The sequence below is a fragment of the Streptomyces sp. NPDC007991 genome (genome assembly GCF_042958445.1).
Taxonomy (GTDB): Bacteria; Actinomycetota; Actinomycetes; order Streptomycetales; family Streptomycetaceae; genus Streptomyces.
Window position 1 is genome coordinate 57,487 of record NZ_JBIBJD010000011.1, and the last position, 115,343, is coordinate 172,829.

Sequence of the window (115,343 nt, forward strand, 5' to 3'; positions counted from 1 at the left end):
CGGCCTGGTCGAGGAGTTCTTCCAGGTGCTGTCCGAGCTTGCGGTTGTAGAGGCGGATGACCAGGCGCAGCCGGGGGTTGAGGCGGCGGGCGGCCAGCGCGGCGTGGATGTTGGTCTCGTCGTCGTCATGCACGAGCGCCAGCGCGGCGGCCTCACGCACGCCCATCTCGGCCAGGGCGGCTTCGTCGAGGACGGCGGTCTCGACGACGCGCGCTGTGCCGGTGGCGCCGGAATCGGCCGAGTCCTCCGTGCGGTTCATGGCGGCCTGTATTCGGCCGAGCAGCGCGGCGGCGCGCGCCCTTCCGGTGGTGGAGCCGGGCCGCTGCGAGGGCGGTACGACGAGAGTGACCCGCTCCCGGTACACCGTGGCGAGTTCGGCGGCCAGCCGATCGGCGAGCGCGTCGTCCCCGCACACGATCATGTGCCCCGGACGCGGCAGGCCGGGCGCGGGCTGAGGGAATGTGATCATGCCGTACGGCACCCCCGGCTCAGGCGGATGAGAAACCGCGCAGGGGCGCGTACCCCACCCAGGACCACTCCGAAGACCGTCTTGAGCACCATGCCGGGACCCCCGTTCGGCGAAGCTTCTCCGCCTTCTTCCGTCAAGATCGCCGACCAGACTTCCCGGCACACCGCTGGGAACGGTACAGGTTCCTGACGCGGTGTCACAGAGCACCGGCAGGGCTTCGCCCGCCGACCGTCCGACTGTTCGGGGTACGGCATTAAAGCCGCGTAAAGATTGCCGGAATCAGGCAATGTCCCGCCCGGTGTCCGCGTGTGACGATGCCTGCGACAACGGGGGAAGGGCGAGGAGAGGCGGTGTGCGGATGGCCTGGTTTCTTGGGCTCGGCATAACGGGGGTCGTCCTCCTCGCCCTGTCGTTCGTTCTTGACGGCGTACTGGAGGGACTGCTCGACGGAGTCGCCGTGGTGGAGGGTCTGCTCGACGGGCTGCTGTCGCTACCCGTGATCGCCGGGTTCTCGTCCATGCTCGGTTTCTCGGGGGCGATCGCCATGGGGACAACCGGACTGGGCCCGGTGGGAGCCACGGTGATCGGAGTGCCGGCCGGTGTCCTCACCGGCTGGTTCGCCTACCGGCTCAGCCGGGCTCTGATGCGTGACTCCTCCGGCGCCGCTCCACGTGACGCCGACTTGATCGGCGCGTCCGGCTCGGTGGTGACCGCGATCCCCGCCGAGGGCTACGGCGAGGTGCTGGTGCACTTGGCCGGACAGCCGAGGAAGTTCGCGGCCAAGAGCCCGGTGGCCGTGGCCCGGGGAGCCGACATCTGGGTCGAGCAGGCGCTGTCGCAGTCGGCGGTGTCCGTACGCCCGGTCGAACGCTGACCGGCGAAACGGTCCTCCCGTCCGGCACCCGGCCGACGGTGCCGTTGTCATCCACACATCCTTTACCGAATGCCGTCCTCAGGGAGGGCTGAGGGGACATCACCATGAGCTCTGTCGCCATCGCGGCGGGAGGAGTCGTCGTACTCCTCGTGCTGCTCGCGCTCGTCGTCGTCAGCCGGTACAAGGTCGCCGGCCCCAGCGAGGCGTTCATCGTCACCGGCCGCCGCGGCAAGAAGGCCACCGATCCGGAGACCGGGCGGGTGTTCACCGACAACAGCGGCCAGAAGGTCGTGGTCGGCGGCGGCGTGTTCGTCGTGCCGTTCGTGCAGCAGAGGTTCGCCCTCGACCTGTCCTCGCGGCACATCCCCGTCGCGGTGCGCGGCGCGGTCACTCTGCGCGGTGTGAAGGCCAACCTGGAGGGCGTCGCCATCGTCAAGGTCGGCGGCACCGAGGACGCCATCCGCGCCGCCGCCCAGCGGTTCCTGATGCAGCAGGACGGCATCGTCGGCTTCACCCAGGAGGTGCTCTCCGGCGCGCTGCGGGCCATTGTGGGCCGGATGTCGGTGGAAGACATCATCCGCGATCGGGCCGCGTTCGCCGGACAGGTGGCGGAAGAGGCGGAGGCGAGCCTGTCCGGGCAGGGCCTGGTGCTGGACGCCTTCCAGATCCAGGACATCACCACCGAGGGCTCCTACCTCGAGGACCTCGGCCGGCCCGAGGCGGCCCGCGCCAAGCAGGAGGCCGACATCGCCGAGGCGGTCGCCCGGCGCGCGGCCGAGCAGGCGCGGCTGAAGGCCGAGGAGGAGATCGCGATCGCGCAGCGGACGTTCTCCCTCAAGCAGGCCGAGATCAAGGCCGAGACCGATGAGGCCGCGGCCCGGGCTGCGGCCGCCGGCCCGCTGGCTGAGGCAGCGCGTCAGCAGGAGATCCTCGCCCAGCAGGAGAAGGTCGCCGAGCGGCAGGCCGAACTGACTGACCGTCAGCTCGACACTCAGGTCCGCAAGCCCGCCGACGCCCAGCGGTACGCAGCCGAGCAGGAGGCGGAGGCCAAGCGCGTGGCTCGCGTCAAGCAGGCCGAGGCGGAGCGGCTGGCCGCCATCGCCGCCGCGCAGGCGGAGGCCGAGCGGGCCCGGCTCACGGGTGAGGGCGAGAAGCAGCAGCGCAGCGCGCTGGCCGAGGCGCACGCGATCGAGGGTCTCAAGCAGGGCGAGGCCGAGCGGTCCCGGCGTGCGGCGATCGCCGAGGCGGTGCGGCTGGAGGGCGAGGCCGAGGCGGCGGCGATCGGCGCGAAGGGTGAGGCCGAGGCCGAGGCGATGCGGAAGAAGGCCGACGCCTTCTCCCAGTATGGCGACGCGGCCGTGCTGCAGATGCTCGTCGAGGTGCTGCCGCAGGTGGTCGCGAAGGCGTCCGAGCCGCTCAGCGCGGTGGACAAGATGACGGTCATCTCCACCGACGGCGCGAGCCAGCTGTCCCGCACCGTCGCCGACAACGTGGCCCAGGGTGTCGAACTCCTCAGCTCGACCACGGGAGTCGACCTCGCCGAGCTGCTGAAGAGCATCACCCAGCGCAACGACGACGTCCAGCCCTCGACCACGCCGGCCACCGCCGAGGCCAACGGAAAGATCCAGATCGGCTGAGAGCAGGCAGCCGGCGCAAGGGCCCGCGCGGCATCGAGTCGCCGGGCCCTCGCGCGGTTCCGCAACGAAGTCCTCCCGAGCACGCCCGGCGCGACACCTCCGAACCAGGAGAGGTGGTGAAGAGAAGGCGCCCGTATGTCTGACACACCCCCCGGCACGCACATGACGACCGCTCTCGCCCTCCCCGCGACCGCGCCCGCGGTCGCCGACCACCGTCGGCGGGCCTGGCGCCGGCCCGGCACCGGGATCACGGCCGTCGTCGTCGGGCCGGCCGTCGGACCGGGCGCGGACGAGGCCGGCATCGGCTGGCTCCGCGCACTCGCCGTGTTCTGTGCGTGCGTGGATGGCCGGCGGTGCGGTCGCCATCCCGCCGAGCCAAGGGCCGCCACGGGTGGTGCTGCGTCACTCGGCGGACGGAACTCTGATTCCGCTGTCCGTGCGCACCGTGGCAACGCGGCACCACCTGGCCAACCCCGAGCCCCGGGGAGCGATGTGGTGGGCCGGAGACCCCCGAAGCGGCGGGGTCGTCGCGCCACCGGGCGGGACGTGCGGGCGGCACTGGGTGAGGTGCGAAAGGGGTTCGGCCGGACGTCTGTCACTCTGGTCCGCTGCACGTGGGAAACGCCGGCGGAGCAACAACAACATCGAGGAGGTCGCGTGACGCGGTCAGCCATACCCGACGAGTACCTGGAGGGTTATGCCGGGATCCTGGCCGACGTCTGTGCCACGGGCCGTCGCCTCACCCGGAACGAGCTGGAGTCCCTGCGTGCCCGGGGAGAACGCGCCGCGGAGGCGGGCCTGGGACTACGTCTTCTGGTCCGCCGGCATCTGGCCGCGGCCCGCGAGCTCTCGCCCGCCCTGTCGCCCGCCGGTGCCGACCGTGTGCTCGCCGCCGTGGAGCAGGCGGTGGACGCCTTCGCCGAAGGATACGAACGGTCCCAGAAACTCGCGGTGAGGCAGGAAGAGGCCGCGCGGCGGGAGTTCATCGACGACCTGCTCTACGGCCGAAGTGACCTGGGCCGCCTGGCCGAACGGGCGGAACGCTTCGGCCTGCTCCTCTCCCGCGCCCACGCGGTCGCCGTCGCCCAGGGCACCACGCCGGTCGACGACACGCACCCGGCGACCCGGCAGGTGGAGAGCGCCCTGGTCGCCCGGTTCGGAGAGCGCCGCATCCTGCTCACCACCAAGGACGGTCGCCTGGTCTGCATCGCGCCCGGTGACGAGGGCGACGTGCTCGCGTTCTTCGCCAAGCAGGCACACGCGGCCACCGACGGTGGCCGGGTCGCCCTCGGCCGGATCCACCCGGGCGCCGGCGGGGTCGTCCACTCCTACGAGGAGGCCCTCAACGCCCTCGACCTGGCGGACCGACTGGAACTCGAGGAGCCGGTGCTGCGCTCCGCCGACCTGCTCGTCTACCCCGTCCTCACCCGCGACCGGCAGGCCATGGCCGACCTCGTGGACAACGCCCTCGGCCCGCTCCAGGCGGCGCGCGGCGGCGCCCAGCCGCTCCTCGACACCCTCACCGCGTACTTCGACTCCGGATGCGTCTCGGCCGAATCGGCACGCCGCCTGCGCCTCAGCGTGCGGGCCCTGACCTACCGCCTGGAACGCATCCACAAGCTCACCGGCACCAACCCGGCCGACCCCGTCCACCGCTACACCCTGCAGACCGCCGTCATCGGCGCCCGGTTGCTGGGCTGGCCCGGCAACGAGGTCTGACCTGGGTGACCGTCTCGGGCCGGCAAGGAAGTTACTGGAGGTGGTGTCGGAGATGTTGCGCCTGCTGGAAAGAGCGTGCGCGGTCATCGCCGTGCTCCACGCCACGCTCTTGGCGTTTTTCACCGACTACGACGCCCTCCTGATCACGTACAAGAACGGCGACCTCACCCCGACGATCGCGGTCTTCACCGGGGCATGCGTCGGCTGGCTGAGCCTGCGCCTGGTGCGGTCACCGCGACGCCCGCCGGTCGGGCTGTTCGTCGGTGGTGTGTGCATCGTTGGTCTGGTGGCCGTGCTGTGGTGGACGATCCACCCCACGGTGGAGGAGCAGCACGTCACGCCCAGCCCGAGCACCGGCGACTTCATGTCCCAGCCCCCCGACAGCGCTCCGGACACGGCGACCCTTCCGGCACCGCCGACCGCCGGACCATAGCCGGCCCGGTTTGAAGCGCTCGGCCACCGCATCAGCGGCGTGATGGAGACGACGCGGTGAACGCGGACCGCACGCCGACCGTGGACGGTCACGGCCGGCGTGGGAGGCACCCTTCCCATGACGCGCCCCGAGGACGCCGGCATCGACATGCCCGTCGGCGATCACATGCCCCTCGCCGGACCCCCAAGGGCCACATCACCCAGCGCTGAGACGTTCCTCACAGAGCACGCGCCGCAAGAGCTCCTCAAGCAAGATCCACGACAGACATCACACCGCGGAAACAGGAAGGGGCGGCATCGCCATCGCGATGCCGCCCATTCCGTCGGTGCTCCATGGTGCGCGAGGGGGGAGTTGAACCCCCACGCCCTTGCGGGCACTGGAACCTGAATCCAGCGCGTCTGCCTATTCCGCCACCCGCGCATTGGGTGTGTCGTGGGCCCCTGCCCCAGGGGGCCCGGCGCCTTCCGACACCCAGAACATTAGCACGGGGGGCGGGGTGGATTCACATCCGTTCTTCCGCAGGCAGGCCCGCCTCCGAACCTTCGGTGCCCTGGCCACGTATCCACGCGCGGCGCCGCACGTATCAACCTCGTACCGGTACCCCCGTCTCCCCAGGAGGCGGTCGGGGTCCACAGCCGGGTGCGGGACACTGGTCTTCAGCCGCCTCTACGATCCTTGTCAGGAGTCCGGGAGAGCGGTTGCGCGGCAGCCGTAGCACCGGAGGAGTTCGAAGGAGAGCTCCGCAGGGAACTTCGTCATGCGTCGACATCCGTCGGCCGTGCTGACAGGGGGAACCAGCCGATCGAGCGGCGCGTGGATACGATCAGTAAGCAGTACCAGGCAAGCGGCCCTCAGGGCAGTACACAGGACGGCAGCGACGGAGGAGGTGCCCCATGGGAGTCCTGAAGAAGTTCGAGCAGCGTCTCGAAGGTCTGGTCAACGGCACCTTCGCCAAGGTGTTCAAGTCCGAGGTCCAGCCCGTGGAGATCGCCGGCGCGCTCCAGCGCGAGTGCGACAACAACGCCACCATCTGGAACCGCGACCGGACGGTCGTGCCCAACGACTTCATCGTGGAGCTGAGCACGCCGGACTTCGAGCGGCTCAGCCCCTACTCCGGCCAGCTCGGCGACGAGCTCGCCGGCATGGTGCGTGACTACGCCAAGCAGCAGCGCTACACCTTCATGGGCCCGATCAAGGTGCACCTGGAGAAGGCCGACGACCTGGACACCGGTCTGTACCGGGTGCGCAGCCGTACGCTCGCCTCCTCCAGCAATCAGCAGGGCCCCTCAGGCGCCGCCGCGCCCGCCGCCCCGCCCGCCGGACGTCCCGGCGGCTACGGCTACCCGCCGGCCGCCGCGCCCGCGGGCGCCCCGCCCATGCCGGCCGCGCCGCCGCCCGGCGCCCGCCCCGGCGGGTACGGCTACCCGCAGCCCGCGGGCGGCCAGCGGCCCCCGGCCGCCGGCGGACGCATGCGCCACTGGATCGAGATCAACGGCACGCGCCATCAGATCTCCCGCCCGACGCTGGTGCTGGGCCGCAGCACCGACGCCGACGTGCGGATCGACGACCCCGGCGTCTCCCGCCGGCACTGCGAGATCCGGACCGGAACGCCCTCGACGATCCAGGATCTCGGATCCACCAACGGCATCGTGGTGGACGGGCAGCACACCACCCGCGCTACGCTCCGCGACGGCTCGCGGATCGTCGTGGGCAGCACCACCATCATTTACCGGCAAGCCGAAGGGTGAAGCGGGGGCAATGTCAGAGCTGACCCTCACGGTCATGCGGCTGGGTTTCCTGGCCGTACTGTGGCTGTTCGTGATCGTGGCCGTGCAGGTCATCCGGAGCGACCTGTTCGGTACGCGCGTCACCCAGCGCGGAGCGCGCCGGGAGGCAGGCCGGCAGCAGCAGGCCGCCCGCCAGGCCCCTCCGCAGCAGCGCCAGCAGTCCGGCGGCGGCCGGCGCGGCCGTAACGCTCCCACCAAGCTCGTCGTGACCGAGGGCACCCTCACCGGCACCACGGTCGCGCTCCAGGGCCAGACCATCACCCTGGGCCGGGCGCACGACTCGACGATCGTGCTGGACGACGACTACGCCTCCAGCCGCCATGCCAGGATCTACCCGGACCGCGACGGCCAGTGGATCGTCGAGGACCTCGGCTCCACCAACGGCACGTACCTGGACCGGAACCGGCTGACGACTCCCACACCGATTGCGCTGGGCGCGCCGATCCGCATCGGCAAGACCGTCATCGAGCTGCGGAAGTAGTACGACAATGAGCGAGCGGAGCGAGCACGCAGTGGCGGGCCCCACCCCGGGCCCCGGCGCGCTCCCGACCGGAGGGTGGGCAGTGTGGCTCGACACGACCGGCTGTACCCGGAGCCGACAGGCGAGGTGCGCATGAGTCTGTCCCTGCGCTTCGCCGCCGGATCGCACAAGGGGATGATCCGGGAGGGCAACGAGGACTCCGGATACGCCGGCCCGCGCCTGCTCGCCATCGCCGACGGCATGGGCGGCGCCGCGGCGGGCGAGGTCGCCTCCTCCGAGGCCATCTCCACGATCGTCGCGCTCGACGACGACGTCCCCGGCTCCGACATCCTCACCTCGCTCGGCACGGCGGTGCAGCGCGCCAACGACCAGCTGCGCTCGATGGTCGAGGAGGACCCCCAGCTGGAGGGCATGGGGACCACCCTCACCGCCCTGCTCTGGACCGGCCAGCGCCTCGGTCTGGTGCACGTCGGCGACTCGCGCGCGTACCTCCTGCGTGACGGCGTACTGACGCAGATCACGCAGGACCACACCTGGGTGCAGCGCCTGGTCGACGAGGGCCGCATCACCGAGGAAGAGGCCACCACCCACCCGCAGCGCTCGCTCCTGATGCGCGCGCTCGGCAGCGGCGACCACGTCGAACCGGACCTGTCCATCCGCGAGGTCCGCGCCGGCGACCGCTACCTGATCTGCTCCGACGGCCTGTCCGGCGTGGTGTCCCACCAGACCCTGGAGGACACCCTCGCCAGCTACCAGGGCCCCCAGGAGACCGTCCAGAACCTGATCGAGCTGGCCCTGCGCGGCGGCGGCCCGGACAACATCACCGTCATCGTCGCCGACGTCCTCGACCTGGACACCGGCGACACCCTCGCCGGGCAGCTGTCCGACACCCCCGTCGTGGTCGGCGCCGTCGCCGAGAACCAGCACCAGCACCACGACAACGGCATCATGCAGACCCCCGCCGGCCGCGCCTCCGGGCTCGGCCGCCAGGGGCACGGCCAGGGCGGCGGAGGCGGCGAGTTCGGCCCGCCCGGCTCCGGCGACACCACCGGCTACATCCCGGCGGCCGGCCTGGGCTACGGCGACGACGACTTCGTCAAGCCCCGCAGGAAGGGCCGCTGGCTGAAGAGATCCCTCTACGGCGTCCTCGCGCTGGCCGTCATCGGCGGCGGCCTGTACGGCGGCTGGCGCTGGACGCAGACCCAGTACTACGTCGGCACCGAGGACGAACACGTCGCGCTGTACCGGGGCATCAGCCAGGACCTGGCCTGGGTGTCGCTCTCGAAGGTCGAGAAGGACCACCCCGAGATCGAACTCAAGTACCTGCCGCCCTACCAGCAGAAGCTGGTCAAGGCGACCATCGCCGAGGGCGGGCTGAAGAACGCCCAGGCGAAGATCCAGGAACTGTCGGTGCAGGCCTCCGCGTGCAAGAAGGAGGCGCAGCGGCGCGAAGCCGAGAGCGAGAACAACGCCAAGACCGGCGAGGGCGAGGCCGGGGGCACCACGGGAACCACTCCCGCCTCCTTCACGTCCAAGGCCACACCGACGCCGAACCCGACGGACCCGTCGGGCTCGCCGTCGACGCCGGATAAGTCCCCGAACCCGTCCACGACCGCACCTACTCCCAGCCCCGGCCCCAGCCTCTCGGAGGAAGAGCAGAAGGTCGTCTCGCTGTGCGGTAAGCAGTAGGCAAGCCGTGAGAGGCCCTGTTACACGATGAGCGGTACGAACACATCGCACTCGCCGACGCACCACACGTCGACCATCGGCGCGATCGGCGCACCGAGCAGACGCAACACCGAGCTGGCGCTCCTGGTGTTCGCCGTCGTCATCCCGGTGTTCGCCTATGCCAACGTCGGCCTGGCCATCAACGACTCGGTACCGCCGGGCCTGTTGAGCTACGGCCTCGGACTCGGCCTGCTCGCGGGCGTCGGCCATCTCGTCGTGCGGAAGTTCGCGCCGTACGCGGACCCGCTGATGCTGCCGCTGGCGACGCTGCTGAACGGGATCGGGCTGGTCGTCATCTGGCGGCTGGACCAGTCGAAACGGCTGCAGGCGAGCAAATCCTTCGTCGAGGCGGCTCCCCGCCAGCTGCTGTACTCGGCGATGGGCGTCGCCCTGCTGGTGGCCGTGCTGATCTTCCTCAAGGACCACCGTGTCCTGCAGCGCTACACCTACATCTCCATGGCCGGCGCGTTGTTCCTGCTGGTCCTGCCGCTCGTGCCCGGACTCGGCGCGAACGTCTACGGCGCCAAGATCTGGATCAAGATCCCCGGCCTCGGCACGCTCCAGCCCGGCGAGTTCGCGAAGATCGCCCTCGCGGTCTTCTTCGCCGGCTACCTCATGGTCAAGAGAGACGCCCTGGCCCTGGCCAGCCGGCGCTTCATGGGCCTGTACCTGCCGCGCGGCCGCGACCTCGGTCCGATCCTCGTCGTCTGGGTGATCTCGATCCTCGTCCTGGTCTTCGAGACCGACCTCGGTACGTCGCTGCTGTTCTTCGGAATGTTCGTCATCATGCTGTACGTCGCCACCGAGCGGACCAGCTGGATCGTCTTCGGTCTGCTGATGTCCGCGGTCGGCGCCGTCGGCGTGGCGAGCTTCGAGCCGCACATCCAGACGCGCGTGCAGGCCTGGCTCAACCCGGCCAACGAGTTCAAGCTCTCCCGCTCCGGCGTCCAGGACGGCGTCGTCCACTCCGAGCAGGCCATGCAGGCCCTGTGGGCCTTCGGCTCCGGCGGCACGCTCGGCACCGGCCTCGGTCAGGGCAACTCCGACCTCATCGGCTTCGCCGCCAACTCCGACTTCATCCTCGCCACCTTCGGCGAGGAACTCGGTCTGGCCGGCGTCATGGCGATCCTGCTGCTCTACGGCCTGATCATCGAAAGGGGCGTACGCACCGCGCTCGCGGCCCGCGACCCGTTCGGCAAACTGCTCGCCATCGGCCTGTCCGGTGCCTTCGGCCTCCAGGTCTTCGTCGTGGCCGGCGGTGTCATGGGCCTCATCCCGCTGACCGGTATGACGCTGCCGTTCGTGGCCTACGGCGGTTCCTCCGTGATCGCCAACTGGGCCCTGATCGGCATCCTGCTACGCATCAGTGACACCGCCCGCCGCCCGGCTCCCGCTCCCGCCGCCGACCCCGACGCCGAGATGACCCAGGTGGTTCGCCCGTCATGAACAAGCCCCTGCGCCGAATCGCGATCTTCTGCGGTCTGCTCGTTCTGGCCCTGCTGATCCGCGACAACTGGATCCAGTACGTCAAGGCCGACGAGCTGAGGACCGACACCGAGAACCGCCGCGTCTCGATCGAGCGCTACGCCTCGCCGCGCGGCGACATCATCGTCGGCGGCGACCCCATCACCGGGCACGCGACGACCACGTCGGGCGACTTCAAGTACAAGCGCACCTACAAGGACGGGCCCATGTGGGCGCCCGTCACCGGCTTCGTCTCACAGGCCTTCGGCGCCAACCAGCTGGAGAACCTCGAGGACGGCATCCTCTCCGGCAACGACGACCGGCTCTTCTTCCGCAACACGCTCGACATGCTGACGGGCAAGAAGAAGGAGGGCGGCAACGTCGTCACGACGCTCAACGCCGCCGCGCAGAAGGCCGCCTACAACGGCCTGGAGAAGCAGGGCGGCAAGGGCGCGGTGGTGGCGCTCGAGCCGTCCACCGGCAAGATCCTTGCGCTGGCGTCCTTCCCGTCGTACGACCCGTCGTCGATCGCCGGCAACAGCTCCAAGGACGCCGAGGCCTGGAAGAAGCTCGACAAGAAGAACAACCCCGACGACCCGATGCTCAACCGGGCCCTGCGCGAGACGTACCCGCCCGGCTCCACCTTCAAGGTCCTCACCGCCGCCGCCGCCCTGGAGGACGGGCTGTACACGGACGCGGACCAGAAGACGAAGTCGCCGCTGCCGTGGACCATGCCGGGCACCACGACCCAGCTGAAGAACGAGGGGAACATCCCCTGCGAGAACGCGACCCTGCGGGTGGCGCTCCAGTACTCCTGCAACACCGTCTTCGGCAAGATCGGCTCCGACCTCGGCAACGAGAAGATGCTGGCCGAGGCCAAGAAGTTCGGCTTCACCGAGGAGCAGTTCACGCCGGTCCGCTCCAGCGCGTCGGTGTTCTCCGACAACATGAACCCCTCGCAGACCGCGCTGTCCTCCATCGGCCAGTTCAACACCGCGGCCACCCCGCTGCAGATGGCCATGGTCGCCTCGGCCGTCGCCAACAACGGCACCCTGATGAAGCCGTACATGGTCGACGAACTCCAGGCTCCGAACGTCGACACCATCGAGAAGACCGAGCCGGAGGAGATGAGCAAGCCGATGTCGGCCGAGAACGCCCAGATCCTCCAGTCGATGATGGAGACCGTCGTCGACAAGGGCACGGGCACGAACGCCAAGATCCCCGGCGTCAAGGTGGGCGGCAAGACCGGTACCGCCCAGCACGGCGTCGACAACAGCGAGAACCCCTACGCCTGGTTCATCTCGTACGCCAAGGGCGCCGACGGCAGCTCGCCGGTCGCCGTGGCGGTCGTGATCGAGGACGACAACGCCGTCCGTGACGACATCTCCGGCGGCGGCCTCGCGGCGCCGATCGCGAGGAACGTGATGGAGGCGGTCATCGACAGCAAGAAGTGACCCCGCTCACGTCTGCTTCACATCGACGCACGTTGCGATACCGGTCCTGTATCGGCTGACGGGCTCGGCCAGGTCACACAAAGCGAGCCGGGTACGGTAGGCCCGGACGGCAGCCTCCGACCGTACAAGCTTCCGGTCGGGACCGACGGAGAGGGCTGGTAGGTAGCTATGGAAGAGCCGCGTCGCCTCGGCGGCCGGTACGAACTGGGCCAGGTGCTCGGACGTGGTGGCATGGCGGAGGTCTACCTCGCGCATGACACCCGCCTCGGCCGCACCGTGGCGGTGAAGACGCTGCGCGCGGATCTCGCGCGTGACCCTTCCTTCCAGGCCCGGTTCCGCCGGGAGGCCCAGTCGGCCGCCTCGCTCAACCATCCCGCGATCGTCGCGGTCTACGACACGGGCGAGGACTACATCGACAACGTGTCGATCCCGTACATCGTCATGGAGTACGTAGACGGCTCGACGCTGCGCGAACTGCTCCACAGCGGCCGCAAGCTCCTGCCCGAGCGCGCCATGGAAATGACGATCGGCATCCTCCAGGGCCTGGAGTACGCCCACCGCAACGGCATCGTCCACCGCGACATCAAGCCCGCGAACGTCATGCTGACCCGCAACGGCCAGGTCAAGGTGATGGACTTCGGCATCGCCCGCGCCATGGGCGACTCCGGCATGACCATGACGCAGACGGCCGCGGTCATCGGCACCGCCCAGTACCTCTCGCCGGAGCAGGCGAAGGGCGAGCAGGTCGACGCGAGGTCGGACCTCTACTCCACCGGCTGTCTCCTCTACGAACTCCTGACGGTGCGGCCCCCCTTCGTCGGCGACTCCCCGGTCGCCGTCGCGTACCAGCACGTACGCGAGGAGGCCCAGGCCCCGTCGGTCTTCGACCCCGAGATCACTCCCGAGATGGACGCCATCGTCCTGAAGGCGCTGGTCAAGGACCCGGACTACCGCTACCAGTCGGCCGACGAGATGCGCGCCGACATCGAGGCCTGCCTCGACGGCCAGCCGGTCGCGGCCACGGCCGCGATGGGCTCCGTGGGCTACGGCGGCTACCCCGACGACCAGCCGACGACGGCCCTGCGCGCGGACTCCGGCGCGGGCGCCACGTCGATGCTGCCCCCCATGAACCCGGACGACGGCGGCTACGGCTACGACGACCGCCCCGACCGGCGCCGCCAGCAGCAGCAGCGCAAGTCCAACACCTCGACGATCCTGCTGGTGGTGGCGGGCATCCTGGTCCTGGTCGGAGCGATCCTGATCGGACGGTGGGCGTTCAGCGGCAGCGGAGGCGCGAGCGACGACACGCTCGCCGCGCCCAACTTCGTCGGTGAGACCCAGCAGAACGCTCAGAAACTGGCCGACAACGCCGACCTGAAACTGACCTTCTCCAAGAAGCCCTGCGAGGACCAGACGAAGGGCAACGTCTGCTCCCAGGACCCGAAGGCCGGAACGGACGTCACGAAGGGCGACACCATCTCCCTGGTGGTGTCGACGGGGGCGCCGAAGGTGGCGGTCCCGGACGTGACAGGTCTGACCTACGAGAAGGCCGAGGCCCAACTCGAGGACAAGGGCTTCCAGGTCGACAAGAAGACGGAGGAGTCCGACCGCACCCCCGGCGTGGTCATCAAGCAGAACCCCGAGGGCGACACGGAACAGGAGAAGGGCTCCACCATCACCCTCACCGTCGCCAAGGAGGCGGAGAAGTCCACCGTCCCGGACGTCCTCGGCCAGAGCTGTGACGCTGCCAAGCAGCAGATGCAGGCCAGCAACCTGGTCGGCAACTGCACCGAGGTGGAGACCGACGACGACAACCAGGTCGGCAAGGTCATCGCGACCACGCCGCAGGCCGGCACGTCGGTCGACCCGAACTCGTCGGTCAACATCCAGATCGGCAAGAAGAAGCAGCAGCAGAAGGTCAAGGTCCCGCAGCTCGTCGGCCAGACGGTCGCCCAGGCCAAGCAGACGCTCGCCGGACTCGGCTTCAGGAAGATCCAGTTCGCGAACGGCAGTGACCAGAGCGACAACGCCCTCGTCTCCGGCCAGGACCCGCAGGCCAACACCGAGGTCGACGACCCGGCGAACACGACGGTCACCCTCCAGACCGTCGGCTTCGGGAACAACGGCGGCAACAACAACGGCGGTGGCGGCAACGGCGGCATCTTCGGCGGGCTGAACGGCAGCTAGGACTGACCCCTCCTACGCGTCACAGAGCCCCCGGCCTCAAGAGAGGCCGGGGGCTCTGCCGGTGGACAGCCGGCGGTCCGAACCGTACGTACGGCTCCGAGGGGGAACCCGTCAGCGCAGCTCCTTCGGCGGCGTCCGCTCGCTGTCCACCTTCTCCACCCGCTCCAGCTCGCCCCACACGATGTACCGGTACGTGCTCGTGTACACCGGTGTGCAGGTCGTCAGCGTGATGTAGTGGCCCGGCTTCTTCTTGCCGGACTCCTTCGGGACCTGGGAGAGGACCGTGACGTTGAACTTCGAGGTCTCGGGAAGGATGTCGTAGACCTTGTAGACGTACCACTTGTCCTTCGTCTCGAAGACGATCGGGTCGCCCTTCCTGATCTTGTCGATGTTGTGGAACTTGGCGCCGTGACCGTCCCGGTGGGCCGCGAGGGAGAAGTTGCCGGTCTTGCCCGACATCGGCAGGACCGCCTTGACGGGATCGGTGTAGTACCCGGCGACACCGTCGTTGAGGATCTTGTTCGACGTGCCCTTCTCGACCAGGACCTCGCCGTTCCTCATCGCCGGCACGTGCAGGAACCCGATGCCGTTCTTCGTGTCCAGCGCCCCAGGGCCGCCGGCCCCGCCGTTGGCCCAGTCGTCACGGACCTTGTCCGCCTGCTTCCCGGCCGCACGGTCGGCGACCACGTTCGTCCACCAGAGCGAGTAGGCGACGAACAGACCCAGGACCAGGCCCGCGGTGATGAGGAGCTCCCCGAAGACACTCACCGCCATGGCGATCGGGCCGGGACGGCGCCGGGACGCCGACGCGCCGGTGTGCTCTTCGTGCTCCGTGTCGGTGGTCGCTGCCACTGGTCATCTGCCCTTAACTGACGAGCGCATCCGGCTTGCCCTTGCTGCGCGGCCGTTCCTCGACCATCTTTCCCCAGACGATCATCCGGTACTTGCTGGTGAACTCCGGCGTGCACGTGGTCAGCGTGATGTAACGGCCGGGCTCGGTGAACCCCGACCCCGGGGGGACGGGGTTCAGAACACTCGTGTTGCCGGGCGACGTGACCGGCAGGATCGACGCCATCTTGTAGACGTAGTACTTGTCCTGCGTCTCCACGACGATCGGATCGCCCTTGGTGAGCTTGTTGATGTACCGGAACGGCTCTCCATGGGTGTTGCGGTGGCCCGCGAGCCCGAAGTTCCCCGTCTTGTCACCGGGCATCGCCGTCTTCAGCGCACCCTCGGCGTAGTGGCCGACCATGCCCCGGTCGAGCACGCCCTTGCTGCTGGTGCCCTCGGCGATCGGCACGACCACGTCCAGCTTCGGGATGTGCAGAATGGCGAAGCCCTGCCCGGGCTCGAAGGCCCCCGGGTTGCGCTTGCCGTTGGCCCAGTCGTCCTGGAGGCTGCTGGCCTCCTTGCCGGCCTGCGCGTGCGCCCGCACGTTCGTCCACCACAACTGGTAGGTGACGAACAGCAGCATCAGCACGCCGGTGGTGATGAACACCTCACCTATCGCACGGCTGGCCACCACCGCGGGACCGGGCTTGCGCGCCCGCGCCTGCCGCCGCGCCTCGACCCGCGACAACGGCGCCCGCCGGTCCTCCGGCGCCGAACCCTCGGCCGATGCCTGAGCCGAGCGGGCCTCCGAAGCGCCGCCATGACGCCCGTGACGGCGCTTGGCGGCCTTTCTGCGGGCCGCACGGCCCCCGCGGGCGGGTCCGCCGTGCCGCGCCGCGGAAGAGCCCGCAGAGCCCGATACGGAGTCTTCGGCCGCGGCCGGCGGCGGATCCGGTATCCGCAGCGCCACCGTCTCCTCGTCGGCCGGAGGCAGATACGGCTCGTCCGGAACGGGCTCGTACGACGCCGGGTACGGCTCGGACGAGAACGGGTCCGGCTCCGGCCGCGGAGAAGCACCGTACGCCCCTCCACCCGGCCACTCCTCGAACGCGCCCGGCACCCCGTACGACTGCTGCCCGTACGAGGTGTCGGACTCGCGCTCGGGGCGCAGCGCCGTCACGCCGTGGCCCTGCCCACCACCGGGGCGAGCCCGGCCGACCTCGCCACCGCGCCCTGATCACCGCACTCCACCAGCCAGTTGGCCAGCATCAGGTGCCCGTGCTCGGTCAGCACCGACTCGGGGTGGAACTGCACGCCCTCGACGGGAAGTTCGCGGTGCCTCAGCCCCATGACGATCCCGTCGTGCGTCCGGGCCGTCACCTCCAGCTCGGCCGGGACCGTCGCGGGCTCGGCGGCCAGCGAGTGGTAGCGCGTCGCCGTGAAGGGCGAGGGCAGACCCGCGAAGACGCCCCGGCCCGTGTGTTCCACCGGCGACGTCTTGCCGTGCAGCAGCTCCGGCGCACGGTCCACCACGCCGCCGTACGCCACCTGCATCGACTGCATGCCGAGGCACACGCCGAAGACCGGCACACCCGTGGCGGCGCAGTGCCGGACCATGTCGACACAGACGCCCGCCTCCTCAGGAGTGCCCGGCCCCGGGGAGAGCAGCACACCGTCGAAACCGTCCTGGGCGTGTGCCGTCGACACCTCGTCGTTGCGCAGGACCTCACACTCGGCGCCCAGCTGGTACAGGTACTGGACCAGGTTGAAGACGAAGCTGTCGTAGTTGTCGACGACGAGAATGCGCGCGCTCACTGGTTGTCCACCGTCACATCGTTGAAGGGCAGCAGCGGTTCCGCCCACGGGAAGACGTACTGGAAGAGGACGTAGACCACGGCCACGACCAGGACCAGTGAGATCAGCGCCTTCACCCACGTGTTCCCCGGCAGATGCCGCCAGATCCAGCCGTACATGCCGTCCCTTCCGTCGTACCACGGCACCAGACCTTCGCCGTACAGCCACCAGACTAACGGCGCAACGCCTCAGGTTTCCCTGCCTCCACAGGCTGTGTGGAGTCCAGGTGCGCCCAGACGATCAGCCGATGACTGTGCCCCCATTCCGGTTCGCACGTGGTCAGCGTCAGATAACGGCCCGAACGCGTGTACCCGGAGGTACGTGGGACAGGATCGATCACCTCGATGTCGGAGGGCACTGTTTTGTACGGGCCTTTGTCGATCCGATACGTGAACCAGGTCGTGCCGTCGGTCAGCACCACGGCGTCGCCCCGCCTCAGCTGCGGAAAGTCCTTGAACGGGTCGCCGTAGGTGCGGCGGTGCCCGGCGACCGCGAAGTTCCCCTTCTGACCGAGCTGAGCGGTCTGCGCGTAGTGGCCCAGGCCCTTCTTCAGGGTGCCGGTGGCCGTGCCTTCGAGCACCGGCTTGTTCCACGTGAAACCAAGACGCGGGATGTACATGATCGCGAAGGGCTTGCCCTGGGCGTAGGGCGCGGGTTTCGGCGGGTTTTCGGCGTTCGCGCCTCCCGCGGTGGAGGAGCCGGCCGCCGGGGGAGGCGCGCTCGGCTTCGCCCACTGCTCCTGGAGCCGCGCGATCTGGTCGTCCATGACGCCGTCGGCCCGCACTCCGGTCCAGAACAGCACGTAGACCACGAACAGCACGATCAGGCTGCCGACGGTGATACACAGTTCGCTGACGGTCCTGACGATCACACGCACCGGCGGCTCCCCCGGCCAGGCTCTACTCCTCCACGGGCTTCGCGTAGTGCAGATCCACTGTGCCCGAGTAGCCGGGAAGAGTCACCGGCCCGTTCTCCTCGACTTTCCAGCCGAGCCCGTAGACGTTGACGTAGACCATGTAGTTCTGGATCGCCGGGGACGCCGCGAGCGCCTTCTGGAGCTTGCCGGGGTCACCGACCGCCGTGATCTTGTACGGCGGCGAGTAGACGCGGCCCTGGAGGATCAGGGTGTTGCCCACGCAGCGCACCGCGCTGGTGGAGATCAGCCGCTGATCCATGACCTTGATGCCCTTGGCCCCGCCCTGCCACAGCGCGTTCACCACGGCCTGGAGGTCCTGCTGGTGGATGACCAGGTAGTCGGGCTGCGGCTCGGGATAGCCGGGCAACTTGGCGGTGGCGTCCGGCGGGGCGTCGTTGAGCGTGACCGTGAGCGACTCGCCCTTCAGCTTCTGCGTACCCGCGCGCTTCTCCAGGGCGGCGAGCTTGTCGTCCTCCGCCTTGGTGCTGCCGTCGTCGCGCTCGGCGAGCGCCTCTATCTCCTTGCGCAGGGTTCCGTTGGTCTCGTCCAGTTCGCCGTTCTCTCCGCTGCGCTCCTGGATGAGGTCGGACAGCTTCAGCAGCGAGGTGTCCGTACGGATGTTGGTGCCCTTGGCGGTGTTGAAGCTGGTGAAGAAAAGGAGTCCCGCGAGCGCGAAGACGGCGGCCGTGAGGATCCGCACGGGCCGGAAACGGCGCGCGCGCTCAGGGGTGGATCCCGTCCCGGGGGAGTCGGCAGAATTGCTCAACGTACCCTTATCTCCTTCGGCGCCACGGAAGCACTACGCTAACGGACGCCCGGGGGAGCACTCAGAGTCCCCTTAACGCTGCCCCGAGACCGACCCAGTTACCTGCGCGGCCACGCAGCGCATCGACAGGAGAGACCCTCGTGCCGAAGTCACGTATCCGCAAGAAGGCCGACTACACGCCGCCGCCCGCGAAGCAGGCGACCGCGATCAAGCTGAACAGCCGTGCCTGGGTCGCGCCCGTCATGTTGGCCATGTTCCTCATCGGCCTGGCCTGGATCGTCGTCTTCTACGTCACTGACGGGTCGCTGCCCATCGACTCGCTGGGCAACTGGAACATCGTGGTGGGCTTCGGCTTCATCGCCGCCGGGTTCGGTGTCTCGACCCAGTGGAAGTAGCGGTCACCGGGAGGTGAACGCAGCTCTGCCCAGGGTTGTTCGCTGAGTTATCCACAGCGGTTTTCCACAGGTGGAAAAGAAACGACGATCTGTGGATAACCCGTTGAGTGTTGACGCCGGTATGACGGAAGTACCGGAACTCGAAAACTTGTTCGCCCCCTGCCTGACCTGCGGAAACGCCGGTCGATGGCAGGGGGCACAGGTGTTCCCGCACCGTATGCACAAGATCCGCCACCCGCTGTGGACAACGCTCGCGCTCAGCTGAGCTGGGTCGTCCTCAACAGGGTCAACAGGACGATCACGGCGAGGACCAGCGCACATGTGCCGTACTGGATCAGGGCACGTCGCTCGCGCGGGGCGTGGACCATGGCGTACCCGACGACGACACCGGCGACGAGGCCGCCGATGTGGGCCTGCCAGGAGATGTTGAGGCCCGGGCTGAAGGTGAAGATCAGGTTGATCACCAGCAGCGCGATGATGGGCCGCAGGTCGTAGTTGAGCCGGCGCATCAGCACGGCCGTGGCGCCGAACAGGCCGAAGATCGCGCCGGAGGCGCCCAGCGTCGCCGTGTTCGGGGCGGCCAGCAGATAGGCCAGGGTGCTGCCCGCGAGTCCGGAGATGAAGTACAGCGCGAGATAGCGCACACGGCCGAGGGCCGCTTCGAGCGGGCCACCGAGCCACCACAGACTGAGCATGTTGAACGCGATGTGCCAGATCTCCTGGTGCGTGAACATCGACGTCACCAAGCGGTACCACTCGCCTCCCGCCACGCCCTGGGTGGGCGTGTAGGGCTCGGGCGGCCAGGCGCCGACCAGGGCGAGGTCGTTCACGAGCGACCCATGGGCCTGGATGGCGATGAACACGGCCAGGTTGATCCCGATGAGGATCTTGGTCAGCAGGCGGGGGTCGGCGCTGACGGTGCCGCCGGCGATGGTCCGGGGCCTGGCGGCAGTCGGCGCGTGACCGGTGCCGGAACCGCTGCGGACGCACTCGGGGCACTGGAAGCCGACGGAGGCGTTGACCATGCACTCGGGGCAGATCGGGCGCTCGCAGCGGGTGCAGCGGATGCCGGTCTCGCGGTCCGGGTGGCGGTAGCACATGGGGACGCTGTGGGCGTCCTGCGGGCTGCCCGCAGCCTGGTCGTCCATGGGATCCCCTAGGTCGTGATGAGAAAAGCCCGCCCCGCTCATCTTTACGGACGAGCGGGGCGATTGGTTCCCTGCGAGGGCTTTCGCACTCGGCGGGGTCTCAGCGGGTCTCGATGACGACCGACTCGATGACCACGTCGTTGACCGGGCGGTCGGTGCGCGGGTTCGTCTGGGCCGTGGCGATGGTGTCCACGACCTTCTGGCTGGCCGCGTCGGTGACCTCGCCGAAGATGGTGTGCTTGCGGTTCAGCCACGCCGTCGGGGAAACGGTGATGAAGAACTGCGAGCCGTTGGTGCCCGGGCCGGCGTTGGCCATCGCCAGCAGGTAGGGCTTGTCGAAGCGCAGGTCCGGGTGGAACTCGTCCTCGAACTGGTAGCCGGGACCGCCGGTGCCGTTGCCCAGCGGGTCACCGCCCTGGATCATGAAGCCACTGATCACCCGGTGGAAGACCGTGCCGTCGTAGAGCCTCTCCGTGGTCTTCTGCCCCGTCTCCGGGTGCGTCCACTCCCGCTCGCCCTGGGCGAGCTCGACGAAGTTCTTGACCGTCTTGGGGGCGTGGTTCGGCAGAAGCCGGACGTCGATGTCGCCGTGGTTGGTCTTCAGGGTGGCGTAGAGCTGCTCAGCCACGATCTGCCTTCCGTTGTCTTTCCGTGACTCCCTGATCCTCGCATGGACCGGGCTCCGCGTCGCCCGACCTCGGTTCACCGGAGGTAAACCGGGCCGACTCGCTTGCGGAAAACCAGTCGGGTAGTCGCGGGGCGGGGGCGCGCGGCGGCGATCCGTGGCATTGTCGACGACAAGCTCCTGTTGGACCTTATTCATCCGCTATTGCAGGTGATCGGCTCCCGATCAGTGTTCGGTCCGCTCTTGATCGGTTTTCGACCGGAGGTGGCCCGGAGCCGGCTCCCGTGACCCGGATGCCCGCCCGCGCATGCCTGACGGGGCGCCGGGAGGCATGATCCGTAAAAGGGTGGAAAGTCGAAATACCGTACGCCACCGAGGAGGAGGAACCCGTGACCCGCATCGACAGCGTGCGCGCCGCGACTGGTTCGGCGAAGGACAGCGTGCTGCACGCCGCGGAAGTGGTGGCGCCCTACGCCGACACGGCCAAGGACAGGGCCGCGCACTACGCACACGAGGCACGCGTACGGCTAGCGCCCAAGGTGACGCAGGCCGCCGGGCAGGCGCGCGTCCAGTACGGCGCCCATGTGCAGCCGTATCTGGACCAGGCCCGGACGCATGTGCCGCCGAAGGTCGACCAGGCCGCCCACGAGGCCGCGACCCGCACGCGCAAGGCCGCCCGGCAGGCGGCGGAGTACTCCAAGCCGAGGCTTGAGCAGGCGGTGGCCGCGGCCGTGCCCGTCACGACCGAGGCCGCGGCCCGGAGCGTGGCCGCGATGGCCGCGCTGCGCGGTCAGGTCTCGTCGAAGGAGGTCCAGAAGCTGATCCGCAGGCACGAACGGCGGGCGAGGGCCGGCCGGGCCATGAAGACGCTGATCGTTCTGGGCGCCCTCGCGGGCGGTGCCTTCGCGGCCTGGAAGTGGTGGGACAAGCAGGCCAACCCGGACTGGCTGGTGGAGCCGCCCGCCGCGACGGAGGTTCCGGAGTCGGGCCGTCTGGCCTCTGTGGACGGCAGTGGCGAGTCCGGTCTGGACCCGGAGGTCGAGGCGAAGCAGGCCGAGGACGAGGCCGCCCAGCGCGACGACCGTTCCTGACGACCAGCTGATCCAACAGCGCGGTGGGGCGGGAGACTTGAGGCTCTGACCCAAGAGCCTGGGAGTCTCCCGCCCCACCGCGCTGTTTCACGTGAAACACGCCCCCCGAACCACGTTTCCGCAGTTCGGAGGGCGTCTAGTGTGGAGCCTAGGGGAGTCGAACCCCTGACATCTGCCATGCAAAGACAGCGCTCTACCAACTGAGCTAAGGCCCCGGAAGAGGAACATCCGCCCGGAGAAAATCTTGTCCCGGCGGGCGTCGGAGACCAGAGTACCGGGTTACCCCCGTGATTCCGCAAAAGGATTGGGGGTCCCCGTCGCCGACCACTCTCCGTAAGATGCTCGGCGTGGTTCGCTACCGCGAACCGCCGTACTTGGGGAAGCGATGGGGAGACGCAATGGACGCCGCACAGCAGGAAGCCACCGCAAGAGCGCGGGAACTGCAGCGGAACTGGTACGGGGAGCCGCTGGGGGCGCTCTTCCGTAAGCTGATCGACGATCTTGGTCTCAACCAGGCTCGTCTCGCGGGGGTTCTGGGACTGTCCGCACCGATGTTGTCGCAGCTCATGAGCGGCCAGCGGGCAAAGATCGGCAATCCCGCCGTGGTGCAGCGGGTACAGCTGCTTCAGGACCTGGCGGGGCAGGTCGCGGACGGCAGCGTGAGCGCGGCCGAGGCCACCGAGCGCATGGAGGAGATCAAGAAGTCACAGGGGGGCTCGGTGCTCAGCAACACCACGCAGACGACGAGCAGTTCGGGGGCGCCCACGGTCAAGCGCGTCGTCCGGGAGATCCAGTCGCTGCTGCGCTCGGTCGCGGCGGCGGGCGACATCATCGACGCCGCGGAGACCCTCGCCCCGTCCCACCCGGAGCTGGCCGAGTTCCTCCGGGTGTACGGCGCCGGCCGCACGTCGGACGCGGTCGCGCACTACCAGTCCCACCAGAACTGACCCCGCCGCCCGGCCGCCGAAGGGGGTTCGGCACCGGGCTTCGGGTGAGGTGACGGGGGCTGCGTCACGGTACGGACGGACACGAGGGGGCGTGTGCCGCACGGGGGACCGTTCGACGCGAGGGGGACGTGTATCGCTCATCGGGGGAGTCACGGGGGCGTGGGGGCCACAGGAGTCGTTTCGCCCGTCGGGGAGTCGTAAGGCCCGTCGAGGGGGAAGCAAGGGGGGAGACCACAGGGGGAGGAGCGACGTACAGCCATGGGTGAGGTGTTCGCCGGCCGGTACGAACTGGTCGACCCGATCGGACGCGGAGGGGTCGGCGCCGTCTGGCGTGCCTGGGACCACCGCCGCCGCCGTTATGTGGCCGCCAAGGTCCTGCTCCAGAGCGACGCGCACTCGCTGCTGCGCTTCGTGCGCGAACAGGCCCTGCGGATCGACCACCCCCATGTGCTCGCCCCCACCAGCTGGGCCGCCGACGACGACAAGGTCCTGTTCACCATGGACCTGGTCGCGGGCGGCTCACTGGTCCACCTCGTCGGGGACTACGGCCCTCTGCCGCCGGCCTTCGTCTGCACGCTGCTCGACCAGCTGCTGGCGGGACTGGCCGCGGTACACGCGGAGGACGTCGTGCACCGCGACGTCAAACCCGCCAACATCCTGCTGGAAGCCACCGGCACGGGCCGGCCCCGGCTGCGGCTGTCCGACTTCGGCATCGCGATGCGGCTGGGCGAGCCACGTCTGACGGAGACCAACCTCGTGGTGGGGACGCCCGGTTACCTCGCGCCCGAGCAGATGATGGGCGCGGATCCGGACTTCCCCGCCGACCTGTTCGCCACAGGCCTGGTCGCGCTGTACCTCCTGGAAGGCGCCAAGCCGGACAGCAAGGCGCTCATCCAGTACTTCGCCGAGCACGGAACTCCCGGTGCGCCCAAGGGCATTCCGGAGCCGCTGTGGCAGGTGGTGGCCATGCTGCTCCAGCCGGACCCGCAGGCCCGGTTCCGTACGGCCACGGGGGCGCGCAAGGCGCTCGCCGCCGCCGCGGAGCTCCTCCCCGAGCCCGGCCCGGACGACGAACTGATCGAGATCTTCGACCAACTCGGCCCGCTGCCCCCGGGGTTCGCGCCGGACGGCCCGCTGGAGAGAGCGCGGGGTCTGCGACAGAGGGAGGGCGAGGCGTCGGGGCAGGGCCCGGGCGCAGCGGTAATACAGCCCGGCACCGGCCGGCACACCGGCCCGCCGACCACTCCCGCCCCGCCGGCCACTCCCGCTCAGACGCCCTCCATGTCGGACACCGGCAGCTTCCACCTGCCGCCACCGCAGGCCACCGGCACCAGCTCCCCCACGCCGGGCCAAGGGGCACAGGCACAGGCACAGGCACAGGCGTTCCACTCCCCCCACGACCGGACAGATCCGCTCTCCCCGTCCCAGCCGCTCCCCTCCGTGTATCCGAACCACGGGGGCTATCCCGGTCAGCCGCTGCCCCCAGCAACACAGCAGCCCACCCACACCTCCACAGCCCCCTACACCACTCAGACCCCACAGCCCGGACAAGGGACTCCGCCCGGCCAGGGCACTTCACGGCACCGAGCGCACCGCCCTCCCCGCCGCCCCGGCCCTCCGGCCAAGGTGGCGGTCCCGCTCCTGCTCCTCGCCCTGGCCTGCTACGCCGTGGGGTTCTGGGCCCTGACCCGTATCTGACTCCCGCGGACACCGGTACGACGGCTCAACCGGTACTCCTCCGACGAGCCACCACGGTCCACACCCCGAGCCCCACCAGCAGCGCGCTCCCGGTGCCGATGCCGCCCACGGCGACGACCCGCATCGCCGTGTCGTCACCCCCGGCCACGCCCTCGGCCGCGGCCTGACGGTCCTGGTCCGAGACGTCGAAGACGCCCTTCGGCTCGGACTCCCCCACATAGTCGGGGCCGCCGCGCGCCTCCCCGCTCACCCGTACCCGGAGAGTCATCGGGAACGGCCCGTCCCCGAAGCTGTCGGCGACGCTCTGCGCGAGGTGCGCGACGAGGTAGTAGGAGCCGGCGAAGCGCATCGCGGCGACCTGGCCGATGGCCGCGTAGCGGTTGGCGTGGTCGACCGGCGGCAGGGCAGGCAGGCTGCCGGACTTCTGGCCGCCGTCGTAGCCGACGCCCACGTCGGCGACGGGCCCGCGCGCCGGGTTGTACAGGGCCAGATCCAGCGCGTCGGGCGTGTAGCCGGTGCCGCCGGATGCCGAGCTGTTCAGCTCGGCGGTGACGTGGAGCTGCTGGCCCCAGTCGACCGGCACCTCGTAGAACAGCGTCTGGCCGGGCCGGATGTCGTCGCGCCAGACGCCCTGGTCCAGTGGGGTCGCCCCGGTGAACCCCGCTCCGCCCGTGCGGTGCTCGGCATCGCCCTGGAGCGGCTGGGGCGATGCGGAGTTCCATACCTCGGGTGCGCTGGTGGGGCCGGTCTTCGCCGTCCGGGGCTCCGTCATGGCGACGAGTTCCAGGTCCCAGGCGTCGGGCGATGAGCCCTCGCCCTCGGGGTCGGCGCGCTCGACGGACACGTAGTAGGTCCCGGCCTCGCGGCACAGCGGCTTGGCGGGCGAAACCTCGCGCCGGCCCCACGCCGCGATCGGGTGCGGGCTGCGGGCGGCGCCGAACGTCGCGACGTCGCTGGAGCAGGGGGTGCCGTCGTCGTCCTGCACGGACACCTTGAGCCCGTCGATGACGGAGACGGTGCTGCCGGGGGAGGGGACGGCGGTGACGGAGACGTACGCGTTCGACGTGGCGTCGAGCTGGAGACGGTAGCTGACCTTGCCGCTGCTCGGGAGGGAGCTCTTGTAGGCCGTGCCGGGCGTCAGCGCCACGGCGTCAGCGGTACTCCTCGCCCCTTTGATGCTCCTGGCGTCACCGGCGAAGGCGTACGGGCTCGGCGACTGCGCCGTACCGGACGCGCCGGCGGCGGCCAGGGCGGCCTGTCCGGGCGCCACGGCAGCCGTCGTACCCAGCACCACCGCCACGGCGCCCAAGCGCACGATCACCGACAGTCGACGACCGCGCCACGCGCCCGCATGCCCCCACGCCGTACGACACCGTCCCCTCACGCGCCACCCCTCACGTCACCGGCCGCCTCACGTCACCGGACCGCAGAACCGCCGTGCGCCCACCAACCGTGGAACCGTGGCCCATCCTGCCCCGCCGCCGCGTCCGGCGCCCCGCCGTCCGCCCACACACACGAAACCCCGACCGCGATGCGGCCGGGGTGTGCTCGCTTTGGGATGTCGTGACTCACGAACCCGTGGGCACGGAGTCAGTCGCCTCCGTCCACAGATCCTGCTCGGCGCGATCCGCCTGGATCTGGCGGTACACGAGGAGCCCGCCGATGGCGGCCAGTGCGACCAGGAGAAGCTTCTTCACCGCGCGACCTCGTCTTTCGTTGACGTAGGGGACCTCTGGCGCCCGACTATACACACCGACCGATACCGATCGGTGACCTGAGTCGGACCTCAACTCCCGTCCGGGGAACCGCGATAGAAGCGGAGTTCACCGCTCCGACCGGAGAGTGATCACACGCCGACGGACGGTTATTTCGACCGCTCTTCTCCTCCTTCCTCAGCTTTTCTCCCCTCTTGCGCCCATCCGGGTGGTGTTCATCTGAACATCGCCGCGTCACGGGCGTCGGTCCACCACTTCTCGGCCCCCATACACATCATGAGGAAAGTACGCAAATCGCCCAACCCGAAAGTGAGGGGTTATGGCCCGGAACAAGGTCATGAAGCTGTGGACCGCCATCGTCACCGCCTTCCTCGCGCTGTGCACGGCGCTCGGATTCGTCACCACGAACGCCGAGGCGGCGGTACCGCAGGCCGAGCAGAAGCGCAACAGCGCGCTGATCCCGCAGCAGCGGACGGCACCGGCGACGGCCGCCCCCTGGTCCTTGTCCTACGCCAAGGCCCTGCCCCCCACGATGAAGCAGCGCATCCACGCCGAGGCCCACGGAAAGTCCCCCAGCTGCCGCCACCGCCCGCTGGCGGACACGACGGCGTCGCCCACCGCCGACTGCACCGGCGACGACACCGACGCCGACGGCGACGGCGACCCTGCGGGCCGTCTCACTCCTCTGCAGCGCTGATATCACCGGCACGTCCCGGCGACCCGCGTACAGGCCCGGCGGCTCCGAGAGCCACCGGGCCTTCTTCAACGAGTGGGATCGGCTGATCCCGCAGCCATACGGAGATCAGCCCTTGGAGAGCGTGACCTGTGTCTCCTGCTGTCCGGTGTCGACCGTCACCGGGTAGTCCCGGTCATCCGCTCGGGCCCTGCTGCGGATCGTCGCGGTACCGGGCTGGAACGAGGTGCCGGCCTCCTGGCTGGTCAGGCTGACCGACCACGGGACGGGCGCGCCCGGGGTGCAGGCCACGGTCGTCTGGTACGACGCGCCCGGCGTCCCCTTCTTCTGGATCTGGAAGACCTGGCCGGCGAGCGAGACGCTCGCGGGCTTGTTGCACGTCACGGTGCCGCCGACGGTGATCCGCCCCTCAGGGACCTCCACCGTGCCCGCGGGGTCGGTCGTCATCCCCAGGGCGAGTTCGGCCGGGGGTTCGGGCATGACCGCGTGCACCGCGCCGCGCAGAGGCACCGTCGAGCCGTTGCAGTACTGCTCGAAGGTGGCATCGAGTTCGCTGACATAGCCGTAGGGGCCGAAGGCGATGTGCTCGATGGTGAAGGAACCGGAGGTGGTGCTGCACCACTTCTCGGTCCCGTTGTCGGTCCCGCTGAACGCCAGCTCCGGATCCTCCGGCCGGGCGTCGGGCCATTGCTTCGCCCCGGTGTAGGTCGTGCCCTCGGTCAGCTTCTGGCCATCGGGGGCGGCGACGATGAGACGCCACAGCGTGCCCTCCTCCGCGTCCACGGCGACGGTGAGACTGTTCCCGTCGGTGCTGCCCTGGACGTCGAACATCTGGACCGCCCCGGCCGTGTACGCGTACGACTGACCGCCTGACAGGGGCTCGCCCGCGTCGCCGCTGAAGCTCAGCGTTCCCGACGTCGCGCTGTAGGCCTGTGCGGTGCCCGCCAGCGGCGCGACCGCGAGCGCGACGGCCAGCGCCGCGACAACCCCCACCGTCCGGGCCAGGACGCGTCTGGGCATGGTGCTTCTCGTCAAGGTTCCCCCCAAGGGAATGGCTCTGGGAGGCCGACCGGCCTCACTGAAGAAGCGCCGGAGCGTCACCAGGCGTCACACTGGCCCCAAAAACCCCATGAGTTGACCTTCCTGGACGCCAAAGCCCCCCGGCCCAACTGGACCGGGGGACCTCTGTCCGCCCTCCGACGCCGATGGAGTCGGCTAGTGACCGCGCCTCAGCCGATCGACCCAACGGCCAAAACCTCGTCGTGAGCGTCGAGGCCGCGGTCGGTGAACCTGGGCGTCTGTCTGACGGGCTTCGCCAGGGCTGCGACCCCAGGAATCGTCAGGCGACAGGATCGGCGCCTTGCGTTCTGCTTGAGCTCGGATCTCAACGTGCGATTCGTGGGCAGTGACACGGAACGCCTCCTCGTAGGAGGCCAAGGCCGCACTTATGGCTCCGCCTGCAAGGCCCCGGCGGCGAATACGTGAGGCCAGCCATGCAAAGAAGCCCAGGACGGCGGCAAGTACACCGGTCGAGATCAGGAACGGTAAGAACGCATCCATGGGCACGAGCCTACTTACGCGGTGCCGCACGCCGGCTGCAAAGCCCCCGAGGCCACTCGCGAACGGCGCCCCCACCATCTCGGCCCAGCCAGATCGGCAAAGACCCCCAGCCGCTACCGACTGGGGGTCTTCTCGCTGGTGGGGCTAACAGGATTTGAACCTGTGGCCTCATCCTTATCAGGGATGCGCTCTAACCAACTGAGCTATAGCCCCGCCGCGCTCTGCGGGGTGTGTCCCGCGCGCTGACTCCTGAAGATTAGCGCACGACATGGGGAGTCCCAAAATCGGTTGTCGGGACAACGTCAAGGACGTCACTCGTCCTCGGCGAGCGTCAGCTCCACACCGCCCACGAAGCCCGCGGAGAGGTTGTAGATGAACGCGCCGAGCGTCGCGAGGGCCGTCGCCAGGACGACGTCGATGACCGCGATGATCGACGTGAACATCAGCACGTTGGGCAGCGACAGGAAGGCCTGGAGGTCGAAGCCGTTCGACTCGTTGGAGCCGGTCGCCTCGGAGATCGTGCCGCCGACCGTGGAGAAGACGCCCATCGCGTCCATCACCATCCACAGCACGGCGGCCGCCACGATCGTGCAGATGCCCAGGGCGATGGAGAGCAGGAAGCTGACCTTCATCACCGACCACGGGTCGGCCTTGGCCACGCGCAGACGGGCCTTGCGGACGCGCGGCGTGGTGCGCGCACCCGTACGCGGACGCCGTACGGCAGCGGCGGCGGCACCCGCACCGGCACCCGCCGGCTGCGCCGGGTAGGCCTGCGGCGGGTGGTACGGCCCGGCCGGCTGCTGTGCCTGCCGTTCCCCCGGCAGAGGGGAGGCCTCCCGCGCGGCCGGCTCGGGCTGCGGCTGGGCGCCGGATGCGGACGGGCCCGCTCCTGCGGTGTGCTGCTGGGTCTGCGGACCCTTGGTGTCCGTCACAGTTCCCCCCTGTGATTCATGCCCGTCAGGCGAGGACGCGTCCTTGGTCGGGGACTTGATCGCCTTCAGGTTCGTCGTGTGCGGGTCCGCCGCACGCGCGGCGGAGCCACGGCCGCCGTCGTCCCTGTCCGTACCCTTCGGGGTTCCGGTCGGTCCGGCGCCCGTGGCTCCGCTCACGCTGACTCACTCCTCGTGCTACTCGGCCGAGGGCGCCTCACCCTCGTCCGTGCCGACGGTCGCGGCACCTTCGGCGGTCTCGTCGACGACCACGTCGCCGTCGACCTCCTCCGCCTCGCGTCCCGCCTCGGCGTTGCGTGCGATGCCGACGACGGCATCGCGCTTGCCCAGATTGATCAGTTGGACGCCCATGGTGTCACGGCCGGTTTCCCTGATCTCGTTGACTCGCGTACGAATCACACCGCCGCCCAGCGTGATGGCGAGGATCTCGTCGGTCTCCTCGACCACCAGCGCGCCGACGAGAGAACCACGGTCCTCCACGATCTTGGCGGCCTTGATGCCGAGGCCGCCGCGACCCTGGACGCGGTACTCGTCGACGTTGGTCCGCTTCGCGTACCCGCCGTCGGTGGCAGTGAACACGAACGTACCGGGTCGAACAACATTCATCGAGAGCAGCTCGTCGCCCTCGCGGAAGCTCATGCCCTTGACACCCGAGGTCGCACGGCCCATGGGGCGCAGGGTTTCGTCCGAGGCGGTGAACCTGATCGACTGTGCCTTTTTGCTGATCAGAAGCAGATCGTCGTCCGACGAGACCAGTTCGGCGCCGATCAGTTCGTCGTCCGAACCGTCCTCTTGCGCACGAAGGTTGATCGCGATCACACCGCCGGAACGCGGCGAATCGTAATCCTTCAGAGGCGTCTTCTTCACAAGTCCGGCCTTGGTGGCGAGAACGAGGTACGGAACCGCCTCGTAGTCACGGATCGCCAGGATCTCGGCGATCGCCTCGTCGGGCTGGAAGGCGAGCAGGTTCGCGACATGCTGGCCGCGGGCGTCCCGGCCGGCGTCGGGAAGCTCGTAGCCCTTGACGCGGTAGACGCGGCCCTTGTTGGTGAAGAACAGCAGCCAGTGGTGCGTCGTGGACACGAAGAAGTGGTCGACGATGTCGTCTTCCTTGAGCTTCGTGCCGCGCACGCCCTTGCCGCCGCGCTTCTGGGCGCGGTAGTCGTCGGTCTTGGTGCGCTTGATGTAGCCGCCCCGGGTGACCGTGACGACGATGTCCTCCTCGGCGATCAGGTCCTCGATGGACATGTCGCCCTCGTACGGGATCAGCTTGGTCTTGCGGTCGTCGCCGTACTTCTCGACGATCGCGGTCAGCTCCGCGCTGACGATGCCCCGCTGACGGACCGGGGAGGCCAGGATCTGGTTGTACTCGTTGATCTTCGCCTGGAGTTCGTCGTGCTCCTGGACGATCTTCTGGCGCTCCAGGGCGGCCAGTCGGCGCAGCTGCATCTCGAGGATGGCGTTGGCCTGGATCTCGTCGATCTCCAGGAGGCTCATCAGGCCCCCGCGCGCGATCTCCACGGTGTCGCTGCGCCGGATCAGCGCGATGACCTCGTCGATGGCGTCCAGGGCCTTCAGCAGACCGCGCAGGATGTGCGCCCGCTCCTCGGCCTTGCGCAGGCGGAACTTCGTACGGCGGACGATGACCTCGATCTGGTGCGTCACCCAGTGGCGGATGAACGCGTCGAGCGAGAGCGTGCGCGGGACGCCGTCCACCAGCGCCAGCATGTTGGCGCCGAAGTTCGTCTGCAGGTCCGTGTGCTTGTAGAGGTTGTTGAGGACGACCTTGGCGACCGCGTCCCTCTTGAGCACGATGACGAGCCGCTGGCCCGTGCGGGACGACGTCTCGTCGCGGACGTCCGCGATGCCGCCGATCTTGCCGTCCTTGACCAGGTCGGCAATCTTCTGGGCGAGGTTGTCCGGGTTGACCTGGTACGGCAGTTCGGTGACCACCAGGCACTGGCGGTTCTGGATCTCCTCGACCTCGACGACCGCGCGCATCGTGATGGAGCCGCGGCCGGTGCGGTACGCCTCCTCGATGCCGTTGCGGCCGACGACGAGCGCGCCGGTCGGGAAGTCCGGGCCCTTGATGCGCTCGAGCAGCGCGTCCAGGAGCTCCTCGTGGGACGCCTCGGGGTTCTCCAGGTACCACTGGGCACCGGCCGCGACCTCGCGCAGGTTGTGCGGCGGGATGTTGGTCGCCATGCCGACCGCGATCCCAGCCGAGCCGTTGATCAGCAGGTTCGGGAAGCGGGCCGGCAGGACGGTCGGCTCCTGGGAGCGGCCGTCGTAGTTGTCCGTGAAGTCGACGGTCTCCTCGTCGATGTCACGGACCATCTCCATCGACAGCGGCGCCATCTTGCACTCGGTGTACCGCATGGCCGCCGCCGGGTCGTTGCCCGGGGAGCCGAAGTTGCCGTTGGAGTCGACGAGCGGCATGCGCATCGACCACGGCTGCGCGAGGCGGACCAGCGCGTCGTAGATGGAGGAGTCGCCGTGCGGGTGGTAGTTGCCCATGACGTCGCCGACGACGCGGGCGCACTTGTAGAAGCCGCGCTCGGGGCGGTAACCGCCGTCGTACATGGCGTACAGGACGCGGCGGTGGACGGGCTTGAGGCCGTCGCGGACGTCCGGCAGCGCACGCGAGACGATGACGGACATCGCGTAGTCGAGGTACGAGCGCTGCATCTCCGTCTCGAGCCCGACGGGCTCGACGCGCATGGCCAGGGCGTCACCCTCGGGCGTCGTCACGGGAGTGTTCTCGTCGGTCATTGCTGGTGAAGGTCCTTCCTGGTGCGGTCAGCTGAGACCGACTCAGATGTCGAGGAAGCGGACGTCCTTGGCGTTGCGCTGGATGAACGCGCGGCGGGCCTCGACGTCCTCACCCATGAGGACCGAGAACAGGTCGTCGGCCTGGGCGGCGTCGTCGAGGGTGACCTGGCCGAGGACGCGGTGCTCCTGGTCCATGGTCGTGATGCGCAGCTCTTCGGCGTTCATCTCGCCGAGGCCCTTGAAGCGCTGCACCGAGTCGTCCCGGATGCGCTTGCCGGCCTGGCGGCCCATCTCGATCAGGGCGTCGCGTTCGCGGTCGGAATAGGCGTACTCGAAGTCGTCCTTGCCCCACTTGATCTTGTAGAGCGGCGGACGCGAGAGGTACACGTGCCCGGCCTCGACCAGGGGCCGCATGAAGCGGAACAGGAAGGTCAGCAGCAGGGTGTTGATGTGCTGGCCGTCGACGTCGGCGTCCGCCATCAGGATGATCTTGTGATAGCGGAGCTTCTCGATGTCGAAGTCCTCGTGCACACCGGTGCCGAACGCGGAGATCATCGCCTGGATCTCCTGGTTCTGCAGGATCCGGTCGATGCGCGCCTTCTCGACGTTGAGGATCTTGCCGCGGATCGGGAGGATCGCCTGGTACTGCGGGTTCCGGCCGGACTTGGCCGAGCCGCCGGCGGAGTCACCCTCGACGATGAAGATCTCGCACTTGGTCGGGTCGTTCGACTGGCAGTCGGAGAGCTTGCCCGGCAGGGACGCGGTCTCCAGCAGGCCCTTGCGGCGGGTCAGGTCGCGGGCCTTGCGGGCCGCCACGCGCGCGGTGGCCGCCGCGATGCCCTTGCGGATGATGTCCGCGGCCTCGTTGGGGTTGCGGTCCAGCCAGTCGTTCAGGTGCTCGTAGACGACCCTCTGGACGAAGGTCTTGACCTCGGTGTTGCCCAGCTTGGTCTTCGTCTGGCCCTCGAACTGGGGCTCGCCCAGCTTGACCGAGATGATCGCGGTCAGACCCTCGCGGATGTCGTCACCGGTGAGGTTGTCGTCCTTCTCGCGCAGCAGCCTCTTGTCGCGGGCGTACTTGTTGATCAGCGAGGTCAGCGCGGCCCGGAAGCCCTCTTCGTGCGTACCGCCCTCGTGGGTGTGGATGATGTTGGCGAAGGAGTACACGCCCTCGGTGTAGCCGCCGTTCCACTGCATGGCGACCTCGAGGGACAGCTGCCGCTCCTTGTCCTCGGCCTCCAGGTCGATGACGGTGGGGTGAACCGCCTCGCCCTTGCGGGAGTTGAGGTACTTCACGAAGTCGACGATGCCGCCCTCGTAGTGGTACTTCACCGACTTGACCTCGGCGGTCTCGTCCGCGCCCGCCTCGTCCGCCCCGGAGGTGGCCTTCGCGGACTCACGCTCGTCGGTGAGGTTGATGCGCAGGCCCTTGTTGAGGAACGCCATCTCCTGGAAGCGCCGCGAGAGCGTCTCGAAGGAGTAGTCCGTGGTCTCGAAGATGTCCGGGTCCGCCCAGAAGGTGACCGAGGTGCCGGTCTCCTCGGTGGCCTCGTGCTTGGCGAGCGGCGCCGTGGGGACGCCCATCTTGTAGTCCTGCGTCCAGCGGTGGCCGTCGGTCTTGACCTCGACGGCGACCTTCGAGGACAGGGCGTTCACGACGGAGACACCCACGCCGTGCAGACCGCCGGAGACCGCGTAGCCGCCGCCGCCGAACTTGCCGCCCGCGTGCAGCACGGTCAGCACGACCTCAAGGGCCGGCTTGCCCTCGGAGGCGACGATGCCCACCGGGATGCCACGGCCGTTGTCGACGACCCGGACACCGCCGTCGGCCAGGATCGTCACGTCGATGGTGTCCGCGTGGCCGGCCAGCGCCTCGTCGACCGAGTTGTCGACGACCTCGTACACGAGGTGGTGCAGTCCTCGCTCACCGGTCGAGCCGATGTACATGCCGGGTCGCTTGCGGACCGCGTCCAGACCCTCGAGGACTGTGATGGCACTGGCGTCGTACGAAGCAGTGACTGAGGCCTCGGCGACTCCAGCCAGGGCCTCGACGGACGGGTTGTTCTCGTTGGGGTTGCCGGAATCGGCCACGAAGCGCCCTTTCTGGCACAGCACGAGCCAGGCTCGTCGGCGGGTTGCCGGAGCGGCTGCGGCATGTTGCGTTGGTAAGCCTTGATCAGCGTTGCTCAGCTTTTCCCGGACGGTCCCCACGATTGGGGCGGGATTGCTTCCAGTCTACCGGTAGCACTGACACTGATGGGGGTTTGCCGGTACCTGAGTCCGCATGTGCCGCCCTCAACCGGTCTTCCCCGACTCCCGATATGCGGATGGGGGCTCCAAGAGGCTCACGGAGGCACTCAGCGCTTCCGACCGTCAACCCATGGCTACTTAGGAGTCAGGTCGCGATTCGCAACCGTGTGCGGTGGTGTCGAGCGAGGGGCGCCGGGGCTCCCGACGGGCTGCCGACGGTCACTTTTGTGATGTCAGTCACTTGCTGTGGATCGGCGGGATGCAGGCACCGACCGGGCCCTCGCAGGGCCCCCGCGGAGGCCTCGCCGGGGCCCTCGGACAGCCTCGGGGAGCGGCTCCCGCCGCCTTCGGGGGCAGGACTCCCGTCAGCCGTAGGTGTCGCCCGGGCCGGTGCTCCCGGGGGCGCGCAGCGGGCCGTAGCGGCGGGTGGGCGCGCCGGGACCCTGCACCTTGATCATCTTCACCGTGCCGTGGCCCAGGTCCTCGTTGAGGCGTGCGACCAGGGTCGGGGCGAGCAGCCGCAGGTTCGTCGCCCAGGCCGTCGAGTCGCAGCGCACGGACAGGACGTGCTCGTCCTCGTCGTACCGCTCCGGCACACAGTGGTTGGCCACGTCCTCGCCGACGATCTGCGGCCAGCGGCCCATCACCCCGCCCACCGCGGCCGGGGCCTCCCAGCCGCGCTCGGTGATCAGCCGGTTGATCGCGGAGCCGAGCGCCATGGGATCGCGGCCGTCGGCGCGCGCGCCGGAGCGCAAACCGCCGCGGCGCGCCTGCTTCTTCTGCTGCGCCGCGTCCCCACGCGCGCGTGCGGCTTCCTTGGCGGCGCGGAGCGCCACGCGCGCGAGATCGACGCCGGACGGCTCGGGAGTCCGGGGCCCGGGGGTCGTCCCGGGCGGGCTCTCCGGGGTGTTCCCCGGTGGCCTGCCGAGAGGTGTTCCGGGTGTGTTCTCCGGTGTGTTCTCCGTCATACGCGCTCCACCGTCCCCTCGGACACGGCGAACCGAACCCCCGACAGCACATGCGGGACGTCGTCGTCGACCGCGGCCGTCACCAGGACCTGCTCGCCGGGCGCCACGAGCTCCGCGAGGCGCTCACGGCGGCGGGTGTCCAGCTCGGCGAAGACGTCGTCGAGGACCAGCACCGGCTCGTTGCCCTCGGCTCTGAGCAGGTCGTACGAGGCCAGGCGCAGGGCCAGCGCGTAGGACCAGGACTCGCCGTGCGAGGCGTAGCCCTTGGCGGGCAGCTGGCCGAGCTTGAGCAGCAGGTCGTCCCGGTGCGGGCCGACCAGGGTGACGCCCCGCTCGATCTCCTGCTTGCGGGCCTCGGCGAGCGCGGCCATCAGCTGCTCGAACAGGTCCTCGCGGGTGTGGGCCTCGCCCGGCGCGGACGGCTTGTACTCCAGGGCGACCGGGCCGCCGCCTGGGGCGAGCTGCTCGTACGCCTTGTCGGCGAGCGGCTGCACAGCGGCGATCAGGTCCAGGCGCTGGGCGAGCAACTCGGCGCCGGCGCGCGCGAGATGCTGGTCCCAGATGTCGAGCGTGGACATGTCCATGCTGCGACCGCCGTGCCGACGGGCGAGCGCGGCCGACTTCAGGAGGGTGTTGCGCTGCTTGAGGACCCGGTCGTAGTCGGAGCGGACCGCGGCCATACGCGGGGACCGGGCGGTGATCAGCTCGTCGAGGAAGCGGCGCCGCTCGCCCGGGTCGCCCTTGACCAGGGCGAGATCCTCGGGGGCGAACAGCACGGTCCGTACGATCCCCAGCACGTCACGCGGCTTGACCTGCGAGGACCTGTTGATCCGGGCCCGGTTGGCGCGCCCCGGGTTCAGCTCCAGCTCGATCAGCTGCTGCCGCTCGCCCTGCCGCACCTGCGCCCGGATGATCGCGCGCTCGGCGCCCATGCGGACCAGGGGGGCGTCGGAGGAGACGCGGTGGCTGCCGAGGGTGGCGAGATAGCCGACGGCCTCGACGAGGTTGGTCTTGCCCTGCCCGTTCGGGCCGACGAAGGCCGTCACCCCCGGATCGAGCGGTACCTCGACCCGGGGGTACGAGCGGAAGTCGGCCAGCGACAGATGCGTGACGTGCATGGTCGTTTCGCCGACCTCCCCAACCCTCGGGTGTTGCTTACTTGGTCTCGACCGCGTGGCCGCCGAACTGGTTCCGCAGCGCCGCGATCATCTTCATCTGGGGCGAGTCGTCCTGACGGGAGGCGAACCGCGCGAACAGCGAGGCGGTGATCGCCGGCAGTGGCACCGCGTGATCGATCGCGGCTTCCACAGTCCAGCGTCCCTCCCCGGAGTCCTGTGCGTAACCCCGGAGCTTGTCCAGGTGCTCGTCCTCGTCGAGCGCGTTGACCGCGAGGTCGAGCAGCCAGGAGCGGATGACCGTGCCCTCCTGCCAGGAGCGGAAGACCTCCCGGACGTCGGTCACGGAGTCGACCTTCTCCAGCAGCTCCCAGCCCTCGGCGTAGGCCTGCATCATCGCGTACTCGATGCCGTTGTGGACCATCTTCGCGAAGTGGCCCGCGCCGACCTTGCCCGCGTGCACCGAGCCGAAGTCGCCCTCCGGTTTGAGGGCGTCGAAGACCGGCCGCACCTTGGCGACGTTCTCCGCGTCGCCGCCGTACATCAGCGCGTAGCCGTTCTCCAGGCCCCAGACGCCGCCGGAGACACCGCAGTCGACGAAGCCTATGCCCTTGGCCGCCAGCTCCTCGGCGTGCTTCTCGTCGTCCGTCCAGCGGGAGTTGCCGCCGTCCACGACGACGTCGCCGGGCTCCAGCAGCTCGGCGAGCTCGTCGATGGTGGACTGCGTGGGCTCGCCCGCCGGGACCATCACCCAGATCACCCGCGGTCCGCTGAGCTTGCCCACAAGCTCCGGCAGGCTGTGGACATCGGCGAGGTCCGGGTTGCGGTCGTATCCGAAGACGGTGTGGCCCGCGCGGCGGATCCGCTCGCGCATGTTGCCGCCCATCTTGCCGAGGCCGACGAGACCGAGATCCATCAGTTGTGTTCCTTCGGTGTGCAGGTGTCCGACGTGGCGTTGCGGCACTTTCGTACCCACGTCCGAGCCTAAACCCGGACGCTCGCGCACATCTGTGGGCATACGCGCTCAGTCGTAGGCCCTCACCTGCGGGTTTGACCCCAGCCTGTGGACAACCGGTCGGAACTCAGCCGCTGAGCCGCACCGGCATGATCAGGTACTTGTAGGCCTCGTCCGCCTCGGCGTCCAGCGCCGGCTTGCCGCTGAGCAGCGCGGGCTTCGTGGACGTCGTGAAGGACAGCTGGGCGACCGGGGAGTCGATGGCGCTCAGGCCGTCCAGCAGGAACGTCGGGTTGAAGGCGATCGAGATGTCGTCGCCGTCCAGCTGGGCGTCGACCCTTTCCACAGCCTGTGCGTCGTCGCTGGAGCCGGCCTCCAGGATGAGCACGCCCTGCTCGAAGCTGAGGCGCACCGGGGTGTTCCGCTCGGCGACCAGGGCCACACGCTTGACGGCCTCCACGAAGGGGGCGGTCTCGATCACGGCGACGCTGTTGAACTCCGTCGGGAACAGCGTGCGGTACTTCGGCAGGTCGCCTTCCAGCAGGCGCGTCGTCGTACGGCGGCCGGCGCCCTCGAAGCCGATCAGGCCCTCGCCCGAGCCCGAGCCGGACAGCGCCAGGATGACCTGGTCGCCGCTCGTCAAGGCCTTGGCGGTGTCCAGCAGCGTCTTGGCGGGCACCAGGGCGACCGCGGAGGCTTCCGGGTTCTCCGGCTTCCACAGGAACTCGCGGACCGCGAAGCGGTAGCGGTCGGTGGAGGCCAGCGTGACCGTGTCCCCCTCGATCTCGATGCGGACGCCCGTGAGGACGGGCAGCGTGTCGTCGCGGCCGGCGGCGATCGCCACCTGGGCGGCGGCGGAGGCGAAGACCTCGCCGGGGACCGTGCCCGTCGCGTTCGGCATCTGCGGCAGCGCCGGGTACTCCTCCACGGGCAGGGTGTGGAGGGTGAACCGGGAGGAGCCGCAGACCACGGTCGCCCGTACACCGTCTGTGGAGATCTCCACCGGGCGGTTGGGCAGAGCGCGGCAGATGTCGGCGAGGAGGCGGCCGGAGACGAGCACCGTGCCCTCCTCCTCGACCTCGGCCTCCACGGACACGCGCGCGGAGACCTCGTAGTCGAAGCTGGACAGGCTCAGCTGGCCGTCCTCGGCCTTCAGCAGCAGGCCGGCGAGGACAGGCGCCGGCGGACGGGCCGGGAGGCTGCGTGCCGCCCAGGCCACTGCCTCCGCGAGTACGTCGCGTTCCACCCGGATCTTCACTGTTGCCGCCTCCTGCTGTTGCCGGCGCTTCTCGCTCTGCCTGGCCCTCGTCGTCTGTGTCGGTGTCGACGGTCCCTGGGATGGGGAGGACACCGGGGACCAGTCTGACGCACCGCACTGACAGTAGGTGCCTCTCGGGGTCAAGTCGTGACGAGGGGCGGTCGGGCGCCGGAGGGCGAGTTGTGCACAGGACCCGCTTCGAAACGAATTCCCAGCTCTCTCTAGTCGGGAGTAGTAGTAGGGCCTGTGGATACCGTGGATAACCACGTTTGCCCAGCTCAGAGCAGGAATTTTGTCCACTGGTCCTGTGGGTGACGGCAGTGGACAACCGGGGGTCTCTGTGGAGAACGGAAAGTTCTGCACACCCCATGCACAGGGAGAGGCGAGTTCTCCCCAGCGCCGTCCCCAGTTTTACCCACCTTTCCCACAGCCCAACCCGGCACCTTCGTGTGACGCCTTTCACTCGACCCGGTGAGGAGGCGCGTCGCGTTGCCGAACAGTGGACAGGGATGTGGAGAAGCTGGGGATCGCTGGGGACAACTGGCCTCAACCTGTGGGTTGCCGGTGGACAACTCGATGCACAGGCTGTGGATCCTCGCTCTGTCCACAGTCTGTGGATATCTTTCGTCCACGAATCCACATGCCACTGAGCTGGTCTGATGATCCCTCACCAGGTGTCCCTGTGGACACAGTCTGGACAACTTCCCGGTCCCCAGGGTGTGGACGGGAAAAAGTCACCGAATCTGTGGAGAGCGGCCGTAACCCGGCAGGTATTCGAACAGTCGGCGGCAGCGGCGTGACGGCGGTCAGCCGCCGTCACGCCGAAGGGCGCCCCCGGGAAACCTGCTCCGGGGGCGCCCTTCGGCGACGTACGACCGGCTGTGTCAGCCGTTCTTGATGCGGTTGGTCAGCTCGGTGACCTGGTTGTAGATCGAGCGGCGCTCGGCCATCAGATTGCGGATCTTGCGGTCGGCGTGCATGACCGTCGTGTGGTCACGGCCGCCGAACAGCGCGCCGATCTTCGGCAGCGACAGGTCCGTGAGCTCACGGCACAGGTACATGGCGATCTGCCGGGCGGTGACGAGGGCGCGGCCGCGCGAGGTGCCGCACAGGTCCTCGACGGTCAGCCCGAAGTAGTCCGCCGTCGCGCCCATGATCGCCGTGGACGTGATCTCGGGGGCCGAGTCCTCGCCGCCGGGGATCAGGTCCTTCAGGACGATCTCCGTCAGTCCCAGGTCGACCGGCTGCCGGTTGAGCGAGGCGAACGCCGTGACCCGGATGAGCGCGCCCTCCAGCTCGCGGATGTTGCGCGAGATCCGGGACGCGATGAACTCCAGCACCTCAGGCGGCGCGTTCAGCTGCTCCTGCACCGCCTTCTTGCGGAGGATCGCGATCCGCGTCTCCAGCTCGGGCGGCTGCACGTCCGTGATCAGACCCCACTCGAAACGGTTCCGCAGCCGGTCCTCCAGCGTGACCAGCTGCTTCGGCGGCCGGTCGCTGGACAGCACGATCTGCTTGTTGGCGTTGTGGAGGGTGTTGAAGGTGTGGAAGAACTCCTCCTGCGTCGACTCCTTGTCCGCCAGGAACTGGATGTCGTCGACGAGCAGGATGTCCATCTCGCGGTAGCGCTTGCGGAAGCTGTCGCCCTTGCCGTCGCGGATGGAGTTGATGAACTCGTTGGTGAACTCCTCCGAGCTCACGTACCGCACGCGTGTGCCCGGGTAGAGGCTGCGCGCGTAGTGCCCGATCGCATGCAGCAGGTGCGTCTTGCCGAGCCCGGACTCCCCGTAGATGAACAAGGGGTTGTACGCCTTCGCCGGTGCCTCGGCGACGGCGACCGCGGCGGCGTGCGCGAAGCGGTTGGAGGCGCCGATGACGAACGTGTCGAAGAGGTACTTCGGGTTCAGGCGCGCTGTGGGCTCCCCCGGGCCGGTCGCCGGCGCGGGCTGCGCGGCCAGCGGGCCGGGCGCACCGGTCGTGGGCAGGTTCGGGCCGACGGGGCCGCCACGGTGCACGTGCCCCGAGCCGGGCGGCGGCTCGGGCAGCTCCCGGCGGACCGGGTCGCGCTGGTCGTAGTCGGGGCGTGACGTGTCGTAGTCCGAGCGCGGCGCCTCGTATGAGGGGCGCTCCATGGACTGCGGGCGGTAGTCCTGGGACGGGGAGCCGTAGGCGTCCTGGGGGGACGAGCCGTAGGAGTCCTGCGACGACCCGTGCGATCCGTAGGAGTCCTGGGACCCGTGGGACCCCGGAGAACCCTGTGACCCGTGGGATCCACGTGATCGCTGTGATCCATAGGAGTCCTGCGAGGAACCATGCGAACCATGGGATCCGTACGAGTCCTGGCTGCCATATGAGTCCTGGGTGCCGTACGAGTCCTGGGTGCCGTACGAGTCCTGGCTCGGTGACGCGTACGGGTCACGCTCGGGGAAGCCGAGGCGCTGCTGCTGCCAGCCGTAGTCGTCCTGCGTCGGCCGAGGCCAGGAGCCGGGTTCGGGGCGCTGGTACTCGGACGGATAGGCGGGGCGGGCGGAGGGGAGCTGATCTCCGCGCGTAGGCGGGAGCTGGTCGCCGGCCGTTCCCGGCAGAGGCTCGGCGCGGTGGCGGCCGTACCCCTCGTAACCGTCGCGGTCCTGGCGCGGGGCCGGAAGCTCGGGCTCGTCGTAACGCGACTGGGGACGGGCCGGGGGCCCCGCCGCGGCCGGGGGGTCGCCCGCGGAGTCGTCGACGGTGATCGCGATCCGGATCGGGCGGCCGCACTCGCGGCTCAGGGTCTCGCTGACGACAGGCGCCAGGCGGCCCTCGAGTACGCCCTTCGCGAATTCGTTCGGTACGGCGAGCAGGGCCGTGTCCGCGACCAGCGCGAGCGGCTGGCAGCGCCGGATCCAGTGCTCGTCCTTCGACTCGACGCCCTGGCCGCGGCCCTCCCCGAGGAGCTGCTCCAATACGCGTGGCCACACTGCGGCAAGATCGGCAGGTACGTCAGCCACAGGGCACGCTCTCTCACAGGTCCCACGAACGTGTGGTTCCGGGACGGCTCGGGATGTAAATCGGGCGGGGCAGGGATAAGGGAACGAATCGAAGTTCCGTCACGGTAGTCAGGGCGGCCACTGCGGTTCAAGTTGTTGTCCCCAGCCTGTGGACAAGTGTGTCCGGGCGGCTGCTGGTTTGACCGGATGGCGTAGCCGCGCGTACCGTAACCAGGTCGAGTTGTCGATGGCTGCTGCCGCCTGCCTCCGATGGGCACAGATCATTTGGGTGATCGGTAAGCGGTGCACTCGGGCGTAACTGCGAGCTACTCGTGGGCGCACGGTGACAGCCAGGACGGCACCCCGCAACTACCGAATCTTTCTGGAGCCCCCGAGTGAGCAAGCGCACCTTCCAGCCGAACAACCGTCGTCGCGCGAAGACCCACGGCTTCCGGCTGCGTATGCGCACCCGTGCCGGCCGCGCGATTCTCGCGTCCCGCCGTAGCAAGGGTCGCGCCCGTCTGTCCGCCTGATCCCGGTCAGGTCATGACGTCGTGCTGCCCACCGAGAACCGGCTGAGGCGGCGCGAGGACTTCGCGACCGCGGTTCGGCGAGGCCGCCGGGCAGGACGCCCGCACCTCGTCGTCCACCTTCGTAGCGGTGCCACGGACCCGCATGCGCCTGGGGAGAGCGCTCCCCCGACGCGTGCGGGTTTCGTCGTGAGCAAAGCCGTGGGTGGTGCGGTCGTACGCAACAAAGTGAAGCGCAGGCTTCGCCATCTGATGCGCGACCGAGTCGCCCAGCTGCCCCCCGGTAGCCTGGTAGTGGTACGAGCGCTGCCCGGTGCGGGCGACGCCGACCACGCACAGCTGGCCCGAGACCTGGACGCCGCCCTTCAGCGGCTGCTGGGAGGGGGCGCGCGATGAAGTACCCGTTGCTTGCTCTGATCAAGCTCTACCAGTGGACGATCAGTCCGCTGCTCGGGCCGGTCTGCAAGTACTACCCATCGTGCTCCCACTACGGCTTCACGGCCATCGACCGGCACGGTGCCATCAAGGGAACGGCACTCACGGCCTGGCGCATCCTGCGGTGCAACCCGTGGTCGCTGGGTGGTGTGGACCATGTCCCGCCGCGCAAGCGCCCGCGGTGGCACGAAATGCTGCGTAACGCGTGGCGTGCACGCAAGGGCGGGCCCTCCGCCGCCGACCCGGACATCGAAGGACAGACTTCTCCCACAAGTCCCCCGAGTCCTTCGAGCCCGGCCGCAGAGACACCGTCCCATGCCCAAGGAGCATGATTAGTGGACACGATTGCCAGCCTCTTCAGCTTCATCACCACACCCGTCTCCTGGGTCATCGTCCAGTTCCACTCGGTGTACGGCGCCATCTTCGGCCCCGACACCGGGTGGGCCTGGGGCCTGTCGATCGTGTCCCTGGTGATCCTGATCCGTATCTGCCTGATCCCGCTCTTCGTGAAGCAGATCAAGTCGACCCGGGCCATGCAGACGCTGCAGCCCGAGATGAAGAAGATCCAGGAGCGCTACAAGAACGACAAACAGCGTCAGTCCGAAGAGATGATGAAGCTGTACAAGGAGACGGGCACCAACCCGCTCTCCTCGTGCCTTCCCATCCTGGCGCAGTCGCCGTTCTTCTTCGCCCTGTACCACGTGCTCAACGGCATCGCCACGGGCGACACCATCGGCGTGATCAACAAGAGCCTGCTGGAGAGTGCGCAGAAGGCACACATCTTCGGTGCGCCGCTGGCGGCGAAGTTCACCGACAGCGCGTCGAAGGTGGAAGCACTCGGTGCCTCCCTCACCGACGTGCGCGTGGTCACCGCCATCATGATCGTCCTGATGTCGGCGTCGCAGTTCTTCACCCAGCGCCAGCTGATGACGAAGAACGTCGACACCACGGTGAAGACGCCGTTCATGCAGCAGCAGAAGATGCTGATGTACGTCTTCCCCGTCATGTTCGCCGTCTTCGGCATCAACTTCCCGGTCGGTGTCCTCGTCTACTGGCTGACCACCAACGTGTGGACCATGGGCCAGCAGATGTACGTGATCCACAACAACCCGACCCCGGGTTCCAAGGCCCAGGCCGCGTACCTGGAGCGCCTGCACAAGCACGTCACCACGAACGGCAAGGTCAGCCGGCGCCGTGACAAGGTCATCGTGAAGGCGATCGTCGCCAAGGGACGCGACCGCAACGAGTTCGAGCGCAAGTTCGTCAACGGCCTCAGCAAGGCCGGCCTCGCCGCTCAGACCGACGGCACCGTGATCAAGAGCGACACCGCTGCCGTCGTCGAGGCCGAGGACGGTACGCCGACCACCACCGGCACGCCGAAGCGTCAGCAGCCCAAGCGGCAGACCAAGGCACAGCGCCAGTCCGCTGCCGCCAAGGCGGCCGAGGAGTCCGAGCAGAAGACATCGCTCACCAAGTCCGACGGACCCGAGGACGCCAAGCCCGCCGCCGCTGCCAAGAAGGGCGGCGCGAAGTCCGGCAGCGGTACCCGCAGCAAGGCCCAGTCCGGACAGCGCAAGGGTCCGCAGCGGCCCAAGTCCCCGTCCAAGAAGTAAGAAGGAGTCCATCCCGTGACGGAAGGCACCACCTCCGCCGCTGCCGAGGGTGCAGACACCCTGACTCGCCTGGAGCAGGAGGGCGAGATCGCGGCGGACTACCTGGAGGGTCTGCTCGACATCGCCGACCTCGACGGCGACATCGACATGGACGTCGAGGCCGACCGTGCCTCTGTCTCGATCATCAGCGACACGGGCAGCTGCGACCTCCAGAAGCTGGTCGGCCGTGACGGTGAGGTGCTGGAGGCGCTCCAGGAGCTCACCCGTCTGGCCGTGCACCGTGAGACCGGTGACCGCAGCCGGCTGATGCTCGACATCGCGGGATACCGCGCCCGGAAGCGCTCCGAGCTGTCCGAGCTGGGCGCCAAGGCCGCCGCCGAGGCCAAGAGCAGCGGTGAGGCCGTGAGGCTGGAGCCGATGACGCCGTTCGAGCGCAAGGTCGTGCACGACGCGGTCAAGGCCGCGGGCCTGCGCAGCGAGTCCGAGGGCGAGGAGCCGCAGCGCTTCGTCGTCGTGCTTCCGGCCTGATCGGCCTCTACGTTCCCCGGCCCCGTCTGTTGCGCAGGCGGGGCCGAACTTTGTCAGCCTGATAGTTCTGGTGGTTCTGGTGTCGGCGCGCGTGCGCTGACGCGGTACGGAAGGACGGTCCCCCGTGACGGAGGCAGCGGAGCTTCCCCCCGCGCCCGAGCAGGCGCGCGAGGTGTTCGGTGATCGCTTCGCGGATGCGGTGCGGTACGCCGAGCTGCTCGCTGAGGCAGGCGTGCAGCGCGGTCTCATCGGCCCGCGTGAAGTGCCCCGCCTGTGGGAGCGGCACCTGCTGAACTGCGCGGTGCTCTCGGAGGTCGTGCCCGAGGGCGTGACGGTGTGCGATGTCGGCTCGGGCGCGGGACTCCCCGGCATTCCGCTGGCGCTGGTCCGGGAGGACCTGAAGATCACGCTGCTGGAGCCGCTGCTGCGGCGCACCAACTTCCTCTCCGAAGTCGTGGAACTGCTCGGTCTCGATCATGTGACCGTCGTGCGCGGCCGGGCCGAGGAGGTCATGGGGAAGATCCAGCCCGTCCACGTCGTGACGGCCCGGGCTGTCGCGCCCCTCGACCGCCTCGCCGCGTGGGGCATCCCACTGCTGCGGCCGTACGGGGAGATGCTCGCGCTCAAGGGCGACACCGCCGAGGAGGAGCTGAAGAGCGCGTCCTCGGCACTCAGCAAGCTGGGCGCTGTGCAGACGTCTATCCTGCATGTTGGTGAGGGCGTGGTGGATCCGATGTCCACGGTCGTACGGGTCGAGGTCGGGGAGAGCCCCGGCGGGGTGCGCTTCGCGGCGAAGCGCGCCAAGGCCGCTCGCACGGGACGGGCCCGTCGGCGACGCTGATCCGTCCTGAGGACGAGACGTACTCCACACAAGCTGGCAAACGTACGCAAGCCGGAGTGTCGCGGCAGTTCCGCCTCGGCTGCTGTGCATCGTGTTTCACGTGAAACGTCGCTCACTGCTGCACGGCATCATCAGTCGTGGCCGCGCTGCGGCCGAACCCCGCGACCGTAAGCCTCTCGGGTCACTCGATGAGGGAACTGAGTTGTCCACAGAGGTGGATTTCTCCACAGAACGGAAGGCCTCACTGGTTCGCGACCCCGAAGACATGGGAGGCTCTGTTCATTGCGAGCCTGAAGTCGAGGAGAGTGAATCCTTGCGGTCCGACGCCAACATCGCGGGACCGATGACCGATCCGGTCCCCGGTCCCCGTACCGAGTCGATGGGGGCGGATGTTTCACGTGAAACACCGCCTCCAATGGACGACACTCCCATCGGTCGTGCTGCCCAACTGGCGGTGGAGGCTCTAGGCCGCGCCGGCGAGGGCCTGCCACGGCCCGAGCAGACCCGAATCATGGTGGTCGCCAACCAGAAGGGGGGTGTGGGTAAGACGACGACAACCGTCAACCTTGCCGCATCGCTGGCCCTGCATGGTGGCCGGGTCCTGGTCGTCGACCTCGACCCACAGGGCAACGCATCCACCGCGCTGGGCATCGACCATCACGCCGAAGTCCCGTCCATCTACGACGTGTTGGTGGAGAGTAAGCCGCTCTCCGAGGTCGTCCAGCCGGTCCCCGATGTCGAGGGTCTCTTCTGTGCCCCCGCCACGATCGATCTCGCCGGTGCGGAGATCGAGCTGGTGTCCCTGGTGGCACGGGAAAGCCGGCTGCAGCGCGCCATCCAGGCGTACGAACAGCCGCTGGACTACATCCTCATCGACTGTCCGCCCTCGCTCGGCCTCCTGACGGTCAATGCGTTGGTGGCGGGCCAGGAGGTTCTCATTCCGATCCAGTGCGAGTACTACGCGCTGGAAGGCCTGGGTCAGTTGCTGCGTAACGTCGACCTTGTGCGGGGGCACCTCAACCCCGCCCTGCATGTGTCGACCATCCTCCTCACCATGTACGACGGCCGGACGCGGCTCGCGTCCCAGGTCGCGGAAGAGGTGCGCACCCACTTCGGTGACGAGGTGTTGCGGACGAGCATTCCCAGGTCCGTCCGTATCTCCGAGGCACCGAGTTATGGGCAGACGGTCCTGACTTACGATCCTGGATCGAGTGGTGCCCTCTCTTATCTTGAGGCGGCACGAGAGATCGCGCTGAAGGGCGTCGGCATCAGTTATGACGCGACTCCCCATATCGGCGCACAGCAGAACGATCCGAGCATGGTGGAGGGCATCCAGTGAGCGAGCGACGGAGGGGGTTGGGCCGTGGTCTCGGCGCACTGATCCCTGCTGCGCCGACGGAGAAGTCGGTGGCCCAGGCTGCGGCAGGGGGCGCCGCTCCCACGTCCCCCGCGGCAGTGCCTGTGCTGCCGAACGACCGTGGGGTGGCTGCGGCGAAGGTGGCGACCCTGCCCAATGTTTCACGTGAAACAGAGGAGCCGGCACAGCCCAGTGCTCCCGCCACGCCTGCGGCGCCTATCGGTGCGCACTTCGCCGAGATCCCCCTCGACTCCATCACGCCGAACCCGCGGCAGCCGCGTGAGGTCTTCGACGAGGACGCGCTGGCCGAGCTCATCACCTCCATCAAGGAAGTGGGGCTCCTCCAGCCGGTCGTCGTACGGCAGGTGGGTCCCGCCCGCTACGAGCTCATCATGGGCGAGCGCCGGTGGAGGGCCTGCCGCGAGGCGGGGCTTGAGGCGATCCCGGCGATCGTGCGCGCCACGGAGGACGAGAAGCTCCTCCTGGACGCTCTGCTGGAGAACCTGCACCGCGCCCAGCTGAACCCGCTGGAAGAGGCAGCCGCCTACGACCAGTTGCTGCGGGACTTCAACTGCACGCACGACCAGCTGGCGGACCGCATCGGCCGATCCCGCCCCCAGGTCTCCAACACCCTGCGCCTGCTGAAGCTCTCTCCGGCGGTGCAGCGCCGGGTCGCCGCCGGAGTGCTCTCCGCCGGTCATGCTCGGGCCCTGCTGTCCGTAGAGGACTCGGAGGAGCAGGACCGGCTCGCCCACCGCATCGTGGCCGAGGGGCTGTCGGTGCGGGCCGTCGAGGAGATCGTGACCCTGATGGGGTCGCGTCCTCAGAAGGCTCAGCGGCCCAAGGGCCCGCGTGCCGGTGCTCGGGTCTCTCCTGCGCTGTCCGAGCTCGCCACACGGCTCTCGGACCGCTTCGAGACGCGGGTGAAGGTCGACCTGGGGCAGAAGAAGGGCAAGATCACCGTCGAGTTCGCCTCCATGGAGGATCTTGAGCGGATCCTCGGCTCACTCGCTCCTGGCGAGGGGCCGGTTCTGCAGAAGAGCCTGCTGGAGGGTGACCCCGAGGAGAGCGAGTCCTGAGCCTCCGGCGAGAGCCGCTGTTGTGGATGACAGAGCGGGCCATGTCCGGTGTGTGCCGGAACGTGGCCTGCTCTTTCCTTTTTGGCGGTATCGATGGAATCGCATCGTGGATACGATGCGTTCGGATACGGCGCAACCACCCGGCAGCACCTCTGAGAGGAAGACAGGGGCCATGCGAACGATGAGCCGCACTGGACTGGTGAGCGCCGGTCTGGGGCTGGGAGCAGTCGGTGGGTTCATCGGCAGTCTCCTCAGGGAACGGAGCGTTCTGACAGCCGCCCGTGACGCGGCAGGCGAAGGAAGCGAGGATCAGCCTTCATGGGGCGCCGGCTCGTACCGCTCACGTTGGACAACCTTCAGGACCTTCCCCAGCGCTGCCGGTCGTGTGTCTTCTGGGAGCTCGACCCGGTCAGCGGTGAGGCCGCGGTAAAGGCGGGCGAGTCCGCTCTGGAGAAGGAAGCCTGGATCTCGGCCGTTCTGCTGGACTGGGGGTCCTGCGGCCGGGTCGTGTACGTCGATGATGTGCCGGTGGGCTTCGTGCTCTACGCGCCCCCCGCCTATGTTCCACGCTCTGCGGCGTTCCCCACGAGTCCCGTCTCCCCCGACGCTGTTCAGCTGATGACCGCGTTCATCGTGCCGGGGTACCAGGGGCAGGGGCTCGGCCGGGTGATGGTCCAGACGGTTGCCAAGGACCTGCTGCGGCGCGGGTTCAAGGCGATCGAGGCGTTCGGGGATGCGCGCTGGAAGGAACCGGCCTGTGTGCTGCCCGCCGATCACCTCCTGGCGGTGGGCTTCAAGACGGTCCGGCAGCACCCCACCTATCCCCGGCTGAGGCTGGAACTGCGATCGACGCTCTCCTGGAAGGAAGACGTCGAGATGGCCCTGGACCGGCTCCTGGGAGCGGTGCAGAAGGAACCGGCGTTGCGGCCGCTGTAGGGCAGGCACTCAAACGAATGGGCCAACCCTTCCGGGTTGGCCCATTCGTGTTTCACGTGAAACACGCACCGCCGCTCAGACGGCTCCGCCGGTTCACTCGGCGATGAACTCCTCGAGGTCGCGAACGATCGCGGCCTTCGGCTTGGCGCCCACGATGGTCTTGGCGACCTCGCCACCCTGGTAGACGTTCAGGGTCGGGATGGACATGACGCCGTACTTGGCGGCCGTACCCGGGTTCTCGTCGATGTTCAGCTTGACGACCTCGAGCTTGTCGCCGTACTCGGAGGCGATCGCCTCGAGGGACGGCGCGATCTGGCGGCACGGACCGCACCAGGCGGCCCAGAAGTCCACCAGCACGGGCTTGTCGCTCTTGAGGACGTCCTGCTCGAAGGAGTCGTCGGTCACATTCTTCAGGGTGCCGGCCACGGCGGGCTCCTTAACTGGTTGATGCGTGGGGCGGGTAGGGAGAGGTCAGACAGAGGTCTTCTCGGGCTCGGACTGCTCCTCGTCCGCGAGGGCGGCGAGGTAGCGCTCGGCGTCGAGAGCAGCGGAGCAGCCGGTCCCCGCCGCGGTGATCGCCTGACGGTAGGTGTGGTCGACCACGTCGCCGGCACCGAAGACACCGGTCAGGTTCGTGCGCGTCGACGGCGCGGCCACCTTCAGGTAGCCCTCGTCGTCCAGGTCGAGCTGACCCTTGAAGAGCTCGGTGCGAGGGTCGTGTCCGATGGCGATGAAGAGACCGGTCACCGGCAGGTCCGAAAGCTCGCCGGTCTTGAGGTTGCGCAGCTTCAGGCCCGAGAGCTTCGGGTCGCCCTGGATCTCGGCGACCTCGCTGTCCCACACGAACGTGATCTTCGGGTCGGCGAAGGCGCGCTCCTGCATGGCCTTGGAGGCGCGCAGGGTGTCGCGGCGGTGGACGACGGTCACGGACTTGGCGAACCGCGAGAGGAAGGTGGCCTCCTCCATGGCGGTGTCGCCACCACCGATCACGGCGATGTCCTGGTCCTTGAAGAAGAACCCGTCACAGGTGGCGCACCAGGACACCCCACGACCGGACAGGGCGTCCTCGTTCGGCAGACCGAGCTTGCGGTGCTGCGAGCCGGTGGCGACGATGACGGCCTTGGCCCGGTGGACGGTACCGGCCGTGTCCGTGACGGTCTTGATCTCACCGGTCAGGTCGACGGCGACGATGTCGTCCGGGACGAGCTCGGCGCCGAAGCGCTCCGCCTGCGCGCGCATGTTGTCCATGAGCTCGGGGCCCATGATGCCGTCCTGGAAGCCCGGGAAGTTCTCGACGTCGGTGGTGTTCATGAGCGCACCGCCGGCGGTGACGGCGCCCTCGAACACCAGTGGCTTCAGCGACGCGCGCGCGGTGTAGAGCGCCGCCGTATAGCCGGCGGGCCCGGAGCCGATGATGATCACGTTACGGACGTCGCTCACGGCTGGATTCCTCGTCTCTGGACTGCGTCGTTCGACCGGTGGGAGCTTCTCTCGGAGCTCTCACCCCACCCAACGGATCCTAAGGGGCGAGCATTCCCGCTGTGTCCGGGCACACGAAGATGCGCTCCCTGTGCCGGGTACCGCGCCGGGTGACGACGAAGACGTGCCTCAGGCGGACGGGTACGAGCGCTGGAGAAGGATCGTGCCCTTGGTGTTGGCCGCGGCATGATCCACACAGGTCGCGTCGACGATGTAGGCAGTGACCCGAGTGGCGTCTGATGCGTCGGGGAGCAGTACCAGCATGGCCTTCTTCCCCTGATACCTGCCGTTCTCCACAGCGAGGGCCGTGTCCTTGCGCCCAATGCCGTCACGAACGCAGCCCGGAACGGTGGGCTCCCGGAAGACCTGAGGATGGTTGGGGGCGGGGGCGGTCTCCGCGCCGAACGGGGTGCGGGAGCCGCCCTTCTTGGTCTGCTTGCCCGCCAGGAGATCGGTGACCTGCTTCTCGAGCTTCCCCTCGGAGAAGGTGTCCGCCGGGGCGGTCGCTGGTCCGCTCGCCGTTTCATGCGAGGGCTTGCCGTCGCCGAGCGACGACAGCAGGACGGACCCGAGACCCAGGGCGGCGACAGTGAAGACGGTCCCCAGAACGGCGATCCTCCGGCGCCCGTTCCGTGTGCGGCTCTTGCGGCCCGGGCCGGTGGTGGAGGAGCGGGGGCGTCCGGCGGGCCGGTCGGCGGGCGTCGATGTTTCACGTGAAACATGCGCACCGCTGTCGTCCTCGGACGGGGAACGGGGGGTGCTCACCGGCGTCTGGCGCTCTGCGGTCTCCGGCCCCGTGGCGTTCAGCAGGGCCTCGGCGGCGAGGGCGGCATCGATGCGGCCTGCGACATCGGCGGGCATGCGCGGAGGGCCCGGCAGGGTGCCGAGAAGGCCGCGGATCTCCTCAAGGGAGGCGTGGACGTCCGCGCAGAGCTCGCACTCGTCCAGATGCCTGCGGACGTCGGTGCTCCGCGCCGGTGGGAGGAGGCCCTCGGTGAGGTCCGAGATCTCCGCGACGTCCGGGTGCCCGGCCATGTCTGTCGTCGACGTCACGCTCGTCCACCTCCGCCCTTCACTGCCGCTGGGTCGCTCGGTCCTGTGTCCGGTGGTTCCGCTCGGCGCGGTCCTGCTGCGGGTGGGACGGCTGGCCCGGGCGTCCGGTTCCGTTCCCCGCCCGGCTTCTTGCTCCCACCGGGGCTGTCCGGCCGTAGGTGGGTGAGCAGCGGCAGGAGTCTGGCTCTGCCGCGCGCACATCGGCTCTTCACCGTGCCGGTCGGCACGTCGAGAATGCGGGCCGCCTCGGCGACCGGGTAGCCCTGCATGTCCACCAGGACGAGGGCCGCTCGCTGGTCGGCCGGCAGGGTTCCCAGGGCTTCGATGAGCTGGCGGTGGAGGTCGTTGCGCTCGGCGGGCGCCGACGCCGACTCGTGCGGCTCCAGCAGCTGCTCCAGGCGCTCGGTGTCGTCGACCGGAGAGGTCTTCCGGGAAGCGACTTTGCGGGCGCGGTCCAGGCAGGCGTTCACGGTGATCCTGTGCAGCCATGTCGTGACGGCCGACTGGCCCCGGAAGGTGTGGGCGGCCCGGTAGGCGGAGACGAGGGCGTCCTGCACCGCGTCAGCGGCCTCCTCGCGGTCTCCCAGCGTCCGCAGGGCGACGGCCCAGAGCCGATCACGGTGCCGCCGCACGATCTCACCGAAGGCGTCGGGGTCGCCCTCGACATGGCGGGCGAGGAGATCCTGATCACTGGCACCGCTGTGCTCGGCGCGGTCCGCCATCGAACCCCCTTCCCCTCGGTCGGCGCTCAGCCCGTGAACTTCACTTCGGTGATGGCCTGCTTGTAACCCGGGTTGCTGTAGTTGGCGGGGTCGTCGCCGGAGTACGGCAGGGCCGTCAGCCACACCAGGAGGTACCGGCTCTTCACCGGCTTGTCGACGGTCACCTTCGCGGAGGTGCTGCTCGTCGTGGCCGTGCCCAGCTTCTTCATGGCACTCAGTGGCGTGGACGAACCGAGGGTGTCGGTCGCGTACATCTCCACCGTGGTGTGGTTGCCGCCGTACCGCAGCGAGAGTGTCGCGGTCGAGACTTCCTTCTCGGACCCGAGGTCGTAGACGATGCCGACACCCGGCTTTATCACCATCTTCGGGCCGTCCAGGTAGCTGCTGGTGCGCCAGCCCGTGGAGGTGTTGCCGTCGTAGGTCTTGGTCACGTCGGCGGGGTGCTGGGCGTCGCCTTTGGCAACGTACTCCTCGGCGCCCTTGATGGCGATCGGCTTCGGTGCCGGGCGGCTCTTGTTCTTGTCGCCGTCGTCGTTGTTCTGCGTCTGCCCCGGGTCCTCGGACTTGCCGCCCTGGTCCATCAGCGCGTCCGCCAGCTGCCAGCTGCCGAGGCCCAGCGCGGCGATCAGGAGCGCGGACACGGCCCACTTCAGGGCCTTGCCCGTGCGGCTCTGCAACGGGGGCGGCGGGGTCGGGACCGGCTGGGTGGCACCGGGGCGCGGGGTCTGGCGGCCGTACGTGCCCTGCTGGTACGCCGTGCGCTGGTACTCGGGCGGGGCGGTGAACGCCGGCTCCGGCGGGCGGATGCGGGGCATCTCGCCGATCGCCTTCACCAGCTCCTCGGGCGTGGTGCACGGCGACTCGTGGCGGGAGGCGGTGGCGCCGTCGTTGGCGAGCGCGCGCATGGAGAGCTCGGAGAGGCCGCGGTGCACACCGGCACGCACCTGGTCGGGCGCGATCAGGCCGATGTCCTTCGGCAGGCCGGACAGCCCGTAGGCATCGCTCTCGTACGGCCAGCGCTGGGTGAGCGCCGCGTACAGCAGGGCGCCGATGGCCTCGGTGTCCGTGCGCTGCGGGGTGTCGGACGCGACCCCCCGCAGCGCGGCGTTCACCGCGAGCCCCCGGATGCGCCACTGGCCTGTCGAGGTCCGCAGGACGGCGTTGGGGTTGAGCCGCAGATGGGCGAGACCTTCGCGATGGGCGGCGGCCATGGCGGAGGAGATCTGGCTCACCATCTGGTAGGCGTCGTATGGCTCCAGCGGCCCGGCGGCGAGAAGCGTGGTCAGTTCCGTCGCGTCCGGAAGCCACTCGTGGACGACGTAGACGAGGTCGTTCTCCTCCACCGCGTCCAGCACCTGGACGAAGCGCGGGTCGCCCAGGAGGGCGGAGGAGCGGGCGGCGGCCAGGACGGACCGGGCCCGTGAGTGGTCAGCGGGCAGGATGTGCACGCCGACGGCACGGCGGAGCTTCTCGTCCACGGCACGCCAACTGCTGAAACCGTCCAGACGGGTGACGCACTCCTCCAGGCGGTAGCGTCTGGCGAGTTTGTGACCACTGTGCAGTTCGGGCGGCGAGGTCTTCCCTGGACCGTCGGTCCGGGTGCTCTCCTGTGCCTCGTCGCTGTCCGTGTCCCGCTCCCGGTTCTTGGCCACCCCGTCGGCCGTGGACTGGTCCGCCTGTGCGGTCAGCGACGTCTCGTCGCTGTTGTCTGCCACGTCGACGGCAGCCGTACTCCGTTCCGCCACCGTCGTTCCTGCCTCCCCATCCATTGCGCGCCGCCCGGCATCCGTTGCGCGCCGTTCGACGCCGAAACCAATTGTGCCCACAGTCCGCCGCTATGCACGACACGCGGTGGCTGACGATGGTTGTGCGCCCACCCCCCGACTCAGCGTCCCAGGCGTCCGCGGACCATGCCGACCAGCGAGTTGAGCTCCTCGATGCGCATGCGGCGGGCGGCGACGAAGAAGATCACGAGCAGCACGGCGCCTCCGGCCAGCACCCCGGCGAGCGAGCCCACGACGTCCTGGCCGAGCGTGCGGCCGATGCCGTAGCAGGCCGCGCCGCTGAGCAGGGCGGCCGGGATCGACGCGATGCACAGTCGGGCGTAAGTCCGCAGGACCCGGGCGCCGTCGAGGTCCCCGCCCAGTCGCTTGCGCAGCCGGCGCCAGGCGACGCCGACGCCGATCGCGTAGGCCAGGCCGTACGAGGCGGCCATGCCGACCACGGCCCAGCGCGACGGGATGACGAAGTAGCAGACCGCCGAGGCGCCCGCGTTGACCGCGGCCACGATGACCGTGTTGTAGAAGGGAGTTCGGGTGTCCTCGTAGGCGTAGAAGGCGCGCAGGACGACGTACTGCACGGAGTACGGAATCAGGCCGAGACCGAACGCCATCAGCATGAAGCCCATGTTGGTGGCCTCGCTGGTGCCGGAGGAGCCGTACATCAGGGTGCACATGGGGATGCCGAGCGAGAGGAAACCGAACGCGATCGGCACGATGGCGACCGCCGTGTTGCGCAGGCCCTGGGAGATGTCGTCGCGGACGGCACCGCCGTCGCCCTCGGCCGCCGAGCGCGACAGGCGCGGCAGCAAGGCGGCCATGAGGGAGACCGTGATGATGGCCTGCGGGAGGCCCCAGATCAGCTGTGCGTTGGCGTAGGCGGAGAAGCCGGTGCCGTCGACGGGCGAGGCCTTGCCCGCCGCGGTGGACAGCCAGACGACGACCATGGCGCCCGCCTGGTTGGCCAGGACGAACAGGACGGTCCACTTGGCGAGCGTGATGGCCTTGCCGAGGCCCTGGCCCTTCCAGTCGAAGCGCAGCCGCAGGCGGAAGCCGGTCTCGCGCAGGTAGGGGATCATCGCCAGCGCCTGGACCACGAGGCCGAGAAGGACACCGACGCCGAGGAGGCGCTGGCCTTCCGGCGGGATGGTCGTGACCTTCATCCCGGAGTCGGCGGCGGTGCCGTAGACGTAGATGAACATGCCCAGCGTCACGATGATGACGATGTTGTTCAGGACCGGGGTCCACATCATCGCGCCGAACTTCCCGCGGGCGTTGAGGATCTGGCCCATCACCACGTGGACGCCCATGAAGAAGATCGAGGGCAGGAAGTACTGGACGAAGGTGATGGCGACCTGGTTCGCCGCGGGGTCGCTGGCGATCGAGGGGGACATCAGGCGGATCAGGAGGGGCGCGGCGAAGATCGCGAGCGCGGTGAGGGCACCGAGCGACACCATGACGAGGGTCAGCAGCCGGTTGGCATAGGCCTCGCCGCCGTCCTCGTCGTCCTTCATGGCGCGCACGAGCTGCGGTACGAAGACGGAGTTGAGACCGCCGCCGACCGTGAGGATGTAGAGCATCGTCGGCAGCTGGTAGGCGACCTGGAAGGTGTCACCGAGGAAGCCGACGCCGATGGCCGAGACGATCAGCGCGGAGCGGATGAAGCCGGTCAGGCGGGAGACCATCGTGCCCGCCGCCATCACGGCGCTGGACTTCATCAGGCCCGCGGCGCGGCCGGCCTTCTTCGGAGCGGGCGAGGCAGCGGCCTCCGGGGCGGGAGCGCCCTCCACCGCCGGCGTCGCAGCGTTCTCGCTGGGAGCCGGGTACTGGCCCGCCGCGTACTGCCCCTGCGCCGCGTACTGTCCTTGAGCCATCTGGCCCGGGGCCGGGGAAGGGCCCGGGACCGACGGCGACTCGTAGGACGGGTGCCCGGTGCCCTGCTGCTGGTCCCGGAAGAGATGCGCGAACGCGTCCGGTTCCTGGCGCGGCTCGCCCGCCTGGGAGACGAGGTCGTCCACGCCCACGAACTGGGTGGTCCGGGCGTCGTCGCCGTACGGCAGGTGCCTGGTCGGGCCCTCCGGCTCCGGCGCGGGCGTCTGGGCCCACACCTGCGGGTCGGGTGCGTACGGCGACTGCGGCGGCTGGGCGTACAGCTGCTGCTGGGGCTGGTACGTGCCCGGAGGGGGCGGGGGGTGCGCGGCGCGGTCGTAGCGCGCCTCGGCGACCGGGTCCTGGGCCGAGAGGTCCTGTGCCTGGTAGGGGTCCTGGCCGTAGGCGTCCTGGAGGTACATGTCCGCGGGCGGCTGCGGCGGCACCTGGCCGTGCTCGGGCTGCGAGCCCTCGGGCCCGCCCGACTCGGGGTAGCCCGAGTTGCCCACGCCACGGCCGTGGTCACCGTCGTACGGCGCGTTCATGGTTACCCCACCTCATCGTCCCGGGCCCACCGGCCACGACATCTCAACGGTCCACTCTCTCACCCGTGCCGGACGGGTCGGCGCTTTCCGCTGCGGTGTCCGGGGCCGGGTCACTCGGCTGCTGCGGGGCGTCTGCCCGGGAGCCGGCCCCGGACTCCTCCTTGAGACGGTCGCCGGGGGCTTCCGGGTTCTGCGGAGCATCGACGTCGTCGTCAGCCTCCGCGGTGGCGTCGTCCTCGGCGGCCTCGCGGGCGGCGGCGCGCTTGCGCTGGGTGTACATACGGAAGCCGGCGAGGACCAGGAGCAGGACGCCACCGCCGATGACCAGCATCACGGTGGGCGTGACCTCGGTGACCTTCACGTCGAAGGTGACGGGCTCGCCGTACTTCTGGCCGTCCTCCGTGTACAGCTGGGCGACCACCTCCGCCCGGCCGTTGGCGTTGGCGGACGTGGTGAACTTCACCGACTGGCTGTGCCCGCCGTTCACGGTGACCCGCTGCTCCTCGTAGGCGTCGCCGCCGATCTTGAGCCGTGTCGGGTTCTTCGACGTGAGCCGCAGCTCCAGGTGCTCGACGCCCTGGACCAGGTTGTTCTGGACGGTGACCGGGATCGTGGCGCTGCGGCCCGAGAGCTTGGTCTCCGACTTCTCGATCAGCTTGACCCCGTCGATCAGCCCGTCGAGGTAGGACTCGACGTTGTCGCGGTACCCCACTGCGGCGACGCCCCGGCCCCGCCACGACGTGGACATCTCGCGGTTCATGGCCCGCCCGAAGGGGGTGACCACCCGGGACTCGTCGGTGAGGATCACCTTGAAGTTGTCGAGCTTGTCGTGCGTCCTGGCGATCTGCTCGAAGGCGGCCCGCGGCAATTCCTGCCTGCGCAGCGAGACGGGGTACGCGGAGGCGGGCGGCACCCTCCTGTTGGCCGACGGGTCCGGCTTGGCCTTGGCGGCGGCCGTGAGGTCCTGCGACTCGGACCAGTTACCGCCCTGGAGGGCGCCCAGTGCCTCGGCCATCGCCTGCGCCTGGCTCACGGAGGGCGTGCGCTGCGGGGCGACGACGACGCTGCGCTGCTTGCCGGTCTGGAGGCCGAGCGTCAGGCTCTGGGCCAGGAAGCGTTGCACGGAGAGCGTGGACCCGGAGGCCCTCGTCAGGTTGCCCTGGAACGCCGTGGACATCCTGGAGTCGGCGACGACCGCCGTGGTGCCGCCGCCGATGGGCCTGGCCGCGGAAGGCGTGTAGGACAGGCCGTCCTGGAGGCTGTCGCTGCGGGCGATCACCTTGTCGGCGCCCGCCGAGGTCGCGACCTTCATGATCGACGGGTCGACGGCGCCGTCCACGGGCCATGCGAAGTCCTTGGACGGTTTCACGTGGAGGATCGGCTCCACCGTGTTGTCGACGGCGTCGGTGGCCTCCTTGAGGTGGCTCAGCGAGCCCGTGACGGCCGTGCCGTTGTGGGCGAGCGAGGCCAGGTCCGGATCGCCGAACGGCAGGGCGACGACATCCTTGCCCACCACCGCCTGCTGGAGCTCGGAGAGCCACTGCTTGGCGACCGCCTGGTTCTTGCCGGGGGTGGTGGCGCCGTCCTCGCCCCTGACCTGGTAGGTCCTCGTCATCGCGTCGACGGACGCCAGCAGGTCCGGGTCGATCACCCAGGTGATGTCGAGGCCCTTGCCCAGCGACACCATCTGGTCGAGGCGGCCGCCCGGGGAGATCTCCTCGGCGAGGTCGTCGTTGCTGAAGACCGGCGTCTGCTGCTCGTTCGACCCCGTCTCGGCCGTCATGTGGACGTCGGAGACGAGCGGCCACAGGAACGTGGTCTTCGTCTTGGTGCCGGCCTCCTCCGGCTGCCACGGCAGGAACGTGCGCTGGACGCCGAGAACCTGGTCCCAGGGCTGCGCGGCGGTCTCACCGGAGAGCGCGACGGCCAGCTGGTAGACGCCGTCCCGGCCGAGGTCCAGCTCGTCGACCGGAACGGAGATGTTGAAGGGCTCCGCCACCCCGGGGGTGAGCTTGGGGAACTTCTCGGTGTACTTGCCGCCGACCGCCTCGCCGGCGGGGCCCTGGACGTCGTCGCTCTTCTTGGCGAGGCTGTCGATGGCGGAACGGGTGTCGAGCGAGGGCCCCACCCGCAGGTCCACATGGGCGTCGGTGACCGGCTGCTTGCCGTTGTTCGTCACCGTGCCCGTCACGGTGACCGTGTCGCCCTCGGTGGGGGCGCTGGGGCTGAGCGAGTCGACAGCTACGGACACCGAGCCGCTCGTGCCGGAGGCAGCCTGCGCGGACTCCTGCCCGGCCGCGTCCGCCGGCGTCGCGGCGGGCAACTGGAGGATTCCGGTCAGCAGGGGCGCGCCCGCGAGCAGTGCTCCGGTGCGCCGCAGCCACCGGCGGGCAGGTGAGGCACTGGTCCCCTGGAAGTCTGCCGCCTCGGCCACGCGCTCGTCCGTCCCTCGTCGTCGTCAGTGGTCGTCGGAATGTGCGTCCACGCATGGTAACGATGCGCGCTGAGGGGAAGTGCCGCGGTCCGTTCGACAAGATCGCGGCCTGGCGCCGAGCTGTCCGGTATGTAGCTGTATGGCGGGCAGCGGTTGTCTCCACCTCAAGGGTGCCCCTTGTGTGCGTATTGCGGGACGTGTCTGCATGCGTCATAAGGGGAGGTCGGGGGCGCCCGGGCCACGTACCCTCTTCTGTTGTGCCGAACGCCAACGAAGAAATGCCCAGTGCCCTGAGTCAGGTGCAGCACCGCGCGGTGAGTGAACTGCTGCGGGTCGCTCCTGTCGCCGACGACCTCGCCCGCCGCTTCCAGGAGGCCGGGTTCTCGCTTGCCCTGGTCGGCGGCTCGGTCCGGGACGCGCTGCTGGGCCGGCTCGGCAACGATCTGGACTTCACGACCGACGCCCGCCCCCAGGACGTACTCAAGATCATGCGCCCGTGGGCGGATGCCGTATGGGAGGTCGGGATCGCCTTCGGCACGGTCGGAGCGCAGAAAGATGGTTACCAGGTCGAGGTGACCACCTACCGGTCGGAGGCGTACGACCGGACCTCGCGCAAGCCCGAGGTGTCGTACGGCGACTCCATCGAGGAGGATCTCGTCCGCCGTGACTTCACGGTGAACGCGATGGCTGTCGCACTGCCGGAGAAGGAGTTCATCGATCCGCACGGCGGTCTCGAGGACCTCGCGTCGCGTGTGCTGCGTACTCCTGGCACCCCGGAGGAGTCCTTCTCCGACGATCCTCTGCGGATGATGCGGGCTGCGCGCTTCGCGGCTCAGCTCGACTTCGAGGTCGCCCCCGAGGTCGTCGCGGCGATGAAGGAGATGGCCGGGCGGATCGAGATCGTCTCGGCCGAGCGGGTGCGGGACGAGCTGAACAAGCTGATCCTGTCGCCGCACCCGCGCAAGGGCCTGACCCTTCTCGTCGAGACGGGCCTCGCCGACCGCGTGCTGCCCGAACTGCCGGCCCTGCGCCTGGAGCGTGACGAGCACCACCGGCACAAGGACGTCTACGACCACACGCTGATCGTCCTGGAACAGGCGATGGCACTGGAGGACGACGGCCCCGACCTGACCCTCCGCCTGGCCGCTCTGCTGCACGACATCGGCAAGCCCCGCACGCGTCGCTTCGAGAAGGACGGCCGTGTCTCGTTCCACCACCACGAGGTGGTCGGGGCGAAGATGACCAAGAAGCGCATGACGGCTCTGAAGTACTCCAACGAGCTGGTGAAGGACGTCTCACGTCTGGTCGAACTCCACCTGCGGTTCCATGGCTATGGCACCGGCGAATGGACGGACTCGGCGGTCCGTCGCTACGTCCGTGACGCCGGTCCGCTCCTCGACCGCCTCCACGAGCTGACCCGCTCCGACTGCACCACGCGCAACAAGCGCAAGGCGGCGGCCCTGTCGCGCGCGTACGACGGTTTGGAGGAGCGCATCGCCAAGCTTCAGGAGCAGGAGGAGCTGGACTCGATCCGTCCCGACCTCGACGGCAACCAGATCATGGAGGTACTCGGCGTCGGTCCCGGTCCGGTCATCGGCCGTGCGTACCAGCACATGCTGGAGCTGCGCCTGGAGAACGGGCCGATGGAGCACGACTCCGCAGTGGCCGCGCTCAAGGAGTGGTGGGCCGGTCAGGAGGGCTGAGGCCGTGAAACGGGGTCATGTTTCACGTGAAACATGACCCGGGCAGACGGGTCGAGGGGCGGTGTTTCACGTGAAACACCGCCCCTCGTTGCGCCTTGCCTTACTTCTTGTCCTTCAGGCAGAGCAGGAAGTCCTTGCCGTCACCGCTCTCGGTGTACGTGTACTGGAAGTCCTTGGCCTCGGCCTCGCACTTGCTCGACGCCAAGGTCTCCGTGAGGTACGCACCCTCGATCTTCGCGAGCACCACGAACTGAGCTTTCGCATCGCTGCACTCGACGACTTCGAGGTCCGGGTTGTTGTCGTTGGAGCTGCCGCGGTGCATGCAGCTACCGACGGACGCCGTGTTGGCATCGTCGCGGCTGGTTATGTAGCCGCCGATGGCGATGCCCGCCACCGCGATGACGATGGCGATGTTCTTGATGGTCTTGAAACTGAGCTTGCGGCCGGCGGGCTGCGGCGGAACCGGAGCGTAAGGAGCCGCCCCCTGGGGCGGGAAGCCGGGCTGGCCCGGCTGCTGGGGGTAGCCGCCCTGCGGCGGGTACGGGGCCTGGGGCTGACCCGCGGGCTGGCCCTGCGCGAACGGGTTGCCCTGGGGCGGCGGAGTGGTCACTTGGTGGTCCCCCTAGAACATGGTTGAGTGACGCGAACATGTCGCGAGATAAGACCCACGTAAGGTAGCGGTCCCCACTGACACCTCCGTAGCCGGATGTGGCTCTGTGTCATTGATGTGACACTTACTGGCGGCCAAACCGGCCCATAGTCACAGCTACTGCCGCGTAGATAACGGCGATCGTGATCACCAGCGCCACGGACCGGCCGTCCGGCGGCAGCATCAGGGCGGCGATGGCGGCGGCGCCGACGAAAGTGACGTTGAAGAGCACGTCGTAGACCGAGAAGATCCGGCCACGGAAGCCATCCTCGACGGAGGACTGGACGATCGTGTCCGTGGCGATCTTCGCCCCCTGGGTGGTCAGACCCAGGACGAAGGCAGCGGCCAGCAGAGGGGCAGCGGCGAAGGGCAGCCCGAGAGCGGGCTCCAGCAGCGCGGCGGCCCCCGCGCACACGACGATCCAGCGGCCCGGCCCAAGCCGCCCCGCGGCCCAGGGCGTCACCACGGCCGCCGCGAAGAAGCCGGCGCCGGAGAGGCCCAACGCCAGCCCCAGCAGGGTGAGCCCGTCGTTCGTGGTCGTGGTGAGCGCGTACCGGCAGAGCATCAGCAGCATCACCAGCAGGGCGCCGTAGCAGAAGCGCATCAGCGCCATGGCCGCGAGCGCCCACACCGCCTCCCGGCGCTGCGGCGCGGCCAGATGACGTACGCCCGCCGCCAGATCGCGAGCGGTGCCGGTGAGAGCCGTCCCGATCCGCACGCGGGCCAAGGTCTGGTCGGGGCCGAGGAGTTCCCGCGCCATGCTGAGCGATGCCAGGGCGGCGCACAGATACAGCACGGCTCCCATGAGCACCACGGCGGCGTCGGAGTCCGCCACCACCAGTCGGACGGCGAAGGCGAGACCGCCCCCCGCGATCGCTCCCAGTGTCCCGGCGGTCGGGGAGAGGGAGTTGGCGAGGACGAGGCGCTCGGCGTCGACCACGCGGGGCAGGGCGGCGGACAGGCCGGCGAGGACGAAACGGTTGACGGCGGTGACGCACAGGGCGGAGACGTAGAAGAGCCAGCCCGGAGCGGGACTGAGTATCAGCAGGGCCGTGGCGGAAGCCAGCAGCGCGCGCAGCAGGCTGCCGTAGAGCAGGACCTGGCGGCGCCGCCAGCGGTCCAGCAGGACACCGGCGAAAGGGCCGACGAGGGAGTACGGGAGCAGCAGCACTGCCATGGCGGAGGCGACCGCGGCCGCCGAGGTCTGCTTCTCCGGCGAGAAGACCACGTACGCGGCGAGCGCGACCTGGTAGACGCCGTCGGCACCCTGGGAGAGCAGGCGCGTGCCGAGCAGGCGCCTGAAGCCCTGGAAGCGCAACAGGACACGCAGGTCACGGACGACGGCCATGGGGCACAGCCTCACATACGGGAGAGGGTCCCCGGGTCGTACGACCCGGGGACCCTCACAGCCCTGGCAGGAGCGACTGGTTGCGGCGCCTCAGCGCTCGACCTCGCCGTTGATGAACTTCTCGACGTTCTCGCGGGCCTCGTCGTCGAAGTACTGAACGGGCGGGGACTTCATGAAGTAGCTCGACGCGGAGAGCACGGGGCCGCCGATGCCGCGGTCCTTGGCGATCTTCGCGGCGCGCAGGGCGTCGATGATGACGCCGGCGGAGTTCGGGGAGTCCCAGACCTCCAGCTTGTACTCCAGGTTCAGCGGGACGTCACCGAAGGCGCGGCCCTCCAGGCGGACGTAGGCCCACTTGCGGTCGTCCAGCCAGGCGACGTAGTCGGACGGGCCGATGTGGACGTTGTCCGCGCCCATGTCGCGGTCGCGGATCTGGGAGGTGACGGCCTGCGTCTTGGAGATCTTCTTCGACTCGAGGCGGTCGCGCTCGAGCATGTTCTTGAAGTCCATGTTGCCGCCGACGTTCAGCTGCATCGTGCGGTCCAGGACGACGCCCCGGTCCTCGAACAGCTTGGCCATGACGCGGTGCGTGATGGTGGCACCGACCTGGGACTTGATGTCGTCGCCGACGATCGGGACGCCCGCCTCGGTGAACTTGTCGGCCCACTCCTTGGTGCCGGCGATGAAGACCGGAAGCGCGTTGACGAAGGCGACCTTGGCGTCGATGGCGCACTGGGCGTAGAACTTCGCCGCGTCCTCGGAGCCGACGGGCAGGTAGCAGACGAGGACGTCGACCTGCTTGTCCTTGAGGACCTGGACGACGTCGACCGGCTCCTCGGCGGACTCCTCGATGGTCTCGCGGTAGTACTTGCCGAGGCCGTCGAGTGTGTGGCCGCGCTGGACCGTCACACCGGTGCTGGGCACGTCGCAGATCTTGATGGTGTTGTTCTCGGAGGCGCCGATGGCGTCCGCCAGGTCGAGGCCGACCTTCTTGGCGTCCACGTCGAACGCGGCGACGAACTCGACGTCGCGGACGTGGTAGTCGCCGAACTGGACGTGCATCAGGCCCGGCACCTTGGACGCCGGGTCGGCGTCCTTGTAGTACTCGACTCCCTGCACCAGCGATGCGGCGCAGTTGCCCACACCGACGATGGCTACGCGAACCGAACCCATTCCGGTTGCTCCCTGTGTGTACGAGTGAGGCCCGTGGCGGGCTCTCACGTGGCGGTGTCGCCGGGCGTATCCGGACGGGGGTCGTCCCCCGGCCGGGGCAGGCCGCCCGACGCTCCAGATGTGGTGTCACGCGAACCAGGCTCCCCCGGGGCGGAACCCTTCAGGTCCCGCCCCGCCCGCTCGCTCTCGATGAGCTCGTTCAGCCAGCGCACTTCGCGCTCCACGGACTCCATCCCGTGGCGCTGGAGCTCAAGCGTGTAGTCGTCGAGGCGTTCCCGGGTCCGGGCCAGGGAGAGGCGCATCTTTTCCAGGCGCTCCTCCAGCCGGCTGCGGCGGCCCTCCAGCACGCGCATGCGTACGTCGCGTGAGGTTTGCCCGAAGAAAGCGAAACGGGCGGCGAATGTCTCGTCCTCGTACGCCTCGGGCCCGGTCTGTGAGAGCAGCTGCTCGAAGTGCTCCTTACCCTCCGCCGTCAACCGGTAGACGATCTTGGCGCGGCGGCCGGTGAGGGGAGCGGCCTCGGTGTCGTTCCCCGGCTCCTCGATCAGCCAGCCGTTGGCGACCAGCGTCTTGAGGCAGGGGTACAGCGTCCCGTAGCTGAACGCACGGAACACACCCAGTGAGGTGTTGAGTCGTTTGCGCAGCTCATAGCCGTGCATCGGCGATTCGCGGAGCAGGCCGAGTACGGCGAACTCGAGGATCCCGGAACGCCGGCTCATCGTCGCCTCCTCTCTGCCGCGGTACCCGATGCCCTCGGGCCGGTGCCTCGGGCCGATATGTCGGCCCGATGTGTCGCGCTGATGTATCGACTCGATACATCACGACGATAGAACGGCCTTCCGGATGCGACAAGAGGGAGTGCGGTGAACGGGATCACATCACCGATTCCTCGCATGCGAGTTGCCTGATTTGAGGTGAACTTCAGGCCTCGGCAGGTTTTGGCGGTGCGTAGTCTGTGCGCCATGCACATCACCGGGAACCAAGTGACGCCTGAGGGCGTCGTCGTCTTCGGTGTAGTACGGGTGCATGCGGGACCGATGAATGCGGAGCCGACCGCATCCGTACTTCGGGGGGACCGGAAACCAGCCGCCGTTTCCAGGCGCGCAAGGGTGCGCCTGCCCGAGGAGTAGTCGTTCGATGAGCGAGCACCGTCGCAAACCGCCGCAGCCGCAGGGAGGCGGACGTGCCGCGGCCCGACGCGGCCAGTCCGGCTCGTCCTCCGGCCGCCGCGCGGCCCCGCGAGGCGCCACCGGGTCTCCGTCCGACTCCTATGGGTCGGACTCCTACGGCTCGGGGGGTGAGGAGCGTTCGTACGGCGGCCGTGCCGAGGCCCGGCGTGCGGCGCAGAGAAGTACCGGAGGCGGCCGACGCAGAGCGGCCGAACCGGCCCGGGGCGGCCGGCGTGCCGCTCCCGGCGGGCCGGCCGGGCCCGGGCGAGGCAGAGGGCGCGCGGCTGCCTACTCCGACAAGAAGCGGCTGATCGACTATCCGCGGGCCGGCAAGTACGGCTGGCAGCGCTGGATGCCGTCCTGGAAGCTCGTCTCCGGTCTGTGCATCGGCTTCGTCGGCAGTCTGGTGGCCGTGGCGGGCATCGGGTACGCCATGGTGGGCGTCCCCAACGAGGAGAACGCGGCGGCGCTGTCGCAGAACAACGTCTACTACTGGTCCAACGGCCAGCAGATGGTCGCGACCGGCAGCGGCCAGAACCGGCAGAACGTCACGATCGACCGGATCCCCGAGGCCATGCAGCAGGCGGTGATCTCGGCCGAGAACAAGAGCTTCTACAAGGACTCGGGTGTCGACCCGATGGGCATCGCCCGGGCTCTGGCGAACATGGCCAGGGGCGGCGACACGCAGGGTGGTTCGACGATCACCCAGCAGTTCGTCAAGAACACCTACCTGAGCCAGGACCAGACGATCACCCGTAAGTTCAAGGAAATGTTCATCTCGATCAAGGTGGGCACCAAGCTCTCCAAGGACGAGATCCTCCAGGGGTACCTGAACACCTCCTACTACGGCCGCGGCGCCTACGGCATCCAGGCCGCCGCCCAGACGTACTACGGCAAGGACGCGGTGAAGCTCGAGCCGAGCGAGTGCGCCTTCCTCGCCGCGCTGCTCAAGGGCCCGACGTACTACGACCCCGCGGGCAACGAGAGCCTCGACACCGCGGCGAGCGCCGAGGCCAACGAAAAGCGGTCCAGGGCGCGCTGGGGCTGGATCCTCGAGCAGATGCACAACGACGACAAGCTCACGGACGCCGAGTATCAGAAGGCGATCAAGAGGTACCCCATGCCTCAGGGCCGCAAGGCGACCAAGGGCATGAGCGGCCAGATCGGCTACCTGGCGGACACGGCCAAGAAGTACGTCCTGAACCACTCCAACATCACGGAGAAGCAGTTCGACCAGGGCGGCTACCAGATCAGGACGACCTTCGAGAAGTCCAAGGTCGAGGCGCTGGCCAAGGCCGTGAAGAAGGTCGAGAAGGAAAAACTGAACCCGGAGAAGCGTGAGCTGGACAAGCACGTCCAGTTCGGCGCGGCGTCGGTGAAGCCCAAGGACGGCGCGATCGTCGCGCTCTACGGTGGTGCGGGGTACGAGAAGGGCCACTTCAACAACAACGCGGACACCTCGGGTGTCCCGGTCGGTTCGACGTGGAAGCCGTTTGTGCTCGCCGCCGCCATGGAGCACGGCACCTACCGGAGCGACGGTCCCCTCTCGCCGCTGAGCAAGTACAACGGCAACGACCACCTCAAGGTCAGGAACAACGACGGCTCCTACGTCCTGAAGAAGGACAACACACCGTTCTTCCAGGAGAACGAGAGCGACCATCCCTGGGGCTACATCACCTTGCGCAAGGCGATGGAGCAGTCCGTCAACACCCCGTTCGTCCAGCTCGGCATGGACGTCGGGATGAGGAACGTGCGGGACGTGGCCGAGAAGTCCGGCATCCTGGACGCCAGTTTCGCCACCCTCAACCCGTCGTTCGCGCTCGGTACGTCGACTCCCAGCGCGATCCGCATGGCCGACGCCTACGCGACGTTCGCCGCCGCCGGCAAGCAGGCCGCCCCGTACTCGGTGACCAGCGTCAAGTTCAACGGGCAGGAAGTCGAAGGCTTCGACAAGCCGCGCATCACGCAGGCGATGCCAGAGAACGTGGCCAACAACGTCACGGACACCCTGGAGAACGTCATCCAGAACGGTACGGGTAAGAACGCCCTGGCCCTGGGCCGTACAGCGGCCGGTAAGACCGGTACCACGGACGAGAACAAGTCCGCCTGGTTCGTCGGCTACACCAGGCAGCTGTCGACCTCGGTCGCGATGTTCCGTGAGGATCCCAAGAGCGCCAAGCTGCTCTCCATGAACGGCACGGCGGGTGAGGAGTCCATCCACGGTGGTGACACACCCACCCAGGTGTGGACCGAGTACATGAAGGCCGCGCTGGAGGGCGAGCCTGACCTCGGCTTCCCGGAGGCCGAGAAGATCGGCGAGATCCAGCACGAGCTGGGTGCTCCGTCGCCGAAGCCGACACCCAGCGTGGAGCCCAGTGAGACCGTGACCGAGTCGCCGAGCGCCACGCCCAGCGAGAGCCCGACGCCTGCCTCGCCCTCGCCGAGCGACACCTGTGGGTTCTTCGGGTGCGAGAACGACGGCGGCACGGAGAACGGTGGAGGTACAGGCGGAGAACCGTCGTCCTCGCCCTCGCCGAGTGATACAAGCGAGAACGGCGGCAACAGCAGAGGCAACGGCAACGGAGGCATCTTCGGAGGCCCCGCCGGATAGCCGGCTGATCGCCCGGCATGGGTGTTTCACGTGAAACGCGAAGACGTTTCACGTGAAACACGGGCCGTCGCACCTACCCGGTGCGGCGGCCCTCGGCGTATGAATGGACGCGTACGGCAGGATGTGCGGCATGGCCAGTGCAGAATCGACGCAAGCGAGCGTCCACGAGCCGGACCCGGTCCGGCCGACCCAGGAGGACGCGGTCGCCGCGGCCGGCAGCGAGCTGATCGGCGGCCCGCTCGGGCGGCGTGCCCTGCTCGGGGCGTCCTGGTGGACTCCCGTGCGGGTGATCGCGCTGGTGGCGATCGGCATGTTCGCCCTCGGTCTGGTGCAGAAGGCGCCCTGCTACAACGGCGCCTGGTTCTTCGGTGCCAGCTCCCAGTACACGCACGCGTGCTACTCGGACATCCCGCACCTGTACCAGGGGCGCGGCTTCGCCGACGGGCTCGTGCCGTACTTCGACAAGCTCCCCGGTGACATGCAGTACCTGGAGTACCCGGTGCTCACCGGTGTCTTCATGGAGGTCGCCTCCTGGCTCACGCCGGGCAGCGGCACCATCCAGGACCAGGAGCAGTGGTACTGGATGGTCAATGCCGGGATGCTGATGGCCTGCGCGTCGGTCATCGCCGTCTGCGTGACCCGCACCCATGCCCGGCGTCCCTGGGACGGCCTGCTGGTTGCCCTGGCCCCTGCCTTCGCCCTGACGGCGACCATCAACTGGGACCTGCTGGCGGTCGCCCTGACGGCCGCGGCGATGCTGATGTGGTCGCGCGGCCGCTCCCTCGCCTTCGGCGTCCTCTTGGGACTCGCCACGGCCGCCAAGCTCTATCCCTTCCTGATCCTCGGTCCGCTGCTGGTGCTGTGCTGGCGTGCCGGCAAGTGGCGTGAGTTCGGGACGGCTCTGGGCGGTGCGATCGTCGCCTGGGTCGTTGTGAACGGGCCTGTGATGCTCTTCGCGTTCGACGGCTGGTCGAAGTTCTACACGTTCAGCCAGGAACGGGGCGTCGACTTCGGCTCCTTCTGGCTGATCATGGCCCAGAACTCGGACAACCCGCTCAGTACCGACACCGTCAACACGCTCGCCACGCTGCTGATGCTGGTGTGCTGCGCGGGTGTCGCGGTGCTGGCGCTGACCGCGCCCCGCCGCCCGCGGCTCGCCCAGTTGGCCTTCCTGATCGTCGCGGCGTTCATCCTCACCAACAAGGTCTACTCGCCGCAGTACGTCCTGTGGCTGGTGCCCCTGGCTGTCCTGGCCCGGCCGAAGTGGCGGGACTTCCTGATCTGGCAGGCCTGCGAGGTGGCGTACTTCCTGGGGATCTGGCTGTACCTCGCGTACACGACCAGCGGAGACGCCCACAAGGGGCTGCCCACCGACGGCTATCACTGGGCCATCGGACTGCACCTGCTGGGCACGCTGTATCTGTGCGTCATGACCGTGCGGGACATCTTCCTGCCGGAGCGGGACCCCGTTCGCCGGTCCGGGGACGACGATCCCTCGGGCGGAGTGCTCGACGGCGCGGAGGACGTCTTCGTCCTCGGTCCCGCGGCCCGTCCCGCCCGGCACGCGGCCGCTCAGTTCGACGGGCCGCAGGTCGAGTGGGGCAGGCAGGGCGCGACGGGCGGTTCGCTCTGAGCGAACGCGGCGAACGCAGCTAACGATGCGAAAGGCCGTACGCGGGAAACCGTGTACGGCCTTCTTGCTGCGCTGGGCCCGTTACCGAGCCAGTCGGTGCGTGTGCCGGTCAGCGGTCCACGAGCCGGTCGAACTGCGTGGTGGTGTGCCGCAGATGGGCCACCAGTTCCTCGCCGACCTTCGGCTCCGGCGCGTCCGCGGGCACGAACAGGATCGAGACCTGCATGTGCGGCGGCTCGGCGAACCAGCGCTGCTTGCCGCCCCAGACGAACGGAGAAAGGTTCCGGTTGACCGTCGCGAGGCCGGCCCGGGCGACGCCCTTGGCGCGCGGCATGACGCCGTGCAGCGCCTTGGGTGCCTCCAGGCCCACCCCGTGCGACGTACCGCCCGCCACGACCACCAGGAAGCCGTCGGAGGCCGCCTTCTGCTGCCGGTAGCCGAAGCGCTCGCCCTTGGCCACACGCGTGACGTCCAGGACGGCGCCGCGGTACTCGGTGGCTTCGTGGTCCCCCAGCCACAGCCGTGTGCCGATGCGGGCACGGAACCGGGTCTGCGGGAACTGCTGCTGGAGACGGATGAGTTCGTCGGCCTTGAGGTGGCTGACGAACATGGTGTGCAGAGGCAGGCGGGCGGCGCGCAGCCGGTCCATCCAGCCGATGACTTCCTCGACCGCGTCCGAGCCGTCGGTGCGGTCCAGCGGCAGGTGGATCGCGAAGCCTTCCAGGCGGACGTTCTCGATGGCGGCGTGCAGCTGGGCCAGGTCCTGCTCGCTGATGCCGTGCCGCTTCATCGAGGACATCACCTCGATCACCACACGGGCACCGACCAGCCCGTAGACGCCGTCTATCGACGAGACCGAGCGGATGACCCGGTCCGGCAGGGGCACGGGCTCCTCGCCGCGCCGGTAGGGCGTCAGCACCAGCAGGTCACCGCCGAACCAGTCCTTGATCCGGGCGGCCTCGTACGTCGTGCCGACGGCGAGGACGTCCGAGCCCAGCCGGGTGGCCTCCTCCGCCAGCCGCTCGTGCCCGAAGCCGTAGCCGTTGCCCTTGCAGACCGGCACGAGGCCGGGGAACTGCTCCTGCACGTGCTTGTGGTGCGCCCGCCAGCGCGCGGTGTCGACGTAGAGCGTGAGCGCCATGGCCGGACCTGGAACCTTTCTCGTGGTTGCCTGTGTCGGTGGTGTGCGGTGTATCAGAGGTATAGAAGCACTGAACGTGACATCAGCGGCGCGACATGTAGATGTCGAGCGCCTTGTGCAGCAGCTTGTTCAGCGGGAAGTCCCACTCGCCGAGGTACTCGGCGGCCTGGCCGCCCGTGCCCACCTTGAACTGGATCAGACCGAAGAGGTGATCGGTCTCGTCCAGCGAGTCGGAGATACCGCGCAGGTCGTAGACGGTGGCGCCGAGCGCGTAGGCGTCGCGCAGCATCCGCCACTGCATCGCGTTCGAGGGCCGGACCTCACGGCCGATATTGTCGGAGGCGCCGTAGGAGTACCAGACGTGCCCGCCGACGATCAGCATCGTCGCCGCCGACAGGTTCACGCCGTTGTGCCGGGCGAAGTACAGCCGCATGCGGTTGGGGTCCTCGGTGTTGAGGGCCGTCCACATGCGCTGGAAGTACGACAGCGGGCGTGGCCGGAAGTGGTCGCGCACGGCCGTGATCTCATACAGGCGCTGCCATTCCTCAAGGTCCTGGTAGCCGCCCTGGACGACCTCGACACCGGCCTTCTCGGCCTTCTTGATGTTGCGGCGCCACAGCTGGTTGAAGTTCTTGTGGACCTCTTCCAGGGAGCGGTTGGCCAGCGGCACCTGGAAGACGTAGCGGGGCTGGACGTCGCCGAAGCCGGCGCCGCCGTCCTCGCCCTGCTGCCACCCCATGCGGCGCAGTTTGTCGGCGACCTCGAAGGCGCGCGGCTCGATGTGGTCGGCCTCGATGTCGCGCAGCCGCTTCACGTCGGGGTTCTGGATGCCCTGCTTGATGGAGGTGGCGTCCCAGCGCCGGATGACCACCGGCGGGCCCATCTTCACCGAGAAGGCGCCCTGCTGCTTCAGGTGCGCCAGCATCGGCTCGATCCAGTCCTGGAGATTCGGCGCGAACCAGTTGATGACCGGGCCCTCGGGCAGATAGGCGAGGTAGCGCTTGATCTTGGGGAGCTGCCGGTAGAGGACCAGACCGGCACCGACCAGCTCGCCCGTCCTGTCGTCGAACCATCCGAGGTTCTCGGAGCGCCACTCCGCCTTGACGTCAGCCCAGGCCGGGACCTGCATGTGGCTCGCCGACGGCAGGCTCTGGATGTAGGCCAGATGCTGCTCTCGACTGATGGTCCTCAGGGTCAGGCTCATTTCGGGGCGCTCCTCGGGCTGGTGTGTCCCCATGGGGTCAGGGGCTCCGGCTCTCGCGCGAAGCCTACTGCGCCGTGGATGCGCGCCGGTTGGGCGTACGGAACCTTCGCCCCGGCCCGTGAGCGGCCGGGGCGTCACCCGGTGTTCAGAAGGGGATGTCCCTGGCGTCAGTCGATGAGACCGCCGAAGAGACCGCCGTGCGCCATGCCCAGGAAGAACCCGACGGCCGCGGCACCGAGGCCGAGAATCAGGCCGAAGCGCTCCCTGGTCGTCTCCGAGACCCACTGGCCGTACGCGCCGGTGAGGATGCCCACCAGGCCGGTCCAGGAGCTGAGCAGATGCAGGTCCTCGTCGACCAGTGCCGAAATGAACGCCGTGACGCCCAGGACCAGGGTCACCGCGAGCAGGGTGTCCTGGAGGGGATGGGGCTTGCCGTCCGTGGCGAAGAGGCCGCCGGCGGAGTTGGGTCGCAATGCCTGTGCCATAGGGCACCTCCTGCGAAAGTCGGCGCATCGTAGCGCCATACACACCCGATGTGTACAGATTGGCTGCCCTCGCGGCCGGATTTCAACCGCAAGCCACTGTGCGGGTAGTCTGTACCGTCCGCACCGGTGTCTGCCCATGTCATGACAGGGCTTCTCCACAGAACCCCCGACTGTCAGTGGTGGCCGATACCGTTGCTACGCATCACAACCCTCCTGCCACGGAACGACCGTGGCCGCTGAGTCCAAAGGAGGTGGGTTCCACATGCGTCACTACGAGGTGATGGTCATCCTCGACCCCGACGTCGAGGAGCGCGCTGTCTCCCCGCTGATCGAGAACTTCCTCTCTGTCGTCCGTGACGGCGGCGGAAAGGTCGAGAAGGTCGACACCTGGGGCCGTCGTCGTCTCGCGTACGAGATCAAGAAGAAGCCCGAGGGCATCTACTCGGTCATCGACCTTCAGGCTGAGCCTGCGGTCGTCAAGGAGCTCGACCGCCAGATGAACCTGAACGAGTCGGTCCTCCGGACCAAGGTCCTCCGTCCCGAGACCCACTGAGCTCTCCCGCTCAGCTGATTCCGGGATTCGAGTAGCAAGCAGCCAGCAAACCCGCCGAGAGGTGCCCCCATGGCAGGCGAGACCGTCATCACGGTGGTCGGCAATCTTGTCGACGACCCCGAGCTGCGCTTCACCCCCTCCGGTGCGGCCGTCGCGAAGTTCCGTGTCGCGTCCACTCCCCGCACCTTCGACCGCCAGACGAACGAGTGGAAGGACGGCGAGAGCCTGTTCCTGACCTGCTCGGTCTGGCGCCAGGCGGCGGAGAACGTCGCCGAGTCGCTCCAGCGAGGCATGCGCGTCATCGTGCAGGGCCGGCTGAAGCAGCGGTCCTACGAGGACCGTGAGGGCGTCAAGCGCACGGTCTACGAGCTGGACGTCGAGGAAGTCGGCGCCAGCCTGCGCAATGCCACGGCCAAGGTCACCAAGACCACCGGCCGCGGTGGCCAGGGTGGCTACGGCGGCGGTGGCGGTGGCGGCCAGGGTGGCGGCGGCTGGGGCGGCGGCCCCGGTGGCGGCCAGCCGGCCGGCGGTGCTCCCGCCGACGACCCGTGGGCGACCGGCGCTCCCGCCGGTGGCAACCAGGGCGGTGGCGGCGGCTGGGGCGGTGGCTCCGGCGGCAGCGGTGGCGGCGGCTACTCGGACGAGCCCCCCTTCTAGGGCGGGTTCGCACCCCAACTTCTTGATCACACAGGAGATACACCATGGCGAAGCCGCCTGTGCGCAAGCCGAAGAAGAAGGTCTGCGCATTCTGCAAGGACAAGGTCACGTACGTGGACTACAAGGACACGAACATGCTGCGGAAGTTCATTTCCGACCGCGGCAAGATCCGTGCCCGCCGCGTGACCGGCAACTGCACGCAGCACCAGCGTGACGTCGCCACGGCCGTGAAGAACAGCCGTGAGATGGCGCTGCTGCCCTACACCTCCACCGCGCGATAAGGGAAGGGTGACCGACTCATGAAGATCATCCTCACCCACGAGGTCTCCGGCCTCGGTGCCGCGGGCGACGTCGTCGACGTCAAGGACGGTTACGCTCGCAACTACCTGATCCCGCGGAAGTTCGCCATCCGCTGGACCAAGGGCGGCGAGAAGGACGTCGAGCAGATCCGTCGTGCTCGCAAGATCCACGAGATCCAGACCATCGAGCAGGCCAACCAGGTGAAGGCCCAGCTCGAGGGCGTCAAGGTCCGCCTGGCGGTCCGCTCCGGCGACGCCGGTCGTCTCTTCGGTTCTGTCACCCCGGCCGACATCGCTTCCGCGATCAAGGCTTCCGGTGGCCCCGAGGTCGACAAGCGCCGCATCGAGCTGGGCTCGCCGATCAAGACGCTGGGCGCTCACGAGACGTCCGTGCGTCTGCACCCCGAGGTTGCCGCCAAGGTCAACATCGAGGTCGTCGCGGCCTGAGTGCCGCGCTCGCTGAAGCAGTGAGCGATGGGGCCGCACCCTTCGGGGTGCGGCCCCATCGTCGTTTCGGTCCCCTCGTCGTTTCACGTGAAACACCGTGTTTCACGTGAAACAGTCACCGAGGGGTGAGCCCGGCGGTCAGCGGGTCGCGCCCGTGACGATCCAGCGGCCCGAGCGGGTCCGTTGCCACAGCGTCAGCATCCGCACGGTCATCATCAGCGTCATGGTGGCCCAGAGGGCGGTGAGCCCACCGCCCAGTACCGGCACCAGCAGGGCTGCCGGGGTGAAGACCGCCAGGGTGAGCAGCATCGCCCAGGCCAGATAGGCGCCGTCACCGGCGCCCATCAGGACCCCGTCCAGAACGAAGACGATCCCGGAGATCGGCTGTGAGAGGGCGACGATCAGCAGGGCGGACAGCGCTGTGTCCTTGACCGTCGAATCGCTGGTGAACAGGGGCAGCAATGCCGGTCCGGTGATGACGACCAGAATCCCGAGGACGACCCCGACGGCGATCCCCCACTCGACCATGCGACGGCATGCGTCGCGGGCTCCTTGCGTGTCACCGGCTCCGAGGTAGCGGCCGATGATGGCCTGCCCCGCGATGGCGATGGCGTCGAGAGCGAAGGCGAGCAGGTTCCACAGGGACAGGATGATCTGGTGTGCGGCGATGTCGGCATCCCCGAGACGGGCGGCGACCGCCGTGGCGATCATCAGGATCGCCCGCAGGGAGAGGGTCCGAACCAGCAGGGGTACGCCGGCCTGTGCGGAGGCCCTGATCCCGGCGGCGTCCGGGCGCAGCGAGGCACCGTGCTTGCGCGCTCCGCGCAGGACCACGGCGAGGTAGACGACGGCCATGCCCCACTGGGCGATGACCGTGCCCCAGGCGGAGCCGGCGATCCCCAGGTCGGCGCCGTAGACGAGCCCCGCGTTGAGGGCGCCGTTGGCGACGAAGCCGGCGACGGCCACATAGAGAGGGGTTTTGGTGTCCTGAAGGCCACGCAGGACACCGGTCGCGGCGAGAACGACGAGCATGGCCGGTATGCCGAGCGTGGAGATACGCAGGTACGTGGTCGCGTAGGGAGCCGCCGCGTCCGAAGCGCCGAAGAGGTCCACGATGCCGGACGCCGTCGGCAGGACGATGGTGACGACAGCAGCACCCAGAAGCAGGGCCAGCCAGATGCCGTCCATGCCCTGGCGGATGGCGGCCTGGAGATCGCCCGCGCCGACGCGGCGAGCGACCGCCGCTGTCGTGGCGTAGGCGAGGAAGACGAAGACACTGACGGCGGTCATCAACAGGGCCGAGGCGATGCCGAGGCCGGCGAGTTGGGCGGTGCCGAGATGGCCCACGATGGCGGTGTCGGCCATGAGGAAGAGGGGCTCGGCGACGAGGGAGCCGAAGGCCGGCACGGCCAGCGCGACGATCTCTCGGTCGTGCTGTCTCCGGCCGGTTCTGCGGCGCGCGGGGGCCTGTGTCATGTGCACCAATCTAATCGTCCACAGGTAAGTGATGCCAGGGCTTTGCGTCCCTTACTTTCCGTCCAGGGGTGCGCACTGCTGTGCAGCGTTCGAAGCGATCTTGCGCCGGTTGGGGAAGTTTTTCTTCTGCACAGCCGGTGGACGGCAAAGTCGCAGTTCAGGGCCGTCTCTTCGCGTCGGCTCGCTGCTTGTTCACAGGCCTGTCCACCGGGTCGTGCACAGGTTTTGAGGAGTTCTCCACAGCATCTGGGCCGTCGTCCACATGGCCTGTGGATAACCAGATTGGCTGACGGTGCAGACAGGCCTAACGTGGTCCGGCGCCCGCTCCGTCTGCCGGTTTTCAAAACGTCACAAAACCGGCGTTGGCCAACCGGAGTTGGGCGTCTCATTTGTCAGTGCCGTGCCGTAGAAAAGAGGGGCACGGCGAGGTCTGCTGCGGCGGACGGGAGGAGGTGGCTCGGTGAGCATTTCCGAGCCCTTGGACGACCCGTGGGCCGACAGCGGTCCCAGTGATCGTCTGCCCGCCTCCCGCCGTCGTGGCGAGGGAGCCCGGGGCCGTGACGAGCAGCACGAGCGCGGCAGGGACAACGGGGCGTGGGACGGCGCCGCCCCGGCGTTCGAGCGGGTACCCCCGCAGGACATCGAGGCCGAGCAGTCCGTCCTCGGCGGCATGCTGCTCTCCAAGGACGCCATCGCCGACGTCGTCGAGATCCTCAAGGGCCACGACTTCTACAAGCCGGCCCACGAGACGATCTACCAGGCCGTCCTCGACGTCTATGCCAAAGGCGAGCCGGCCGACCCCATCACGATCGCCGCCGAGCTCACCAAGCGCGGCGAGATCAACAAGGTCGGCGGGGCCTCCTATCTGCACACCCTCGTCCAGACGGTGCCCACGGCCGCCAACGCCGCCTACTACGCGGAGATCGTCCACGAGCGGGCCGTGCTGCGCCGCCTGGTCGAGGCGGGTACGCGGATCACGCAGATGGGATACGCCGCCGACGACGACGTCGACGAGATCGTCAACCGCGCCCAGGCGGAGGTCTACGCGGTCACCGAGCAGCGCACCAGCGAGGACTATCTGCCGCTCGGCGACATCATGGAGGGCGCGCTCGACGAGATCGAGGCGATCGGGTCGCGCAGCGGTGAGATGACCGGCGTGCCCACGGGGTTCACGGACTTCGACTCGCTCACCAACGGGCTGCACCCGGGCCAGATGATCGTCATCGCCGCGCGTCCCGCCATGGGTAAGTCGACGCTCGCCCTGGACTTCGCGCGGGCCGCTTCGATCAAGAACAACCTGCCGAGCGTGATCTTCTCGCTCGAAATGGGGCGCAACGAGATCGCGATGCGTCTGCTGTCCGCCGAGGCACGGGTCGCCCTGCACCACATGCGTTCCGGCACGATGACGGACGAGGACTGGACGCGGCTGGCCCGGCGGATGCCGGACGTCTCGGCGGCCCCGCTCTACATCGACGACTCCCCGAACCTGTCGATGATGGAGATCCGCGCCAAGTGCCGACGCCTCAAGCAGCGCAACGACCTTCGGCTGGTGGTCATCGACTACCTCCAGCTGATGCAGTCCGGAGGTTCCAAGCGGTCCGAGAGCCGTCAGCAGGAGGTCTCGGACATGTCCCGTAACCTCAAGCTGCTGGCCAAGGAACTGGAGATCCCGGTCATCGCGCTCTCCCAGCTGAACCGTGGTCCCGAGCAGCGCACGGACAAGAAGCCGATGGTCTCCGACCTGCGTGAGTCCGGTTCCATCGAGCAGGACGCCGACATGGTCATCCTGCTGCACCGCGAGGACGCCTACGAAAAGGAGTCGCCGCGCGCGGGCGAGGCCGACCTGATCGTGGCCAAGCACCGAAACGGCCCGACGGCGACGATCACGGTCGCCTTCCAGGGTCACTACTCGCGGTTCGTGGACATGGCGCAGACCTGATCCGGTGCCGGTGCGGACCTGATCGGGTAGCCGACCGCGAAATAGGGTCGACTCCCCGGGACGGGCCAGGTGGACTGGGGCCATGACGACACCTCAGCAAGAGCTGCTTCCCGCGACGAGCCGGGCGCTGCTGCACCGGATCGCCGTGGCACAGGCCGAGGGACGAGCGCCGTCGCTGGTCGCGGCCGTGGTCCGGGGCGGGCGGGCGGTGTGGCACGGCGCCCGGACATCGGTGGAGGGTGAAGAGCCCGACGAGCACGTCCAGTACCGCATCGGCTCGATCACCAAGACCTTCACCGCCGTTCTCGTGATGCGGCTGCGGGACGAGGGGCGGCTCGGGCTCGGTGATCCGCTGGAGAAGTACGTCCCGGGTACGGGCGCGGGGGAGGCCACGATCGCCGAACTGCTCGCCCACACAGGCGGGTTGGCGGCCGAGTCGCCCGGGCCGTGGTGGGAGCGCACGTCCGGATCCCTGCGGCCGGAACTGTCCGATGTGCTCGGAGAGCAGCCTCTTCTGCACCCCGTCGGCCGGCGGCACCACTACTCGAACCCCGGCTACACACTGCTGGGCGCGCTCGTGGAGGAGTTGCGGGGGACCTCCTGGGAGGAGGCACTACGGCGTGAAGTGCTCGAACCACTGGGTCTCGACCGGACCGGTGTCCGACCCGAGGCCCCGCATGCGGGTGGCTGGGCCGTGCACCCGTGGGCCGATGTGCTGCTGCCCGAGCCCGCCGAGGACCTCGGCCGTATGGCACCCGCTGGTCAGCTCTGGTCGACCACGGCAGACCTGGCCCGGTTCGCCGCCTTCTTGATGAAGGGCGACGAGAGGGTGCTGAGCGCCGAGTCCCTGCGAGAGATGCGGACTCCGGCGGCGCCGGCGGAAGCCGCGGACGTGTTGTCCGGTGACGCCTACGGCCTCGGTCTGCAGGTGCAGAGCCGCCACGGCCGGCTGCTCGTGGGGCACAGTGGATCCCTGCCGGGTTTCCTGGCGAGTGTGAGCATCAGCGTGGAGGACGACGTCGCGGCGGTCGTACTGGCCAACTGCACTTCGGGCCCTCTGGTGTCCGGCGTCTGCGCCGATCTCGTCCGTATCGTCGCCGAGTCGGAGCCGTGCATCCCTGCTCCCTGGAGGCCACTGCGTGAGGTCGACCCGCCGATGCTGGAACTGACGGGGCAGTGGTACTGGGGGACGCACGCCTTCGCCCTGCGGCTCACGGCCGACGGGCTCGCCTCGCTGGAGCCGCTGTCCGGCGACGGGCGCCGTTCGCGGTTCCGCCCGAACGGCGACGGCACCTGGACCGGGCTGGAGGGCTACTACGCGGGAGAGCTGCTGAAGTCCGTACGGCGGCCGGACGGGTCCGTGAGCCATCTGGACCTCGGCTCGTTCGTGTTCACACGACAGCCGTACGACGAGGCGGCTCCGGTGCCGGGTGGCGTCGATCCCGAGGGGTGGCGCGGCATCGGATAAGCGGTGAGATGAGTGGGCGCCCTGTTTCACGTGAAACAGGGCGCCCACGCGCATCCGGTCACAGCGGGAGCTTGAAGCCCGTATGGGAGGCCGTGAAGCCGAGCCGCTCGTAGAAGCGATGAGCGTCGGTGCGGGTCTTGTCGGAGGTCAGCTGGACCAACTGGCAGCCCTGGCGCCGGGATTCATCGATCGCCCACTCGATGAGCCGTGTCCCCAGGCCGCTGCCGCGCTCAGCGGCGTGGACCCGTACGCCTTCGATGATCGACCTCGTCGCACCGCGTCGGGACAACCCGGGAACGACCGTGAGCTGGAGCGTTCCGGCGACACGGCCGTCCCGGACCGCCACGACGAGGCGCTGGTTCGGGTCGGCGCTGAGTCGTTCCAGAGCGGTCAGGTACGGGGTGAGGTCGCCGGGTGACTCACGCTGGACGCCCAGGGGGTCGTCCGCGAGCAGGGCGACGATCGCAGGGACGTCGTCGGCGGTCGCGGACCGTATCTCAAGATCTCCCATGACCGCACCCTACGCAGGGACGCCCTGGGTGGATGCGGGCTTAGGCGGGCACCGGGGCCTTCAGCGTCTCCACGACCCGGACCAAGGGGGCCAGCTCGGGGTTCTTCGCTGCCTCGTCGAGGGCCTCACGCAGGGCGGCGTCGTTGGTCGGCCGGGCCTCTTCGAGGAGCTTGAGGCCCGCCTCGGTGACGTTGGTGTAGATGCCCCGGCGGTCGGTGGGGCAGAGGTAGCGCTCCAGGAGTCCGCGGTCCTCGAGCCGGGTGACCAGGCGCGTGGTGGCGCTCTGGCTGAGGACGACCGCGTCGGCGACCTGCTTCATCTGGAGATGCCCGTCGTCCCCGTCGTGCTGCCGGCTGAGCACGTCGAGCAGGGAGTACTCGCGCGCGCTCAGGTCGTGCTTGGCCTGCAGGGCGCGCTCGATACGGGCCTCGATCCTCCCGTGCAGCAGGGAGAGGGCGCACCAGCTCTGGGCGAGAGCGGTGAGCGCGGGGTCCGTCGCTGTCATTGGCGTTTCCTCCGTCCCGGAGCGGCTGACACCCAGGATAGAGCAGGGCCGCAATTGTGGGTGCTTGCCCATATCCCGCGTCTGCAACTATTGTGAGCGCACGCAAAGCGCCCTTGCAATCGTCTGGGAAGGTGTACCTCTCCATGCCTCTCGCGCTTCTGGCCCTCGCGATCGGGGCCTTCGGGATCGGAACGACCGAGTTCGTGATCATGGGCTTGCTGCCCGAGGTCGCGGGCGAGTACGGGGTCACCATTCCCACCGCCGGGTACCTGGTGACCGGCTACGCGCTCGGTGTCGTGTTCGGGGCCCCGCTGATGACCGCGCTGGGCACCAAGGTCCCCCGCAAGCGGATGCTGATGCTGCTCATGGGCCTGTTCATCGTCGGCAACCTGCTCTCGGCACTCGCTCCCGCCTTCGCCGTCATGCTGATCGGCCGGATCGTCGCCTCGCTGGCCCACGGTGCCTTCTTCGGTATCGGCTCGGTCGTCGCGGCCGACCTCGTCGCCCCGGACAAGAAGGCCGGAGCCATCGCGATGATGTTCACCGGCCTGACCGTCGCCAATGTCGTCGGCGTTCCGCTGGGCACCCTCGTCGGGCAGTCCGTCGGCTGGCGGGTGACCTTCGGCATCGTCGCCGCCCTTGGCGTGGTCGGGCTGGCCGGCATCGCCCGGCTCGTCCCCGACATGCCCAAGCCGCAGGGCGTGCGCCTGCGGCACGAGCTCGCCGCGTTCAAGAACGTGCAGGTGCTGCTCGCGATGGCCATGACCGTCCTCGGCTTCGGCGGAGTCTTCGCGGCCATCACCTACATCGCTCCGATGATGACCCACACCGCGGGCTTCGCCGACGGCTCCGTCACCTGGCTGCTGGTCCTCTTCGGCCTCGGCATGGTCGTCGGCAACCTCGTGGGCGGCAAGTTCGCCGACCGCGCCCTGCTGCCCATGCTGTACGTGTCCCTGGGCGCCCTGGCCGTCGTCCTGGCGCTGTTCACCCTCACCGCGCACGACAAGCTGCTGTCGGCCGTCACGATCGCCCTGATCGGCGCCCTGGGCTTCGCCGCCGTCCCGCCGCTCCAGAAGCGGGTCCTCGACCAGGCGCACGGTGCCCCGACGCTCGCCTCCGCCGTGAACATCGGCGCCTTCAACCTCGGCAACGCGCTGTCCGCCTGGCTCGGCGGCCTCGTGATCGCGGCGGGCCTCGGCTACACCGCTCCCAACTGGGTCGGCGCCGCCCTGGCCGCGGGAGCCCTGGGCCTGGCCTTCCTCTCGGCCGCCCTGGAACGCCGCGCGGGTGCCCTCAGCACCGTCGTCACGGGATCCGCGCCGGCCGAGCAGCGGACCGCCGTCCACCACTGAGCCACCGGGTCTGCCGGCGGCGGCGTGCCGGTGCACCGCGAGGCCGCCTGGCGGCGCGGCCGGCGTCGGCGGCGGTGCGCCGGAGCAGGAGCACGCCTTCGCCATGGCCGCCGTGGAGGCTCCCGCCTGACCGGGTCCTTCAGGAGACGACGCCGGTTCCCCGATCCCCGGGGAGCCGGCGTTGTCGTATCGGGGTGGCTCAGCCCGCCGCGACCGTGACCGGGGCGAAGCGACGGCTCCAGTCCCCGGGCAGTTCGGTGATCCCGTAGGTCATCACCGAGTTGAAGGCAAGGGAGGCCAGACCGCGCTCCTTCGCCCACGCGAGCAGCTCTGTGTGCCGTACGTCGATGTCGGTGCGCAGAGGGCGGTCGGTGTGGGCGGCGAGGGAGGCGATGAGGGCCTTTGCCACCGACGTGTCACGCGCGATGAGCGGACCGACGACATGAGTGTCCATGTTCGGCCAGGCGGCCGCGTATCCGATGATCCGCCCGTCCTGCTCCGCCACGCGCAACTGGTCGGCGAAGGCCGGCAGTCGGGTCACGATGTGGGTGCGGTCGGTCCCGAACGCCTGCTCGTCGAGCCGGAGCATCGCGGCGAGGTCCTCGGCGGTCGCGGCGCGGGTGGTGACCGCCGGCTGGGTCCCGTCAGGAGTGAAACGCCCGCACACCATCTCGGCCCGCCCGGTGACCTTGAAGCCGAGTTCCTCGTAGAGGGGCCGGCCGTACGGCGTCGCATGCAAGGTGAGGGGCGTGGTGCCCATCGCGGAGACGACGTGGCGCATCAGCCGGCGTCCCACGCCCTGTCGGGCGTGCCGTGCGGCGACGAGGACCATGCCGATCGCCGCGAGAGCGGGGCGCTCCTGCGGTCCGTACTCGGTGACGACACAGGCGCTCACCAGGCCGCCGTCGGGGTCCTCGATGCCGTAGCCCTTCCCGGCCGTCAGAAGGAAGCCCCACTTGTGCTCCTCCCGAGGCCACCCCCGGTCCTCGGACAAGTCGGCGCAGGCGGCGAGATCACGGAGCGTCAGACGACGGATGGGCAGAGAGGCAAGGGAAGGAGTCGGCACGCAGGTCAGGCTGTCCGACCGGAGCCCCTGGCGTCCACCTCTTTCCCTTGACACATACGAGCTTTTGGCCAGTTGTAGCCCACTGCACAGAGTGCGGACAGACGCCGGACGTTTCACGTGAAACACAGGCGCGTCGCCCGAGGTTGACCGCGGTGATGATTCGCGCTGTGCCCTCATTCGTGACGGGGCAAGGGGGGACTTGTGTGCACAGCGGTGGCCGGTAGGGTCGACTCCGGTTCACATCCGGGGCGGCTGACCCGTTCTGTGGGCCGCGTACAGGGCAATACACCCTAACGGGACGGAGAGATCGAAAACCCGCGTTTCCGGTGATGCGACCGATCCGCCCAGGCGGGTGGGAAGCTCAGGTGGGAGGACTGCGGCCAATGTCACACTCTTGCCTTACTTGTCCGTACAGAGCTGGAACACGGGTTGAATGTGGCCGCATTGGCCGCGACACCGGATGGGAATGCCGTCCGTCCACGGGGGAAAGCAGGCACCTTCCGACTGGGGAAGTGCGCAGACCGACCGAAAGATGCTCGAGGCGAGGCACACCATGGACGCTCCGACCACCACGTCGGCCGACAACGGCACTTCTGGCGGCGGGGGCGACTGGTTCACGCCCCGCAACAAGCCGACGACGCCGCCGGACCACGATTCCGGGACGCCGGACGGCCGTCGCCCGGCGGTGATACGCCCGGTGGGCCGGCAGACGGCCGGCCCGGAAACGCCGGCTGACGGCACCACGGCCCCGCCCACGTCGACGGCAGACAGCGCGAGCACCGGTGCGCCGGACCAAGGGCACGGACCCCCGGACGAGATACCCGGGCCCGCCCCCACAGCACCGCCTTCGGCCCCCTCTCCTGAGGCCTCGTCGCCACGGCCCGCGCCCGCGACGGGCACGCCGCCTCCGGCGCCCTTCGCCTCGGCCATGGCTCCTCCCGCCGAGCCGCGTGTCCCCGCCCAGCGGCCCGCACCGATGTCGCCCCCGGAGCCGGCCGCCTCCGCGCCGGGCAGGCAAGCCTCCCCGGACGCCATCCTCATTCGCCGCACCATGGCAGAGGTCACGCCCGTGGCCGACAAGGTGACCTCGTACTTCTACGCCCTGCTCTTCGTCCGCCACCCCGATCTGCGCCCACTCTTCCCAGCCGCGATGGACACCCAGCGGGACCGGCTGCTCAGGGCACTGCTCACGGCCGCCGAGCACATCGACAACTCCGATGCCCTGGCCGACTACCTGCAGAACCTCGGCCGGGGCCACCGGAAGTACGGGACGCGGCCAGAGCACTATCCGGCCGTCGGCGAATGCCTGATCGGCGCGCTGAGCAAGTACGCCGCCGGGGTCTGGAACGCGGAGATGGAGGCCGCCTGGGTCCGGACGTACACGACGATCTCCCAGATCATGATCGACGCGGCGGCCGCCGACGAACTGCGCGCCCCGGCCTGGTGGTACGCAGAGATCGTCACGCACGAGCTCAGGACCCCCGACATCGCGGTCGTCACCGTCCGCCCCGACCAGCCCTACCCCTTCCTCGCAGGCCAGTACACGAGCCTGGAGACTCCCTGGTGGCCCCGGATATGGCGGCACTACTCCTTCGCCTCGGCGCCCCGCTCCGACGGCCTGCTGACGTTCCACGTGAAGGCCGTCCCGGCGGGCTGGGTTTCCAACGCCCTGGTGCACCGCGCCCGCCCCGGTGACATCGTCCGGCTCGGCCCGCCCGCAGGTTCCATGACCGTGGACCACACCACCGACAGCGGGCTGCTCTGCCTGGGCGGCGGCACCGGCATAGCGCCCATCAAGGCGCTGGTCGAGGATGTCGCCGAGCACGGGGAACGCCGGCCGGTCGAGGTCTTCTACGGGGCCCGCACCGACCATGACCTGTACGACATCGACACCATGCTCCGCCTCCAGCAGAGCCACCCCTGGCTCTCGGTCCGGGCCATCATCGACCAGTTGGCGCATCAGCAGCTTCCGGACGCGGTACGCGCCTATGGGCCGTGGAACGAGTTCGACGCCTATCTGTCGGGCCCGCCCGGGATGATCCGCAACGGTGTGGACACCCTGCGGGACATCGGCATCCCGTCCGAGCGCATACGGCACGACTCCGTGGAAGAACTGGTCGCGGCCGGGCCCTGACCCGCCGCCGGTGTCAGCCCAGGTCGGGGGCGTGCATGGCACGTACGCCCTCGATGTTGCCGTCCAGGTAATGCCGCAGCGACAGCGGAACGAGATGCACCGAGGCGATGCCGACCCGGGTGAAGGGCACGCGCACGATCTCGTACTCGCCGACGGGCTCGTCCACCTCGGGGCCGTGGCGGAGGGAGGGATCCATGGACTCCAGGCGGCAGACGAAGAAGTGCTGCACCTTCACGCCGGTCGCGCCGCCGTCCTCCCCGATGTGCTCCACGGTGTCCACGAAGCAGGGCACCACGTCGGTGATCTTCGCACCGAGTTCCTCGTACACCTCGCGGTGCAGGGCGTCGACAACGGTCGAGTCGTCGGGCTCGACCCCGCCGCCGGGAGTGAGCCAGTAGGGATCCATGCCCGGCTTGGTGCGCTTGATCAGGATCAGGTCGTCCCCGTCCAGCAGAACGGCACGGGCGGTGCGCTTGACCACGGGTCGGACGGTCATGGGTGAAATGTGGCCCGGTTGGTTCCACGTGAAACATCGCGAAAAGTCACCGGCCGAGCTCTCAGAGTGAGGCGCTGCCCGGGCAGCGGGCATGCGCGCCCGCGCAACCCGGCACCCGCCCTCGGGCGCCTCCTCAGCACCAGTCGGCAGCCGCCCGCTGCAACCACTCGTGGGCCCGCGCGATATGGGGCATCGCGAGCGTCCCTGTGCGCACCACCAGGAAGTACGTGCGCAGTGGCGGCACCGCCGGCTCATGCAGGGCGACGACGTCACCCCGCTCCAACGCGGCCGCGGCCAGATAGCGGGGCAGCACGGCCAGGCCCGCGCCCACGATCGCGCACGCCAGAACCGCACGCAGGTCCGGAACGACGACGGTGCCCGGGGCGGCCGGGCGTGAGTCGAAGACGGAGGCCCAGTAGCGGGAGACGAAGGGCAGCGACTCGTGCACCTCCACCACGGGCACCTGCTCCAGGGCCGGTTCCGGCTTGCCGTCCGGCTGCCCCACGCCGATTTCTTCGGCCCAGCGCGGGGCCGCGACGAGGACGTGCTCTTCGTCGCAGAGCGCAGTCGCCGTGAGCAGGGCACCGCGCGGACGGGCCGTGCTGATGGCCAGATCGTGATGCCCGGCGGAAAGCCCTTCCAGCGTTTCCTCGGCGTTCCCGAAGGAGGCGCGCAAAGCGAAGCCCTGGCCGTCCTCTCCGGTCAACTCCGTGAGGGCGGGCAGGGCTCGTTCTGCGGTGAACTCCGGGGGCCCGGCGAGGTGCAGCGTCCGTAAGGAGGAGTCGTCGTCGAGGCCGGTCTCGGCTATCTCCACCAACGCGTCGAGATGCGGGGCCGCCTTGTGGGCGAGTTCGTCACCGATGCTGGTGGGGGTCACACCGCGGGCCTGCCGCAGGAACAGGGGGCGGCCCAGCTGCCGCTCCAGCGTGCGTATCTGCGAGGTGACGGCCGGCTGCGAGAGGCCGAGCAGAGCGGCGGCGCGGGTGAAGGAACCGGCCCGGTGCACGGTCACGAAGGTCCGCAGCAAGGCCAGATCCACACCGCTCTCCCCTCGTCAGCCCCGCTCCCAGCCCCCGGCCGCGCCCAACTATAAATAAGTCGATAGGTCTCTGTCGTTACTGTGATTGGACACTGACAGAGAGTCAACTAGCCTTGGTCGCGCGGTTCTTGCGCGCGGAACCGGGGGACGGTCCGAGCCACGAGGGGGGAGGCTCGGACCGTCCATGGGGGGAGTCAGGCTGCCGACGCGTCCAGCGCGCGCAGCACATCGGCGACCAGGTCCTGCGGATCCTCGGCGCCGACCGACAGGCGGATGAAGCCTTCCGGCACGGCGTCGCCGCCCCAGCGTCCGCGCCGTTCGGCCGTGGACCGCACTCCGCCGAAGCTCGTCGCGTCGTCCACGAGCCGCAGGGCGTCGAGAAAACGGTCGGCACGCGCGCGCGTGGGCAGGGTGAACGACACCACGCAGCCGTAGCGCCGCATCTGCTGCACGGCGATCTCGTGGGCGGGATCGCCCGGAAGTCCGGGGTAGCGCAGCCCGGTCACCTCGGGCCGCTCGCGCAGCGCCTCGGCGACCGCCAGGGCCGTCGCGCCCTGCCGGTCGACCCGCATCTGGAGCGTCGCGATCGAACGGTGCGCGAGCCAGGCCTCCATCGGACCGGGAACCGCACCGACGATCTTGCGCCAGCGGCGTACGGCGGCCATGGACTCGGGGTTCCGGCCGACGACGTAGCCCAGGAGGAGGTCGCCGTGCCCGGTGAGCTGCTTGGTGCCGCTGGCCACAGCGAAGTCGGCGCCGAGCTCAAGGGGGCGCTGGCCGAGCGGTGTCGCCAGGGTGTTGTCCACGGCCACCAGGGCACCACGCGCGTGTGCCGCCTTTGCGAGCCGCCTGATGTCGCACACGTCGAGGCCGGGGTTCGACGGGGTCTCGATCCACAGCAGCTTCGCGCCGTCGAGAACATCGAGCTGGGCGTCGTCCCGGGTGGGCGCGGTGCGCACCTCGATGCCGTACGCCTCCAGCTGGGCGCGCACCAGGGGCAGCGCCTGGTAACCGTCGTCGGGCAGGACGCACACGTCGCCGGCGCGCAGCTGCGAGAAGAGCACCGCCGAGATCGCGGCCATGCCGGAGGCGAACACGAGCGTCTCGACGCCGTCCTGGCCGGGCGCCTCCAGCTCGCCGACGGCGCGCTCCAGCAGCGTCCAGGTCGGGTTCTCGTCGCGGCCGTAGGTATAGGGGCCGGTGGGCTCGCCCGGCAGGTGGTAGTGGGCGGCGAAGACGGGCCCGGGCAGGGTCGGCTCGTACTTGATCGGCTCGGGCAGCCCGGCCCGCACCGCGCGCGTGCCGTCACCGGCACCCGAGGCCACGCGGGCGGCACCCGCGCCCGCCTGGTCGGCGTCGCGTTCCACGCGGCCCAGGGCATCCGCCCGACCGGCGTCCTCGCCCGTCCGCCGATGCGCGTCGCCCGTCGCGGATTCGCTCATGCCGCCTGTCCCTCCACGTCCTCACGTACGGCGGCGAGCAGGCCCGCGCTCGCCGCCTCCACCATCTCCAGGCACTCCTCGAAGCCCTCGGCGCCCCCGTAGTAGGGGTCCGGTACGTCGAGGTCGTCGCCGGCCGCCGGATCGTACGAACGCAGCAGACGCACCTTCTGCGCGTCCTGTTCCGTGGGCGCGAGGCGGCGCAGCGCCCTGAGGTGGCCGGAGTCGAGGGCGACGACCAGGTCGAGGCGGGAGAACCACGACGGCTGGAACCGCCGGGCCGTGTGGCCGGTGGCGTAGCCGTTCTCCTCCAGGACGGCCACCGTGCGCGGATCGGCGCCGTCGCCCTCGTGCCAGCCACCCGTGCCGGCGCTGTCGACCTCGACCATCCCGTCGAGACCGGCCTCCGCCACACGCGCGCGGAAGACGATCTCGGCCATCGGGGAACGGCAGATGTTGCCCGTGCAGACGAAGCAGACGCGGTACGTCATAGGCGCTCAGTCCTTGTCGGGCAGGACGACGTGCAGAGCCCACGAGACGACCGAGATGATCAGTCCGCCCAGGACGGCCGTCCAGAAGCCCTCCACGTGGAAGCTGACGTCGAGCTTGTCGGCCAGCCACGAGGTGAGCAGCAGCATCAGCGCGTTGACGACCAGAGTGAACAGGCCGAGCGTCAGTATCAGCAGCGGGAGGCTGAGGAGCTTGACGACCGGCTTGACCAGGAAGTTCACCAGGCCGAAGATCAGCGCGACGATAATCAGGGTGCCGATCTTCTTGCCCGTGCTGTCACCGGTCAGGGTGATCTTGTCGAGCAGCCAAACGGCGACCGCCAGGGCACCCGCGTTGGCGATCGTCTTGACTACAAAATTCATCATGTGTCTGATCGTGGCAGACCTGATCGGACATGGGGACACGAGGCAGGGGCGGACAAAACGATGAAGGTATTCAGGCTCGACGAACTGGAGGCGGAGCGCGCCGCCAACGAGGGCGCCTACCTGCAGTTTCTGCGGGAGCAGAACATGTCGGTCGGCCTGTACGCCCTCGATGCGGGCGACCAGGATCCACAGAAGCCGCACAATCAGGACGAGGTCTACTTCGTTGTGAGCGGCCGTGCCGCGATCACGGTCGGGCTGGAGACGACGCAGGTGGCGCGCGGCAGCGTGATCTACGTGCCGGCCGGTGTCGCGCACAAGTTCCACCACATCACCGAGGACCTCAGGGTTCTCGTGGTCTTCTCTCCCCCCGAGAGCTGACGAGCCCTCTCGGGGTTCCCTAGGGGTTCGGTCAGGGGAGGACAAGGGATGCGAGGCCCCCGCAGGGCCCCCTCCCGGACCTAGCATCGAGTGCAGGACATCAGGAGTCCGCAAGACACCGACAGGACCCGGCACTCGGACGGGCGGAGAGGTAAGGACGAGGGCGATGCGAGAGATCTTCACGGGACTGCCGTGGTGGGTGAAGTGGATCGCGGTGCCGGTCATCGCCCTCGTCGTGTTCGGCGGGCTGATCGCCAGCGTGGTCGGGTTCGTCATCGGCTTGCTCTTCAAGGTGCTGGTCTTCGTGGCACTGGTCGGCGGACTGATCTACGTCGTACGCAAGTTCACGTCGAGCTCTTCGTCGCGCAGCGACTGGTGAGGCCGGTGGGAAACCGGTGGGGGTAGCGGGAAACGCCCGGGGTCACCGGTTCCCTCGGCCGGGGGAAGTTTCCGTTCCGGGCCGTCTGCGTGCGGTGGCAGACGAATAGAGTCCGGAACTCGACGCGGGGACATCCCCCGTGAGCGGCGTACACCCCCACCCGTGTCCATCGGCACGGTCTGCCCCCTCGCGCTTCGGGAGTGACCCTTGGCCCCGGCTGACACCGCACCTGTCCACCTGCACACCGTCCCCGCCCAACCCCGCTCGGCGCCCCCCTCCGAGCAACCGCCTCCCGCCACGCCACCTCCTCCGGCGACCCTCATCGGATCCGTGCAGCGCGCGATGCGCCTGCTGGAGACCGTCGCAGCGCACGAATACGGCGCCCCCGCCAAGCAACTGGCCCGGGAGACCGGGCTGGCCCTGCCCACGACCTACCACCTGCTGCGCACCCTCGTGCACGAGGGCTATCTGCACCGGGACAAGGGCCTGTTCTTCCTCGGTGCGGCCGCCGAGCGGCTGAGCAGCAGCGGGGCACGGCAGAAACGTCGCACCACGGTCGTCGACGCGCTCGCGCACTGGCGGGACGTACTCGGTGTCCCCGTGTACTACGCGGTGTACCGCGAGGGTGAGATCGAGGTCATGTGTGTCTCCGACACCCCGGGCAATCCCGCCGTCGAGGAGTGGGCCGACTTCCGGGAGACCGGGCACGCCCACGCCATCGGGCAGTGCCTGTTGTCCCAGCTGGACGAGGAGGCCCGCCGGGACCACCTCGACCGCTATCCGGTGACGGCCCTCACGCCGTACACCGTGCGGGACAACCACAGCCTGCTGCGCCGTCTGGAGCGGGTGCGGAGGATGGAACCCGTGACCGAGCGTCAGGAGTACGCCCTGGGCGCCGTCTGTGCGGCGATCCCCCTCACGCTCGGCACGACGGCCGCGACGATGGCCATCTCCCTGCCCGCCCACCAGGAGCACCGGCTGCTCCCGGCGGCCCGGCAGTTGCAGCGCGAGATCGGGAGTCTGCTCGGTTCGCTCGCGCTCTCTATCAGTATGTGAAAACTCACTCCTTGTGATCTGCTGTGTACGTTCAGCAAGATTCCACCAAGTGTCAGAGGTTCGTTCCCGGCCAGTCCACGGCGAATGACGGGGTTAGCGATGCGCGAGTCCGTACAGGCAGAGGTCATGATGAGCTTTCTCGTGTCCGAGGAGCTCTCCTTCCGCATTCCGGTGGAACTGCGCTATGAGACCAGTGATCCCTATGCCGTCAGGCTGACCTTCCACTTGCCCGGTGATGCCCCGGTGACCTGGGCTTTCGGCCGGGAGTTGCTGATCGACGGGGTGGGCCGGCCGTGCGGGGAGGGCGATGTGCGGGTCACGCCCGTCGAACCGGACTCGCTGGGCGAGGTGTTGATCCGGCTTCAGGTGGGCAGTGACCAGGCGCTGTTCCGGTCCTCGACGGCACCGCTGGTCGCCTTCCTCGACCGCACCGACAAGCTGGTCCCGCTGGGCCAGGAGGGCTCCCTCGCCGACTTCGACGCCCACCTCGACGAGGCGCTGGACCGCATCCTGGCGGAACAGGGCGCCGGCTGAGACATCCGTCGGGCGGCACGGTGGAGTAACGCTTCACCGGATGCCGCCGAACTGTGCAGGAACGCTTCTCCGTACGGCGGGGCAGCCAAGCCCCCGAGTCCGAGAGCCGTCAGCGCTTGCGGCGCCGGCCCTTCCCCCCGCGTGCTGCCGGGACCGCGGGGGCCTCCACAGCGGGCTGCGCTCCCGGGCGGTCGGCCGAGACCACCAGCGCGGCCAGGGCCGTGGTGACCGGCACCGAGGCCACCAGGCCGATCGAACCGACCAGCGTGCGCACGATCTCCTCCGCGACCAACTCGCTGTTGGCGACCGTCCCCACACCGCTCTGCGCGATGGAGAACAGCAGGAGCAGCGGCAGCGCGGCGCCCGCGTACGCGAGGACGAGGGTGTTGACGACCGAGGCGATGTGGTCGCGGCCGATCCGGATCCCCGCGCGGTAGAGGCCACGCCAGCCCATGGCCGGGTTGGCCTCGTGCAGCTCCCAGACCGCCGACGTCTGCGTGACCGTCACGTCGTCGAGCACACCGAGCGATCCGATGATGACGCCCGCGAGCAGCAGACCGCTCATGTCGATCGTCGGGTAGAGGCCATGGATCAGACCGGTGTTGTCGTCGGTGTTGCCGGACAGCGCGGCCCAGTCGATGAACAGCGAGCCCAGGACGCCGATCAGCAGCAGCGAGACGAGGGTGCCGAGCACCGCCACGGAGGTCCGGGCGGACAGGCCGTGACACAGATACAGGGCGATGAGCATGATGGCGCTCGCGCCCACCACCGCCACGAGGAGCGGGTTCGAGCCCTGCAGGATCGCGGGCAGGATGAAGAAGTTCAGCACCAGGAAGCTGATGGCCAGCGCGACCAGCGCCATGACACCCCGCAGTCGCCCGACGACCACGACGGCGAGGGCGAAGATACCGGCGAGCAGCGCCATGGGCAGCCGGCGGTTGATGTCGGTGACCGAGTACTGGAGGTCCTTCGGTGCGGAGGGCTCGTAGGCGACCACGACCTCCTGGCCCTCGTGCAACTGGCGGGACTGGTCCGGCTGGACGATCTCCGTGAAGGTACGGCCCTTGTCCTTGCCGCTGTCGACCCGGATCGTCGCCCGCTTGCAGGTGCCCCTCTCCTGTTGCACAGCGGAGGAACCCTCGGCGGTGGAGGTGTCGCCGGTCGGCGGGACGCCCGAGGCGCCGGCCTCCTTGCAGCTCACCGCCACGACCTTGGTGACCGAGGCATCCTGTGTCTGCCGGTCGAACCCGACGCCGGTGCGCTCGTGCGGCGGGGCGCCGCCCGGCCACAGCACGGCGAGACCGACCAGCACCGCGGCGGCGAACGGGATCAGGACCGCCGCGATGACCTTGCGCAGGTGCAGGGAGACGGGCGTGGCAGGACCGTGGTGGTGACCGTGCGAGTGCCCCTGCCCGCCACCCGGCTCGGAGCCGGGTCGGCTTCCGTTGCCGGGACCGTGCCCGTCGCCGCCACTGCCGTGCCCGTCGCCACTGCCGTGCCCGTCGCCTCCGCCGGGACCGTGGCCTCCGCCCTGCCCGTCGCCTCCGCTGTACCCGTCCCCTCCGCCCGGCCTGTCGCCTCTGCCGTGCCCGTGCCCGTAGCCGTCGCCTTCCCCGGAGCCAGAACCGGAGCCGTGCCAGCTCTCGGAACCGGCACCATACGAACCGGCAGGACCTGCCGGACCGGCGGTAACGGCCGGACCCGCACCCTGCGCGCTCCCGGGACCGGGCCGGTGCCCCTGCGCCTGGCCCCGGGCAGGCCCGAGCCCGCCCCCGGCGGCGAAATCGTGCTCGTGTCCACGGCCGTTGCCGTTGCCGGCGCCGGACCCGCGGGGCGGTTCGGGCGGTGGGTAAGGAGGACGCTGCGTCGTGGTCACCGACCGATCATCGCAAGAACGAGGGGGGCCCTCTGTTCACCGCGCCAGAATTGCCGCTAGCGTGGAGGCACCTTTTGTACACGCGGGAGCTCGGAGCACCGGGCTGAGAGGGCGCTGACCTCCGTCCCAGCGATGTTTCACATGAAACATCACCGAAGTCGAGTGATGTTTCACACGGAACGTCGGCAGACGGAAGCCGCTGCGTCGACCGCCGAACCTGTTACCGGGTAATGCCGGCGTAGGGAGTAGGTCTCATGACCAACAAGGACGCACGCACGCCTGCCTCCGTTCAGGACGCACAGTCCGAGGAGGCCGGGAAGTCCATCGGCTGGCACAAGGCGTACGTCGAGGGCAGCCGCCCCGACCTGCGGGTGCCGGTCCGCCAGGTGCATCTCACCAACGGGCAGTCGGTCACCCTGTACGACACGTCCGGCCCGTACACCGATCCGCACGTCGACACCGACGTCCGCAGGGGCCTGTTGCCGCTGCGCGAGAACTGGATCATCGCCCGTGGCGACACCGAGGAGTACGCGGGCCGGCCCGTCCGCCCCGAGGACGACGGCGTCAAGCACACCTCGCCGCGCGGCGGCCTGCGTAACCTGGACGCCGTCTTCCCCGGCCGGCCGCGCCAGCCGCGCCGCAGCAAGGACGGCAAGGCGGTCACCCAGCTCGCGTACGCCCGACGCGGCGAGATCACGCCCGAGATGGAGTATGTGGCCATCCGGGAGAACGTGACGCCCGAGGTGGTGCGTGACGAGATCGCGGCGGGCCGGGCGGTGCTGCCGGCCAACGTCAACCACCCGGAGATCGAGCCGATGATCATCGGCAAGCGGTTCCTGGTGAAGGTCAACGCCAACATCGGCAACTCGGCGGTGACGTCCTCGATCGAGGAGGAGGTCGAGAAGATGACCTGGGCGACCCGCTGGGGCGCCGACACGGTCATGGACCTGTCCACCGGCCGCAACATCCACACCACGCGCGAGTGGGTGCTGCGCAACTCCCCCGTCCCGATCGGCACCGTGCCCCTCTACCAGGCCCTGGAGAAGGTCGACGGCCGGGCCGAGGAGCTGACCTGGGAAATCTACAAGGACACGGTCATCGAACAGGCCGAGCAGGGCGTGGACTACATGACGGTCCACGCGGGCGTGCGCCTGCCGTACGTGCCGCTGACGGCCAACCGCAAGACCGGCATCGTCTCGCGCGGCGGCTCGATCATGGCGGCCTGGTGCCTCGCGCACCACAAGGAGTCGTTCCTGTACGAGCACTTCGAGGAGCTCTGCGAGATCCTCGCCGCGTACGACGTGACGTACTCCCTCGGTGACGGCCTGCGGCCGGGCTCGATCGCGGACGCCAACGACGAGGCGCAGTTCGCGGAGTTGCGCACGCTCGGGGAACTCAACCGGATCGCGAAGCGTTTCAACGTACAGACCATGATCGAGGGCCCGGGCCATGTCCCGATGCACAAGATCAAGGAGAACATCGACCTTCAGCAGGAGATCTGCGATGAAGCTCCGTTCTATACGCTCGGCCCGCTGACCACGGACGTCGCGCCGGCGTACGACCACATCACCTCCGGCATCGGCGCCGCGATGATCGCCTGGTGGGGCACGGCCATGCTGTGTTACGTCACACCCAAGGAGCACCTGGGCCTGCCGAACCGTGACGACGTCAAGACCGGCGTCATCACCTACAAGATCGCCGCCCACGCAGCGGATCTCGCCAAGGGCCACCCGGGTGCCCAGGAGTGGGACGACGCGCTGTCCGACGCCCGTTTCGAGTTCCGGTGGGAGGACCAGTTCAACCTCGCCCTCGACCCGGACACGGCACGGGAGTTCCACGACGAGACCCTGCCGGCGGAGCCCGCCAAGACGGCTCACTTCTGCTCGATGTGCGGTCCCAAGTTCTGCAGCATGAAGATTAGCCAAAGCATCACAGAGCGGTTCGGTGGCGCGGTGGCTGAGGGAGCCTCGTCCGAGGAGATCGCTGAGGGGATGCTCCAGAAGTCGAAGGAGTTCGCGGCGAGCGGGAACCGGGTGTACTTGCCGATGGTCGACTGAGGACCACTGACCGTTCTGCTGGTTCGCTCCTCCTGCTGTCCACAGACGAGGTCGGAGGGGCGAGCCGGGCCCTCTAACGGGTATCCCTATGTAGGGACTGGCGCCTATCGCAGGGGGAGAGACAAAGTGACGGCTGATGAGGCATGTGAGGTGCACCGGTGACCGGCGCAGGTCAGCAACCGGAGGACTTCCACTTCCCGGCCCTCGTCAACGGCCTCGACTTCCTAGTGAGTGCCGTCGGCTCACTGTCTGGTGACAACGGGCAGCCGGGGCCGCGCGATGTGAAGTACGCGGTCCTACACCTCCAGGCCGCGGTCGAGACGCTGCTGAAGGCCCGGCTGGAGATGCACGATCCCGCGCTGGTGTGGACAAGGGTGGACTCGTTCGACCAGCGCAAGCACGAGGCCGGCGACTTCAGCAGTTGTGGTGTGAAGACAGCCATTGAACGCCTGCGCAGCGCCGTACAGATCGAGAGCGAGATCGACCCGGAGGACGACAGCCTCAGGGCACTCGGCAGCCTGCGCAACCGCATCATGCACTTCGGGTGGAGGGACACCGTAGTCGCCGTACAGGCTCGGACCGTGCCCGTGCTTGATCTGCTGGTCGGCTTCATCAATACCGACGTCCTACCTCACGTCGACCAGCACGACGAGGCGTGGTCGGCCGAACGACAAATGGAACAGGTCAGGGCCGGCTTCAAGCACCTCACGGACTTCATCGCGCTTCGCATGCAGGCGCTGCACGGCCAACTGAGCCGCTACGAACGCTCGACTGCCGCATGCCGGTCTTGCGGTCAGTTCGCTGTCGTGCTCGACGGCGGAGCACACGATCTCGCCTGTCTCCTGTGCGGCAAGCAATACGGCACCGGTGCAGATGCGGCCTGGGAGTACATCGGATCCAGCAGGTACGTCAGCGTCACCCAAGGGGAAGGTGACCTCAACGGCTGTGGCAGTTGCGGCTCCTACTCCGTGATCAGCACTCCGCTGGCCAACTCCCCTGCAGAGGACTCCTGGATCTGTTTCGACTGCGGATCGACCCACGAAGGCGTCTGTACCTTCTGCGACCAGGCCGCTGATCTCGTCCCAGAGATGGACATGTGCAGGGACTGTTACGAGATTCGCCTCGACAACTTCTGAGGGATCAGTCCAGGTGAACATCGATGAGCTGCCCGGACACGCACACGACTGCGCAAAGCTACCGGTATCGACGACGGCTTCCGCCTTCCCGCCCCCATCTTGCTGACTGCGAGCCATCCCCCGACGCATGCGCGGACATGACGCCCGACTCGCCGCTCTGCACACCTCCCTGCCAGCACGGACGTTGAAGGCCCCGACGCAGCGATCCTCTTCCATCAGTCCTGGGTTACGCGACGGGGCACGCCGAGGCGAGATGGGAGGAGCGGGACATCGTCCAGGCCCAGCACCGCCAGCGCTGAGAACGCGGACCAGTGTGATCAGTGGCGGTGGACGGCCCTCTTCTCTGCTGGCCAGGGGACGGGGACGGTACACGATGGGCAGCGCAGCGATCTCCTTGATTCGCTGACACCACCATCGATCTCTTGAGATAGTCATCGGGTGACGAACCCTCACCGTTCCTCCGCCGCTTCCCATATCCCTTGGAAGGCCATCTCAGGGGAAGTACTGGAAGAACTCGTCTTCCAGCTAGTGGACGCGATGGGCGCGAAGGAAGTCTCCTGGCGCTCCGGCGGCATGGGTGTGACCAATTCGGACGGCGGAAGAGATATAGAAGCGACCTTTTACACGCTATCACCAGACGACGAGCCTCGACGAGAGAGGTGGTGGATGGAGTGTAAAGGAAGAAGCGCAACTGTACCGAAGTCCGCTGTCATCAATGCCACGCATAATGCTTCCGCTTATGCATCGGATGTGGACCGCCTTGTAATCGTCTCGAATTCAAGCTTCAGCAACCCGACCGTCGATTGGGTTGACGCCTGGAACTCCTCTCCGGCGAATCTTCCTAAGGTATCCCTTTGGGGCAGGGAAAAGCTCGAAATTCAGATCCGCAAGTACCCTGTTGCGGCGGCGAGGGTAGTGCCAGATTCAATTGAGTCGAGTAAGAGGGTCGAACTCCTTTTTGCCTATTTCACGGAATCTGGGATAGCGCCGAGGGTAAGCGACTTGCGTTATTTTTGGGAGCATTTCAGTGGCGCCCCAGAGGAGATTGAAACTCCTTGGCTTGCCATGTTTGCCTATAGTGAAATCCTGCATGGAGATCTGGCAGACCGCCCGTGGGGTGTACTGGTTTCCAATAGGTCTGCAGCTGAAGTGGCACTGCATGCGTTGGTAACTCTGCCTATGATCTGCGCTACCACCCACGGGCTTGATGCTGCTAAGGCCACGGCGGCATCTAGCTACTTGCTCCAATGCGTCGTTTGCAATCTGCCGCCTGCGGTTTCGTCTCTAATCATCAATGATCCATTCCGTTTCGTAAAAGGGAAGTCGGTCGACTCTCCTGAAGAGTGGCACGAAATCGCCACGGCGCCCATCCTTTCTCTTCTGCTTCGTGAGCTGGGTGACGCATGCGCGTCCGATTGCAGCAGGATTTTCTGCGACTTGCGAGCCCTCCCCGAAGAGCCCGCAGGCCCACAGTTCTGGACCCGTTTCGGCGCTGAAGGTCAGGACAATCGGGACTCGGTGCTCATCGTTGAAGATTATTCGGTCGCGTGCGCTGTAGGGCTTCCTCTCGGCAAAGAGCGGAATTGTCCCCTTTTTGTAGCGCCGGAAGAAGTGACTCCTGAGCTTATTGAGGATCTCGCTCACGTGATCATGGCAAGAGTGGAGCGGCCATCCGGACGTTTGAAGGAACTGGTTGGCGATGAGCCTGCAGAATTGCTGAACAGCGCGAGAGAAAAAATCGCGTCGTCACGAGAGCCGGAGTTTCGATTTCAGGGGCGTGAAAGTTTGCCTGCGCATCTAGAAAGCTTGATGAAACTCGGAATCTCTCGAAAGTTGATCAAGTTGGAGACGAGAGAAATTAGACGCGCTTTTCGAAAATTCGCGACAGCTGCCGATCGGCGTGCTGAGTACGGCGAAATTTTGGACTAGCTTGGCATGCGGTGATGCTGTGGCTGGGCGCGACCCTAATCATACCCTTTGGGTGCATTGTTTGTTTCCGTGCTATATGTCTCCTCGCCAGGAGTGTCGATCCTGGGTACGGTCGTCTTCGTGTCTGGCGTGCGCCGGGTTGGTCACCCAATGACGTGCGCCAGTTGATCGCGCGCGACTAGGGGAGCTGGTACGGGCATGGCGCTTGACGCTGCTCGATCGCATGAGGGGTTCACATCAACGCAGGCCGCGCGCGTGATGAGCGCGGCATGTCGGGCGGCCGGCTTGGACGACAGAGGTGCAGAGCTAATCCGTCTCGGAGAGAACGCGCTCTTCCGCCTGGACGCAGAGCCAGTAATCGTGCGAGTGGCGCGGGGAGAGCCGTGGCTGCCCAAGGCTCGTGTCGAGGTGGCCGTGTCACAGTGGTTGGCCGAGGAAGGCTTCCCTGCCGCGCGTCTAGTCGATGGGCTGGAGCAGCCGTTCCTGATCGACGGTCACCCGGTGACCTTCTGGCGGCTCATCGTCGAGGGCAGCCGGAAGGCCACGTATGGGGAACTCGGCGGCATCCTGCGGGACCTGCACTCCATGACGTTGCCCGTTGGCCTGGAGCTGCCCTCGTTCAACCCGTTCGACAAGCAGGAACTGCGGATCAGCCAGGCAGCGATCCCGGAAGATGACAGGGTCTTTCTCCGCAAGCGGTGGAGTGAGCTGCGCGACCAGTTCGAGGGCTTGCGGTTCGAGACCCCCAAGGGGCCGGTCCACGGTGACGCTCACGTCCAGAACCTCATGGTGAACGACCGGGGAGAAGTCATCCTGATCGACTTCGAGGCATTTTGCTTCGATCACCCTGAGTGGGACCTGATGGTCACGTCGGTGGAGCACCACAGCCTGGGGTGGCAGACCGACGAGCAGTACGCCGACTTCGTGCGGGCGTACGGGCGCGACCTGCACGACTGGCACGGCTACGACACGCTCCGGCGGCTCCAAGAGTTCGGCATGACCACGTGGCTGATGCAGAACGTGCAGGAGGACGAAGGGACGGCGGCCGAGTACCGCCGGCGCATCGCTGCCTTGCGGAACGATGATGCACCGCGAGACTGGAGTCCTTGTTAGCTGTTACTCATCCTCGTCCAGACGGGCGAGCGCTTCGTTCACCTGCTCATTGAAGGCCACGACGGCGGGGTTAGCCGCGTATGCACTGACCTCCGCCCGAAAGTCGGTTACGTAGCGCTGGAAGCGGGAGGACTGGAGGGAGTCGCCGCCGTCCACGGCAAGGCTGGCTGTGGTGACGGCGGCTTCCAGCTCTCCGTTCAAGAGCTGGCTCTGTGCTAGCACCATGCGGCAGAAACCGAGAGTGCGGGCGTACTGCGGATCGGTGCTGTCCACAGCGCGCTGTGCGTGCTCGACCGCCTCACGGCGCATCCTCAGATCGCGGAAGCAGTGGCAGAACTCGCCCAAGAGTTCCGCGTCGTCGAAGTAGCTCAACCATGGCGGGTCATCGGCACTGTCAGCGCGCTCGAAGTGGCGCTCAGATTGGTTCATGGCGAGAGACGCCCCGGTTCGATCACCCGCGTTGGAGAGCGCCCGGGCCTCCATGGCCCAGTAGTTCGCCATGGCACGCGGGGTTGCCCGGCCCTTGGCACCCTCGACTGCGGCGCGGGCTAGCTGGATGGCCTGGGTGTGGTTGCCGAGATAGTTCGCCTGGTGGCTGAGGTTGCCGAGGATGCGGGCGCCGAACATGCGGTCGTCGATGACCTGGGACAGTCGCAGTGTCGACGTGAGATAGCGGTGGGCGAGCCGGTGGTTTCCGGAGTCGTATGCGGTCCACGCGAGCAACTGGGAGACCTCGGCGGCGGCGCCGAACAAGGCCGTGCCTACCTTCTCGCTGTAGCTGGCACTGAGCAGAGGCAGGACCTCATGGCGGAAGTAGTGGCGCAGTGCCTTGTGGCCGTGGCCTCCGCCGTACTTGAAGTCGAGTTGCATGAAAGTGGCGGCGGCGTCCCTGATTGCCCGGACGTCGCGCATGCCGACCCGCTGCTGAGCGGGTCTGTCGGACTGGATGCCGTCCGGGCGCGCGATCATCCAGGACAGTACGGCGGAGCTGAGATCTGAGTCCGAGACGATCAGTTGCTCGGATGTGACGGTGTCGGCCCGTTCCTGGGCGAGTCCATCCAGCATCGACAGCACATCGGGGACCGTACCGGGATAGCCGAGCGGTTCCGGAGTGGCCGGCCGTGTGTGATCGAAGAAGCCGAGATCGCCGGGAGTGATGCGGCGGCCGAGTTTGGCGCTCAGCACGTCGGCCATGAGCGCTGCTGTCTGAGGCTGGATGCCCGCGCCGTCCCGCCATCGCTGGACGGATACGTGCGTTGTTCCGAGACTGATGCCCCGCTGAACGGCGGCGTCTTTCATGCGCTTCGCCAGGCCCTTGTTCGAGACCTTCGCCTCGTCCATGACGGCGATTAACTGCGCGTTCGGCTCTCGGCTCATGCTCCCCTGCCAACCCGAGAATGACGGCGAGTGTTCATCGTGTCACAGCAGTATCAGCCTTGGGGGTTCATCGATGAACCCCCCTTGCCTTTGCCGGTGTTCACGTGAACCCCCTGGTGAACACTCCCGGTCACGTCCTCCTCGCCGTGTACTGGCTTGCGTGAAGCAAGCGGTGCCGTGAGAGCCGCGGGGCCTCGGAAGGGGAAGTGATGGATGCCGGGAAGACTGAACGGTTGGCGGGTGAGCTTGACGCGTACGCGCACTGGTTCGTGACACCGGAGCCGTCCTCCGCAGGGCACTTTCTGACGCTGACGCTCTTCGCCGAGTTCGGTGACACAGCGCGCGTCGCCCGCGACATGACGGCCGTATTTCTCCGGGGCGCTGGTGCCGGTGCGGTCGTGGACGATGCCCGGTTGGTGGTCTCCGAACTCGTCGGCAACGTGGTGAACCATGCCGTGCCGGACCGGCACTTGTCCTCCCCCGGTGCCTGCCGACGCATCGACGTGATCTTCAAGATGTTCCCGAAGTGGCTCTTCATCGGTGTCGCTGATGAGGACTCGACCCCTCCGCTGCTTCCGGCGGGAGAGGTGTTCTCTCCGGGGCTGCTCGGAGACCTGTCTGAGGCGGTGCTGCCGGACAGCGGTCGAGGGCTGCTCATCCTCCAACGTCTGGCGGCGGCAGTCTGGTGGACGCCGCACGAGCGCGGCGGAAAGACGGTCTGGTGCCGCTTCGACATGAACGACGGAGTGGAGTCCGTGCGGGACTCATGATCTCCGGGCTGCCGTCCTCGTTTCGCTCCCTCGCGATCGGGAGCGAGCGGCGGCCCGGTAACCGGCCGGAGTCTGACCCCTTCGGCCAGGGCGCGGCCTCTCCGGGCTTCTGGGAACTCCCCTCCACACCGGAGGGCCGCGCCTGACAACCACAAACCGAGACCGGGCCACCCCATCAGCCCTGGAAAGCGAAGGGTGGCCCGGCTGGGAACGCGGCGGTTCCCGGTGCCTGATGGTACCGGGGCCGTCGTGCTGCGTTTGTGCCCTGGTCCAAGGAAGTTGACGATCCGTTACTAGATCAGGGCAGAGGTGGAAACGTGACTGGCTCGGGTGAGGACTGGCTGAGCGACGGTCTGAACGTGACGGGCGCGGACTCCGGTCTCTGGGTGTCCGGAGTCGACTACATCGCGGGATGGCGTGAGGCACGAGTGGCGGCCGATCGCCTGAACCGGGCGCTCCTGGGCCTGGGTTTTGAGCTGTCCGCTGTACGGGCCGTCGCCTCGACGAACGAGGACGGACGCGGTGTGGTGCGGCTGGCGGGCTGGCCGGACGCTGTGGATCGCCTTGCTCAGGTTCTGGAGGCTCGCTCGGACCGCGACGGTGGTGCAGTATGAGGTGCCTTTTCGCTGGTGAGCGGGGTACTTGGGCACGTCGCCGGCCGCAGAGACTTTGGGCTGGAGCTGCCATGGGGCGAGTGAACAGGGGGCCTTACGCTGGCCCGGCGAATCGGGCAGGCAGTTGCCCTGCCCGTTGTAGTGCCCGATTGGCCCCCTGTTCTTCGAGGCTCGCCCCATGGTGGCTGCCTAAAGTCTCGGGGGCCGTCGACCCCCAGCCCACCACGCCCCTGCCTGCGACTGCCGGTCGACGCCTCGACTTCCTGGGTGTGCTGCGGGCGGGGGCGCCCGGCGACCGGCCGGGACCGGCGTCCACGCCGCACGCCCGGCCGGGGCGGCCGGGCGGCCCGGCGCGCCGCAGGCGCGCCCTTGAGGAAGTAAAGGCTGTTTCGACCGATGCTGGTCGCTGCTCAGGCTCGGGTGCGTCGCGCGGGCTGCTTGTCGGCGGTGATCCGGTAGGCGAGTTCGGCACGGTCCGCGCCGATGCGGAGTTCTTCGAGGGTCAGTGGGCGATCGTCGGCGCCGTGCGCGACGCGGGCGACGTGCAGGATCGGGGTCGCGTCGGGGAGTTGGAGGGTGGTCCGCTCGTCGGGCAGCGGCATTCGGGCGCGGACCGTCTCCGACCACCACAGCTTGTGCCCGTCCTGGGTGAGCACTCGGTAGATCGCTGCCGGGAGCTGGCGCGGCTCATCAGCGAGTACTGGAACCGCTTCGGCGACTTCGAACGGGATCAGCGTGCGGTGCATCGCGCGGGCACCCGTGGCTGCGTCGATCAAGAGCCGGTCGTAGCCGAACACGGCTTCTTCCTCACCGAGTCCAAGCAGTCGGCCTGTTGCCTGCGTGGTCCGGGTGCGGTAGCTGCTCGGCTCCTCGGCCTCTTGCCAGACGTCACCGTTGGGCATGACGAACTTGCCGTCGGCGGTGCGGCTGATGCGGCGTTCCAGGGTGAGCGTGGGCTGGCCGCTGGAGCGTACGAAGCTGCCCTTGCCGTGGCGCACGTCGATCAGACCCTCCGCCCGCAGAGCGGCGATGGCGTTGCGAACCGTGGGGCGGGAGACGCTGTAGCGGGCCATGAGCTGGGCTTCCGACGGAAGCAGGGAGTCGGGGGCGAACTCGCCCGACAAGATCGCTGCGCGGATGGCGGCGGCGACTTGCTGGTAGAGGGCTCCGGGGCGCTGGATCTCCGTCATCTAGACAGTCTCCGGGTGAGGTCGTAGGTACGTCGCACGCGCGACATCACTCGTCAGCATAAGTAGTTGCACCCTTGCCGTACAGCACTCCATAGTCGTAACTCGTTAGGACAAGTGACGTCAGTATCTTGCTGTCGTCCCGGATGGCCAGGGAGGCCAAAGCAAATGCAGTCCATTCCCGTGGACACGGCGCGACTCGGCGTACTGCGGTGTGCCAACGCGCCCGAAGTGAAGTTCAGCAACTCGGAAACGCAGGAGGTGAAGAAGGACCGGGACGGCAATCCGGTCTACAGCGTGGCCGTCACCGTGCGGCCGGACGGACGGCGTATCTCCGTGATCGAGATCGCCGTGAGCGGTGAGCCCAAAGGGCTCGAAGCGGGCCAGGTCGTCAAGGTCACCGGATTGACGGCGTTCGTCTGGTCGATGGGCGACCGCAACGGTGTCAGCTTCCGCGCCGACACGATCACGCCCGCGCACGGATCGGCGGCACAGGGCAAGGGCGGTGACGCGTGATGGGGCCGACCCTGCTCGCGCTCGCCCTGGCGGTACTGGCCTGGGTGCTGGTCGTCGGTGACCTGGTGCGGCGCCACCGTCCGGCCTGGCATTGGTACGTGGTCGGCTACCCCGCGACCGCGTGCCGGGTGGTGTTCACCTGGCGCAGGGTTGCCCTGCTCAACGACCTGTCCGTCTCGCGTCTCCCGGCGCGCACGCTCATCGGGCACCTGCTGGTCAAGGGGGATCCGGTTCGGCCGGCGGCTCCACGGATCTCGTTTCCGCGGGCTACCCGCATGGGGCTGACCGTGGCTGTCCAACTGCACGCGGGTCAGACTCCGGCGACCTACCTGAAGGCGGCCGACGCGTTCGTCCATGCGTGGAAGGTTCACGCGGTGCGCGTGACCTCGCCGGAACGCGGGCTCGTCCTGTTGACGGCGATGGCCAGTGATCCGCTCCAGCGGCCCGGATTAGCCACCGCCCCCGCCGAACTGCTCTCCGCGCTCATTGGCGCACTGGAGAGCGGCGGTGCCTGGGTGATGAACCTGCGGCTTGTGCCGCACTGGCTCATCGCCGGGGCGACGCGGTCCGGCAAGTCCACCCTGCTGGCCCGGCTGATCACCCAGCTTGCGCCGCAGCCCGTCGCCCTGGTCGGCATCGACTGCAAGGGAGGCATGGAACTCGGCCTGTTCGCCGCGCGCTTGAGCGCACTGGCGACCAGCCGACGCGAAGCGGTCGCGGTCCTCAGCGCGCTCGCCCTCGACATGCAGGAACGAATGAGCGTGTGCCGGTCGGCCGGAGTGCGCTCGATATGGGAGCTGCCCGACAAGCTCCGGCCGGTGCCGGTCGTCGTGATCGTTGACGAGATCGCAGAGCTGTACCTGTCCGACGGCCGCCGCGAAAGCAAAGCGGAAACCGAGCAGTGCTCCACGCTGCTGCTGCGCCTCGCTCAGCTCGGGGCTGCGCTCGGCGTCCACCTGGTGGTGGCCGGGCAGCGGGTCGGCTCCGATCTGGGGCCCGGTGTCACGGCCCTGCGGGCTCAGCTCGGCGGCCGGATCTGCCACCGGGTGAACGATCCCGGTACGGCAGAGATGACCTTGGGCGACCTGAACAAGGACGCCGTGACCGTCGCGCAAGCCATCACGGCAGAGGAACGGGGCGTGGCCGTGTGCACCGGCCCCGACGGCAGCTGGAGCCGCGCCCGATCCCACCTCACGCCCACGGAAGAGGCCGTCTCAACGGCTCGGAAGCACGCAGCACTCACCCCGGATCTGCCCGCGCTCAACTGTGCCCTTGCGGCGCCGGAAGGAGACGACAAGTGATCAGCGAAGGAACGGCGTTCACGTTCGCGGTGGTCTTCGGGATCATCACCGTCCTCCTCGTCCGCTCCCGTGACGTGCGCGCCTGGGAAGCGGTCTGCGTCGGCCTCTTCGGCCTCTACCTCGGCCAGACCCCGGTGATCTACACCGTCCACGGCCTCGTCACGTGGCTGATCAACGGCTTCTCCCACACCTGACCAGAGAAGGGAACGCATCGGCATGCCCATGCCCCGCGTGAGGTGCCCCCACTGCAAGGGCGACGGAGCCCGTAGGACCTGGACTGGACGGCAGAGGCGCTGCCGCGTCTGCCGGGGCACCGGAACCATCCGCTGAACTTCGCTCCGCCCGACCCCACAAGGAAGGCGATCCCCATGACCGACAACGCGCACCTACCCACCCACCGTGCCGCTGCGGCGGCCCACCCCGGAAGGTCACCACCATCCCCCCGGAGCTCACCCCGGCTGACAGGCGCGCCGTCCTCAACCGCGCGGCGCGCCTGCGTCAGCTGTCCGAAGCAGACCGCGACGCAATCGGCCTCGCCCAAAACCACAAATTCCCCCGCCTGTTGGAGCAGATCACTGCCACTGGTGGCTGCTCCCGCCCCGTCCACCTCTCCGGCTCCACCACCATCCTGGACGGCACAACCGGCGAAATCCTCCGCCACTACGACACCGGCACCGAACCCGGTGAACGCCTTCTCGTGCGCTGCCGCAACCGCCGGGCAACCGTCTGCCCCGCATGCTCACGCCTCTACGCGGGCGACACCTTCCACCTCGTCCGCGCGGGCCTCCTCGGCGGCAAGAACGTCCCTGCCACAGTCCGCCACCGCCCCCGGCTCTTCGTCACCCTGACTGCCCCGTCCTTCGGCCCCGTGCACCGCGCCGGGGAGCTGTGCCGCCCACGCCGTGACCGTGGAGCATGCGAACACGACCGTCCTCGGAGCTGCGGCGCTGTCCACGGTCCCGATGATCCCTCCGTCGGCAAGCCCTTGTGTGCCGACTGCTACGACTACACCGGCCACGTGCTGTGGCACGCGCACGCCTCCAAGCTGTGGGACCGGTTCGTCATCGACGTACGTCGGCGCATGGCCTCCTCGGTCGGCCTCGTACAGTCCCACTTCCGGTACCACGCCCGGCTGTCCTTCGCCCGCGTCGCCGAGTACCAGAAGCGGGCGGCTGTCCACGTGCATGCAGTCGTCCGCCTTGACGGCCCGAACGGGCCGGCGGACGCACCTCCGCCCTGGGCCGGGGACCGACTCATCGAGGCCGTACGCGCCTCCGCACGCCGTGTCCTGGTCCGTACGCCGTACAGCCCCGCCGTGGGTGAGATGGTTCTGCGCTGGGGGGTCCAAGTCGACGTGCGCCCGCTACACGCCGAGGGCGACGGGCCTGACGATGATGCCGTAGCTGCCTACGTGGCCAAGTACGTCACCAAGGGAGCGAGCGAAACAGGCGCCGGCATCGACCACAGGGTCACCACCTGGGATGACATCGAAGGTGCGTCCGTGAACGCACACGTCCGCACTCTCATGCGTGCCTGCTGGCGCTTGGGCGGCCTGCCCGAGTTCGAACCCCTGAACCTGCGCACGTGGGCTCACACGCTGGGCTACCGGGGCCACATCCTCACCAAATCCCGCGCCTACTCCACCACCTTCGCGGCACTGCGGGCCGAACGTGCCCAGCACGTAGGCGGTGTCGACGTCTCCGGGGCGGTCACGGACAAGCACTGGCGCTACGTCGGCTCCGGCCATACTCCGGGCGCTGCGCTCATCGCTGCCGGGATCGCTGATGACATCGCTCAGAATCGCGCTGTCGCGCGGGAGGCTCTCCGAGCTGGCGGTGAGGCCATCTGAGCGCATCTCCGGCAAAGGCCAGTGCTCAGCGCGAGGAAGCATCAATACGAGCCTGGATCGAGCGGCAGCTACGCGACTCTCCCCCACTCTCCGATGACCAGCTGCGGAGCGTGGGGGAGATCCTCGGACTTCAGCTCATTCGGAAGTCCGCCACACAGGCTTGAGAAGGTCAGGGTCGAATGTCTTGTTGCCCTTGCCGCCCGGCACTGCGATCACAGCGCTCAGAACCTTCTTGATCGCCTCGCGCTTCTGCGTGAGCGTCTTCGACCCCCACGAGTTCCTGACGTCTTCCTTGGCCTCCTCGGCCTCCGCCTTCAGGGCTTCGTGCGCCCGCTGGTCCGCACGAAGCTCCTTGATCCGCCGTTCGAGCACCGGGAGATTACGGAAGAACGTCTCATCGTCGATGTCCGTGTCCTCGTCGTCGTGCCAACGCCGCTCCAACTCGTTGCGGCTCCTGACGGCTCGCTCCAAGGCATCGGCCTTGTCCCAGTCCGGTACGTCCTGGGCCTTGCTGGCCGCATCGCGCTCCAGCTTGGCGATGACCAGTTCCTCGATGGCCTTGTCCGTCTTGTCGCCCCGCTTGTAGGTCTTGTTGCAGCCGCCGTCCACGGTCTTCTTGCACATGTAGGCTTGCTGGTACTTGAGCCAGTCGTTCGCCTTGATCCCGATCATCTTGTTGTTGCAGACCGTGCCGTCCTCCAGCACGTGGCCGCATCGCAGGATGCCGGTCAGCAGGTACTTGTGGACCAGGCCACCGCGCGGCATGCCGGTTCCGCGGCCACGCTCCCTGATCTTGGCCGTGACTGCGAACCACTCCTTCGGAGTGATGATCGGCTCCCACTCGCCCACGATGGGCTGATCGTCGCCGTCACGGACAAGCTCGCCCTTGATCTCGCGATATCCGCACAGCCGCGCGTTCACCAGGACCTGCTTGACGGTCTGGTACTGGAAGGCGTTCCCGCGACTCGTGATGAACCCGGCCTCCTTCCACCGGCGCGTGATCTCGGAGATGGAGGCACCCGCGATCACGTCCTTCACCGCCTGACGGATGGCTTCTGCCTCGTCCGGACGCAACGAGACCTTGTCGTCCTCCCATCCGAAGGGGCGCCACGCCGCTACCGACTGCCCACGGATCGCCCGGCTGCGGTGGCTGTTCCTGCTCCGACGCTCCTTCTTCCTCGTCTCGCTGAGGGACATGGCGACCCCCAGAAGCCCCTTGATCTCGAAGCCTTCGGCGTAGAGGTCCTGGATGCCGTTCGAGTCGTGGTAGACGCGTCCGTCCTGCGTGGTGAACGCTTTCAGGTACCGCTCCCAGTCACTCGGGCGCCGGTACAGCCGGTCGTCGTTGACTGCCATGACGCCGTGGATCGGGTACCCGTCCGGCGTCGTCCCGGCAGCAAGATCGGCGAGCAGCTGCTCGAAGTCATCGCGAACGATGTTCTCCTTGCTCGCGCTCTTGTCGTTGTCCGTGTAGCGGTAGACGACGAGCCAGCCGAACCTTCGGGCGGTCTCGGTCATGTCCCGGTGCTGGTCCTCGACGCCGTGGGCGTCCTTCACACGGCCGTCGAACGAGATCCGTGCGTAGCAGACAACGCACTTCAGCTCCGGGTCGGAAGCCAGCATGGCGCGCACTTCCTCGACGGACGGCAGTCCCTCGGGCGTACCTCGCAGCTTGCTGACCAACTCCTCGCGCTTGCCCACGTGTTCCCCCTCGGTCCATGGCTGGGCTGCTGGAACGACCGTAGTGCATGTGTAGGTTCTAGTAATGCTCAACAGTATGAAGATCTCACAAGACATCCGCCGTGAACACGGCGGCACACAGGCCGAGATCGAGGACGGCATGGCCCAGAAGTCCAAGGAGTTCGCGGCAAGCGGGAACCGCGTGTACCTGCCCATCGCGGACTGAGCCGCCCGCACACAGGCCGAGGGCCGGGGACCGGTGGTTCCTGGTCCCCTGGCCCGCGGGAGGGGCCCGGCCGGGGCACTGACCCGGCGGCTACTCCGGCTGGTGTTCCGGGCCTCCGAAGTCCGGGCTGGTGTAGTCCGGGCTGCTGAAGCTCGGCCGCGAGCCGTGGTCGCCGTCGTCCGGGCTGGTGAAGCCCGGGCGGTCGTAGCCGAGGTGCGGGATGCGGCTCACCGGCGTGGACGGCGAGGTGTGGTGCAGCGCGGCGGCCGCGCTCGGGTCGACGAGGGCCTCCCGGAGGAAGGGCACGATGCCGCGTTCCAGCAGGGCCTCGCGCCAGGCCTCCCTGGCCCGGTCCACCTCCCCGTGCGGTTCGCCGTGCGGTTCGCTTTCGGCCGTCGGCTTGTTGCGCAGGGCGGTGATCAGCAGTCCCACCGCGGCGACGAGGATCGCGACCGCGGTCATGGCACCGAACACCCAGCCCGTGGTGAGCATGGTCCGGGCGAAGGTCTGCTCGGGGTTGAGCATCTGAAGGATGTAGCCGACGAGCAGGAAGATCGCCGCGGCGGTTCCGGCCAGGACGGGAGCGAGGACGGCGACGACGGCGACGGCGCCCGCCCCGGCGGTCTCGGCGACCTCGCCCATGGTGGCGGCGAGGCCTGCCGCGCCCGTGTCCGGCTCGGAGGAACCGGATGCGCGCACGGCCGGCCGGCGCTGTTCCTCGCGGACCTTCACGTAGTGCTGGTATTCGGTCGACGCGGCCGCCGTGATGAGCGCGGTGGCGTTCAGTGCCATGGTGCGCAGTTGTTCGGGGTTGAGCCGCTGTCCGACAGCGGCCAGTTCCGGACGGTGTGGTGCGGAGCGCAGCGCCTCATCGAGGATCCGCTCGTATTCCTGGCGGTCCTCGCTCAGCAGGTGCTGCGGAACGCTGTTCATGTGCATCCCCCGATGCTCCGTAGGGCTTGGGGCTCGGCATGCTGACGAGCCGTCGGGCAGAAACGGAGGGGAGCCTGCTACGGATAAGCCGATGGTAGAGCCGCGAAGGTGGGCGGTGACAGGGGGTTTACCGAAATTGGCCCTTCACCGGTGTGGTCCTGTGACGGGAAACGCCTGCCCGGTGAACGTTTACGTACTCAGCGGGAGTTGCTGGACCAGCAGCTTTCCGGCCATGGTCACGCCGCCGTCCATGGCGATGGCGAGCCCGTCGGCGTAGACGTGCGGTCCCTCGACCACGGGGTCGGTCCTGTCCTCGTCGTCCTCGGAGCCGACCTCGCCCAGGAGATAGGGAATCGGGCTGTGACCGTGAACGATACGGCTGCCCCCGTACGTATCGAGCAGGGAGCGCACGGCGTCCGCGCCGCCCTCGTCACGGAAGGAGAACCGCTTGGTGAACTTGCGGAACAGGTCCCAGACCTCGTCCGCGTCGTTGCGCGTGAGCGTCTCGCGGACGGTGTCGTTGACCTCTTCGATCGAGCGGCCGTAGTCGAGGTAGGCGGTGGTGTCGGAATGGACGAGCAGGTGGCCGTCGACCTCCTCGATGGCGTCCAGCCGGGCCATCCACTGCAGGTGGTGGTCCTGGAGGCGGTCCATGTCGGTCTTCTGGCCGCCGTTGAGCAGCCAGGCCGCCTGGAACGTGGCGGTGCCGGCGCCGGAGTTGACGGGGGTGTCGCCGAACCGCTTGGCGCCGAGCAGCAGCAGCTCGTGGTTGCCCATGAGCGCCTTGCAGTAGCCGCCGGCCGCGGCGGCCTCGGCGGACAGCCGCATCACCAGGTCGATGACGCCGATGCCGTCGGGGCCGCGGTCGGTGAAGTCGCCGAGGAACCACAGCCGGGCGGTGCCCGCGCACCAGTGGCCGTCGGCGTCGAGGAGGCCCTTCTCCTGGAGGGCCGCCACCAGCTGGTCGAGATAGCCGTGCACGTCACCCACGACGTACAGCGGGCCCTGCCCGGTGTCCGCCGGCGGGGCCGCGGCGGTCTCGGGGTCGACGGTCACCTGGACGGTGTCGCCCCGGTTGATCACGGGCAGATCGCGCTCGGTCGGCGTGTACCCCTCGGGGTAGGTCTCCTCGGGCGGCGGGGCGACCTCGCCGGGGTGGGCGCTGTGGACGTACGGACCGGCCTCGTGGACGTACGCGGGCACTCGGAAGTCGCGCAGCGTCGCCGTCCGCTCCACCTCGGGTCCCTGACCGGCCCCCTGAGTCATCGACCCCTCCACCATCGCGCCGCGTCTGCACCGCATCGGACTGCCTGGTCGTAGCGGCCCGTGGGTGTCGTGGGCCCATCATAGGAATGCGGATCGCGCCATGTGATGACCCAGGGGTGGTGAATCAGAGCAAGAGTCCAGTTCACTGCGGCTTTCGCCCCGATTGAGCCGGGCTTTGACCACCGTGTGACCGTCCTCGCTTTCTTTCTCTTCGCGAGAACGATCCCTTCTCTCCGGGGGACCGGCCCTGTTTCTCCCCAGGAGGGCGCACATGCCTTGACCCGATCGGACGGGTTCAGGCCCCCTCGGGTGACCGCGGCGGGCTGACCGTCGTGCGCGGCGGGCGCCGCTGGGACGACGTGCGCACGATCAGTTCCGTCGGTATCACCTGCTCCACCGGCCGGTCCGAGTCCACTCCCTCGATGGCGTCGATGAGGAGCTGCACGACCGCCGTGCCGATGCGGCGCGGTTTCAGGGAGAGCGTCGTGATGGGCGGCTCGGTGTTGGCGTACACGGTGGACTCGCTGCAGCAGACCAGCAGCAGGTCGTCGGGGACGCGCAGGCCGTAGCGGCGGGCGGCGGCGAGCAGGTCGGTGCCGTTCGGGTCGAACAGGCCGTAGACCGCGTCGGGCCGGTCGGGCCGGGCGAGCAGCCGGTCGGCGGCGACGGCGCCCGCGCACGGATCGTGCGCCGGGTAGGCCTCGTACACCGGATCCTGGCCGACGCGCTCGCACCAGCGCAGGTACGCGGTGGTCGACAGGTGGGTGTACGTGTCCGTGCTCGTGCCGGTCAGCAGGCCGATGCGGCGGGCGCCGGCGTCGGCCAGGTGGTCGAGGATGCCGAGGACGGCGGCCTCGTGGTCGTTGTCGACCCAGGCCGTGACCGGCAGTGCGCCGGCCGGGCGGCCGTCGGAGACGACCGGCAGGCCCTGCCGGACGAGTTCGCTGACGACCGGGTCCTGGTCGGAGGGGTCGATGACGACCGTGCCGTCCAGGGCGACGTTCGACCAGACGTCGTGCCGGGATGTCGCGGGCAGGATGACGAGGGCGTAGCCGCGGGCGAGTGCCGCGGAGGTGGCGGCCCGCGCCATCTCTGCGAAGTACGCGAACTCGGTGAAGGTGAAAGGTTCGTCCCCGTACGTGGTCACGGTCAGGCCGATGAGTCCCGACTTGCCGGTACGGAGGGTCCGGGCGGCGGCCGAGGGCCGGTAGCCCAACCGGTCGGCGACCTCACGGACATGGCGCCGGGTGGCGTCCGGGAGCCGGCCCTTGCCGTTGAGGGCGTCGGAGACGGTCGTGATGGACACTCCGGCGGCGGCGGCCACGTCTCTGATACCCGCCCGACCCGGCCGACTGCCTCGACGTGAGGTTTCCGCGCGGCTCACCTGGTGCTTCCCTGCTGCTGTCATGGCGAGCCGATAGTAGGGCTCATGCGGTGGGGTAGGGCGGACGCATATGCACACGTTGACAGGCACGTTTCTGCATGATCATTTAACCTCAATTGCTTGGGAAAACAAGGGTGTTGACGGTCTACATGCCAGTACGTGACTCGTCGGCGCGCACGGGCCTGCCACGTGGCCGAGGTTGCGAAGAGGTCTCAACTCACCTGCACGGGGGATGCGCGCCACGGCGTGCACCACCGGCGCGTAGATATATGTGCGGCGCGCCCCTGAGTTCGTACGCCTTCGTGCGGCGATGCCCCTGATTCAGGTGGGCCCGCGAGCGATGGGGGTGGGACCCGCGAGCGATGCCGGTGGGACGTACGAGCGGTGCCGGTGGGACGCACGAGGCGGGTCTTCGTCGCTCCGCCGTGGCTATACGCAGCGGCGGCGAATCCTCATAAGGTGAGGAGTATTGGATGTCGGCGGCGGTCATGGGCCGCCGGTCTTCGCGAGGAGGACTGCGGTGAGCGAGACGAGCCCGAGGCTGCGCGCCGAGCTGGAGGGGATCCCCACCTACAAGCCGGGCAAGCCAGCCGCGGCGGGTGGGCCGGTGGCCTACAAGCTGTCCTCCAACGAGAACCCCTACCCGCCGCTGCCGGGCGTGATGGAGACGGTGACGGCGGCGGCCTGCACCTTCAACCGCTACCCGGACATGGCCTGTACGGCGCTGATGAACGAGCTGTCCGAGCGGTTCGGCGTGCCCCTCTCCCACCTGGCCACCGGCACGGGGTCGGTCGGTGTCGCCCAGCAGCTGATCCAGGCCACCTCCGGCCCCGGCGACGAGGTCATCTACGCCTGGCGGTCCTTCGAGGCGTATCCGATCATCACGCAGATCAGCGGCGCGACATCGGTGCAGGTGCCGCTGACCTCCGGTGATGTGCACGACCTCGACGCGATGGCCGACGCGATCACCGACCGGACCCGGCTGATCTTCGTCTGCAACCCCAACAACCCGACGGGCACGGTCGTGCGGCGGGCGGAGCTGGAGCGCTTCCTCGACCGGGTGCCCGGTGATGTCCTGGTGGTGCTCGACGAGGCCTATCGCGAGTTCATCCGCGACCCCGAGGTCCCGGACGGTGTCGAGCTCTACCGTGACCGGCCCAACGTCTGCGTCCTGCGGACCTTCTCCAAGGCGTACGGCCTCGCCGGGCTGCGCGTCGGGTTCGCCATCGCCCACGAGCCGGTGGCTGCGGCGCTGCGCAAGACGGCCGTCCCGTTCGGGGTGAGCCAGCTCGCGCAGGAGGCGGCGATCGCCTCGCTGCGTGCCGAGGACGCACTGCTCGGCCGGGTCGGCTCGCTGGTGTGTGAGCGCACGCGCGTGGTCGACGGGCTGCGCGCCCAGGGGTGGACGGTGCCCGAGACCCAGGCCAACTTCGTGTGGCTGCGGCTGGGGGAGCGCACGGTCGCGTTCGCGCAGACGTGTGAGCAGGCGGGGGTGGTGATCCGGCCGTTCCCGGGTGAGGGAGTGCGGGTGACGGTCGGGGAGACAGAGGCGAACGACATCTTCCTGAAGGTGGCGGAAGGGTTTCGCAAGGAGCTCTAGGAGCCGAGAACCGTTGGGTGAGCCGGTCGGCGCTGGTCGTCGGCCGGCTCATCTGTTTCACGTGAAACCGACAAGGTCCGGCCAAGGGGTTGACTGTGACGGGGGAGACAGGGGCCCCCTCCAGGACTCGAAACATCGTGCTGCATAATGGCTTGTGAATGTGAACGCTTTCACAAGCGGTTGTAAGGAGCGGCGACGTGGACCTGGCTCTGGCGCCGGAGACCCTGGCGCGATGGCAGTTCGGCATCACCACCGTCTACCACTTTCTGTTCGTCCCCCTGACGATCTCGCTGGCCGCCCTGACGGCCGGACTGCAGACCGCGTGGGTGCGGACGGAGAAGGAGAAGTACCTCCAGGCGACGAAGTTCTGGGGCAAGCTCTTCCTGATCAACATCGCGATGGGTGTGGTCACCGGCATCGTGCAGGAGTTCCAGTTCGGCATGAACTGGTCCGACTACTCGCGTTTTGTCGGTGACGTCTTCGGTGCGCCGCTCGCCTTCGAGGCCCTGATCGCCTTCTTCTTCGAGTCCACCTTCATCGGCCTGTGGATCTTCGGCTGGGACAAGCTGCCGAAGAAGATTCACCTGGCCTGCATATGGATGGTCTCGATCGGCACGATCCTGTCGGCGTACTTCATCCTCGCGGCCAACTCCTGGATGCAGCACCCGGTCGGCTACCGGATCAACGAGGCGAAGGGCCGGGCCGAGCTCACCGACTTCTGGCTGGTGCTCACCCAGAACACCGCGCTCGCCCAGGTCTTCCACACGCTCACCGCGGCGTTCCTCACCGGCGGCGCCTTCATGGTCGGCATCGCCGCCTTCCACCTGGCCCGCAAGAAGCACGTCCCCGTGATGAAGACCTCGCTGCGGCTGGGCCTCGTCACCGTCGTCATCGGCGGTCTGCTCACCGCGGTCAGCGGTGACACCCTGGGAAAGATCATGTACCAGCAGCAGCCGATGAAGATGGCCGCTGCCGAGGCGCTGTGGGACGGCGAGAAGCCGGCGCCCTTCTCGATCTTCGCCGTCGGCGACGTCGACAAGGGGCACAACAAGGTCGCCATCGAGATCCCCGGACTGCTGTCCTTCCTCGCCAAGGACGACTTCACCTCGTACGTGCCCGGCATCAACGACGTCAACAAGGCCGAGCAGGAGAAGTACGGACCCGGTGACTACCGGCCCAACATCCCCGTCGCCTACTGGGGCTTCCGGTGGATGATCGGCTTCGGCATGACGTCGTTCGCCATCGGTCTGGCCGGGCTGTGGCTGACCCGCAAGAAGTTCATGCTGCCGCAGCATCTGCGGGTGGGCGAGGACGAGGTGCCGCATCTCGTCCTCCTGCCGAGGAAGGCCCTCGGTCCGACCCTCACCAGGTGGTACTGGCGCATCGCGATCCTCACCCTGGGCTTCCCGTTGATCGCCAGCTCCTGGGGCTGGATCTTCACCGAGATGGGCCGCCAGCCGTGGGTCGTCTACGGCGTGCTCCAGACCCGTCACGCGGTCTCCCCCGGTGTCTCCCAGGCCGAGGTCATCACCTCGATGATCGTCTTCACCACGCTGTACGCGATCCTCGCCGTCGTCGAGGTCAAGCTGCTGGTCAAGTACGTCAAGGCGGGCCCGCCGGAGCTCACCGAGGCCGACCTCAACCCGCCCACGAAGATCGGCGGCGAGTCCCGTGACGCCGACAAGCCGATGGCCTTCTCGTACTAGGCCGAGGGAGCTGCACAGTCATGGAACTGCACGACGTCTGGTTCGTTCTGATCGCCGTCCTGTGGACCGGCTACTTCTTCCTGGAGGGCTTCGACTTCGGGGTCGGTGTGCTCACGAAGCTGCTCGCCCGCGACCGGCCCGAGAAGCGGGTGCTGATCAACACCATCGGCCCCGTCTGGGACGGCAACGAGGTGTGGC

Annotated in this window: 102 protein-coding genes, 3 tRNA genes, 1 pseudogene and 1 riboswitch (2 of these 107 only partly in view); of the genes and pseudogenes, 53 read left to right on the forward strand and 53 right to left on the reverse strand. The window is 68.6% G+C overall.

Annotated features, from left to right (window positions below; translation table 11 throughout):
* On the reverse strand, positions 1-469 hold the 5' end (the start) of the coding sequence (locus ACFZDA_RS29485; RefSeq protein ID WP_391087406.1) for an NAD-binding protein. 1,484 nt of this gene lie to the left of the window's left edge; only the first 469 of its 1,953 coding nucleotides appear in the window; it begins with the start codon at positions 467-469; the stop codon falls past the left edge of the window.
* Positions 470-827: 358 nt separating this feature from the next.
* Here ACFZDA_RS29485 and ACFZDA_RS29490 point away from each other — a divergent pair, with 358 nt between their 5' ends.
* From ACFZDA_RS29490 to ACFZDA_RS29505, 4 genes are all read left to right on the forward strand, one after another.
* Positions 828-1,343 carry a hypothetical protein gene (locus ACFZDA_RS29490; protein ID WP_391087409.1) on the forward strand — a complete coding sequence of 172 codons (516 nt, stop codon included), beginning with the start codon at positions 828-830 and terminating at the stop codon, positions 1,341-1,343.
* Positions 1,344-1,447: 104 nt separating this feature from the next.
* Positions 1,448-2,980, forward strand: coding sequence for an SPFH domain-containing protein (locus ACFZDA_RS29495; RefSeq protein ID WP_391087411.1), 1,533 nt, complete (start codon positions 1,448-1,450; stop codon positions 2,978-2,980).
* 657 nt (positions 2,981-3,637) lie between these two features.
* On the forward strand, positions 3,638-4,699 hold the full coding sequence (locus ACFZDA_RS29500) for a helix-turn-helix domain-containing protein (RefSeq protein WP_391087412.1): 1,062 nt from the start codon (positions 3,638-3,640) through the stop codon (positions 4,697-4,699).
* Between the two features lie 43 nt (positions 4,700-4,742).
* Entirely contained in the window at positions 4,743-5,132 is a 390-nt protein-coding gene (locus ACFZDA_RS29505) for a hypothetical protein (RefSeq protein ID WP_391087415.1), read from the forward strand.
* Positions 5,133-5,465: 333 nt separating this feature from the next.
* On the opposite strand, the gene ACFZDA_RS29510 is transcribed toward ACFZDA_RS29505, so the two are convergent.
* Positions 5,466-5,552, reverse strand: a tRNA-Leu gene (locus ACFZDA_RS29510).
* 473 nt (positions 5,553-6,025) lie between these two features.
* Between ACFZDA_RS29510 and ACFZDA_RS29515 the strand changes: the two genes are divergently transcribed.
* The 6 genes from ACFZDA_RS29515 (at position 6,026) to pknB (ending at position 14,233) form a co-directional block, all read left to right on the forward strand.
* On the forward strand, positions 6,026-6,880 hold the full coding sequence (locus tag ACFZDA_RS29515) for an FhaA domain-containing protein (protein ID WP_391087418.1): 855 nt from the start codon (positions 6,026-6,028) through the stop codon (positions 6,878-6,880).
* 10 nt (positions 6,881-6,890) lie between these two features.
* Complete coding sequence (locus tag ACFZDA_RS29520; RefSeq protein ID WP_086560518.1) at positions 6,891-7,400, forward strand: FHA domain-containing protein; 510 nt, start codon at positions 6,891-6,893, stop codon at positions 7,398-7,400.
* A 132-nt stretch (positions 7,401-7,532) separates the two neighbouring features.
* Positions 7,533-9,089 (forward strand): Stp1/IreP family PP2C-type Ser/Thr phosphatase, encoded by a 1,557-nt coding sequence (locus ACFZDA_RS29525; protein WP_391088088.1) that lies wholly within the window; start codon positions 7,533-7,535, stop codon positions 9,087-9,089.
* Between the two features lie 27 nt (positions 9,090-9,116).
* Positions 9,117-10,574 (forward strand): FtsW/RodA/SpoVE family cell cycle protein, encoded by a 1,458-nt coding sequence (locus ACFZDA_RS29530; protein ID WP_391087422.1) that lies wholly within the window; start codon positions 9,117-9,119, stop codon positions 10,572-10,574.
* Positions 10,571-12,046: a penicillin-binding transpeptidase domain-containing protein gene (locus ACFZDA_RS29535; protein ID WP_391087425.1), complete on the forward strand. Its 1,476-nt coding sequence runs from the start codon at positions 10,571-10,573 to the stop codon at positions 12,044-12,046. The genes ACFZDA_RS29530 and ACFZDA_RS29535 overlap by 4 nt, the downstream gene beginning before the upstream one ends.
* A 168-nt stretch (positions 12,047-12,214) precedes the next feature.
* Positions 12,215-14,233, forward strand: coding sequence for a Stk1 family PASTA domain-containing Ser/Thr kinase (gene pknB / locus ACFZDA_RS29540; RefSeq protein ID WP_391087428.1), 2,019 nt, complete (start codon positions 12,215-12,217; stop codon positions 14,231-14,233).
* A gap of 111 nt (positions 14,234-14,344) precedes the next feature.
* On the opposite strand, the gene ACFZDA_RS29545 is transcribed toward pknB, so the two are convergent.
* Genes ACFZDA_RS29545 through ACFZDA_RS29570 form a run of 6 tightly spaced genes read right to left on the reverse strand, consistent with a single transcriptional unit; the run spans position 14,345 to position 18,600 of the window.
* Complete coding sequence (locus ACFZDA_RS29545; RefSeq protein WP_391087431.1) at positions 14,345-15,085, reverse strand: class E sortase; 741 nt, start codon at positions 15,083-15,085, stop codon at positions 14,345-14,347.
* 13 nt (positions 15,086-15,098) lie between these two features.
* A complete protein-coding gene (locus ACFZDA_RS29550; RefSeq protein WP_391087435.1) occupies positions 15,099-16,244 on the reverse strand; it encodes a class E sortase in 1,146 nt (381 codons plus the stop codon).
* Positions 16,241-16,879, reverse strand: coding sequence for an aminodeoxychorismate/anthranilate synthase component II (locus tag ACFZDA_RS29555; RefSeq protein WP_020273111.1), 639 nt, complete (start codon positions 16,877-16,879; stop codon positions 16,241-16,243). Before ACFZDA_RS29555 ends, ACFZDA_RS29550 begins: the two co-directional genes overlap by 4 nt.
* Entirely contained in the window at positions 16,876-17,037 is a 162-nt protein-coding gene (locus ACFZDA_RS29560; RefSeq protein WP_391087439.1) for a hypothetical protein, read from the reverse strand. The genes ACFZDA_RS29555 and ACFZDA_RS29560 overlap by 4 nt, the downstream gene beginning before the upstream one ends.
* A gap of 53 nt (positions 17,038-17,090) precedes the next feature.
* Positions 17,091-17,795, reverse strand: a complete 705-nt coding sequence (locus tag ACFZDA_RS29565; RefSeq protein ID WP_391087442.1) for a class E sortase — start codon at positions 17,793-17,795, stop codon at positions 17,091-17,093.
* A 22-nt stretch (positions 17,796-17,817) separates the two neighbouring features.
* Positions 17,818-18,600, reverse strand: a complete 783-nt coding sequence (locus ACFZDA_RS29570; RefSeq protein WP_391087445.1) for a DUF881 domain-containing protein — start codon at positions 18,598-18,600, stop codon at positions 17,818-17,820.
* Between the two features lie 140 nt (positions 18,601-18,740).
* On the opposite strand from ACFZDA_RS29570, the gene crgA reads away from it, so the two are divergent.
* Entirely contained in the window at positions 18,741-18,995 is a 255-nt protein-coding gene (crgA, locus tag ACFZDA_RS29575; RefSeq protein WP_010032600.1) for a cell division protein CrgA, read from the forward strand.
* Positions 18,996-19,252: 257 nt separating this feature from the next.
* Here the strand turns inward: crgA and ACFZDA_RS29580 are convergent, their stop codons facing one another.
* A complete protein-coding gene (locus tag ACFZDA_RS29580) occupies positions 19,253-20,143 on the reverse strand; it encodes a rhomboid family intramembrane serine protease (protein ID WP_391087448.1) in 891 nt (296 codons plus the stop codon).
* 100 nt (positions 20,144-20,243) lie between these two features.
* Complete coding sequence (locus ACFZDA_RS29585) at positions 20,244-20,771, reverse strand: peptidylprolyl isomerase (RefSeq protein ID WP_391087451.1); 528 nt, start codon at positions 20,769-20,771, stop codon at positions 20,244-20,246.
* 386 nt (positions 20,772-21,157) lie between these two features.
* On the opposite strand from ACFZDA_RS29585, the gene ACFZDA_RS29590 reads away from it, so the two are divergent.
* Positions 21,158-21,859, forward strand: coding sequence for a DUF5324 family protein (locus tag ACFZDA_RS29590; protein WP_391087454.1), 702 nt, complete (start codon positions 21,158-21,160; stop codon positions 21,857-21,859).
* A gap of 142 nt (positions 21,860-22,001) precedes the next feature.
* Here the strand turns inward: ACFZDA_RS29590 and ACFZDA_RS29595 are convergent.
* A tRNA-Ala gene (locus ACFZDA_RS29595) sits at positions 22,002-22,074 on the reverse strand.
* 183 nt (positions 22,075-22,257) lie between these two features.
* Between ACFZDA_RS29595 and ACFZDA_RS29600 the strand changes: the two genes are divergently transcribed.
* Positions 22,258-22,806 (forward strand): helix-turn-helix domain-containing protein, encoded by a 549-nt coding sequence (locus tag ACFZDA_RS29600; RefSeq protein WP_391087456.1) that lies wholly within the window; start codon positions 22,258-22,260, stop codon positions 22,804-22,806.
* Positions 22,807-23,064: 258 nt separating this feature from the next.
* A complete protein-coding gene (locus ACFZDA_RS29605) occupies positions 23,065-24,504 on the forward strand; it encodes a protein kinase (protein ID WP_391087459.1) in 1,440 nt (479 codons plus the stop codon).
* A 25-nt stretch (positions 24,505-24,529) separates the two neighbouring features.
* Here ACFZDA_RS29605 and ACFZDA_RS29610 read toward each other — a convergent pair whose 3' ends face one another.
* Positions 24,530-25,825 carry a hypothetical protein gene (locus ACFZDA_RS29610; protein WP_391087462.1) on the reverse strand — a complete coding sequence of 432 codons (1,296 nt, stop codon included), beginning with the start codon at positions 25,823-25,825 and terminating at the stop codon, positions 24,530-24,532.
* Positions 25,826-26,072: 247 nt separating this feature from the next.
* Complete coding sequence (locus tag ACFZDA_RS29615) at positions 26,073-26,201, reverse strand: DLW-39 family protein (protein ID WP_003999697.1); 129 nt, start codon at positions 26,199-26,201, stop codon at positions 26,073-26,075.
* A 337-nt stretch (positions 26,202-26,538) separates the two neighbouring features.
* Here ACFZDA_RS29615 and ACFZDA_RS29620 point away from each other — a divergent pair, with 337 nt between their 5' ends.
* Complete coding sequence (locus ACFZDA_RS29620; protein ID WP_391087464.1) at positions 26,539-26,916, forward strand: DUF6344 domain-containing protein; 378 nt, start codon at positions 26,539-26,541, stop codon at positions 26,914-26,916.
* Positions 26,917-27,021: 105 nt separating this feature from the next.
* On the opposite strand, the gene ACFZDA_RS29625 is transcribed toward ACFZDA_RS29620, so the two are convergent.
* The 10 genes from ACFZDA_RS29625 to dnaA form a co-directional block, all read right to left on the reverse strand.
* Positions 27,022-27,933, reverse strand: coding sequence for a hypothetical protein (locus ACFZDA_RS29625; protein WP_391087467.1), 912 nt, complete (start codon positions 27,931-27,933; stop codon positions 27,022-27,024).
* A 676-nt stretch (positions 27,934-28,609) separates the two neighbouring features.
* Positions 28,610-28,686, reverse strand: a tRNA-Ile gene (locus ACFZDA_RS29630).
* A 98-nt stretch (positions 28,687-28,784) separates the two neighbouring features.
* On the reverse strand, positions 28,785-29,582 hold the full coding sequence (locus ACFZDA_RS29635; protein WP_391087470.1) for a DUF3566 domain-containing protein: 798 nt from the start codon (positions 29,580-29,582) through the stop codon (positions 28,785-28,787).
* An 18-nt stretch (positions 29,583-29,600) separates the two neighbouring features.
* Complete coding sequence (gene gyrA, locus ACFZDA_RS29640) at positions 29,601-32,195, reverse strand: DNA gyrase subunit A (protein ID WP_391087472.1); 2,595 nt, start codon at positions 32,193-32,195, stop codon at positions 29,601-29,603.
* Between the two features lie 42 nt (positions 32,196-32,237).
* Positions 32,238-34,286: a DNA topoisomerase (ATP-hydrolyzing) subunit B gene (gyrB, locus tag ACFZDA_RS29645; RefSeq protein WP_208641457.1), complete on the reverse strand. Its 2,049-nt coding sequence runs from the start codon at positions 34,284-34,286 to the stop codon at positions 32,238-32,240.
* Between the two features lie 524 nt (positions 34,287-34,810).
* Positions 34,811-35,413, reverse strand: a complete 603-nt coding sequence (locus tag ACFZDA_RS29650) for a DciA family protein (RefSeq protein WP_391087474.1) — start codon at positions 35,411-35,413, stop codon at positions 34,811-34,813.
* On the reverse strand, positions 35,410-36,531 hold the full coding sequence (gene recF, locus ACFZDA_RS29655) for a DNA replication/repair protein RecF (protein WP_391087478.1): 1,122 nt from the start codon (positions 36,529-36,531) through the stop codon (positions 35,410-35,412). Before recF ends, ACFZDA_RS29650 begins: the two co-directional genes overlap by 4 nt.
* Positions 36,532-36,568: 37 nt before the next feature.
* Positions 36,569-37,444 (reverse strand): phosphogluconate dehydrogenase (NAD(+)-dependent, decarboxylating), encoded by an 876-nt coding sequence (gene gnd, locus ACFZDA_RS29660; RefSeq protein ID WP_391087481.1) that lies wholly within the window; start codon positions 37,442-37,444, stop codon positions 36,569-36,571.
* Positions 37,445-37,610: 166 nt separating this feature from the next.
* Complete coding sequence (gene dnaN / locus ACFZDA_RS29665) at positions 37,611-38,741, reverse strand: DNA polymerase III subunit beta (RefSeq protein ID WP_391087484.1); 1,131 nt, start codon at positions 38,739-38,741, stop codon at positions 37,611-37,613.
* Positions 38,742-39,625: 884 nt separating this feature from the next.
* Positions 39,626-41,728 (reverse strand): chromosomal replication initiator protein DnaA, encoded by a 2,103-nt coding sequence (dnaA, locus tag ACFZDA_RS29670; RefSeq protein WP_391087487.1) that lies wholly within the window; start codon positions 41,726-41,728, stop codon positions 39,626-39,628.
* Positions 41,729-42,102: 374 nt separating this feature from the next.
* Here dnaA and rpmH point away from each other — a divergent pair, with 374 nt between their 5' ends.
* From rpmH to ACFZDA_RS29715, 9 genes are all read left to right on the forward strand, one after another.
* Positions 42,103-42,240 (forward strand): 50S ribosomal protein L34, encoded by a 138-nt coding sequence (rpmH, locus tag ACFZDA_RS29675; protein WP_003956500.1) that lies wholly within the window; start codon positions 42,103-42,105, stop codon positions 42,238-42,240.
* 21 nt (positions 42,241-42,261) lie between these two features.
* On the forward strand, positions 42,262-42,633 hold the full coding sequence (gene rnpA / locus ACFZDA_RS29680; RefSeq protein WP_082319883.1) for a ribonuclease P protein component: 372 nt from the start codon (positions 42,262-42,264) through the stop codon (positions 42,631-42,633).
* Entirely contained in the window at positions 42,630-43,004 is a 375-nt protein-coding gene (gene yidD, locus ACFZDA_RS29685; RefSeq protein WP_020273090.1) for a membrane protein insertion efficiency factor YidD, read from the forward strand. Before rnpA ends, yidD begins: the two co-directional genes overlap by 4 nt.
* A gap of 3 nt (positions 43,005-43,007) precedes the next feature.
* Positions 43,008-44,285, forward strand: a complete 1,278-nt coding sequence (yidC, locus tag ACFZDA_RS29690) for a membrane protein insertase YidC (protein ID WP_391087490.1) — start codon at positions 43,008-43,010, stop codon at positions 44,283-44,285.
* Between the two features lie 15 nt (positions 44,286-44,300).
* Positions 44,301-44,813 (forward strand): R3H domain-containing nucleic acid-binding protein, encoded by a 513-nt coding sequence (locus tag ACFZDA_RS29695; RefSeq protein ID WP_391087492.1) that lies wholly within the window; start codon positions 44,301-44,303, stop codon positions 44,811-44,813.
* A 124-nt stretch (positions 44,814-44,937) separates the two neighbouring features.
* Positions 44,938-45,654, forward strand: a complete 717-nt coding sequence (gene rsmG, locus ACFZDA_RS29700) for a 16S rRNA (guanine(527)-N(7))-methyltransferase RsmG (RefSeq protein WP_391087495.1) — start codon at positions 44,938-44,940, stop codon at positions 45,652-45,654.
* A gap of 265 nt (positions 45,655-45,919) precedes the next feature.
* A complete protein-coding gene (locus ACFZDA_RS29705) occupies positions 45,920-46,993 on the forward strand; it encodes an AAA family ATPase (protein WP_391088091.1) in 1,074 nt (357 codons plus the stop codon).
* Positions 46,990-48,090 (forward strand): ParB/RepB/Spo0J family partition protein, encoded by a 1,101-nt coding sequence (locus ACFZDA_RS29710; protein ID WP_391087498.1) that lies wholly within the window; start codon positions 46,990-46,992, stop codon positions 48,088-48,090. The genes ACFZDA_RS29705 and ACFZDA_RS29710 overlap by 4 nt, the downstream gene beginning before the upstream one ends.
* A gap of 318 nt (positions 48,091-48,408) precedes the next feature.
* Positions 48,409-49,026, forward strand: a complete 618-nt coding sequence (locus ACFZDA_RS29715) for a GNAT family N-acetyltransferase (RefSeq protein WP_391087501.1) — start codon at positions 48,409-48,411, stop codon at positions 49,024-49,026.
* Between the two features lie 93 nt (positions 49,027-49,119).
* Here the strand turns inward: ACFZDA_RS29715 and trxA are convergent, their stop codons facing one another.
* The 7 genes from trxA to ACFZDA_RS29750 form a co-directional block, all read right to left on the reverse strand.
* Positions 49,120-49,452, reverse strand: coding sequence for a thioredoxin (gene trxA, locus ACFZDA_RS29720; RefSeq protein ID WP_391087503.1), 333 nt, complete (start codon positions 49,450-49,452; stop codon positions 49,120-49,122).
* 45 nt (positions 49,453-49,497) lie between these two features.
* On the reverse strand, positions 49,498-50,466 hold the full coding sequence (gene trxB / locus ACFZDA_RS29725) for a thioredoxin-disulfide reductase (protein ID WP_391087506.1): 969 nt from the start codon (positions 50,464-50,466) through the stop codon (positions 49,498-49,500).
* Between the two features lie 168 nt (positions 50,467-50,634).
* Entirely contained in the window at positions 50,635-51,558 is a 924-nt protein-coding gene (locus tag ACFZDA_RS29730; RefSeq protein ID WP_391087509.1) for an anti-sigma factor family protein, read from the reverse strand.
* On the reverse strand, positions 51,555-52,280 hold the full coding sequence (gene sigM, locus ACFZDA_RS29735) for an RNA polymerase sigma factor SigM (protein WP_391087512.1): 726 nt from the start codon (positions 52,278-52,280) through the stop codon (positions 51,555-51,557). Before sigM ends, ACFZDA_RS29730 begins: the two co-directional genes overlap by 4 nt.
* A 26-nt stretch (positions 52,281-52,306) precedes the next feature.
* Entirely contained in the window at positions 52,307-54,025 is a 1,719-nt protein-coding gene (locus ACFZDA_RS29740; RefSeq protein WP_391087515.1) for a protein kinase family protein, read from the reverse strand.
* Between the two features lie 140 nt (positions 54,026-54,165).
* Complete coding sequence (gene murJ, locus ACFZDA_RS29745; RefSeq protein ID WP_391087518.1) at positions 54,166-56,472, reverse strand: murein biosynthesis integral membrane protein MurJ; 2,307 nt, start codon at positions 56,470-56,472, stop codon at positions 54,166-54,168.
* Positions 56,473-56,515: 43 nt separating this feature from the next.
* The gene (locus ACFZDA_RS29750) at positions 56,516-58,906 is read right to left on the reverse strand and encodes a DUF6049 family protein (protein WP_391087521.1); all 2,391 of its coding nucleotides are present in this window, start codon (positions 58,904-58,906) and stop codon (positions 56,516-56,518) included.
* Between the two features lie 257 nt (positions 58,907-59,163).
* Between ACFZDA_RS29750 and ACFZDA_RS29755 the strand changes: the two genes are divergently transcribed.
* Entirely contained in the window at positions 59,164-60,609 is a 1,446-nt protein-coding gene (locus ACFZDA_RS29755) for a CCA tRNA nucleotidyltransferase (protein ID WP_391087524.1), read from the forward strand.
* A 100-nt stretch (positions 60,610-60,709) separates the two neighbouring features.
* On the opposite strand, the gene ACFZDA_RS29760 is transcribed toward ACFZDA_RS29755, so the two are convergent.
* The 4 genes from ACFZDA_RS29760 to ACFZDA_RS29775 all read right to left on the reverse strand — a co-directional run bounded on the left by ACFZDA_RS29760 (position 60,710) and on the right by ACFZDA_RS29775 (position 64,498).
* Positions 60,710-61,219: a hypothetical protein gene (locus tag ACFZDA_RS29760; RefSeq protein ID WP_391087527.1), complete on the reverse strand. Its 510-nt coding sequence runs from the start codon at positions 61,217-61,219 to the stop codon at positions 60,710-60,712.
* A gap of 124 nt (positions 61,220-61,343) precedes the next feature.
* Positions 61,344-62,606 carry an MFS transporter gene (locus ACFZDA_RS29765; RefSeq protein ID WP_391087530.1) on the reverse strand — a complete coding sequence of 421 codons (1,263 nt, stop codon included), beginning with the start codon at positions 62,604-62,606 and terminating at the stop codon, positions 61,344-61,346.
* Between the two features lie 90 nt (positions 62,607-62,696).
* A complete protein-coding gene (locus ACFZDA_RS29770; protein WP_391087533.1) occupies positions 62,697-63,779 on the reverse strand; it encodes an inositol-3-phosphate synthase in 1,083 nt (360 codons plus the stop codon).
* A 44-nt stretch (positions 63,780-63,823) separates the two neighbouring features.
* The gene (locus ACFZDA_RS29775; RefSeq protein WP_020273071.1) at positions 63,824-64,498 is read right to left on the reverse strand and encodes a PadR family transcriptional regulator; all 675 of its coding nucleotides are present in this window, start codon (positions 64,496-64,498) and stop codon (positions 63,824-63,826) included.
* A gap of 418 nt (positions 64,499-64,916) precedes the next feature.
* On the opposite strand from ACFZDA_RS29775, the gene ACFZDA_RS29780 reads away from it, so the two are divergent.
* Both ACFZDA_RS29780 and ACFZDA_RS29785 read left to right on the forward strand, forming a co-directional pair.
* Complete coding sequence (locus tag ACFZDA_RS29780; RefSeq protein ID WP_391087536.1) at positions 64,917-67,559, forward strand: transglycosylase domain-containing protein; 2,643 nt, start codon at positions 64,917-64,919, stop codon at positions 67,557-67,559.
* A 121-nt stretch (positions 67,560-67,680) separates the two neighbouring features.
* The gene (locus tag ACFZDA_RS29785; protein ID WP_391088094.1) at positions 67,681-69,192 is read left to right on the forward strand and encodes a glycosyltransferase 87 family protein; all 1,512 of its coding nucleotides are present in this window, start codon (positions 67,681-67,683) and stop codon (positions 69,190-69,192) included.
* Positions 69,193-69,301: 109 nt separating this feature from the next.
* On the opposite strand, the gene ACFZDA_RS29790 is transcribed toward ACFZDA_RS29785, so the two are convergent.
* The 3 genes from ACFZDA_RS29790 to ACFZDA_RS29800 all read right to left on the reverse strand — a co-directional run bounded on the left by ACFZDA_RS29790 (position 69,302) and on the right by ACFZDA_RS29800 (position 72,022).
* The gene (locus ACFZDA_RS29790; RefSeq protein WP_391087539.1) at positions 69,302-70,333 is read right to left on the reverse strand and encodes an alanine racemase; all 1,032 of its coding nucleotides are present in this window, start codon (positions 70,331-70,333) and stop codon (positions 69,302-69,304) included.
* 82 nt (positions 70,334-70,415) lie between these two features.
* Positions 70,416-71,537, reverse strand: coding sequence for a peptidoglycan bridge formation glycyltransferase FemX (gene femX, locus ACFZDA_RS29795; RefSeq protein WP_020277982.1), 1,122 nt, complete (start codon positions 71,535-71,537; stop codon positions 70,416-70,418).
* A gap of 167 nt (positions 71,538-71,704) precedes the next feature.
* Complete coding sequence (locus tag ACFZDA_RS29800; protein ID WP_391087543.1) at positions 71,705-72,022, reverse strand: hypothetical protein; 318 nt, start codon at positions 72,020-72,022, stop codon at positions 71,705-71,707.
* A gap of 262 nt (positions 72,023-72,284) precedes the next feature.
* Between ACFZDA_RS29800 and rpsF the strand changes: the two genes are divergently transcribed.
* The 4 genes from rpsF to rplI all read left to right on the forward strand — a co-directional run bounded on the left by rpsF (position 72,285) and on the right by rplI (position 73,978).
* Complete coding sequence (gene rpsF / locus ACFZDA_RS29805) at positions 72,285-72,575, forward strand: 30S ribosomal protein S6 (protein ID WP_003991486.1); 291 nt, start codon at positions 72,285-72,287, stop codon at positions 72,573-72,575.
* A 69-nt stretch (positions 72,576-72,644) separates the two neighbouring features.
* Positions 72,645-73,232, forward strand: coding sequence for a single-stranded DNA-binding protein (locus ACFZDA_RS29810; RefSeq protein ID WP_391087545.1), 588 nt, complete (start codon positions 72,645-72,647; stop codon positions 73,230-73,232).
* 44 nt (positions 73,233-73,276) lie between these two features.
* A complete protein-coding gene (gene rpsR, locus ACFZDA_RS29815) occupies positions 73,277-73,513 on the forward strand; it encodes a 30S ribosomal protein S18 (RefSeq protein ID WP_003949403.1) in 237 nt (78 codons plus the stop codon).
* An 18-nt stretch (positions 73,514-73,531) separates the two neighbouring features.
* Complete coding sequence (gene rplI / locus ACFZDA_RS29820) at positions 73,532-73,978, forward strand: 50S ribosomal protein L9 (RefSeq protein WP_010032778.1); 447 nt, start codon at positions 73,532-73,534, stop codon at positions 73,976-73,978.
* Positions 73,979-74,116: 138 nt separating this feature from the next.
* On the opposite strand, the gene ACFZDA_RS29825 is transcribed toward rplI, so the two are convergent.
* Complete coding sequence (locus ACFZDA_RS29825) at positions 74,117-75,454, reverse strand: MATE family efflux transporter (RefSeq protein WP_391087549.1); 1,338 nt, start codon at positions 75,452-75,454, stop codon at positions 74,117-74,119.
* Positions 75,455-75,914: 460 nt separating this feature from the next.
* Here ACFZDA_RS29825 and dnaB point away from each other — a divergent pair, with 460 nt between their 5' ends.
* Together dnaB and ACFZDA_RS29835 are read left to right on the forward strand one after the other, a co-directional pair.
* The gene (dnaB, locus tag ACFZDA_RS29830) at positions 75,915-77,393 is read left to right on the forward strand and encodes a replicative DNA helicase (protein WP_391087552.1); all 1,479 of its coding nucleotides are present in this window, start codon (positions 75,915-75,917) and stop codon (positions 77,391-77,393) included.
* An 82-nt stretch (positions 77,394-77,475) separates the two neighbouring features.
* Entirely contained in the window at positions 77,476-78,861 is a 1,386-nt protein-coding gene (locus tag ACFZDA_RS29835) for a serine hydrolase (protein ID WP_391087555.1), read from the forward strand.
* A 58-nt stretch (positions 78,862-78,919) separates the two neighbouring features.
* Here the strand turns inward: ACFZDA_RS29835 and ACFZDA_RS29840 are convergent, their stop codons facing one another.
* Both ACFZDA_RS29840 and ACFZDA_RS29845 read right to left on the reverse strand, forming a co-directional pair.
* Positions 78,920-79,372, reverse strand: coding sequence for a GNAT family N-acetyltransferase (locus ACFZDA_RS29840; protein ID WP_391087558.1), 453 nt, complete (start codon positions 79,370-79,372; stop codon positions 78,920-78,922).
* Between the two features lie 40 nt (positions 79,373-79,412).
* The gene (locus tag ACFZDA_RS29845; RefSeq protein WP_391087561.1) at positions 79,413-79,877 is read right to left on the reverse strand and encodes a MarR family transcriptional regulator; all 465 of its coding nucleotides are present in this window, start codon (positions 79,875-79,877) and stop codon (positions 79,413-79,415) included.
* Between the two features lie 143 nt (positions 79,878-80,020).
* Here ACFZDA_RS29845 and ACFZDA_RS29850 point away from each other — a divergent pair, with 143 nt between their 5' ends.
* Positions 80,021-81,229, forward strand: a complete 1,209-nt coding sequence (locus ACFZDA_RS29850) for an MFS transporter (RefSeq protein WP_391087564.1) — start codon at positions 80,021-80,023, stop codon at positions 81,227-81,229.
* A 199-nt stretch (positions 81,230-81,428) separates the two neighbouring features.
* Here the strand turns inward: ACFZDA_RS29850 and ACFZDA_RS29855 are convergent, their stop codons facing one another.
* A complete protein-coding gene (locus ACFZDA_RS29855; RefSeq protein ID WP_391087567.1) occupies positions 81,429-82,295 on the reverse strand; it encodes a GNAT family N-acetyltransferase in 867 nt (288 codons plus the stop codon).
* 532 nt (positions 82,296-82,827) lie between these two features.
* Here ACFZDA_RS29855 and ACFZDA_RS29860 point away from each other — a divergent pair.
* A complete protein-coding gene (locus tag ACFZDA_RS29860) occupies positions 82,828-84,429 on the forward strand; it encodes a globin domain-containing protein (protein ID WP_391087571.1) in 1,602 nt (533 codons plus the stop codon).
* Positions 84,430-84,442: 13 nt separating this feature from the next.
* Here the strand turns inward: ACFZDA_RS29860 and ACFZDA_RS29865 are convergent, their stop codons facing one another.
* The 5 genes from ACFZDA_RS29865 to ACFZDA_RS29885 form a co-directional block, all read right to left on the reverse strand.
* On the reverse strand, positions 84,443-84,925 hold the full coding sequence (locus ACFZDA_RS29865; protein ID WP_086560458.1) for an NUDIX domain-containing protein: 483 nt from the start codon (positions 84,923-84,925) through the stop codon (positions 84,443-84,445).
* A gap of 133 nt (positions 84,926-85,058) precedes the next feature.
* Complete coding sequence (locus ACFZDA_RS29870; RefSeq protein ID WP_391087574.1) at positions 85,059-85,964, reverse strand: LysR substrate-binding domain-containing protein; 906 nt, start codon at positions 85,962-85,964, stop codon at positions 85,059-85,061.
* Positions 85,965-86,158: 194 nt separating this feature from the next.
* Positions 86,159-87,406 (reverse strand): cystathionine gamma-lyase, encoded by a 1,248-nt coding sequence (locus tag ACFZDA_RS29875; protein WP_391087578.1) that lies wholly within the window; start codon positions 87,404-87,406, stop codon positions 86,159-86,161.
* Entirely contained in the window at positions 87,403-87,894 is a 492-nt protein-coding gene (locus ACFZDA_RS29880; protein ID WP_391087581.1) for a low molecular weight protein-tyrosine-phosphatase, read from the reverse strand. The genes ACFZDA_RS29875 and ACFZDA_RS29880 overlap by 4 nt, the downstream gene beginning before the upstream one ends.
* A 6-nt stretch (positions 87,895-87,900) precedes the next feature.
* Positions 87,901-88,278 carry a phage holin family protein gene (locus ACFZDA_RS29885; protein WP_391087584.1) on the reverse strand — a complete coding sequence of 126 codons (378 nt, stop codon included), beginning with the start codon at positions 88,276-88,278 and terminating at the stop codon, positions 87,901-87,903.
* Positions 88,279-88,338: 60 nt separating this feature from the next.
* On the opposite strand from ACFZDA_RS29885, the gene ACFZDA_RS29890 reads away from it, so the two are divergent.
* The 4 genes from ACFZDA_RS29890 to ACFZDA_RS29905 all read left to right on the forward strand — a co-directional run bounded on the left by ACFZDA_RS29890 (position 88,339) and on the right by ACFZDA_RS29905 (position 90,625).
* A complete protein-coding gene (locus tag ACFZDA_RS29890; RefSeq protein WP_086560453.1) occupies positions 88,339-88,656 on the forward strand; it encodes a cupin domain-containing protein in 318 nt (105 codons plus the stop codon).
* Between the two features lie 166 nt (positions 88,657-88,822).
* Positions 88,823-89,035 carry a DUF5326 family protein gene (locus tag ACFZDA_RS29895; protein WP_020271174.1) on the forward strand — a complete coding sequence of 71 codons (213 nt, stop codon included), beginning with the start codon at positions 88,823-88,825 and terminating at the stop codon, positions 89,033-89,035.
* A 207-nt stretch (positions 89,036-89,242) separates the two neighbouring features.
* Positions 89,243-90,091, forward strand: coding sequence for an IclR family transcriptional regulator C-terminal domain-containing protein (locus ACFZDA_RS29900; RefSeq protein WP_391087589.1), 849 nt, complete (start codon positions 89,243-89,245; stop codon positions 90,089-90,091).
* Positions 90,092-90,190: 99 nt separating this feature from the next.
* Positions 90,191-90,625, forward strand: a complete 435-nt coding sequence (locus ACFZDA_RS29905) for an SsgA family sporulation/cell division regulator (RefSeq protein ID WP_020271172.1) — start codon at positions 90,191-90,193, stop codon at positions 90,623-90,625.
* Between the two features lie 109 nt (positions 90,626-90,734).
* Here ACFZDA_RS29905 and ACFZDA_RS29910 read toward each other — a convergent pair whose 3' ends face one another.
* The gene (locus ACFZDA_RS29910; protein ID WP_391087599.1) at positions 90,735-92,501 is read right to left on the reverse strand and encodes a YibE/F family protein; all 1,767 of its coding nucleotides are present in this window, start codon (positions 92,499-92,501) and stop codon (positions 90,735-90,737) included.
* Positions 92,502-92,573: 72 nt separating this feature from the next.
* A riboswitch (TPP riboswitch) is annotated at positions 92,574-92,763 on the forward strand.
* Between ACFZDA_RS29910 and thiC the strand changes: the two genes are divergently transcribed.
* From thiC to ACFZDA_RS29930, 4 genes are all read left to right on the forward strand, one after another.
* Positions 92,756-94,558 (forward strand): phosphomethylpyrimidine synthase ThiC, encoded by a 1,803-nt coding sequence (gene thiC / locus ACFZDA_RS29915; protein ID WP_391087602.1) that lies wholly within the window; start codon positions 92,756-92,758, stop codon positions 94,556-94,558. (Overlaps the previous riboswitch by 8 nt.)
* Positions 94,559-94,716: 158 nt before the next feature.
* Positions 94,717-95,694 carry a hypothetical protein gene (locus ACFZDA_RS29920; RefSeq protein WP_391087604.1) on the forward strand — a complete coding sequence of 326 codons (978 nt, stop codon included), beginning with the start codon at positions 94,717-94,719 and terminating at the stop codon, positions 95,692-95,694.
* Positions 95,695-96,132: 438 nt separating this feature from the next.
* On the forward strand, positions 96,133-97,623 hold the full coding sequence (locus ACFZDA_RS29925; protein WP_391087607.1) for a restriction endonuclease: 1,491 nt from the start codon (positions 96,133-96,135) through the stop codon (positions 97,621-97,623).
* Positions 97,624-97,821: 198 nt separating this feature from the next.
* Positions 97,822-98,736, forward strand: a complete 915-nt coding sequence (locus tag ACFZDA_RS29930; protein WP_391087610.1) for a phosphotransferase — start codon at positions 97,822-97,824, stop codon at positions 98,734-98,736.
* Positions 98,737-98,739: 3 nt separating this feature from the next.
* Here the strand turns inward: ACFZDA_RS29930 and ACFZDA_RS29935 are convergent, their stop codons facing one another.
* The gene (locus ACFZDA_RS29935; protein WP_391087612.1) at positions 98,740-100,113 is read right to left on the reverse strand and encodes a sporulation protein; all 1,374 of its coding nucleotides are present in this window, start codon (positions 100,111-100,113) and stop codon (positions 98,740-98,742) included.
* A 209-nt stretch (positions 100,114-100,322) separates the two neighbouring features.
* Between ACFZDA_RS29935 and ACFZDA_RS29940 the strand changes: the two genes are divergently transcribed.
* Positions 100,323-100,883 (forward strand): ATP-binding protein, encoded by a 561-nt coding sequence (locus tag ACFZDA_RS29940; protein WP_391087615.1) that lies wholly within the window; start codon positions 100,323-100,325, stop codon positions 100,881-100,883.
* 317 nt (positions 100,884-101,200) lie between these two features.
* Positions 101,201-101,497 carry a hypothetical protein gene (locus tag ACFZDA_RS29945; protein WP_391087617.1) on the forward strand — a complete coding sequence of 99 codons (297 nt, stop codon included), beginning with the start codon at positions 101,201-101,203 and terminating at the stop codon, positions 101,495-101,497.
* A 410-nt stretch (positions 101,498-101,907) separates the two neighbouring features.
* On the opposite strand, the gene ACFZDA_RS29950 is transcribed toward ACFZDA_RS29945, so the two are convergent.
* A complete protein-coding gene (locus ACFZDA_RS29950) occupies positions 101,908-102,687 on the reverse strand; it encodes a GntR family transcriptional regulator (protein WP_391087620.1) in 780 nt (259 codons plus the stop codon).
* Between the two features lie 165 nt (positions 102,688-102,852).
* On the opposite strand from ACFZDA_RS29950, the gene ACFZDA_RS29955 reads away from it, so the two are divergent.
* The 4 genes from ACFZDA_RS29955 to ACFZDA_RS29970 all read left to right on the forward strand — a co-directional run bounded on the left by ACFZDA_RS29955 (position 102,853) and on the right by ACFZDA_RS29970 (position 106,350).
* Entirely contained in the window at positions 102,853-103,200 is a 348-nt protein-coding gene (locus ACFZDA_RS29955; protein WP_003991453.1) for a hypothetical protein, read from the forward strand.
* Positions 103,200-104,501, forward strand: a complete 1,302-nt coding sequence (locus ACFZDA_RS29960) for an FtsK/SpoIIIE domain-containing protein (protein ID WP_391087624.1) — start codon at positions 103,200-103,202, stop codon at positions 104,499-104,501. Before ACFZDA_RS29955 ends, ACFZDA_RS29960 begins: the two co-directional genes overlap by 1 nt.
* Complete coding sequence (locus ACFZDA_RS29965; protein ID WP_003991451.1) at positions 104,498-104,695, forward strand: hypothetical protein; 198 nt, start codon at positions 104,498-104,500, stop codon at positions 104,693-104,695. The genes ACFZDA_RS29960 and ACFZDA_RS29965 overlap by 4 nt, the downstream gene beginning before the upstream one ends.
* Before the next feature lie 299 nt (positions 104,696-104,994).
* On the forward strand, positions 104,995-106,350 hold the full coding sequence (locus ACFZDA_RS29970) for a replication initiator (RefSeq protein WP_391088097.1): 1,356 nt from the start codon (positions 104,995-104,997) through the stop codon (positions 106,348-106,350).
* Between the two features lie 135 nt (positions 106,351-106,485).
* Here ACFZDA_RS29970 and ACFZDA_RS29975 read toward each other — a convergent pair whose 3' ends face one another.
* Positions 106,486-108,147, reverse strand: coding sequence for a recombinase family protein (locus ACFZDA_RS29975; protein ID WP_391087628.1), 1,662 nt, complete (start codon positions 108,145-108,147; stop codon positions 106,486-106,488).
* Here ACFZDA_RS29975 and ACFZDA_RS29980 point away from each other — a divergent pair.
* Positions 108,125-108,256 (forward strand): annotated as a pseudogene (locus ACFZDA_RS29980) (thiamine biosynthesis protein ThiC); the annotation flags it as partial. The gene ACFZDA_RS29975 and the pseudogene ACFZDA_RS29980 overlap by 23 nt on opposite strands.
* A gap of 90 nt (positions 108,257-108,346) precedes the next feature.
* On the opposite strand, the gene ACFZDA_RS29985 reads toward ACFZDA_RS29980, so the two are convergent.
* The 3 genes from ACFZDA_RS29985 to ACFZDA_RS29995 form a co-directional block, all read right to left on the reverse strand.
* Complete coding sequence (locus tag ACFZDA_RS29985) at positions 108,347-109,195, reverse strand: hypothetical protein (protein ID WP_391087631.1); 849 nt, start codon at positions 109,193-109,195, stop codon at positions 108,347-108,349.
* 183 nt (positions 109,196-109,378) lie between these two features.
* Positions 109,379-110,470, reverse strand: coding sequence for a metallophosphoesterase (locus ACFZDA_RS29990; protein ID WP_391088099.1), 1,092 nt, complete (start codon positions 110,468-110,470; stop codon positions 109,379-109,381).
* Between the two features lie 280 nt (positions 110,471-110,750).
* On the reverse strand, positions 110,751-111,863 hold the full coding sequence (locus ACFZDA_RS29995; protein WP_391087634.1) for a substrate-binding domain-containing protein: 1,113 nt from the start codon (positions 111,861-111,863) through the stop codon (positions 110,751-110,753).
* Positions 111,864-112,359: 496 nt separating this feature from the next.
* On the opposite strand from ACFZDA_RS29995, the gene hisC reads away from it, so the two are divergent.
* The 3 genes from hisC to cydB all read left to right on the forward strand — a co-directional run.
* On the forward strand, positions 112,360-113,439 hold the full coding sequence (gene hisC, locus ACFZDA_RS30000) for a histidinol-phosphate transaminase (RefSeq protein ID WP_391087636.1): 1,080 nt from the start codon (positions 112,360-112,362) through the stop codon (positions 113,437-113,439).
* A gap of 197 nt (positions 113,440-113,636) precedes the next feature.
* A complete protein-coding gene (locus tag ACFZDA_RS30005; RefSeq protein WP_391087639.1) occupies positions 113,637-115,145 on the forward strand; it encodes a cytochrome ubiquinol oxidase subunit I in 1,509 nt (502 codons plus the stop codon).
* Between the two features lie 20 nt (positions 115,146-115,165).
* Positions 115,166-115,343 carry the start of a cytochrome d ubiquinol oxidase subunit II gene (cydB, locus tag ACFZDA_RS30010; protein WP_391087642.1) on the forward strand. It continues 827 nt past the right edge of the window, so only the first 178 of its 1,005 coding nucleotides appear in the window; the start codon lies at positions 115,166-115,168; its stop codon lies beyond the right edge, outside the window.

Coding starts and splice junctions, on each gene's coding strand:
- ACFZDA_RS29950 (WP_391087620.1), bottom strand. CDS start 102,687: ATGACGGAGATCCAGCGCCCCGGAGCCCTCTACCAGCAAGTCGCCGCC.
- ACFZDA_RS29495 (WP_391087411.1), top strand. CDS start 1,448: ATGAGCTCTGTCGCCATCGCGGCGGGAGGAGTCGTCGTACTCCTCGTG.
- ACFZDA_RS29850 (WP_391087564.1), top strand. CDS start 80,021: ATGCCTCTCGCGCTTCTGGCCCTCGCGATCGGGGCCTTCGGGATCGGA.
- ACFZDA_RS29905 (WP_020271172.1), top strand. CDS start 90,191: ATGCGCGAGTCCGTACAGGCAGAGGTCATGATGAGCTTTCTCGTGTCC.
- sigM (WP_391087512.1), bottom strand. CDS start 52,280: ATGGCGGACCGCGCCGAGCACAGCGGTGCCAGTGATCAGGATCTCCTC.
- ACFZDA_RS29800 (WP_391087543.1), bottom strand. CDS start 72,022: ATGGCACAGGCATTGCGACCCAACTCCGCCGGCGGCCTCTTCGCCACG.
- ACFZDA_RS29580 (WP_391087448.1), bottom strand. CDS start 20,143: ATGGACGACCAGGCTGCGGGCAGCCCGCAGGACGCCCACAGCGTCCCC.
- ACFZDA_RS29995 (WP_391087634.1), bottom strand. CDS start 111,863: ATGACAGCAGCAGGGAAGCACCAGGTGAGCCGCGCGGAAACCTCACGT.
- ACFZDA_RS29560 (WP_391087439.1), bottom strand. CDS start 17,037: ATGTACGGCTGGATCTGGCGGCATCTGCCGGGGAACACGTGGGTGAAG.
- pknB (WP_391087428.1), top strand. CDS start 12,215: ATGGAAGAGCCGCGTCGCCTCGGCGGCCGGTACGAACTGGGCCAGGTG.
- ACFZDA_RS29955 (WP_003991453.1), top strand. CDS start 102,853: ATGCAGTCCATTCCCGTGGACACGGCGCGACTCGGCGTACTGCGGTGT.
- ACFZDA_RS29835 (WP_391087555.1), top strand. CDS start 77,476: ATGACGACACCTCAGCAAGAGCTGCTTCCCGCGACGAGCCGGGCGCTG.
- recF (WP_391087478.1), bottom strand. CDS start 36,531: ATGCACGTCACGCATCTGTCGCTGGCCGACTTCCGCTCGTACCCCCGG.
- murJ (WP_391087518.1), bottom strand. CDS start 56,472: ATGAACGCGCCGTACGACGGTGACCACGGCCGTGGCGTGGGCAACTCG.
- ACFZDA_RS29715 (WP_391087501.1), top strand. CDS start 48,409: ATGGGGCGCCGGCTCGTACCGCTCACGTTGGACAACCTTCAGGACCTT.
- rplI (WP_010032778.1), top strand. CDS start 73,532: ATGAAGATCATCCTCACCCACGAGGTCTCCGGCCTCGGTGCCGCGGGC.
- ACFZDA_RS29880 (WP_391087581.1), bottom strand. CDS start 87,894: ATGACGTACCGCGTCTGCTTCGTCTGCACGGGCAACATCTGCCGTTCC.
- thiC (WP_391087602.1), top strand. CDS start 92,756: ATGACCAACAAGGACGCACGCACGCCTGCCTCCGTTCAGGACGCACAG.
- ACFZDA_RS29605 (WP_391087459.1), top strand. CDS start 23,065: ATGGGTGAGGTGTTCGCCGGCCGGTACGAACTGGTCGACCCGATCGGA.
- ACFZDA_RS29875 (WP_391087578.1), bottom strand. CDS start 87,406: ATGAGCGAATCCGCGACGGGCGACGCGCATCGGCGGACGGGCGAGGAC.
- ACFZDA_RS29620 (WP_391087464.1), top strand. CDS start 26,539: ATGGCCCGGAACAAGGTCATGAAGCTGTGGACCGCCATCGTCACCGCC.
- rpsF (WP_003991486.1), top strand. CDS start 72,285: ATGCGTCACTACGAGGTGATGGTCATCCTCGACCCCGACGTCGAGGAG.
- ACFZDA_RS29775 (WP_020273071.1), bottom strand. CDS start 64,498: ATGAGCCGGCGTTCCGGGATCCTCGAGTTCGCCGTACTCGGCCTGCTC.
- ACFZDA_RS29840 (WP_391087558.1), bottom strand. CDS start 79,372: ATGGGAGATCTTGAGATACGGTCCGCGACCGCCGACGACGTCCCTGCG.
- ACFZDA_RS29960 (WP_391087624.1), top strand. CDS start 103,200: ATGGGGCCGACCCTGCTCGCGCTCGCCCTGGCGGTACTGGCCTGGGTG.
- gnd (WP_391087481.1), bottom strand. CDS start 37,444: ATGGATCTCGGTCTCGTCGGCCTCGGCAAGATGGGCGGCAACATGCGC.
- rpsR (WP_003949403.1), top strand. CDS start 73,277: ATGGCGAAGCCGCCTGTGCGCAAGCCGAAGAAGAAGGTCTGCGCATTC.
- femX (WP_020277982.1), bottom strand. CDS start 71,537: ATGAGCCTGACCCTGAGGACCATCAGTCGAGAGCAGCATCTGGCCTAC.
- ACFZDA_RS29990 (WP_391088099.1), bottom strand. CDS start 110,470: ATGGTGGAGGGGTCGATGACTCAGGGGGCCGGTCAGGGACCCGAGGTG.
- ACFZDA_RS29705 (WP_391088091.1), top strand. CDS start 45,920: ATGGGAGGCTCTGTTCATTGCGAGCCTGAAGTCGAGGAGAGTGAATCC.
- ACFZDA_RS29810 (WP_391087545.1), top strand. CDS start 72,645: ATGGCAGGCGAGACCGTCATCACGGTGGTCGGCAATCTTGTCGACGAC.
- gyrA (WP_391087472.1), bottom strand. CDS start 32,195: ATGACCGACGAGAACACTCCCGTGACGACGCCCGAGGGTGACGCCCTG.
- yidD (WP_020273090.1), top strand. CDS start 42,630: ATGAAGTACCCGTTGCTTGCTCTGATCAAGCTCTACCAGTGGACGATC.
- ACFZDA_RS29890 (WP_086560453.1), top strand. CDS start 88,339: ATGAAGGTATTCAGGCTCGACGAACTGGAGGCGGAGCGCGCCGCCAAC.
- ACFZDA_RS29845 (WP_391087561.1), bottom strand. CDS start 79,877: ATGACAGCGACGGACCCCGCGCTCACCGCTCTCGCCCAGAGCTGGTGC.
- ACFZDA_RS29625 (WP_391087467.1), bottom strand. CDS start 27,933: ATGCCCAGACGCGTCCTGGCCCGGACGGTGGGGGTTGTCGCGGCGCTG.
- ACFZDA_RS29535 (WP_391087425.1), top strand. CDS start 10,571: ATGAACAAGCCCCTGCGCCGAATCGCGATCTTCTGCGGTCTGCTCGTT.
- ACFZDA_RS29530 (WP_391087422.1), top strand. CDS start 9,117: ATGAGCGGTACGAACACATCGCACTCGCCGACGCACCACACGTCGACC.
- ACFZDA_RS29780 (WP_391087536.1), top strand. CDS start 64,917: ATGAGCGAGCACCGTCGCAAACCGCCGCAGCCGCAGGGAGGCGGACGT.
- ACFZDA_RS29940 (WP_391087615.1), top strand. CDS start 100,323: ATGGATGCCGGGAAGACTGAACGGTTGGCGGGTGAGCTTGACGCGTAC.
- ACFZDA_RS29860 (WP_391087571.1), top strand. CDS start 82,828: ATGCTCGAGGCGAGGCACACCATGGACGCTCCGACCACCACGTCGGCC.
- ACFZDA_RS29825 (WP_391087549.1), bottom strand. CDS start 75,454: ATGACACAGGCCCCCGCGCGCCGCAGAACCGGCCGGAGACAGCACGAC.
- ACFZDA_RS29785 (WP_391088094.1), top strand. CDS start 67,681: ATGTGCGGCATGGCCAGTGCAGAATCGACGCAAGCGAGCGTCCACGAG.
- ACFZDA_RS29790 (WP_391087539.1), bottom strand. CDS start 70,333: ATGGCGCTCACGCTCTACGTCGACACCGCGCGCTGGCGGGCGCACCAC.
- ACFZDA_RS29975 (WP_391087628.1), bottom strand. CDS start 108,147: ATGTCTTGTGAGATCTTCATACTGTTGAGCATTACTAGAACCTACACA.
- ACFZDA_RS29895 (WP_020271174.1), top strand. CDS start 88,823: ATGCGAGAGATCTTCACGGGACTGCCGTGGTGGGTGAAGTGGATCGCG.
- ACFZDA_RS29935 (WP_391087612.1), bottom strand. CDS start 100,113: ATGAGCCGAGAGCCGAACGCGCAGTTAATCGCCGTCATGGACGAGGCG.
- ACFZDA_RS29985 (WP_391087631.1), bottom strand. CDS start 109,195: ATGCACATGAACAGCGTTCCGCAGCACCTGCTGAGCGAGGACCGCCAG.
- ACFZDA_RS29520 (WP_086560518.1), top strand. CDS start 6,891: ATGTCAGAGCTGACCCTCACGGTCATGCGGCTGGGTTTCCTGGCCGTA.
- ACFZDA_RS29770 (WP_391087533.1), bottom strand. CDS start 63,779: ATGGGTTCGGTTCGCGTAGCCATCGTCGGTGTGGGCAACTGCGCCGCA.
- ACFZDA_RS29930 (WP_391087610.1), top strand. CDS start 97,822: ATGGCGCTTGACGCTGCTCGATCGCATGAGGGGTTCACATCAACGCAG.
- ACFZDA_RS29865 (WP_086560458.1), bottom strand. CDS start 84,925: ATGACCGTCCGACCCGTGGTCAAGCGCACCGCCCGTGCCGTTCTGCTG.
- ACFZDA_RS29515 (WP_391087418.1), top strand. CDS start 6,026: ATGGGAGTCCTGAAGAAGTTCGAGCAGCGTCTCGAAGGTCTGGTCAAC.
- ACFZDA_RS29650 (WP_391087474.1), bottom strand. CDS start 35,413: ATGACGGAGAACACACCGGAGAACACACCCGGAACACCTCTCGGCAGG.
- ACFZDA_RS29490 (WP_391087409.1), top strand. CDS start 828: ATGGCCTGGTTTCTTGGGCTCGGCATAACGGGGGTCGTCCTCCTCGCC.
- ACFZDA_RS29765 (WP_391087530.1), bottom strand. CDS start 62,606: ATGGCCGTCGTCCGTGACCTGCGTGTCCTGTTGCGCTTCCAGGGCTTC.
- ACFZDA_RS29525 (WP_391088088.1), top strand. CDS start 7,533: ATGAGTCTGTCCCTGCGCTTCGCCGCCGGATCGCACAAGGGGATGATC.
- ACFZDA_RS29885 (WP_391087584.1), bottom strand. CDS start 88,278: ATGATGAATTTTGTAGTCAAGACGATCGCCAACGCGGGTGCCCTGGCG.
- ACFZDA_RS29600 (WP_391087456.1), top strand. CDS start 22,258: ATGGACGCCGCACAGCAGGAAGCCACCGCAAGAGCGCGGGAACTGCAG.